The following is a 113479-nucleotide window of genomic DNA, read 5'->3' as shown; positions in this document are numbered from 1 at the left end:
CGCCCCGGAATATGACAAGCTGATCGACAGCAAGTTCGCCGACATGAAGAATACCGGCGGGCGCTTTGGCGGTTCCATCACGGCGGCGCAGTTCCTGCAACGTTATGTCGACAAGACACCTTGGGCGCATGTGGATATTGCCGGCACGGCCATGGCGTCGCCGGCCAGCGATATCAACAAGAGCTGGGGCGCGGGCTGGGGTGTGCGTCTGCTGGACCGGCTGGTGGCCGAAAATCACGAAGGCTGAACGGGTATCGCAGGGGCGGCGAGCGCCCCTGCATCTTTTCCGCTGGGAATATAAAAAAGGGCGCCTTCATGTGGGGCGCCCTTTTTCATGTCAGCACTTGCCGGGGCGTGATGCCGGCCCTGAACAGTCAGTTTCAGGCCGGCTCGACAGAAATGATGCGGAAGGTGTGCATGTCATCATCTTCCTTCACGGAGATATATTCGCCCACCACGAAATTTTCATCCCCGAAGCGATAGCCGGGCTCATCATCATCGGTGCCGTTGACATCATAGCGGAAGGCCCAGCTTCCGCCGGGGCGGCGCAGCAGATGGCCGACTTCGTCTTTCTCGTCCGGGCGGAACTTTACAACACGGCACATATCACGATGCTTGTGCCACATGTCGGGGTCGATTTTCCCGCCTTCCTTCAGTGGCAGAACAAAGGTGTAGCCGAATTCACGGGAGCCTTCGGGGAAGTCCTTTTCCCGGGCCAGTTCCATGCGCACCCGGTGGAAGCCTTGCGGAAGCTCGCTCATTCTTCTCTCCCCCCATGCAGCATCAGCTTGATGCCCCATTTGTTTCAACAGAAGCTGGCGCACGAATGCGCAACATTATCATGTCAAAACATGCGCCATCCTCTTTCTCCGTTTTACGGGCTTGCGAAAGATCTGGATAGAGGCAGAATAGATAGCATGTGTTCATATCGCTGAATTTGATATGGCGCATTGTCCTGTGTCGAACTTTGCCGGATGCTTGGCTGATAGAGTTAAAGCAGTCAGGGGGCGCTGGCGTATGGCACCGCCGGTGTGAGAAGGAGACGCCAGATGACCAATAACCCGTTTTTTCCGAATATGGCCAAGGCCTGGAACCCCGGTGCGTGGAATACGGATGCGCTGAACAGCAACGCATTCAGCCCCGCTGCGTGGAATGCGGGCATGCCGGCGGCCGGCTGGCCCATGACCATGTGGAAAAACCTCTATTTCGATTGCCCGGTAGCGGTTGCTTCTCACTTCCAGTCTTTTCTGGGTCGCCGTGCGCAGGAGCAGATGCAGTTTTTCTCCGAGCTTTCCCGCGAGCAGAATGCTGCCAATATGCTGACCAAGGAAATGTCCTATTTCCAGCAGGCCGCCATGGCTTGGAATACGGAAATGATGGAACTGGCCGAGCTGGTGCAGAGCAAGATTTCCTCTTCCGCCCAGTTGCCGGCCGCAACGGGCAAGAATCAGGCCTGATAGGCTTGTGGGTTGCCCCTGTTTGATGCAGGGGAAGGTGAGATGATGCCGGCGACAGCTCCTGTCGCCGGTTTTTCTTTATGTGGTTGTGTGTCGGGGCTGCCTTGCCTCCGCAGGTTCTATCTCGTCTCTTTTGCAAGGCGGACGCGGCTGCGATATCGCGGGGCTTGCAGGAAGGCGGCATGCGCGCCATTTTCCCTGCCCCGAGGCCGCGTTTGAGATGCGCGCCTGTCACAGGAGATGGTCCATGTCCGAGAACAATCAGCTCACCCGGTTCTTTGGCGGCTCGCCCGCCTGGGTTCTGGTGCGTCTGGTGGTCCTGTCCATTGTGGTGGGGGTCATTCTCGCGGCGCTGGGGCTGGACCCCATGAATATCTTCAAGAGCCTTGAACGGCTGGTGCGCAATCTCTTCACCTTCGGCTTTGATGCCCTTGAAGGATTGTGGCGTTATTTCCTGCTGGGCGCTGTCATCGTCATTCCGTTGTGGCTCATCATGCGTATCGCATCCGCTCGGCGCTGAAGGAGCGTGTGACCATGCATGGTGTGGCTGAGGTGGTGACGCATCGCCGGGTTCTGGCGATTGCCCTGCCAATGACATTGGCGCATCTCACCACGCCACTGCTGGGGCTGACGAACACTGCCGTTGTCGGGCGGCTGGGAGATGCCGCCCTGCTGGGCGGGGTGGCGCTGGGCGCTGTCATCTTCGATATGCTGTTCTGGATGTTCGGCTTCCTGCGCATGGGCACGGTGGGGCTGGTGGCGCAGGCGCAAGGCCGCAGGGATGCGCAAGAGCAGCGTGCTGTCTTGTTGCGTGCGCTGCTGTTTGCTGGCCTGTGCGGGCTGGTGATGGTGCTGTTACAGTTGCCATTGTTGTGGCTCTCCCTGCATCTGGCCGGCGCCAGCCCGGAAGTGAATGCAGCGGTTGCTGATTATTTTCATATCCGCATTTTCGCGGCCCCCTTCACGCTGGCCAATTATGTGGTGCTGGGCTGGCTCACTGGCCTGGGGCGCACCGGGCTGGCCCTGCTGGTGCAGGCGGGCATGAATGCCCTGAACATGGTTCTGAGCGCCCTTCTGGTTCTGGTTCTGGGGCTGGGCGTGGCCGGCGCGGGAGCCGGGGCGCTGATGGCCGAGGCCGCAGGCACTCTCGTGGGTTTGCTGATCTGCGCCCGGCTGCTGGGCTTCAGGCTCATGGTGCCGCGGGCCGTGCTGCTGGACAAGGCGCGCCTGGCCAGCACCTTCATGCTCAATGGCGATATCATGATCCGCACAGCGGCGCTGATGTTCACCTTCGCTTTCTTTGCGGGGCAGGGCGCGCGTGCGGGTGATGCGACATTGGCTGCAAACGGGCTGTTGCAGAATATGGGATTGCTGGCCGTCTATTTTCTGGATGGCTTCGCCACAGCTGCGGAACAGATCTGCGGTTCGGCCGCCGGTGCGCGCCGGCGCGCACCTTTCATGAGGGGAATCCGGCTGATAATCCTGTGGGGCTTTGGCTGTGCCCTTGTGGCATTTGCACTGTTCATGCTGGTTGGGCCATGGGGCATTGATCTGATGACAACCAGCCCGGAGGTGCGGGCGGAGGCGCGCCACTTCCTGCTTTATGCCGCGCTGATGCCTCTGGCCGGTGTGCTGGCTTTCGTGCTGGATGGCGTCTTTATCGGGGCGCTCTGGTCGCGCGATATGCGCAACATGATGCTGGTGGCCGTTGCGATCTATTTGCTGCTGTGGTGGAGCATGAGGGCATGGGGAAACCATGGGCTGTGGCTGGCCATGCTGGGCCTGTTTCTGGCGCGTGGCGGCCTGCTGGCCCTGCGCTTGCCCGTGCTGGCGCGCAGAACCTTTACGCTTCCTGAGTGAGCATCACGCCTCGTCGGATAGAAAATCATCTTCCGTTGGGAAGAGATGGGCGCCATCTGCGCCAAGGGGCAGTTCCTTCACCCACAGTACGGCAGAAAGAGGCAGCGCCGTATAAAGATGCGGAAACAATGCGCCACCACGGGAAGGCTCCCATTTCAGGGCAGGCCCCAACGCATGCCTATCCACGGCAATCAGCTTCAGGCCGGTTTGCCCGGAGAAGTGACGCCGTGCGGTTTCACGCGCCTGTTCTGCGGTGGAAAAATGGATATAGCCATCCGCATGATCTACCGGAGCGCCTTCAAACACGCCTTTCTCCTGCGCCTGCACCCATAAATCGGCGGGGCAGATCTTGTAGATCAGGCGCGGGGCGGGCGGGCTGGAGTGGGGCATGGTGCGGCTCTCATAGGTAGGGGCAAATGCTCTATAGAGCATTTTTGCTTCACCTGCGCAGCAGCTCTGCCATTGTCTGGGTGGAGTTTGTGGTAGGAATATTGTCCTGTACAAATAAGGAACATAATCTTATGATCGCCCCATAATGGTGCCAGCCTTGCGGGAGGGTGTGAATGTCGACGCTGACCCATGGCCAGATCTGGCGCGCACTGGATCATCTCGCCGAAGCACATGGGCTGTCCACTTCCGGCCTTGCCCGGCATGCGGGGCTGGACCCCACCACATTCAACCGCTCCAAGCGTATCACGGCAGATGGGCGGATGCGCTGGCCCTCTACGGAGAGCATCGCCAAGGCATTGGCAGCCACCGGCACCAGTATGGAAAATTTCTTCGCCTTGCTCCAGCCGGAGCGGGGGCGGTTGCACTCTGCCTCCGGTTTTGAGGAGGATGCGGGCGGTAGCTTCCGTTATCAGGCGCAGGCGCACAAACCCTTGCGGGCCATTCCGCAAATCGGCTTTGCCCAGGCGGGAAACGGCGGTTTCTTTGATGATGCCGGCTTTCCGGCGGGTACGGGCTGGGATGAGGTCATTTTCCCCGAGGTGGAGGATAACCACGCCTATGCCCTAGAAATTTCAGGGGATTCCATGCTGCCTGTCTATCGGGCGGGGGATGTGGTGGTGGTCTCGCCGGAAGCCTCCATCCGCAAGGGCGACAGGGTGGTGGCCAAAACCCGTGAGGGAGAGGTTCTGGCCAAGGAGCTGGCACGCCGCACCGTGCATTTCGTCGAGCTGCGCTCACTCAACCCGGATTACGAAGACCGGAAAATCGCACTGGAAAATCTGGAATGGATGGCGCGCATTATCTGGGCCAGCCAATAGAGCGTCAGCTTTCCGCAGGCAGAAGAGCCTGAAGGGCTGAGAGCCTGCCCGCCGCCACTGGTGCCATGCCTGCATTCACGTGCATGATGCTTGGCGTGCGCAGGATGAGCCCGCACCGATGCCGGGTGGAGTGGGAAACTCCTTCAAAGGCAATCTCCAGAACCAGCCCGTGATCTGCATCATGCGCCACCTCCCGCACAGGGCCGAAACGATTGATGGTTTCAGCCTGCACAAAGTGTGCTACCGCGTTGCGCTCCGTCTCGGGCAGATCGAGAAGGGCCTTTCCCACTGGCACCAGTTCTTCTACCTGCGTGCCATCCCGCCACAGGCCGAAGGTCGCCTCCAGAAGCTGCGGGGCATGGCGGGCACGCTGTACATAGAGCAGGACAGCCTTGATGCGCCGGGGTGCGCGCGGCCAGCTCCACCATCTCGGTTCTGCTGTTTCTGCTGTTGCCGCAGGCCGGTAAGGGGAGAGGGCAGGCTTCAGCAACAGCCCGCGCGTCGCTTCGGCATATGGCCCTGACGCTGGGGGAGCTTCATGCAGAGCTGCAAGATCTGCCGGCCCGGAGAAGGGCAGAAGAGGCGAGAGGCTGAGATGGGTTGAACTTTCATGCCGCTTCAGCAGGGCTTCCAGCCGGGCGCGACGGGCAAAGAGGGGCAGGCGGCGCAAATCTTCCCCATTCTCCTCCAGAAGATCGCAGGCGATGAAATGGGCGGGATATTGCGCCATGAGCTGAGGGGGCTGGCGCGAGCGTTCCAGCCGTTTCTGAAGCCGGGCGAAGGGATGGGCGCGGCCCTTGTGCCACATGAGCACGAGGCCATCCACAAGGGCGGGGCCGGACAGAAGCTGCTCCATTTCCGGGAAGTGGCGTGTCAGTTCTTCACCGGATGCACTGTAAAGACGTGTAACAAGTGACCCTTCGGCTGTATTGGCGCAAACCAGTTCCGCCCGAAGCCCATCCCATTTCCATTCCGCAAGATGGCTTTCAGGGGTGACGCTTTCAAGCCCACCGGCGGGCAGCTCCCCCACTGGCATCAGGGGGTGGAAGGGTGCCGGTCGCGTGAGGATGGGGCGCGGGCCGCGCCGTTCCATATAGGCGAACAGCCCTTCATAAGGCGGCTCCAGCCCGGAGCAGAGCGTCGCCACTTCCTCGGATGTGTGCTGCCCCTGTGGGTCCAGAGCTGCAATTGCGGCGCGGGGCAGGTGGGGTGTTTCCAGTGGTTTCAGGCCGCCTGTCAGAAGTTTCAGCAGGGCCCAGCGGCCAAGATCATCCAGCCTGTCGAGCCAGAGGGCAAGGGTTTGTACCTGCGCAGAGGAGGGCAGTGTCGGCCAGATGTGGTCGATTTCGGAAAGAAAAAGCGGTGGCTCCGTCGTTTGTCTTGGGGCTGCCGCTGCCGTGTGTGAAGGCGTGGGCTGCGATAGCGGCCCTGTCAGTGGCCATGTCAGCGCAATGGTTTCGGCAAGATCGCCGACATAATCATGCGAAAGCTGGAACAGCACCGGGTCCGTGCGCAGGCCGGCCAATGCGCGCAGCCGGGCGGGGGAAAGGCGCGGCAGGGTGATGCTGCCTGTCAGAAGCCCGAGTGCAAAGCCGCGATCAGGATCTGGCGTGCGCCGAAAATAATCCGTCATCATCCGCAACCGAGCTGGGGCGGCATGCTCACGCGAGAGCAGATCAAAAAGGGCGGCGAAGCGGTTCATGGGGTTCCAGCCATGACAGCTTCGCCGCCTTGCGGCAAGGCAGGGGGCACCTTGCCCTGAAGAGGGCCGTAACCCGGACAGGATTGCGCCTGCCCGGCTGGGCTGTTCAGCCTCAGTAGAAAGCCTGAAGCCCGGTGATGGCGCGGCCGAGGATCAGCGCATGCACATCATGCGTGCCCTCATAGGTGTTCACCGTTTCCAGATTGGCAGCGTGACGGATAACGTGGAATTCGGCGGAAATGCCATTGCCGCCGTGCATGTCGCGGGCCATGCGGGCAATATCCAGTGCCTTGCCGCAATTGTTGCGCTTGATGATGGAGATGACCTGCGGCGGCAGATGGCCTTCATCAAACATGCGGCCCACGCGCAGGCAGGTTTGCAGGCCCATGGAGATTTCGGTCAGCATGTCAGCCAGCTTCTTCTGAACCAGCTGGGTCTGGGCCAGCGGACGACCGAACTGCTGACGGTCCAGCGTATATTGACGCGCCGCAGCATAACAGGCTTCAGCCGCACCCATGGCGCCCCAGCCAATGCCATAACGCGCCCGGTTGAGGCAGCCGAACGGGCCGGAGAGGCCAGAGACGTTGGGCAGCAGGTTTTCTTCTGGAATCTCGGCCCCGTCCAGCACCACTTCGCCGGTGATGGAGGCGCGCAGCGAGAGCTTGCCGTCAATCTTGGGGGTGGAGAAACCTTTGGTGCCACGCTCCACCACAAAGCCGCGAATGGCATTGTCATGAGCGGCAGATTTCGCCCAGACTACGGCGAGGTCGGCGATGGGGGAGTTGGTGATCCACATCTTGGTGCCGGTCAGGCGGTAGCCACCATCAATTTTTTCAGCGCGGGTGCGCATGCCGGCCGGGTCGGAACCGGCATCCGGCTCGGTCAGGCCGAAGCAGCCCACCCACTCGCCGGTGGCGAGCTTGGGCAGATATTTCTTGCGCTGCTCTTCCGAGCCGTAGGCATAGATGGGGTGCATCACCAGAGAGGATTGCACGCTCATGGCCGAGCGATAGCCCGAATCCACCCGCTCCACCTCACGGGCGGCCAGGCCATAGGAGACATAGCCCAGCCCCGCTCCGCCATATTCTTCGGGAATGGTGGAGCCGAGCAGGCCCAGCTCACCCATTTCGCTCATGATTTCGCGGTCGAAGCGCTCATCCAGATAAGCGGAGGTGACGCGCGGCAGCAGCTTTTCCTGCGCATAAGCACGGGCGGTTTCCTGCACCATGCGCTCATCTTCGGTGAGCTGGCTGGAGAGGTCGAGCGGGTCGGTCCAGTCGAAAACAGGCTTGGAAGATGAAGCGGACATGAAGCACTCCCTGCGGCGTTGTGCCGGCGGTCATCTCTCGCCGGGTTGAATTTAATTCCGACCAGTCGGTATATAATTATTAGGGGGCGGTCAAGGGGCTCTTCGCGCCGCGCATGGAGCAAAGGCGGGAGGGGTTGCAAGAAATGGCGTGTGGCCTGAATTTGTGCCGCGTTTCGCCAATCGGCAAAGCTGGGCCATAAGGCTGGGGTTTGCCGTTCAGTGGAATCAGGCGAGGCGGGCCGGGCGTAGGCGTGGGCTTTCACGCCCCGGCAGGGAGAATGGAATGGCAGAGCGGGACAAGGGGCAGTTGGACGGAAAGCCGGAAAAGAAAACGCCTGGGAATGACGCGTCGCGCCCGCAGGCGGTCCATGGACCGGATGAAGCCAGCCTTGCCCCTGACGGAATGGTGCCTGTGGATGAGGGAGCCGCTGGCCGCAAGACCGGGAGGCGGCCGGGGCGTCCTGCTGGCCGCTCTTCCGGGGGACGCTCAGCCTCATCACCCCGCTCTCCCGGTGAGAAAGGGCCAGGTCGCCCCCCTTTGCGGGATGATCCACGGGCGCAGATTGTACAGCAGGCCGCCCGTCTGTTTGCCCACAAAGGGTATGAAGCCAGCTCGCTCAGCGAACTGGCGGCAGCCATGGGTTATTCCAAGGGGGCAATATACAATTATTTTTCGTCAAAACAGGATATTTACGACGCGATTATCATCTTCTCGCTCACGGGCCTTTATGAAACGGCGGCAGCGGCCGTGCGCCCGGAAGATGCGCCGGTGGAGCGTCTACGCCAGTATATGGTGGCGCATGCCCGCTTTCTGGCCGACAACTATGATTGCTTCGCCACCATGCTGGTGGGCTTCAGCGGCATGCAGAGCCAGTTGAAGGGGAATGCGCTGCTGCTGCGTGATGCGCATGAAGGGCTTCTGCGCCAGATCATCGCTGATGGAGTGGAGGATGGCTCCTTCCGTGCGGTGGACAAGGCTGCAACAGGCCGCGCCGTTCTTTCCCTGTTGAGCTGGATGGTGCGCTGGTTCCGCCCCGGCGGCGGCAAATCCGCAGAAGATGTGGCTGCGGAATATCACGATCTTCTGGTGCGTGGCCTGTTGCCCTGAGGGCCTGTGCACGGCATGAAAAAGCCGGGCAAGCTGCCCGGCTTTTCTTGTATTCGGCTCAGTAGGGGCCGGGAACGACCCGGTAGATAACCTGACCGCCATTGAACTGGGGCTTGAACCAGTTGGGGCCGCACTGCTGATAGCTGACATTGCCTACAATGACCTGTGAACAGGTTGGCGGCAGCTGATACACGGCGCTTCCCATGGCCAGAGCGGTGGCAGCGGCGGTGCCCACCCACCAGGCTCCCGGATAGAAGCCTGCACCGACAGGCAGCGGGAAGGGTGGCGGGTAAGGGTGCAAGCCCGGAGGGGGCGGCGGAAAGGGATGCGGCCCATAATAGGGGTGAGGCCCATAAGCCGGACCGGGCGGCGGAGGAACAGGATGCGGCCCGTAGCCCGGCCCCGGAGGCGGCATATGGCCAGGCCCGCCCGGAGGTGGTGGCGGGGGCATGTGGCCGGGGCCGCCGGGCATGCCGGCATGGCCAAAATCTGGCGGTGGGGGCCGGAAAGCCGGGGCATTGAAATGCGGCGCCATGTTCATGCGCGGGCCCATCATGTCACCATGGAAGCCTCCGCCTCCAAAGCCACCCCCGAACCCACCGTGAAAGCCACCTCCGCCAAATCCGCGCGCATCAGCCTGTAGCGGGAGCAGGGCCAGAAAGGTCGCCGAGAGCGCCGCCACGCCCATAACCGCCGCACGCAGGCCGCGGCGCGGACGGGATGTGAGGACATGTCTCATCACTTGTCTTCCTTGCCGGGTTTTTCATTCTTGCGGAAAGAGATGCCTTTCATCTCCTTGGCTGGAGCAAAGGCAAATACGGTATCGGAAATCTGCGCATCCGGTGTCCAGCTCAGGCGGGCGGTGAAGCGTGGATGGCTGGCAACGCTCCGGTCTACAATAGAGATTTTCAGCGGCAGCGGAGCTTCACCCTTTTGCACCCAAAGCTCCAGATCCGCATCTTTGCCGACCAGCAGATAGTGATCTGCCTCCACATCTCCCAGCCGCACGGAGCCAATGAGTGTGCCGAACTCAAATTGCTTGAGCGGGGAGTTTTCCGCATTCCAGCTGAAGAGATCGGACAGGGGTAGCTCGACGCTGAGGGACTGGGCCGCGAAGGCCAGCGCTTCCTGAATGGTGGGCGGAGTGCGCTCGCTGGCGTAATAGCCATGATCGGGAGCGACAAGCGTGAGGGTTTTGCCGTCAAAGATATATTGGCGGCTCAGCGTACCGTTCACTGTATCAATGCGCAGCTTGTTGGGGCGCTGCGCCCAGTAATGGGCATGGCCCGTGGCCTCGATCTGATGGCCGGCAGGGCCCACCAGTTCCATGGTGGTGTCTGTTGTCAGCTCGAAGCTTTTCAGGGCGGCCAGATAGCTGCTCATGCGGATAAGAGCGGCCTGCACTTCCTGATCGGTTTTTGCCGGTGTCGGCGCAGTTTGGGTGGAGGAAGGCGCGGCGGTTTCTGCGGGCGCTTCCGCCGGTGCGGCTCGCGCGCCGGGTGGCGCTGCGCTTGCCGCAACAGCAATGATGGCGAGGCTTGAGACAAGGGTTGTGGCGACTCTTGTCAGGCCGATGGAACTCAGCATGAACACGCCTTTCCTCAGCTGGTAGAGGGCTTGGAGCAGCCAACCGGAATAGTTGTTGTCCGCCTCCGCATTCTAGCGGCGCTTATGGAGCGCATCAGCGCATTTTGCATCAGTGCGGGGCGCATGACACGAATTTTTAGCAGGGGTGGGAACTTGTGTGCCACCAGATGCGTTCAACCTGTAGGCGCGGCAGTTTTTCGCCTGTGGAATTGTCTGGGGCTGCGCGCTGAAGAGGAGGACAAGATGCCGCACACTTCTCGCGAAACAGCCACAAGGGCTGCATCTGCCCATGGCGCATCCTCCCGGACGGAGGGGCAGGCTGAAGAGCAGGGCGGGCTGACGGGCTGGGAACGCGACCGCGTGCGTCGGCGGGCGCTGGCTCTGTGGTGGGAAGACGGGTGCCCGCAATGGCGGGGGCGGGAGCATTGGGCACAGGCCCAGCTTCAGATGCTGAAGCGCTATCCCCGTATATAAAGCTTCGCAGCTGTATGCTCTCGGGCCGGATTGGAGCCCTGAGAGGGCAATCCCGGAGGCGGAAAGGAAAACGGGGCCCGAGGGCCCCGTTGCTTTATGCGTTTCAGCTTGCTTCCGCCAGCAGGGAGAGTTGCTGGGCTCCGGCCGCACAGGCCCGGTCTGTCAGCGCAGTCGGGTAATCGCCGGTGAAGCAATGATCCGTGAATTGCGGATGGACCGGATCACGTCCCTCATAGCCCATGGCGCGATACACACCATCCACCGTGATGAAGGCGAGCGAGTCCGCGCCAATATAACGGCGCATGCTCTCCAGATCATGGGTGGCGGCCAGCAGCTTGTCGCGGTCCGGCGTATCAATACCGTAATAATCGGGATGGGTGATGGGCGGAGAGGCGATGCGGAAATGCACTTCCTTCGCCCCGGCCTCACGCATCATCTTCACGATTTTCACCGAGGTGGTGCCGCGTACAAGGCTGTCATCCACCAACACAATGCTCTTGCCTTCCACCACGGAGCGGTTGGCAGAGTGCTTCATGCGCACGCCCTGATCGCGGATGGACTGGGTGGGCTGAATGAAGGTGCGGCCCACATAGTGGTTGCGGATGATCCCCAACTCATAGGGAATGCCGGAATACTGGGAAAAGCCGATGGCCGCCGGCACGCCGGAATCCGGCACGGGCACAATCACATCGGCATTGGCGGGGCTTTCTTCCGCCAGCACCTGGCCCATCTTCTTGCGGACCTGATAGACGGAGCGTCCGCTGACGATGGAATCCGGCCGGGCGAAATAGATATATTCAAAAATGCAGGGGCGCGGCGCCATTTCCGGGAACGGCTTGAAGGAGTTCACCCCATCCTCATCAATGACGACCACCTCGCCATTTTCGATATCACGCACATAGCGTGCGCCGATAATGTCGAGCGCGCAGGTCTCGGAAGCGAGGATGGGGGCATCATCCAGCATGCCCAGCACCAGCGGGCGAATGCCCAGCGGGTCGCGCGCGCCGATCAGCTTCTTGTTGGTGAGGGCCACCAGAGAATAGGCACCCTCCAGCGAGCGGATGGCGTCAATGAAGCGATCAATGAAGCGGGGCTTCTTGGAGCGCGCCACCAGATGGAGGATGACCTCGGTATCCGTGGTGGACTGGGTGATGGCACCATCCCGCACCAGCTGCTTGCGCAGGGTGATGCCATTGGTGAGGTTGCCATTGTGGCCCACGGCGAAGCCGCCGGCATCCAGTTCGGCAAACAGCGGCTGCACATTGCGCAGCAGGGTTTCGCCGGTCGTGGAATAGCGCACATGACCGATGGCGGCCTGTCCGGGCAGGCGATCAATCACGTTCGCGTCGGAGAAGGCATCTCCAACCAGCCCCAGGCGACGCTCGGAATGATAGCGCTTGCCATCAAAGGAGACGATGCCGGCAGCTTCTTGCCCGCGGTGCTGCAAGGCGTGCAGGCCAATGGCCGTAAGCGCGGCAGCGTGGGGGTGATTGTAGATGCCGAAAACGCCGCACTCTTCACGCAGGCGGTCGCCATCCATGTCAAAATCCAGGCTATCGGCCATGTTCTCTGCCATATGATGTTGCGGAAGCAGGGCTTCGCCCGCGCCGCATGTCTCATCTTCGCGTTCAATCTTCATAGCGCACCTCCGCCCGTGCGGCCTATTGGCCGGCGCCGTGCGTGCTTTCCAGAAGTTGGTCCAAACCGCGCTGGTCAGAGCCCTTATAGCCGGAGGCCGGGTTCGTGCCCTGCGTGTGTGTTGCCGGCATTCCGCTTCCCCCGGTGCCGGCGCCCTGGCCCCCTACGGGCGAGGTGGGGGCATCCGAGCCATCCTGTGGGAAGGGCTGCTTCTTCAATTTGTTTAGAATGGTGTTTTCCGGGTCTTCCGGCAACTGCGCGATGAGCCAGTCACCTATGCTCTGGAGGGTGGGCCGGGATTTTGAGTCCAGAATCCAGACCGGCTGGGCTTTCACCGGCACCAGCCAGTTGAAGAAGAGGAACGCAACGACCATCAGCAGAAGGCCGCGCGCCAGCCCGAACAGGAAGCCGAGAGTGCGGTCCAGCGCCCCGATTCGACTGTCCAGAACCAGATCGGAGATGCGCGCGGTAATGATGGAGGCTATGAGAAGCGTGCCAAGAAACAAAATGGCGACAGTTGTCGCCGTGGCCGCCATGTCCTGTGAGATGTATTGTTTCACAAAAGGCAGGGCCTGTTTGTAGAACAGTACGGTAACGGCAGCCGCCGCAACCCAGGACATGATGCTGAGAACTTCTCTTATCAACCCTCGCACCATGGCGAGGATTCCTGAAATCAGCATCACTGAAATCACGATGATATCGAGTAGGGTGACTGGCATCAGAACATCGGGTCCGTGGTAAGTGCGGCGCAGATTTCTCTGCGGGTGGTTTCGTTGGGCAGCGTCGGGCCGAGGCGCGCCGCCCACAAGAACACTTTGCGGCTGTCATATAGCTTGCGGAGCGGCTCTCGTCATCCATCCGCTGCATGGTTTGTGACCGCGCTGTGAATCTCAGGCATCATCGTCTTCACTCTCGTGCCGGCTTTCCACCTCACGCGGTTTTGAACGGCGGGGCGCGCGTGCGGCGATGGTGGCGACGAGTTGGGCGAGGGAGGAGACTGCCTCCACCTCCACGGGTGGGGCGCTGCCATCCGGCGCGCTGGAAGGAATGACAGCGCGGGCGAAGCCAAGCTTGGCGGCTTCCTTCAGCCGGGCCGGGGCCTGCGATACCTGCCGTACCGCTCCGGTGAGACTGACTTCGCCGAAATAGACCGCATCGGCCGGCAAGGGCGCGCCAGTGAGCGAAGATACCAGCGCGGCCGCTACGGCCAGATCTGCCGCCGGCTCGCCAATACGCAGGCCGCCGGCGACATTCAGATACACATCATGCCCGCCCAGCCGCACACCGCAGCGGGCATCCAGCACGGCCAGAACCATGGACAGGCGGGCCGGGTCCCACCCCACAACTGCCCGGCGCGGTGTGCCAAGAGAGGAGGGGGCGACCAGAGCCTGAATTTCCACCAGCACGGGCCGTGTGCCTTCCATGCCGGCAAACACCGCGGTGCCCGGCGCGCCCAGATCGCGGTGGGACAGAAACAGCTCGGATGGGTTGGCGACTTCCCGCAGGCCACCGCCTGTCATCTCGAACACGCCGATCTCATCGGTGGGGCCGAAGCGGTTTTTCTGTGCCCGCAGAATGCGGAACTGATGTGCGCCATCCCCCTCGAAGGAGAAAACAGCGTCCACCATATGCTCCACCACGCGGGGGCCGGCGATCTGTCCATCCTTGGTGACGTGTCCCACAAGGATGACACAAGCGCCCGCCTGCTTGGCATAACGCACCAGCAATTGTGCCGAGGTGCGCACCTGCGTGACCGTGCCGGGCGCGGATTCCACACTGTCAGACCACATTGTCTGGATGGAATCGATCACCACAAATTGGACCGGCGGGCCGGAGGCGAGGGTGGCGAGAATATTCTCGGCATTGGTTTCGGCGGCCAGCCCCACTTGCGCATCGGCAAGGCCGAGCCGCTGGGCGCGCATGCGCACCTGATCCACCGCTTCTTCACCGGAAACATAGACCACGCGCAGCCCATGGGCCGAAAGTGCGGCGGAAGCCTGAACCAGAAGGGTGGATTTGCCGATGCCGGGATCACCGCCAATCAGCAGGATGGAGCCGGGCACGAAACCCCCACCGGCTACCCTGTCCAGTTCGCCAATGCCGGAAATGAGGCGAGGCGCAGCTTCCCCCGCGCCCTGAAGGCTCTGAAGGGCCACGGCACGGCCCTTGCGCCCGGCACGCTGTGCGGCAGGCACGCTGGCGACGACAGCGGTTTCCTCGGCAATGCTGTTCCACTCGCCGCAGGCATCACATTTGCCCTGCCAGCGCGAATAGACCGCGCCGCAGGCCTGGCAGGTAAAGGAAGATGCGGCACGCTTGGCCATGGATGTTCCGCTGCAACAGATAAGAGACAGGCGCGGGCGAATCCCGTTCCGGCGCGCGCAGTCTAGCGATGATTGCGGGCCTGTGCCGAGAATGTGGGGGATTCCTTTGTACACATGCATTTTCGTGGGGGAGAGGCTGTGCCCGCATAGCTTCACAAAATGCAGGGATGTGCCTTATATCAAACAGATATGGCGGAGTATGATGCGCCCTGCATCCCATTTCGCCATGGAGTAGCCGTGCACATGGTGCACGCTTCCAGATGAAATGGCGATGCCGCCGACCGGAGCGGCCAGACGGGCAGCCGCCATTCCGGGTGCGGGGTGAATTTCATCCGCCGCATCTGTTCCCATCCGATTTTGAGGATATGACATGCCTGTTTCTTCACAGCCCGAAACCATTGCGGTGATTGGCGTCGGCGTTATTGGTTCAAGCTGGGTGTCTTTGTTTCTGGCGGCCGGGCTGAAGGTGCGCGCCAATGACCCCGCCCCCGGTGCGGAAGAGCGGCTGCGGGCTTTCGTGGCCAATGCCTGGCCGGCGCTGGAAAATCTGGGGCAGACAAAGGGGCTGACGCTGGAGGCCGCGCAGGCGGCACTGAGTTTCCATGCCCGGATTGAGGATGCGGCCACGGGCGCGCAGTTCGTTCAGGAAAATGCGCCCGAGCGTCTTGAAATCAAGCGCGAAACCTATGCGCGCCTTGAGGCCGGGCTGGCTGATGACGCGATCATCGCCTCTTCCACCTCCGGCATCATGCCCAGTGCCTTGCAGGAGCTGATGACGCGCCCCGAGCGGTTCCTCGTGGGGCATCCCTTCAATCCGCCCCATCTCATTCCGCTGGTGGAAGTGGTGCCCGGCAAGCAGACAACCGAGGCCTGTGTGGAGGCTGCAACCGCTTTCTACCGGGCTATCGGCAAAACTCCCATCCGTCTGCACAAGGAAGTGGTGGGCCATGTCGCCAACCGCCTACAGGGCGCGATCTGGCGGGAGGCCGTGTATCTGGCGCAGCAAGGTGTGGCCTCAGTTGAAGATATTGATCTGGCTGTTTCCGCCGGGCCGGGGCAGCGCTGGGCCATTATGGGGCCGAGCATGACCTTCAATCTGGGCGGTGGGCGCGGCGGCATGGCCCATTTTCTCGAGCATCTGGGTCCAGCAGTGGAAACCTGGTGGGCAGATCTGGGCGCGCCGCATCTGGATGAAGCTACGCAGAAAATGTTGGCTGATGCTTTCGACAGGCTGGATGATGCGCAGTTTGAAAAGGCCATCCAGCACCGTGACAAGGCGCTGCTGCGTCGCCTGCGGGCTCTGGCTGAAGACGCTCAGGATTGACGGTTTGCGGTGCGGCCGGCGGATGGACGCGGCCGCACCAACGGGCCGCCATTGGGTGCATTCTTTTGGCGTATCCTTATGGGCGCCCTCTTGGCAGGGCGCATCATGCGGCAGAACGTGCCCGGCGCGGCAGCTTCAGTTTGCGCTGGCGGCGCTGCTGGCAGCCAGATTGGCAGAGGCCAGCAGGCGCTCAATTTCGCTGGAAGCTTCCTCCAGGCCATGCATGGCATTTACAGCGCGAAACGTATCCGCTTTGGGCGTTTCGGCCGCCAGCGCCGCGTGAAGTGCGCTGAGGCGGGCCGTGCGCTCGCGCTCCTTTTCGCGCAGCAGCTTCAGCGCGGCTGTGATGACGGCGTGCGGCCCCTCATAACGGCCGGAGGTGATGAAGCTTTCCACAAGGCTTTGCTGCTCCGGCAGAAGGGCTGTCTGGTGCGAGGTGGTCTCGTTCGACATGGATCTCTCCCGTTCCGTGAGGGCGGGCCGATGTCCTTTCGGGGCAGACGTCGGCGCAGGTGCTGAATGATGCGTGTGATGTTGCGCGGTGCTGGCTTCAAGGCTGCACACATATGGTTACCGAAGCGTTTATGGGTGTTCGCGCGCAGGGTCGAGCCTTTCCGGCTGACGACCGCGCGCCAGGCGGAAAAGCTGAATTTTTTCTAAAGCTTCTGCGTGTCAGAAGATTGTGGAAACCTGGCTGGGGCTGGTGTCAGGGTGCCAGATAGTGCCGCTCATAACGTGGGCCAAGGGATGTCAGAACCTCATATCCGATGGTTCCGGCCTTGGTTGCCAGTTCATCCACGCTGATGCCGGCCCCCAGAAACTCCGCTTCCATGCCGCGTTCCAGAGTATTCTCAGGCAGGTCGGTAATATCCAGCGTGGCCAGATCCATAGAGATGCGGCCCACCAGAGGGCAGCGCTGGCCAGCCACTATGGCCTCGGCCCCCTTGCGGACATCCGTGGAGCCGGCGGCGCGCAAAAAGCCATCAGCATAACCGATATGAACCACAGCAAGCCGGCTGTCGCGTTCCAGCCGCTCCATCGCGCCATAGCCCACGGTTTCCCCCGCAGAAGCATGGCAAGTCTGGATGATCCGCGCGGCCAGCCTTACGGCAGGGCGCAGGGCCGGGCGGCCTTCAATTGCGCCGCCGCCATAAAGCAGGATGCCGGGACGGACCAGATTGAAGTGATAATCCGCCCCCATCAATGTGCCGGCGGAATTGGCAAGTGAGGCCGGCACGCCATCAAACAGCCGGGCGATGTCTGCGAAGCGGGCCTGCTGGCGGGCCGTGAGTGGGTGATCCGGCGTATCGGCGCAGGCCAGATGGCTCATGACAAGGCTGGGTGTGAAGCCCAGTTCATGCCGCGTGGAGGCGATCTCCGCTGCTTCGTGAAGGGAAAGGCCCAGCCGGTGCATGCCGGTATCCACATGCACGGCTGCCGGCAGGTCTTCACCGACGGAACGGCAATGGGTTCCCCATTCCGTAATTTCCGGCAGGGAGCCGAGAACGGGGCGCAGCATATCTGCGGCAAAGGCCGGGGCCATGCCAGGCAGAAGGCCATTCAGTGCATAAATATTGGCCTGTGGCAGCAGGCGACGAAGCTTCTGTGCCTCTTGCAGATGCGCAACAAAAAAGGTGCGCGCACCCTCGGCCCACAGGGCAGGGGCTACATATTCCACACCAAGCCCATAGGCATTGGCCTTCACCACGGCGGCGCATTCCGCCGGGCCGGCGAGATCGGCAAGGGTGCGCCAGTTTGCAGCTATGGCGCCAAGATCAATAGTGAGCACCGCACCAGCGGCATCACCCGAGCGGGGGCCGGCCGCATGGGCCGTTTCATGCTCGTGGGTCTGCGCTGCCGTCATGTCTCTCCCCCGCACGGGCTGGAGTGGATGGGTTGAAGCTGGGCCCCTTGCGGGGGCCGTTACTCGTGGTGATCGGACAGGCGCTGGTCCTGAGCGAGATTGGAGAAGCGCGTGAATTGTGGCTCGAAATGCACCTTCACGGTGCCGGTGGGGCCGTGGCGCTGCTTGCCCACGATGATTTCAGCTGTGTTCTCAGCTGATTTCATCTCGATTTCCCACTGGAACCACTCTTCCGTACCCTGCTTGGGTTCGCGATTCTTGAGGTAATATTCCTCACGATACACGAACATCACCACGTCAGCGTCCTGCTCGATGGAGCCGGATTCACGCAGATCCGAGAGTTGCGGACGTTTGTCATCGCGCGTTTCCACCTGACGCGAGAGCTGTGACAGGGCCATGATGGGCACTTGCAATTCTTTCGCCAGAGCTTTCAGGCCGGTGGTGATTTCGGTGATTTCCTGCACACGCCCCTGAGATGAACTCTTGGACGAGCCGGACAGCAGCTGGAGATAGTCCACCACCATGAAATCCAGCCCGCGCTGACGCTTCAGCCGGCGGGCGCGCGCCACAAGCTGGGCAATGGAGATACCGCCGGTGTCATCAATATAGAGCGGAATGGTCTGCATGGTCTGGGCGGCGGCGGCGAGTTTCGAGAACTCGCTTTCCGAGATGTCGCCGCGGCGGATCTTGTAAGAGGCGATCTCGGCCTGCTCGGCCAGAATACGGGTGGCGAGCTGCTCGGCGCTCATTTCCAGCGAGAAGAAACCGACAATGCCGCCGGAAACGCTTTCGATAGAGCCATCCGGCCGGGTTTCCCCCCGATAGGCCGCCGCAATATTGAAGGCGATATTGGTGGCCAGCGAGGTTTTGCCCATGGCCGGGCGGCCGGCGAGGATGATGAGATCCGACGGCTGGAGGCCACCCATCTGGTGGTCCAGATCATCCAGCGCGGTGGCGATGCCGGAAAGGTGGCCATCACGCTGGAAGGCCTTGGAGGCCATGTCCACCGATTCCTTAAGCGCCTCGCCGAAGCGCTGGAAGCCGCCATCATAGCGGCCGGTTTCGGCAATTTCGTACAGACGTTTTTCAGCCTGCTCAATCTGCTCCTGCGGGGAGGCCTCAACTTCCGCATCGAACGCCTCATTGACGATTTCCTCGCCAATCAGGATGAGATCGCGCCGCACCGACAGATCATGGATGATGCGGCCATAATCCTCGGCATTGATGATGGTGGTGGCTTCGGCTGCAAGGCGCGCCAGATATTGAGGGCCGGTGAGCCCGGCCACATCCAGATCCGGCGGCAGGAAGGTCTTCAGCGTGACGGGAGTCGCGATCTTGCCGGCGCGCACCAGCGCGCCCACCAGCTCATAAAGCCGGGCATGAAGCTGCTCGTGGAAATGGCGCGCCTCCAGAAAATCCGAAACGCGGTAGAAAGCTTCATTGTTCACCAGAATGGCGCCCAGCAGCGCCTGTTCGGCCTCCAGATTGTGGGGCACCTGGCGATAGGTGGGGTCGGAAGCCCCCTTGTCGGGAATATCAAGCATGGTGTTCTGGTGGTCCATTGCCGTGAGGGGCTCCTCTAGCAGAGGGAAGCTTACCGACCTCTTGCCGCCGCCGCGCTGATTCCTCGCAACGGCGGCGGATGCAATAGCCACGCCGCTTTCCCCCGTGAATGAATTATGGGGATAACGGCGAAAACTCCCTCAGGCCGCCCACCGGCCTCAGGCCAGCGCTTCCAGAATGCGCACCCAGCTGCGCGTGCCCTTGTGGAAGGAGGTGAGGTCATATTTCTCATTGGGGGAGTGCACCCGATCATCATCCAGACCGAAGCCGATGAGGAGTGTATCCAGATCCAGAAGCTTGCGGAACTGGCCCACCACCGGGATGGAGCCGCCGGAACCGATGGTCACAGGTTCCACCTGCCATTCCGCTTTCAGGGCGGCGCTGGCGGCTGTGAGGTCAGCGCTTTCAGGTGGCACCATGAAGGCGCGTGCACCTTCGCCGGTGGCAAGGTCAAACTGGCAATCCGCCGGCAGACGCGCTTTCACGAACTGCTCGAAGGCGGCCCGGATCTTCGCCGGGTCCTGATCGGCCACCAGGCGGAAGGAGATCTTGGCTGTGGCAGTGGCGGGAATGATGGTTTTTGAACCACCCCCGATATAGCCGCCATAAATGCCATTAATCTCGAAGGTGGGGCGAGACTGAACCAGTTCGATCAGCAGCCGGTCCTGCTCGCCGGCCGGTTCGGACAGGCCGACAGGCTTCAGGAAGCTTTCAGGGGTGAAATTCAGGGCCTTCCAGCGCGCCAGAATCTCGGCTGGCGGCTCGACCACATCATCATAAAAGCCGGGAATGGTGACGCGGCCCTGCTCATCATGCACATCGGCGATGATCTTCGAGAGCACATGAATGGGGTTGCGAGCCGCCCCGCCATAGAGGCCGGAATGCAGATCGCGGCTGGGGCCGGAAATGGTCAGCTCGGTATGCAGAATGCCGCGCAGGGAAGTGGTGATGGAGGGGGTCTTTGCATCCCACATCCCTGTATCACACACCAGAGCGATATCGGCTTTCAACTCCGCGGCGTGGCTTTCGAGGAAAGATGGCAGGTTGGGGGAGCCGCATTCTTCCTCGCCCTCCAGCAGCAGCGTTACATCCACCGGCAGATGGCCTGTGGTGGTCTTGAGCGCGCGCAGGGCTTCGATGAAGGTCATCACCTGGCCTTTGTCATCGGCTGCGCCGCGGGCCACGATGGTGTGTCGTCCATCTTCCGTTTCACCCATGCGAGGCTCGAAAGGCGGGGTGTGCCACAAATTCAGCGGATCGACCGGCTGGACATCATAATGGCCATAAAACAGCACGCGGCGGGGCGCGCCGCTATCCGTGCGGGCGACCAGAACCGGATGGCCGGGCGTGGCGTGCACCGTGGCGCTGAAGCCGAGATCCACCAGTTCCTTCGCCGCCCATGCCGCTGCTTCCTGGCATTGGGTTGCATAGGCCGGATCGGTCGAGATGGAGGGAATGCGCAGAAACGCGAACAGCCGCGCCAGAGCAGCCTCCAGTCCGTCATCCACGGCCTGTAGGGTCTGTTCAAGCTCTGAACTGGATGCGGCATCGCGCGAGGTCATGACGAAGCTCTCCCATGCTGGGGCTGTGTGGAAAACAGCCGAGTCCCACTATGCTTGCCCCGCTTCATGCCGGACGCAAGAGGCGGTTCCATGGGGGCAGCTCAGCTGCAAGTGAATGGCAGTGAAGCGCAGATGAGGGCCGATGAGGTATCAGGACCAAGTATCAGGACAAGGTATCGGGACAAGGCATGGGGACGCTGTGAAAAATTGGGAGCCGCGCGCTTGGGGCATCTATGGCAATGGGGGGGCCGGGGCCTCTGTCGCTTCAGGGGTTTCGGGCCGTATGGCCCTACTGGCTCGCCGGGCCTGTTGCAGCACGCAGCCAATACGGCGATACAGCATGCGCGGCGCGGCGGGGGCGGCGAGGGCACCCTCATATCCCTTCTGAATCTGCATGCGCTCCAGCGATGCGGCAGGCAGGGGGGCAATAAGGACGGCCGGCATGCCATTGCCGTCACGAAAGGGATTTTCCGGGATATTTTCCGCGTTGTCCGCGTGCACCACCAGCAAATCCGCTTCCGGGGGGCGAAGTGAGATCTCTTCCAGCATGGCGGCTTCCAGAATTTCGCCAATGCCGAAAGTGACGAGAGCCTCTCGCAGGCTCTGGCGACGGTCAGTTTGCGGATCAATGATAAGAATACGGGCGGTCGGCAACACCTTCATAAGGCGCTCCACTATAATATGTGTGCGACTTTCTATTTGGATGCACACATATGTTCAGCCTTGCCAGAAGAGCCCCGCAACTCTACTGACGTTGGAGCGCGAAAATAACTGTGCCTCCATTTTGAATCAACAGGGGCGCTATAACAAGAAAGTTGGGTGGGCCTGAAAGGGCCAGCCTGAGAGCTGAAGGCTGGCCCCGTGTGGCGCTTAACGGCTGATATTGCCGAAAAGGCCCCGTATGATGGCCCGGCCAATCTGTGTCCCCACCTGTGTGGCGACAGAGCTGACCACACGTCGCACAGCCACTTCTGTCGTGCTCATGCGGGTTGAGCGGCTTTTCCCGGTGCTTTTGCCAGAGGTGCCAAGTACAGACCCAAGAACACTGTCCAGAAGGCCGCCGCTGCTTTCTTCTTGTGCGGGCGCGGTCTTCTCCTCGGCGCGGTTCTGCAACATCTCAAAGGCGGATTCCCGGTCCACCATCGTGTCGTAACTGTGGCCAACCGGGCTTTTCGCCATGACGGCAGCGCGCTCTTCGGCGTTCAGCGGCCCCAGGCGGGCAGAAGGAGGGCGCACCAGCGTGCGCTGTACGATGGAGGGCACGCCATTGCCTTCCAGAGTGGAGACCAGCGCCTCACCCTTGCCCAACTGGGTGATGACCTGCGCCGTATCCAGCGCCGGATTGGGGCGGAAGGTTTCTGCTGCGGCCCGCACCGCCTTCTGGTCGCGCGGGGTGAAGGCGCGCAAGGCGTGCTGCACACGGTTGCCCAACTGGGCCAGCACGCTTTGCGGCACATCCAGAGGGTTCTGGGTGACGAAATACACGCCCACGCCCTTGGAGCGGATCAGCCGCACCACCTGCTCCACCTTTTCCAGCAGAACCTTTGGGGCGCTGTCGAACAGCAAATGGGCTTCATCGAAGAAGAAGACCAGCTTCGGCTTTTCCGGGTCCCCCACTTCGGGCAACTGCTCGAACAGTTCGGAGAGCATCCATAGCAGCAGGCAGGCGTAGAGCCGCGGGGAGGACATGAGCTTGTCCGCCGCCAGAATGGAAATGGTGCCGTAGCCGGCGCGGTCCACCCGCATCAGATCTTCGATTTTCAGGGCCGGCTCGCCGAAAAACTGGTTCGCACCCTGATTTTCCAGCACCAGCAGGCGGCGCTGAATAGCCCCCACGCTTTGAGGGGCGATATTGCCATATTGCGGGCTGAGGGTGGCGGCATTCTCGGCCACATGGGCCAGCATGGCGCGCAGATCCTTCATGTCCAGCAACAGCAGGCCCTGCTCATCGGCCACGCGGAACACGATATTGAGCACGCCCTCCTGCGTCTCGTTCAGATCCAGCAACTGGGAGAGCAGCAGCGGCCCCATTTCCGAAATCGTCGTGCGGATGGGGTGGCCCTGCTCGCCGAACACATCCCAGAAGATCACCGGGAAGTTGTCCGGCTGATAGGTGATGCCGACCTCTTCCGCGCGCTTTTCCAGAAAATCCTTCGGCTCGCCAATGGCTGCGATGCCGGAAAGGTCGCCCTTGATATCTGCGGCGAACACCGGCACGCCGGCACGGGCAAAGCCTTCGGCCAGCACTTGCAGAGTTACCGTTTTGCCGGTGCCGGTGGCACCTGTCACCAGCCCGTGGCGGTTGGCCAGATGCAGCGAGAGATATTCTCCCTGAGAGCTCGGGTCTTCGGCCTTTTGCATCTGCTCTGCGGCATCCATCACCCGGCCGATATAGATCTGGCCGTCCACATCCGGGTTGGCGAGCGGGGCGGGAGGGGTCATCGCAGTGTCCTCGAAGATAGCCAGCATGGGCGTGCAGGCGCGAATCCATACTGTGACGTTTTCGCGCGCTCCATCATCGGGAGCAAGGGGGAACAAGGCGGCAGGGGCGAGGGGGCAGACAGACGCATTGCCTTTCATCACTCTACAAGCCTGAAAACCTTGCACTTGGGGAAGGAGGGCGGCAAGCTGCCTGCGGCCCGCCGCTGCGCGGGGTAAGGAGGTGCCATGGACGCGTTGGTGAACCGCCTGGTGGAACAGCGGAATGTGAGCCCGCAGACGGCTCGCGCGCTGATCGTCATTGTCTTGCAGTTTCTGTCTCGCGAGGCGCCACCCGAGACGCTGGCACCGGTGATTTCCGCCTATCCCTGGATTCCCGATGTGCTGGCCAAAGCCGAACCGGAAGATGAGCACGGAGCTACAAGCCGCCATTTTGGCGGCATGGCGCGCCTGATGGATGTGGCCAACCGCATGATGGCCCATGGCCTGACCATGGCTGAAGTGCAGGCTACGGTTCGCGCTACGGTGGATTATGCGCGTGAAGGGGCGGGCGATGAGGCCGTGAATACTCTGGTGCGCTCCATTCCCGGCCTGCGCCAGGTGGTGTGAGAGCCGTTGCAAATGATCTGAACTGCGCCCTCATCCCCCGTTTGCGGATGCAGGATGAGATGGTGAGTAAACTCTGGAGGGGAAGGCATGTCTTATCCGATTGATACGATCGAAGGCATCGGCGCTGTATTGGCCGAGAAGCTGAAAACCGTCGGCATTACCACCACGCAGAGCCTTCTGGAGGCGACAAAAGCGCCGAAAGGCCGCAAGGAACTGGCGGAGAAAACGGGCATTCCTGAAAAGGCCGTGCTCAAATGGGCCAATATGGCAGACCTCATGCGCATCAAGGGCGTGGGTGAGGAGTATTCCGAGCTTCTGGAAGCCGCCGGCGTCGATACGGTGAAGGAGCTGAAGATGCGTAATGCGGCGAACCTCACCAAGGCCATGGCCGAGGTGAACGCCACCCGCAAGCTCGTACGTGCCCTTCCGGCCGAGAGCATGGTGCAAAAGTGGATTGAAGAAGCCAAGATTCTACCACCCATGCTGACTTACTGAAGGCAGGGGTGGGGCAAGGGACTTTAGGGCAAGGGACTTGAGGCAGGTGTTTCTGTCCACAGACATGCCGGAAGGTGCTGTTTTCCGGGAAAACATACCTTCCGGGCCGTTTGGAGCTTGAAATAACGGGCCACTCCCCTTATGAGAAGCCCCGTGCCGCGGTAGCTCAGCTGGTAGAGCAACGCATTCGTAATGCGTGGGTCGGGGGTTCGAATCCCTTCCGCGGCACCATCACCCCCTCCTTGAAGATAGAATTTTCAAAGCGCAATTGTGTGCACCGCAGGTGTTGCGGGGCGACTGTCTTCGGGTTTGAAATCTGCTTTCGATTGCTGACGGGCGGCCAATTTGGGCTGGCCCTTGTGTCAACAGGCACGAGCCATGGCGGTGCTTTGCGCGTTTGTCCGCCATGGTGGGGAGGGGGCCTCAGTTTCCTGTTTGAAACTCAGTGGCTGATAATCGCCTTGAGGTCTTCACTCAGCGTGTATTTCTCATCACCTTCTCCGGTCGTCACATCATCAATCACCGGCTTTCCATCTTCGGTGATGACCCGAAACTGAATTTCCGTGATGATATTGCGGTCTTCCGGGGATGCGCCGTCAAAACAGGTGGAGCCCTTGAAGCGCGCGACGATGTTTGTGACGGCCCCGGTTTTTCCGGTTTCCGTGATGGTGACATCCTTCAAGGGGCAGCCATCCTGCCGGGAGAGGATGGGGTCGTAATCGAAGGGGTTGCCAGTCTCTTCATCCGGTTCAAAAACAGGGTGCTTGCTGGCTTCGGCATAGAGCTTGCGCAGCCTGGTGCTGAAGTTGCCGATATGGGCCGCATCGAAATAGTCCGGTGCATCGTGGCCGGTATCGGCCCATTTCCGCGTTGCGACATCCATGATGGCCTGAACCGGGGCCGTTGCCGCAGCCTCTGCTGCCAGGGCCGGTGTGGAGAGGGGCGCGATGGAGAAGCCCGACGTGGAAAGGGCCAGAGTGGCCGCCACAAACAGCTGTTTCAGCATCAAGACGCTCATTCGTGAGACAAGATATTGGCAAGCTTAAGCAGCTGGCCAACACAAGCACAAGCGCGGAAGCTCTCCATTCACCGTGTGTTTGAGGGCCGGCCCGGTAAGCCCTTCTGCGCTCACCGGGGCAAGGAGGCTATCGGCATTCAGATGGTGTGCCGATAGCCTGTTTCAGCATGTCATGTCTTTCGGCACGTCACGTCCCGAAAATATAGGCGCACGCACCCGCCAGCACGAGAAGGGCCGGGTTGATCTTCCACATCATGAAGATTGAGAAGACGACCAGCGCGATCAATATCGTCATGCCATCAGAAATGGCGGCGCGGGTCACGGTGATGGTGCCGGCAATCATGAAGCCGACAACCATGGGGGCCATGGCCCGTTGCAAGGTTTTATGCCATTCGGTGTTCTGGAACCGATCCCACACCCGGTTTGCATATAGCACAATGACGCCAGAGGGGACAAAAAATCCAATAAAGGCAAGCAGCGCTCCAAGATAACCGGCGACATGATACCCGATAACCACCACGATCAGCATATTGGGGCCGGGCGCAAGCTGACCGAGGGCATAAATATCTCGGAATTGTGCGGTGGAGAGCCAGTGATATTGATTAATTGTCAGCTGCTTCATTTCGGGCAGTACTGCGGTGCCCCCGCCGATTGTGAGGACGGAAAGCAGGGAGAAGACAGCCAGGAGGCTCCAGTTGGTATCGTTCATGATAGGCCCTCTCAATCAACGGGCTGGCCATGCGGGCCCGGTGCCTTGCTGCCGTGTCCACGATACAGAAGAAAGGCCACCGGCCCGACTGTCAGCAGAACCCACACCAGCGAAATGTGGAGAAAGCTGATCATGACAACAGTGACTGCAATCACGACCAGATCCAGCCGGTGGGTCAGTTGCTTCTTGCCCAGTTGCAGTGCAATGGAAGCCAGAAGCCCCACAGATGCCGCGCCCACGCCGATCAACGCCTGATTGATCCAGGGGTTCTGGTGGTGCGTGGCGTAAAGGACGCCAAGGGTCAGGATGAAAACCCCGCCCGGTATGGTCATGCCCAGAAAACCGGCAATCGCTCCTGAGACACCGCGCAGCCGATCACCGACAATGACAGAGATGTTCACGGCGTTCAGGCCCGGCAGGGCTTCCGCAACGGAAAGAGCGGCCATGAAGCCGTCTTCATCCAGCCATTTCTTTTTCAGCACAAGGCTGTTGTGCAGATAAGCGAAGGTTCCACCTCCAAAAGAGGTGGCGCCGATGATGAGGAAGGTGAGAAAAATATTCCACAAAGGCGCCTTGCTTGTTGCAGTTTCAGGTGGCGCAGAATGCTTTGAAGCGGGGATGTTTTCAGACGTATCCGGTGGGGGGAGGCCCGTGTCATTCATGAGACTGAACCGTTTGTCATTGATGTTTGGGTGCACACAGCTCTTCAGCGGCAGGAAGGTGCTTTCAAGGCAAAGATTTGGGGAGAGAGCAAATCGAGCTGAAGAGATGCCTGAAGGTATTCTAGGCCACGGCAAAGCCGCTTGCCAGTATTCTTCTGGCCGACCTTATCATGAGGGGCGGCGCGGAAAATATAAAACCCCGCCAGAGGCAGGGTTGTCGTTTCACCTGCCTTGGCGGCCTTTCCGCCTGCGCTCAGCCGAAGCGGCCTTCCAGATAGTTCTGGGTCAACTTGTTTTTGGGGCGGGTGAAAATATCATCAGTTGATTCGAACTCGACCATTTCTCCCAGATACATGAAGCCCGTATAATTGGAGACGCGGGCCGCCTGTTGCAGGTTGTGGGTGACAATGGCCAAAGTATAATGCTGCTTCAATTGTTCGATGGTGACTTCAATCCGCGCCGTGGTGATCGGGTCAAGGGCCGAGCATGGCTCATCCAGCAGCACGACATCGGGCTTCACGGCGATGGTGCGGGCGATGCACAGCCGCTGTTGCTGCCCGCCGGAAAGGCTGAACCCGCTGCGGTTCAGAATATCCTTCACCTCATCCCACAGGGCGGCCTGTCTCAGGGCTTCTTCCACCCTGATTTCCAGATCTGCCTGGTTGATTTCTTCATTCACGCGCACGCCAAGGGCGACATTATCGAAAATGGACATGGGCAGCGGCGTGGGTTTCTGAAATACCATGCCTACGCGGGCGCGCAACTGCATGTCATCAACATCGGGGGCGAGAATATTCTGGCCGTTCAGCAGCACCTCACCTTCCGCTCTCTGGTTGGGATAAAGCGCATAGATACGGTTGAAAATGCGCAACAAGGTGGATTTGCCGCACCCTGAAGGGCCGATAAAGGCTGTGACCTGGTTTTCATGCAGCGGGCAGGAAACATCCTGCAAGGCCAGCTTGTTGCCATAAAAGAAATCAACATGTCGGGCTTCCATCTTAATGGCGGGCGCGGATGGCCTTGAAGGGTTGTAGGCAGCCGCACCGCCAAAAGGCATATGAATCGACATGAGAAAACGCTCCGATGCTATCGGAGCGAGTCTAGCAGGCACGCACGACGGGATTTTTACACTCCATCCCCACGTTCTTTCTGCCCAAAAACGTTTGCGCCCGGATGTTCGACCGGCTCACACCCTGCGGCTGCGGGTCAGCAGCCAGAGCAGGTAGAAGCCGCCCAGAAGGCCGGTGGTGAGGCCGATCGGCATATGGATATCCAGAGGCAAACGCTGGCTCAGGGCATCCGCAGAGAGCAGCAGAACCGCGCCCATGAGCGCGCCGGATACCAGCGGAACGCCACTGGCATGGGTAAGCCTGCGGGCAAGTTGCGGGCCGGCCAGGGCAATGAAGGCCACCGGGCCGGCGGCGGCCGTGGCGATGGCAGTGAGGCCCACGGCGGCGATCACCAGTACCAGCCGCGTGCGTTCCACATGCACTCCAAGCTGGCTGGCGGCATCGTCGCCCATTTCAAGCAGATTGATATGGCGGGCATGAAAAATAGCCACAGGCACAATGAGGATGAAGCCCAGCGCCGCCGGAATGACATGAGACCATGTGCGCGTGTTCAGCGAGCCCGCCAGCCAGATCTGCGCCGACATGGCCTGATCGAGATTCCCCATCACCAGCAGTATCGTATTGATGCCGGAGAGAATGGCCCCCACGCCGATGCCCACCAGCACCAGCCGGTAACCACCTGTGCCGCGTCCGCGCAGGGAGAGCACGAACACGACAATCGCCGTAAGCAGGCCGGAGAGGACCGCTGCCAGAGCCGTTTCCAGAGGGCCGGCATTGAAGAGGATGATCTGCACGATCGCCCCTGTCGCCGCACCCGAGGTGAAGCCGATCACATCCGGCGAGCCCAGCGCATTGCGCGAGATGGACTGGAATATGGAGCCGGCCATGCCCAGAGAGGCCCCTACACAGAGCGCAGTCAGCACCCGCGGCAGGCGAATACGTTGGATCACCCTGTCCGCGACGGCATTGTCTCCGCCGCCCGTCAGGCTGGTCAGCACCTGTGCCGGGCTGAAATGCAGCGTACCGGTGCCGAGTAGAAGTGCCGCCAGAAGCAGGGCGGCGGTCACCAGAAGCAGGCAGACCAGCAGCGTGCGCAGTCTCCAGCGGAACGAAACAGGGCCCAGCCGGAAGGCCGGCCCGGAGAGAGGGCGAATGGAGGAGGGGCTCATGGTTTCGTCAATCTGAAGCGCCGCACCACAAGGATGAAGAATGGCCCACCCACCAGACAGGCAATGATGCCGGCCGCGACTTCAGAAGGCGCGGCGATCACCCGTCCCACCACATCGGCTCCCAACAGCAGAATGGCGGCGAACAGAGCGGAATAGGGCAGAATCCAGCGATAATCCGGCCCGGTGATCTGCCGCGCCAAATGGGGGGCGACCAGCCCTACAAAGCCGATAGGGCCAGCCGCAGCCGTTGCGGCGCCAGCCAGCAGCATTACGGCGAGGCAGGAGAGCGCCCATGTCAGGCGCACATCCACGCCCAATGCACGGCCCAGATCCTTGCCCATGGCCATGGCGTTCAGGCTGCCGGAAATGACAAGGGACACAGCCAGCCCCAGGGCGGCGCACAGCGCCAGTGGGCCCACCACATCCATGCCTCGGCCCTGAAGCGTGCCAGCCGCCCAGTTGCGGAAACTGTCGAACACCATCAGCGGCACGTTCAGCAGAACAATGCCAGTGATCGAGCCCAGCATGACGGAAAGCCCCGCACCCGCCAGCACCAGCCGCACCGGGTTGGTGCCGGTTTCATGCGCCTGTCCCAGCAGGAAAACCGCAATACCAGCCAGCCCTGCGCCAATGAAGCCAAACCAGACATAATGCGCCATGCTGGATATGCCGAACGCCGCGACACTGATAACAACAGCCAGAGCCGCCCCGGCATTGATACCCAGCAGGCCCGGCTCAGCCAGCGGGTTGCGCGTGACAGCCTGCATGATGGCCCCGGCCACGCCAAGGGAAAGCCCGGCCAGAATGGCCACCAGCGTGCGCGGTACCCGTAGGGTGCAAATAATCAGATGCAGATCATTTCCGGCATCATAGGCATAAAGGGCCCGCAGGGTTTCGTTCAGCGGCACGGGGCGCGAGCCGATAGCCAGGCTGCACAGCACGCCAATCACCAGCACCAGAAGGCCGGCGAGCAGGCCCATCCGCCGCCGCACCGGGTTTTTCATCGCCGGGCCTGAGCCTGCCTGTTTGCCCGGCATGCTCAGACGGCATCGTTTTATGCCCACAGATTTCATGGGGTGCGGAAGTGCCGGGCGACAGCATCAATCATCTGCCGGCCGGAATAATAATCAATGCGGAAGGAGGTTGGCCCCAGCGGATAGACCTGCCGTTTCTTGACTGCGGGAAGATTGGCCAGAACCGGGTCCGCCAGAAAGGCTTCAACATCCGCATCCGTGCCATTGAGCAGGAAGACGGTTTCACCTCCAATGGCGGTCGTCAGGTTCTCCCGCGAGATGAAATCGAAATCCGAACGGCGGGTGACCTGTGAGGACAGTTCATCGGGCAGGCCGGTAAGGGTGAACCCCAGTGCAGTCAGCAGCCGGGCATGGGGGCTCTCCGGCCGGGCGATGGAATAGCTGCCGCCGAGATTGTAGCCCACAATGGTTGCGGTTGTTTCCGGCGGGGCCAGCGTGGCGGCAACTTTGGCCGCGTAGGCGTTGAAACGGCCAATGGCGGCTTGCGCATCCTGCTCTCTGCCGGTGGCTTGGCCAAGCTGGGTCGCCAGTTCCTGCCAGCGGTGGTTGGAGTAGTTCACCACAATGGTGGGAATGCCCTGCGCCACCAGTTCATCATAATAAAGCGTGGCGTTGTCGGCTCCGGTGGCCGAAACCACCACGAGGTCTGGATCGGCCCCGATCACTGCTTCCATATCGAATGTCAGGTTTTTGTAGAGCACGGAGACATCGCGCTCATCGGCCAGCTGCGCCCATTGGGAGAAGAAGCCCTTGCCATCCGTGAGAATGGATGGAGTGGTCGCCGCACTGGAGATGACAGGAGCGTTGATGGCCAGCAAGATACCGGTGACGCTGGGCGTGGTGGAGATGACCCGCTTGGGAGGGGCTGCCAGCGTGAGTGGGCCAGCCTCATGCTGAATGGTGCGGGGCCAGCCGGTTTCGTGCGTGCGGGTGGCCTCCTGCGCTTGGGTCTGTTGCAACGCAAGCAGCAGCGCCGGCAACGAAAGGGCCATGACGGCACAGATGGGAAGGACGAAAGAGCGGGCTGAGGTCATGTCTGTCTCAAATGGAAAAGCACCGGCCCTGTCGCGCCGGCGCATGTGTTCCGGTTCATGCTGCTGTGGCTTTGAAGCCGGATGGGTCACACGTCCTCAAGCCGCTCCATGCCCTGTCCTTTCGCGCGCAGGGCGCTGTAATTGTTGAGGCGGGCGCGGTCGATATCCGAACTGCTGACACCGGCGCGCCAATAGCCGAACACGCGCACATCTTCCCGCGTCATGCCGTGCTGCTCCATGAAGAGCTTGCGGATCGTGCGGGCCATATCCCGTTCACCGGCGGCCCAGATGGTCCAGCCCTGAGGATCGGGCAGGGCCTTTGCGGCATCGCTCAGATAGGGCTTCGTTCCCGCAGCCTCACCCGCCGCACGCAGCAGCAGATGGCGTTCCACGCCGGGCACGTCCGGCAGTTCCCCGAAGGCGGCCGGGTCCGTTGTTTCAATATGGATGACACCCTGTGCCGGCTGTTGCCAGTGCTTCAGAATGGCATGGACAGCGGGAATGGCGGTTTCATCGGCAAAGATGGCGACCTTCCGCCCGGATTCATAATGCGGCAGAAAGTGTGGGCGGGGGCCAACAAGCCATGTGCGCGTGCCGGGCACGGCGGTCTTCAGCCAGCGCATGGCGGGGCTGTCATCCTCATGAATGACGAAATCAATGTCGATGCAACTGCGGGCTTCATCAAAATGGCGCACCGTATAGATGCGGGAGACGGGGCGCAGGCCCGGAGCGGCTTCCACCTCAATACGGATGGCCAGATTGGGGCGCCGCCAGGCCCCCGGCCTTGTGGGCGTGATGCGGGCGGTGACGCGTGCAACGGAAGGCACTGGCCGGGTGATCTTCTCCACCACCATCTCGATGCGCTCCATGTCGCGCATGTGATCCTCCTGCTCCAGAAGGGACTGCCTGTCTTCCACGCTCTCCGGGTGCGTTTTGCCCATCCCCATCCCCTCTTCATGCCGTCGCATCGCTTCCGCCTGCACGTCAGGCCGGATGTGTGAACGCGGCAGAAAACATCATCATGCGAATGCAAACGGTTGGCATTCTTGATATTCCACATTACGTATTGCATTCCACGATGCAACATGAATGCGATGAATGGGCTCAGGTTTGAAAGGCTCAAAACAAGGGTGATCGAGGGTGGTTGAATATAGCGCGATGATTTTTATATTGCCGATTTATATGTTGTATCCATGTCTGTATATTTGAGAATTGAAATAACTTTAATGTATTCATATCCTTTTTTTCGTTCAAATTTCCTTGTGCTTCATCCGTGTTTTGCATCTGTAATATTTCCGCATCATGTCTTTACTTTCTTCTGGTCGGACAGGAGGTTCAATGGCCTATCGCCTGCATGCTGATGACCTGACGTTGCGCTATGCGGAGTGCACCATTTCGCACAATCTTTCTGTTTCGGTGGTGGACGGCTCCTTCACCGTGATTGTGGGGCCGAATGCCTGTGGCAAGTCCACTCTGTTGCGGGCGCTCTCCCGCCTGCTGCCGCCCATGTCGGGTCGGGTGGTGCTGGATGGGCAAGATATTGGTGCATTGCCGGCCAGGGAGGTGGCGCGGCGGCTTGCCTTGTTGCCTCAAAGCTCCAGCGCGCCGGATGGCATTCGTGTGGCGGATCTTGTGGGGCGGGGGCGTTATCCGCATCAGTCCTTCCTGCGGCAATGGTCGAAAGCCGATGAGGCCGCCGTGGATGGCGCGATGCAGGCCACGCGCATCACCGCGTTGGCGGACCGGCTGGTGGATGAACTTTCCGGCGGGCAACGCCAGCGCGTGTGGATATCCATGGTGCTGGCGCAGGAAACGGACATTCTGCTGCTGGATGAGCCCACCACCTATCTCGATATTGCCCATCAGCTCGAACTGATGGACCTGCTGGCGGATCTGAACCGGCAGGGCCGCACCATCATCGCCGTGTTGCATGATCTCAACCAGGCCTGCCGCTATGCCACCCATCTCATCGCCATGCGTGACGGTGCAGTGATGGCGGAGGGCCGGCCGGAGGAGATCGTGACGGAACGGCTGATCGAGGATGTGTTTGGCGTGCCCTCCATCATCATTCCCGATCCGGTTTCCGGTACGCCCATGATGGTGCCGAAAGGCCGGTCGGTTGATGAGGGGCGGCTTCAGCCTTTTTCCTCCTGCGCGTATGACGCGCCTCTTGCAGCGGAAAACTGAGATGCATGCGAACAGGCAGCTTCATATTGGCCTGAGCCTGACGGAAACCTGGCAGGCCGGGCACCCTCTTGATGAGGAGGAGTTGCGGCGGCGCGAGGCAGACCCCATTGGCCTTTACGCCCGGCTTTCCCGGATGGCGGAGCGGGCGAAGCTGGATTTCGTGTTCAAGCCGGATACGCTCTCCATGTTCCGCCGGCCTGCGAAGGGTGGGCAGGGCTTGAGCGGAATGGATGCAACTGTTCTGATGGCCGCTCTGGCCCGCGAGACGGAGAAGATCGGGCTGGTCACGACAGCTTCCACCACCTTCAACCCACCTTATGTGGTGGCGCGGCAGGTGCAGTCTCTCCACCGGCTCAGCAAGGGCAGGGCGGGGTGGAACATTGTTACCTCCATTGAGGGGGCGGAAAATTTCAGCGATGCGCCCATGCCTGCGCCGGAAGAGCGTTATCGCAAGGCGGGGGAATTCACGCAGGTGGTGCGCGCCCTGTGGCGGAGCTTCCCGCATGCCGCTACGGATGGATCGGCGCAGCCCGCGCCCATAGATCACAAAGGTGAGTTCTTCAGCGTGAAGGGCCCCCTGAATGTGGCGGAAGATGAAGCTGGCCCCCCGCCACTGTTCCAGGCCGGGGCGTCGGATGTCGGGCGGGCCTTTGCGGCCTCTGTTGCCAATGCCACCTTCGCCGCAACGCCGGATATGGCGGCCGGCGTGGAACTGCGGACGGATCTGCGCCGACGCGCCGTGCAGTGCGGGCGCCGTGCGGATGCTGTGCGGGTGCTGCCGGGGCTCTATTTCTTTCTGGCCAGAACGCGCGAAGAGGCATGGGAGATGCACCGCCGGGCCCATGCCCATCTCTCGGTTGGCCACCGGCTGGATGCGGTGCATTCCGTTCTGGGGCTGGATATCCGCCATCTCTCCCCGAAAGACCGGGTGCGGGCCAGCATGCTGCCGGACCCGGACAGGCCCGTGCGCAGCCGGACCCATGCCGATCTTCTGCGCCGCTTCATCGAGGCTCATGAACCGACTGTGGAGATGCTGTTGCATCGGCCGGAAGTGGTGGGCTCGGCCCATTGGGTCTCTGTTGGCACGGTGGAAGATGTGATGAACGACATGATCGCCTGGCATGAGGCCGGTGCAATGGATGGTGTGATTGCCCTGCCGGGCGGCTCATTCCATTCGTTGGAAATCTTTCTGGATGAGCTGGTGCCGGCCCTTGCCGCGCGCGGCCTGTTTCGACGGGATTATGAGGGCGCGACCCTGAAATCGCATCTGGGTCTGTAACCGGGTTGGGGCGACATGAAAAAGGGCGGTCCGTGTGACCGCCCTTTTTCATGTGTTGTCAGTCGTCTCAGAAGGTACCGCGGACACCCACGCCATACATGCGCGGCTCTGTCATGCTGGCTTCGATGCCGCCGACAACGCTGCGGTTCTGCTGGATGTAAGTGGGCGTGCGCTCATCAAAGATGTTCTTCACATAGCCATAGAGCTGGAAGGCGTCGGAGAAGGCATAGTTCGCCCGCACATCGGCAATGGTGTAGGAGCTGACTTCATATTCCGGTGTATTGGCGACATTGGAGTAATAGCCGCCGACATGGCGCACCTGCCCGGAAAGGTTGAGCTTGTCCGTCACATCCCAATCCGCCCCGACCGTCAGCATGAAGGAGGGGGATTTGGGGAATTTGTTGCCATCAAAGGAGGTGTTGGCCGCGATATCCTCGATTTCCGTATTCAGCAGGCTGGCGCCGGCATTCAGTGTGACGTTATCGAGGATGAGATAGCTGAAATTGACTTCCGCACCGTAGGCATGGGCCTTCTGGGCATTGATGGTGTAGGATTGGCTCACGCCTGTCGAGATAACGACAGGAATGTTGAACTGCATGTTCTTGATGTCCATGTAGAACACATTGGCATTCACGAACAGGCGATTATCCAGCAGGTTGGCGCGCAGGAACATTTCATAGTCCCATAGGCTCTCTTCCGCGAAGGGTACCCATTCCCCGGCTGCAATATTGAGAGAGACCCCGCCGGGATTGTAACCGCGGCTCACCATGGCCCCCAGCGTCCATTCCGGCGTGATGGCATAGGCCAGCGTGACCTTGGGTAGCCATTCGGAGAAGGTTTCATCAAAATCGACCGGCGTGGGCGTGAAAACAGACGTGCCTTGGCGTTGCACATGGTCTTGCTGGAAGCGCAGGCCGCCAGTGAGAGACCATTGATCTGTCAGCCGGTAGGTCGCTTCTGTGAAAAGGCCGAGATTGTTCTTCGTATCATCAAATGTTGAGGTGCCGCGCAGATACAGCTTCTCATCGGATTGGGTGTGCGCATAGAAAAGGCCAGCCACACCACTGAAAATATCTTCTGCTGAACCGAACAGCACGCGCGCTTCATTGGATGCGTTTTGCTGGTCAATAGCAGCGCTGCCATTATTGCGCACCGGCGCTGTGCGGCGAACAGATGAATCCGAGAACTGGGTCTGGTTCAGGAAGGTCAAGCCGTTCTGGAAATCATATTTGACATCCAGAATGCCGGTATTGGTTTCCTGCCCCCAGGTGGGCATGGTCGCCGTATTGCTTTGCAGCTTGTCATAGGGCGGTGTTGCCGCCTCCTGCGAGGGGCGGTTGGTGGAATTGAAAGAATATGTCAGCTTGGCTTCAAGGTTCGGTAGCTCCGATGGCGTCCACAGCAGCTTGAAGCGTGTATTCAGTGCGCTGAAATCCAGATTTGTGTCACCATGTTCAAATGCCGGATTTACATATTTGATGAATGTATCGCGCCCTGAATAATCAATGGTCGCGCGGCCCGCCAGTTCATTGGCGACAATCGGGCCTGAAATCATGGCCGAAACGCGGTTGCTGTTATAGTTGCCGATTTCAGCCTGATAGGCCGCTTCCGGCGTGAAGCTCGGGTCTCGTGTATTGACGATGATCGCGCCGGCAATCGCATTCGCCCCCTGAGAGGTGGTTTGCGGGCCGCGGAAGACTTCAACCGTTTCGATATCCCAACTGGAAGTCGCGCCAAAGTAAAATTCATTATAGCCGAGATAATGCCCATCCAGATTGATGGTGGCCCGCGGCACTGTGCCGGCAAAAAAGGCCGTTGCGCCGGTATTGGGCCCTTGTGAATCCATGCCACGGATGACGGGTGCGCTCACCGTATCAGGGTACACCACGTTGGGCGTGCCCTGCACGACAGATGAAATGGACGTATCGCCCGTCTTGTTCTCTGTAATATCGCTGCCGGAAATGACCACCACGGAGGAGGCCGTTTCTTTCAGGTCGCGTTCGCGGTTTTCTCCCACCACGGTGATGGCGTCCAGAATAATATCTCCCGCACCGGCGGTGAGAGAGGTGGCTTCTTCAGCACGGGCCGGGGCGGCTGCAAGCGCTGCTGCGCATGTGACGCCCAGTGCGGAGAGAAGGGAAAGTGCGCTGGCGCTGCGCATCAATGGCGCGACAAGCTTGAACGACATGGAAAGCCCGATATCTGCGGAGAAAGGGTCGCTGGCTGGAATGTTGTGTAGCTTGCGAACGAATTGCATCCCACATTGCATGACGCATTCTGCATGTCAATATATATGCAAATCATTCGCAGAAGCTGTTGACGCTGTGCGGAGGCTCTGTCGTCGCCCTTGTCCGGCTGGGGTGAGGGGGTGAAAAGTCACGCAGGCATAAATGCTTGCCACTCCCTGCGGGGCGTGCCTTATGGAACTTTCATGACCACCTTCAGGGGGGTGCAGCCAATTGATCTGTGTGGCGCACTACCTTAGTTTGTCTCAAATCTGAATGTGGCGGCTTCTGCCTGCGCCGGTTTGCTGATCTGACTTCTCATGGATGTGAGATGGTGTTTTCCGGTTTTCATTCTCGTATTCCCGCCCTTTCTTACAGGTTTGATGCATGAGCCGCGCAATACTCGCGAATGGGGACAAGGAAGCAGGCAAACGTTCCCCGACCATTCAGTCGGTGTCCATTGCCGCCCGTTTTCTGGATGTGCTGGCGCAGGCCGAAGGCCCCATGGCGCTGGGCGAAATTGCCCGTCGGGGGCGCACGGGCACCTCAACTGCGCATCGCTATATGCAAAGTCTGGTGCGAGAGGGCCTCGTCTCCCAGGATGAGGTGACAGGCCATTATGATCTTGGCCCTGCGGCGCTCAATATCGGCATACGGGCCCTGCGGCGGATCGACCCTGTTGAAGTGGCAGCGCGGATGATGAAAACTCTTTCAGGCGAGATCGCAGCCGCCTGCGGGGTGGCGATCTGGACCGAGCGCGGGCCAACCATTGTACGCTGGTATCGCAATGCGGATTTTTTCATCAGCACGGTCTCTCTGGGAGATGTGCTGCCCGTGAACAACAGCGCATGCGGGCTTGTCTTCCAAGCTTATCTCTCAAAAGAAGCCATTGCAGCCGCCCGCAAAATACAGCCTGCGACATTTCGGGGGCCCGTTCCGAAGGCTGTGGATCTTGAGGCCGTGCGTCATGAGGGGGGGGCGGAGCTGAATGAGCATCTGTTCTCCATGCTCACAGGCAAGGCGGCCCCGGTTTTTGATGCACAAAATGAACTGGCCTGTGTCGTCACCACCGTTTCCTTTGTGGAGACGGCGGATGTGCGGGGGCATCGTGGGGCCCTGTTTGCGGCTGCGGAGCGCGCCACTTTCGAATCCGGCGGGGCTGCCAGATGATATGAGGGGTGAAGCCTCTCACATCAGCCGATGCGCACCATATGGTTATCAAAGCGGGGCCCGCCAGTGTGGCGCGCCGTAATACCAATATGGTCATCCTCAGCCTGAATGAGGATGAGTTCGCCATAACCACTGGCGGCGATGAATGCGCCGGGCCGTGTCGTCATCGCCAAGCCACAGCCATCCACCAGCGGCACCGCGCCTACATAACGCCCATTTGCCTGCCACACCGCCACTCGCCCGCCGCGGGGGGAGGCGCAGGCCACATAGCGGCCCGAGGCGTCATAAGCCACAGAACCAACATAGCCGCGCAAGGCGCGCCAGGCATTGTCAGGGGCATCAAAGGGGGTGGGGGTGGCGTCTTTCCCGATGTGAAAGAGCAGGGGGCGGGCCTCGCCATCTTTCAGCAAATCCTGAGCGGCCACCACGGAACCGCCTTTTCCGTCGATTGCAAGATGGCGCAGGGACAGGCTGGAGAAGTCCTGCGTGGTCTGGCCCTGCGCGCGCACTTCTCCGCTTTCGGGGTCGAGCAGGCTGAGGGTTGAGCCTGTCTCCTCCGCATCCCGCGCCTCGGGCGTATGGGGCTCAATACCGCCATTGGCCACGATCAGAACCGGGCCGGATTGCATCAGATCATGCGGGCCATCCCCGGCCGTGGGCCATTCGGCCACGATGGCGAAGCCATTGGCCACATCCCGCTGGCTTAGCACGCCACGGCCCATGGTGGGATGACCTGTAACAGTCCGGGGGCGTTCAATCTCTGTGGTGAAGAAGAAGCGGGCATCGGGAGAAAATCGCCCGTGCCCGGCAAAAACCCGGCCTTCACCGGGGGTGAAATGCATGATTTCCCCCCCGCGCTTCCTGTCAAAGACAATGGCCAGATGGCCGGGGCGGCGGCCCACTGCGACGGCCAGCGCACCATCCGGGCTGGCCTCCAGCCCATGAAAACGCACTGGCCGGGTGATGCGCGGTGTGGCACGGCCGGCCTCATCAATGGAGACGGCGGAGAAGCCTTCATCTCCGCCGGTTGCGGCCAGCCAGCCTTCACCCAAGCCGGAAAAAGCTGTGTTTTCAGGCAAAACCACAGCGCTTGAGCCGGCATGAGCCATAGCCGGCCAGCCAGCCAATGCCGCCATGGCACCAGAAAGAAAGCTGCGGCGGGAAAGGCGGGGCATAACGCAAACTCCAGTCTCTTCAAAAGGCCGATGACGAAACGCGGCTCTCAGTCCCCATCCAGGGCGTTGAAGCCAAGGGAAATGCCGAAATAGGAGGCCATGGGGCGGTAGACGGTCAGCTGGGTGGCCTTGAACGCCCGGATAGCATCATGCAGAACAGCGGCTCCATTGGCGCTTTCGGCGGCAGCGCCAATATCGGCGGGCAGCTTGTTTGCGGCGGCATCAGAGGCCTTGGCGGCGCGCTCCACCACCCATTGCGGGCGGCTGGGCATCTGCTTGGCAATGGTGCGCAGCAGATCATCCGCGCTTGTGATGATATTGGCCACCACCCGGCCGGAGCGGCCGGAGCGCCAGCTATCCGCCAGCTTCGGGCGAGCGACATCCGGCCCGCCGCCCAGCACGGGCAGCAGCTTGGTATCCGTGACGCGCTGATATGCGCCCGACAGATCCGTCAGGAGCATGCCGCCAAGTGCATTCGTATCTGGAAACATCGCCGGATCACCCTTGCCGGAAACGATGGCCCCGAAAGCGCCGCTGTTCCTGTCGCCCCAGCTGGTGCGGACATCCGTGGCCATGATCGCCAGATTGGTGGCGATGGCCACACCCAGCGCGCAGCGCTGCGGAGCATCCTTGCCGGAAACGAGGGCTTCGGTTGCATCGCCCTCATATAGCAGCCGCTCCAGCGCGGGCAGGCCCTGACCGGCGGCGCTGGTCTGCGCGAAATGTTCGGGAGACAGGCGATTGTCGGACTGGTCGGAAATCAGGTTGGCGACGGCTCGGGCAATGGCGTTGCGCCGGTCCGGGAAAAAGCTGAAACGGTCGGCCCGCAATTCCTGGCTGATGGGGCCGAAGGTGATGAACTCCACCGCATTCCACGCATCGGCCGTTTCGCCATAGGCGGTTTGCAAGGCTGGCACCCCCTCTGCGGCGGGGGTGGCGCAAAAGCGGGTCCATGCTTCTTTTTGGGCCACGGCTTTGTGTTGCAGGGTGTCATAACGCGGCAGCAGCCAGTCTGCGATGACGGGAACGGGGTCGAACGGGCGTTCCACCGCCTGCGCCGGTGCGGCGGAAAACAGGCTCATGACGCCAGCCAGAGCGGCCAGCGCCAGGCCCGGCTTCAGGCATGTCCGCGTCAGATGGGCAAGCGTGCGGAAGGCAAGGCGTGTCATCGGTCTGTATCCGAAAGCTGGAGAGGCGCGCCGTGATGGGCGTCGTTTCCTGTCATGAAGGGCGTCATGCCCATGGAAAGCGGTGCATATGGTTTCACAGGATGCGCTATGGCCAAAGAGGGAGATGCCGGAAAAGGGTGGGTAGTGTCGTGTGGCATGGGCGACATGCTCTTCTTCACAAGCTGGAAACATAGGCCAGCAGGGCGGCGCGATCCGTCGGGGGCAGAGCCTCGAATGCTTGCCGGGCTGCGGCAGCTTCGCCGCCATGCCATTGAAGGGCTTCTGCCACCGTGCGGGCGCGTCCATCATGCAGAAGGCCGGTGTGCCGGGCCAGAGCGTGAGAGAGACCGACAAGAGGAGCTGTGCGCCATTGGCTGGCGGTAATGCCGGGTTCCTCCATGGCGGTGGCAAGGCCCGGCCCCATGTCATGCAGCAGCAAATCCGAGAAGAGCCGGGCCTCTCCATCTTTCTGATCTGGCGAGAGGGGTAGGGTGGGGCGGTGACAGGTGGCGCAGCCGGTCGAGACGAACAACTCCATGCCCCGTGCCTGCATGTGCCCTTCTGCGGCAGATTGGACGGGGGGCGGGTACGGAACGGGCAGGCTGGCCACATAGGCGACAACACGGCTCAGCACACTTTCCGGGATTTCAAGATCATCATCACCTGCCATCCGTCCATGCGTGCGGGTGCCGTGGGGGGCGGCGCGGCAGTCCGGCTGTGCGGCTGTGCAATCCCCCCATGGGGCTGGAAAGACAGGGCTGGACATGCCGAGATCCAGAAAGAATGCCTCTGCGCTCTGGTGGCGCAGATCGGTATGGGCGGCCTTCCAGCCAAAACGCCCGAGTGCGACGGAGCCATCCGGCTGGATAAGCCGGCGGGCCTTGCCCTGCACCCCATCCGGCGTGCGCGCCTGCTCGGCCTCAAGGGCCAAGAGTGTCTCATCGGATATGGCGGCCATGGTCCCGCGTCCATGCAAATCCGGCGCAACCCGCAAGGAAAGGCCGCTTTCTGTGGCAAGGGGGCCATAGGCCAGTGTGCTGGCCTGAGGCTGGCGCGCTATGCGTCCATCCGGCAAGCGGATGTCCCGCGCGCCCATAATGCCCTCGGCCTTCAGCCCCGGTATGGCGTCAATCTGGAGGCGGCGGCCATAGATGGGGTCTGGCGCGCCATTGGGCTGGCCGATCATGAGCACCACACCGCGCCCTTCCAGATGACCCTGCGCATCAAAACGCGCCGCCCCACGCCCGCTGGCTGGATGGCACGAGGCGCAGGAGCGGGCGTCAAACAGTGGCCCCAGCCCGTCATCTCCCCGTGTGGAAGAGGGGGCAGGCACCCAGGCCCGTTTGAACAGGGCTTTGCCAATGGCGATATCCAGCCCGTCCATGGCCGGCTTTTGCGTGGCCGGCCGTTCCGCGGCAACGCCGGGGGCGGATGGAAAAAACGCGACGATGCAGAGCCCGGCGGCTGCAAGCTGTTGATATGGGCGGTGGAACCTTGCCGGAGCCTGCCCACTGGGTGCTGGCATCACCCCCCCTCGAAGCGGCCTGTCATCTGGCGGACCAATGGCACAGGCATGGGCCGTCGGCGACCGCTCGCATGTTTGAGGTGAAGGGCCGTGGCGAGAAAACGGGGGCGACCGGAGGGCGTATTATCCACGTTGCGCGCAGGCGCATTTTGAATTGCAAGCTCAGCTTTCGGGCGTTTCCGTGCCGGGGCGGGGGAAGCCGCCGGGCGGCGGCCGGAGGGAGAAGTGCAGGCCAGAGGGCTGTGCTGCTCCTTATCCCAGCCATGGTGGGCGCTGCCGCAAAATGGGCAGCGGCCTTTTCGTGAAGGCGGCATGAAGGCCGCGAGCCGTGTCGCGACCTCCCCGCGCCGGAGTTTCCGGCAATTCAGCATGACAAAACCATCATTCCACGGTCGCAGGGTTGTCGAGGCTGTCGGAACCTTCGACATTGATCTGAAGACCGAGAACGGACACGCCCCGCTCAATGGCGCGCGCCTGCGCCACCAGCGCATCCACGCCGGCTTGCACAAGGGCTGCACCCTTCTCGTTCTTCTCGTCCAGCATCATGTCATAGGCCATTTCGCCGGAATCGGCAGTGTCCTTGATCGTCCGCAGGGCGGCAAGGGTGGCTGTCATCTGCTGGTCGATCTCGTCGGCGATCTTCGGGTCTGCCGCGCGCACCAGATCCGCGATGGAAGGGCCCTTCACCTCGGCACCATCGGGCTTGGTGAAGCGGCCATAATAGACATCATGAATGCCTACTTCGTCATAATAATGCGAATTGTGGGTGTTGTCAGAGAAGCAATCATGCTCTTCCTCGGGGTCATGGAGGATGAGGCCCAGCTTCATGCGTTCGCCGGCAAGCTCGCCATAGGAGAGAGAGCCGATGCCAGTGAAGATGACGGCCAGGCCAGCCTTGTCATCCTTCTCCATCAGGGTCTTGCGGGCGGTGCCATCGGCGGCCCAGACATTCGCCATTTCCTTCAGGTCATCCACCAAAGTCTGGGTGGCGACTTTGAGATACTGGGCGCGCCGGTCGCAATTGCCATGGGTGCAGTTTTTCAGGTCATAATCGGTGTAGGGGCGCTGGCCGGCGCCGGGCCCGGTGCTGTTAAGATCCTGCCCCCACAGCAGAAATTCAATGACATGCCAGCCGCTGCCGACATTGGCCTCCACACCATCGGCGGAATTCAGCTTGTGCAGCAGCTCCGGCGTGATGGTGGTGACGTCGATCGTTTCCTTGCCGATGCGGATGGAGGTGGAGGCGATCACATTGGCGGTATAGAGCGGGTTTTCATCCGAGCTGTCGCCATAGGATGAGGTATCCACATAGTCGATCAGCCCTTCATCCAGCGGCCAGGCATTCACATTGCCTTCCAGCTCATCGACAATCTCATTGCCAAAACGGAAGGCTTCCGTCTGCTGGTAGAAGGCGCGAGCATCCACCCAAGCCTTGCGGGCCTTGGCCAGGCTGTCTTCGCCGGGGGCTTCGATGAATGCGTTGATGGCCTTCTGCATCTCCTGCGCCGTGCTCTGCGAGGAATCATACATCACATGGGCTAGGTCGGCATAATGGGTGATCACGTCACGGGCCTGGGGCGCGTCGGCAAATGCCGGAGATGCCATGGAAACCGCTGCTGCGATCGCGCCGGCAAAGAATTGCGCGCGCATTGATACTTCTCCCTGAGTGTCGCGGCCGGTGACTGCCTCGCTGGCAGATGCTGGCCCGTGCGCAGACTAAAGGGGAGGCTGGAGGGGTCGCAAGTATCGCGCTGCACAATGGAATGATTCCACTTCATTCAGATCTGTGTCTATCCGAGGTAAAGCCTGTGGTACTTCCCGTTATTTGGTTGATCCTTGCTTTACTCAAGGTCATGTAGGGTCGTGTATGTTCAGATCTTTTTGGACTCATTCCAAAGAAGGGCGGTTTTGGTGACAATGGTTCGCAGCAGGTGTAGGAAACACAGTGTTTGGGCTGCTGTTTCAGCGCCTTGCACAGGGTGCCTGCATGTCATGAACATGAGCTGTCCCGCCCCGTGCGGATGGCTCGGCTGTAAGCATAGAGCCCGATGAGAAGATCCGAAGGACCGGAACATGCTGGCTGCGTTGTTCATCATTTTTCGTGAGGTGCTGGAGGCGGGTATCGTCATTGGCGTGGTGCTGGCTGCTTCAGAAGGCATTCGCGGACGCGGATGGTGGATCAGCGGCGGCGTGCTGGGCGGTGTCATCGGCTCGGCTATTCTGGCGTTGTTCGCCAGCCGTATCTCCAACATGTTTGATGGGTCCGGTCAGGAAATTCTCAATGCCGCCATTCTCGCCATCGCGGTGGTGATGCTGGTCTGGACCGTGGTGTGGATGGCCAGTCATGGCCGCGAGATGGTGGTGGAGATGCAGGGCGTGGGCCGCGATGTGCAGGAAGGCCGCAAGCCCCTGACAGCGCTGGCCATTGTGGTGGGCATGGCGGTGCTGCGTGAGGGCGTGGAAATCGTCCTGTTCATGTATGGCATCATGACGACAGGGGCGGAAACGCCGGCGGATGTCGCCATGGGTGGGGCGCTGGGGCTGGCCGCCGGAGCGGCATTGTCCTTCGTGCTTTATCGCGGCCTTGTGGCGGTGCCGATGAAATATCTGTTCAAGGTCACAGGTGTGGTCATCACTCTGCTTGCGGCGGGGCTTGCGGCGCAATCCGTGGGGATTTTGCAGGATTCCGGCTTCATTCAATCCTTGCCGGACCCGGTGTGGGATTCAAGCTGGATGCTGTCGGATGAAGGGGCGCTGGGCCGTGTGCTGCGCACCATGGTGGGCTACCGTGCCCAGCCGACGGGCATGCAGGTGATTGCCTATCTGGCGACCGTGACGGTGATTGTGATGCTCTCGGCCATCGTGAATGGGCGTATCGCCAAGGCCAGAGATGGTATCAAGGCGGGCGATGCGCCGCAGATCGCAAAGGTGTGAGAAAAGGCGGGGCCGGCCCCGCCTTGGTTTTTCAGCTCGCAGGCCGGGTAGACCGCAAGGCTCAGTGATTATGCCCGTGCCCTTCGCCATAGACTGCGGCAGGGTCGAAACGGGGTTCGTCGCCGGTAAAGCCCAGCCGGGTTTCCTTTGAAGGCGCAGCCCCCAGCGGCACGGTGCGATAGAAGCAGGAGCGCCGTCCCGTGTGGCAGGCTGCCCCGGTGCCGCCCATCTCCACCTTGATGATTACCGCATCCTGATCGCAATCAATCCGCATCTCCAGCACCTTCTGGGTGTGGCCGGAGCTTTCGCCTTTCTTCCAGAGCTTGTTGCGCGACCGGCTGAAATAATGTGCCTCTCCGGTTTTCATGGTGAGGGCCAGCGCTTCGGCATTCATGTGGGCCAGCATCAGCACCTCTCCATTATGGGCATCCACCGCCACACAGGTGATGAGGCCATCCGTATTGAAGCGGGGAGACAGGCATGTGCCCTCTTCCAGCTCAGCGCCGCTTTGCGGGGCAGGGAAAAGGGTGGAGGTGTTGGTATTCTGGCTCATGGGAGGTTCCGGGGCAGGCTGGCGCTCTATGGCGTGAGCAGATGAAAGAGGCCGGATGAGGGGGCGTTTTGGCCCTTCATCCGGCTCATCATGAAACGGGGCGCAGCTTGCGCCCGTCAATGGATTCAGCGCGAGCGGATCAGCGTCATGAAACGGGCCTGCTCGGCCGGATTGTCGCGGAACACGCCGGTGAATTGGGTGGTGAGAGTCGCGACCCCCGCCTTCGCCACGCCCCGCATGGTCATGCACATATGTTCGGCCTCAATCAGCACCGCCACGCCGCGCGGGTTCAGCCCCTCTTCCAGCGTGGTGCAGATCTGGGAGGTCAGATGCTCTTGCGTTTGCAGGCGTTTGGCGAACACATCCACGATACGCGCGATCTTGGAGAGGCCGACCACGCGCTCCACCGGGAAATAGGCCACATGCGCCTTGCCGAAGAAGGGCACCATGTGGTGCTCGCAATGGGAATGGAACGGAATATCCCGCAGCAGGACAAAATCATCGAAATTGCCGATTTCGCCGAAGGTGCGCTCCATCAGCTCGCCGGTTTCATCGCGATATCCGGCGAACAATTCATCATAAGCCTTCACGACCCGGCGGGGGGTATCCAGCAGGCCCTCGCGTTCGGGGTTCTCGCCAATATAGGCCAGCAGCGTGCGCACAGCCGCTTCGGCTTCATCGCGGCTGGGCCGGGCGAAGGCCGTCGGGGCCATCGTCATCGTATCCGGCAGGGATGTCGCCGCCGGGTTTTCAAGATTCTTCGTGCTGGTCTTTTCAGATTGAGTCCTGAGCAATTTCACCACCGCGTCCATGGCGTACTCCGTCGCCAACTCCGTCCGACCGCCTCGTTTCCGAAGCGGGAGTGTCACCGGTCGTCGGCCACGCCTGCGCGGGAGTGCCCCGACATTGCTGCCGGGCCGTGCCTGCGGCCGTGCCGTCTTCCTGTTCCCTTCCACCAGGCGGGCGCATGGCACCCTCTCCGGCCAGGGCGAACCCTGGGGGAACATGTTATGATGGGGGTGAAATCAACCATTCGCAAGACTGACGCGGCGATTGCGCGCGGCCAATGAGCGAAGGGGCCTTAATCACGCCCGCTGCTGCGCTATATAGGGTGCAGAGCCGGAGCGACAACCGGCAGAGCCCATTCTGGCCTGAAATGCGCGGAATGGGCGCAGATACAAGAGAGCGTCGGCCCGGCCGGCGAGTGGGCGGATGATTAACGACATCTATAATGCGCGCATTCTGGCCCTTGCGGCGGATATTCCGCGTCTGGGTCGCCTGCCTGCGGCGCAGGCCACGGCCACGGCTCATTCCCGTCTGTGCGGTTCCACCGTCACGGTGGATCTGGTGATGGACGGGAACAAGGTGGCCGATTTCGCCCATGAGGTGCGCGCCTGCGCGCTGGGGCAGGCCTCCTCCGCGCTGATGGCGCAGCATGTGGTGGGCTCCAGCGCTGAAGAATTGCGGGCCTTGCGCGAAACCGTGCGACGCATGCTGAAGGAAGACGGGCCGCCGCCGGCTGGGAAATGGGTGGATTTCGAGGTTCTTTCGCCGGTGCGGGAGTATAAGGCCCGTCATGCCTCCACACTGCTGACCTTCGATGCGGTGGTGGATGCGATTGGTCAGATTGAAGCCGCCCGGCAGCAAAACGCCGCGCCCAAGGCGGCCAGCGCCGGTGCGTCGTGAGAGAAGTGGCGCAATGTTCCAGGCTCTCACCGGCTGAAAAGCGCGTGACGGATCGTCTGCCATGGCCGGAGGGGGAAGAGCCCCTCTCCGCAGGGCGGAAGGCTCGGCGTTTCATTCTGCATGTGCCGCGCCATATGCTGCGGGCACCTATTTTCATTTATCGCTACACGCTGTCTTCCTTCATGGGGCGGCAGTGCCGCTATCTGCCCACCTGCTCGCAATATGCCGATGAGGCGATTGCACGCCATGGTGCCTGGCCGGGCCTGTTCATGGCGACGGCGCGGATCTGCCGCTGCAATCCATGGGGCGGGCATGGTTACGATCCGGTGCCGGAATGTGTGCCGGAGGGCGGGCGCTGGTATCGTCCCTGGGCTTATGGCATCTGGCGCATGAAGAAAGAGCCGGAAGAGCCGGAAGAGCCGGCAAAGCCGGGTACAAAAGACGCTTGAGGCGTGGCCTTGCCAACCCGCAGCAACAGATGTGCGGACACCGGAGAGAATGCGATATGGCCATTGTGGTGAGCGGCAGCGCCGGGCCGGCAAGCGCGGCAGAATGGGTTGCGCGCCTGTCTGGTTCCTCGCTTTTTCTGCTGGGTGCGACGGAACAAGGGGCTGAGACGCTGGCCATGGTGCGTGTGCCGGTAGCTGCGCCCTTCAAGCCGGGCATGGGGGATGGGCAGGAGCTTTCCGGTATATGGTCTGGCACGGTGCTGCGGCCGGGGCTGGCGAAAAGTTTCCGGCTGGAGGCGCTGGAAGGTGATCTCGTCATCATGGGCACGGTTTCAGCACCCGGTGATGGTGGGGATCTGGAATTGGACCGGCTCACTCTGCCATTTGGGCAGATGGTGATGGTGAAGGCTGGCCGCCTTTCCGTCTCACGCCAGAAAGGCCAGACGCGCGGGCTTGGCCTTGCGCTTTTCGGTACGGTGGCGATGGCCCCGCCGCAGGGGCAGCATTTCAAGGTGCATTGGGAAAGCTGGTGGGATAGCCCGGATGTGGCCTATCCCGAGAAGTTCTATCTCACCAATCTGCCATCTTATGTCAGTTCGGTTTCCCTGTGTTTCGCGCGGCCGCAATTCATCTATGAGGGGCTCTCGGATAATGTGCAGGCCACCACGGGGCTGAACTTCGACGGTACCGGTCATCAGTTCCGCAATGTGCTGGATCTGCTGCGGATGAGACAGCCGCATATTCGCATCGCGCTTTCCATCCAGCAGGGCGGCAAGCAGGGCTTCGAGCCTTATGACTGGTCGGGCTGGGCGGGCATGCATTCCGGCCACCTCGCCTCCATCCGCCGTTTTGTGGATGATATGGGCATCACGGAAATCGAGGTGGATTATGAGTGCAATTCCGCCTCCATGGAGATGGACAAGCACTGCATCACCCAACCCAATGGCGATGTGTGGTGTTACACTGATGGCGAGATGGTACGGGTGATCCGGGCCTTTCGCGATCGCTTCCCTCGGCCGAAATACAAGCTGGCGCTGGATGGCTTCAATACCGGGGCCTATTTCGGCCCTTATCGCCGCCAGAAGCCATTGGGCTGGAACCATGGTTATGTGGCCGCGCTGGTGAAGGACAAGGACACGCGCGACGCTTTTGATATCATCAATGTCATGTCATTCGATGAGCAGCCGGTTTACGATCCGGTGCGTGCGCTTGAGGCTTATGTCCATGCCTTTCCACGGGCCGAGGTGTATCTGGGCCTGCGCGCCGGCCCGCCCTGGAAGGCCAGCCGCGCCATGACGCTGGATGATTGCCTGGATTATGCCAATGCCACGATCGCCCTCGGCACGCCTGGTATCTGGCTGTATGCCATGTTGTGGGATCTGAAGGAGCCGACGCCGCCCTTCAATGCCGCCCACCCCAATGGCAATATGATGGCGCGCCTCGTGGCGGAGCGTTTCGGCCTGCCGGAGGCAGACCGTCCACTGGTGGAAGGGCTTTCCAATGCGTTGCCGGAGAATGTGCGGGCAGCGCTGAAAAACCTCTGAACAGGGCATAAAGGTAACGTTCACGGCATGCTGATGCCAGAAGGGGTAACAAATTTAGGTGCGCTGCGGTAAGTTGCGATGGAAACGAAATAATATTCCGAAACCATAGGGGTTGAGAGGCGTTTTCTGAGGCTCTGGAGAGGCAAAACTGTCGGATGCGGGCGTTGACGCACGGCGCTTTCCGGCGCACATGCTTCTTCAAACTGGTTAAACCGGACAGACTGGCCGGGGCATGAATGGTGGTCGTCAGGCTGAGCGCGGCCTGTGGTTCACATATTGGCCCGGTCCTCTGGTTCGCATGATAAAGGTGGAAACGACATGACGCTTGCTGCGGTGACGACGGAACCTGGTGCGCAACAGGATGCGACGAAGGGCGTGAGCGAAATCCGCACCTTCGCCGTGGACCCCTCCCGCAAGCGCTGGACCCGCGAGGAAGCCCTCGCGCTGTATCGTGCCCCCTTTAATGATCTGCTGTTCAAGGCGCAGAGCGTCCACCGCGCCAATTTTGACCCCAATGCGGTGCAGGTCAGCCGCCTTCTGTCCATCAAGACTGGCGGTTGCGCGGAAGATTGTGGCTATTGCAGCCAGTCTGCCCGCAATGGCGCGGATCTGAAGGCGTCCAAGCTGATGGAAGTGGAGAAGGTGGTTTCCGCCGCCCGCAAGGCGCGCGAAGCCGGTGCCACGCGCTATTGCATGGGCGCCGCCTGGCGCAGCCCCAAGGAGCGTGACATGGACATGCTCCTCGACATGGTGCGCGGGGTGAAGGATCTCGGCATGGAAACCTGCATGACGCTGGGCATGCTGGATGTGGACCAGGCCATGCGCTTCAAGGAAGCCGGGCTGGATTATTACAACCACAATATTGATACGTCCGAGAAGCACTATTCCAACATCATCACCACCCGCACCTTTGCGGATCGTCTGGATACGCTCTCCAATGTGCGCGAGGCGGGCCTGAAGGTGTGTTGTGGCGGCATTGTGGGCCTCGGCGAAGGCGAGGAAGACCGGGTGGACATGCTGGTGACGCTGGCCAATCTGCCGTCTCCGCCCGACAGTGTGCCGATCAACATGCTCATCGCCATCCCTGGCACCCAGCTTGAGGATGCCGCGCCGGTGAACCCCATTGATTTCGTGCGCACCATCGCGCTGGCCCGTGTCATGATGCCGAAATCCCATGTGCGCCTGTCCGCCGGCCGCACTGAAATGAGCGATGAAATGCAGGCGCTGTGCTTCTTCGCCGGGGCCAACTCCATCTTCGGTGGTGAAGTACTGCTGACGGCGGATAACCCGGAAGAAGACCATGACGAGGCGCTGTTCAACCGCCTCGGCATCCGTCCCATGGAACAGCATGAGCTGTGAGCGGAAGGTCGCTCTGGAAAAATGGATGGAAGACTGAACCGGAAGGCCCGTTCGTGATTTCATGATGGATGAAACTGTGAAACACGACACGCTTCTGGGCCGGTTTGAAACCACACTGCGCGGGCTGGAGCGCAAGGCCCGCCTGCGCAGCCTTGCCCCGCGTGAGGGGCTGGATTTCGCCTCCAACGATTATATCGGCCTTGCCGGTTTGCCCCGAATGGCACAGGCCGTGTGCCGTGCGCTGGAGCAGGGCACGCCTGTCGGGGCGGGAGGCTCACGCCTGTTGCGCGGCAATACGCCCGAGCATGAGGCGCTGGAAGATGCCGCGGCGCAGTTCTTCCGGGCCGAGAAGGTTTTGCTGTTCGGCGGTGGTTTCATCGCCAATTATGCCGTGCTTACCACCCTGCCGCAGAAGGGCGACCTGTTGGTGATGGATGCGAAGATCCACGCCAGCGCCCATGAAGGTGCACGTGCCGGGCGCGCGCAGGTGATGGAAGCAGCCCATAATGATGTGAACGCTTTTGAAGCCTGCATCCGCGAATGGCGCGCCGCTGGTGGCACGGGCCGCATCTGGATGACGGTGGAGAGCGTCTACAGTATGGATGGCGATATTGCCCCGCTGGAGGATCTCGCCGCGCTGGCAGATCGGCACGATGCCTTTCTGTTCATTGATGAAGCCCACGCCACCGGTATTTATGGCCCGCAGGGGCGTGGGCTGGCCGCGACCTTCGAGGGGCGCGAGAATGTGCTGGTGCTGCACACCTGCGGCAAGGCGTTGGGCTCTTCTGGCGCGCTGGTGGCGGGCGCGAAGGTGCTGTGCGATTTCATGGTGAACCGCTCCCGGCCCTTTATTTTCGCCACGGCTCCTTCACCGCTGGTTGCGGTGGCGACGCAGGAAGCGCTGGCTATTTTGCAGGATGAGCCGGAGCGGCGGGAGAAGCTGGCTCGCCTTGTCGCCTTTGCCGGGCAGGAGCTGGAACGCACCGGCCTCGCCGCAAAAGGCGTGAAGGCTTCCGGCACCCAGATCCAGCCCGTGATTGTGGGCGATAATGCCCGCGCCATGGCGCTGGCTGCCGCGCTTCAGGCGCGCGGCTTTGATGTGCGGGGCGTGCGCCCGCCCACCGTACCGGAAGGCACGGCACGGTTGCGCGTTTCGCTGACCTTGAATGTAGATGAGGCCGCCGTGACGCGCCTGTTCGACGCTCTGGCGGAGGAATGGGAAAGGGGTGGGCCATAAGTCTGCCGAAGCCTTTTGGCGCATGGCTTTTCAGCCCACTTTGAAAATATGCAGCACAAGACGGGTTCGGGTTTTGGTTCAGGGGCCCCTGCCGCTTCCGCCTCGCGTGGGCAGGCTCTGGTTGTGACGGGCACGGATACGGAAATCGGCAAGACCGTTTTCAGCGCCGGCCTCACCGGATTTCTGGACGCCATGTACTGGAAGCCGGTTCAGTCCGGCCTTGAGGAACAGACGGATTCTGAAACAGTGGCGCGCTTGTCCGGCCTGCCGGCATCGCGCATTCTGCCGGAGGCTTGGCGTCTGCGCACGCCGGCCTCTCCCCATCTGTCTGCCCGGCTGGATGGCGTGGCCATCACGCCCGAAACGCTGGAGCCGCCTGAGACCGCCCGCCCGCTGGTGATTGAAGGGGCAGGCGGCCTGATGGTGCCGCTGACCGATAATGTGCTGTTCATGGATGTGTTCGCCCGCTGGAGGCTGCCGCTGGTGCTGTGCGCGCGGGCCGGGCTGGGCACCATCAACCATACCCTGCTGTCGCTGGAAGCCTTGCGCGCCCGCAGCATTCCCGTTCTGGGCGTGGCGCTGATCGGCGAGGGGGATGCCGAGAATGCCCGCATGATTGCACACAAGGGCCATGTGAAGGTGCTGGGGCATCTGCCGCGTCTGGAGCATCTCGACCCATCCACCCTGCGAACAGCCTTTGAAGCCAGTTTCAGCCGGGCGGATTTTCTGGAAGGAGCGCAGTGACCATGAGCACCACACCGAAGCAACCCACGCGCCCGGCCTCGCCCATCTGGCACCCTTTTACCCAGCACGCCTTGCAGCCGGAGATGACGATGATCTCCCGCGGGGAAGGGGCCTATCTCTACACGCCGGAAGGCACGCGCATTATCGACGCCATTTCTTCTTGGTGGGTGGTAACGCATGGCCATCGCTATGCGCCCATCATCGAGGCCATCAAGGCGCAGGCGGATCAGCTCGATCAGGTGATTTTTGCAGGCTTCACCCATCCTCCTGCCGAGGCGCTGGCGGCGGACCTCGTGGCGGTGACGCCGGAGGGGCTCGACCATATCTTCTTTTCTGACAGTGGCTCCACCTGTGTGGAAGTGGCGCTGAAGATGGCGCTGGGGTATTGGCGCAATATTGGCAAGCCGCGCTCTCGTATTGTGGTGATGGAAGGCAGCTATCATGGCGATACCATCGGCACCATGTCTGTGGGGGAGCGCGGCGTGTTCAATGCAGCCTATGCGCCCTTGCTGTTTGATGTGGCGCAGGTGCCCTTCCCGGAAAAGGGGCGCGAAGCCGAAACGCTGAAGGCGTTGGAAGTCCTGTGCGCCGAGGAGCCGGCCGCCTTTATTGTAGAGCCGCTCATTCTCGGTTCTGGCGGTATGAAAATGTATGGGCCGGATGTGCTCGCCGCCATGAAGCGCATCTGCGAGGCGCATGGTGTGCTCTTCATCGCCGATGAGGTGATGACGGGCTGGGGCCGCACCGGCACGCTGTTCGCCTGCGAGCAGGCCGGGATCGTGCCGGATATTGCCTGTTATTCCAAGGGGCTGACGGGCGGCTCCATTCCGCTGGCGATTACCATGTGCCGGCGTGAGATTTTTGATGCGCATTATTCGGAAGATCGGACGCGCACCTTCTATCACTCCTCCTCCTACACCGCGAACCCGATCGCCTGTGCGGCGGGACACGCCAATCTTCAGGTCTGGCGCAATGAGCCGGTGCGGGAGCGGATCGAAAAGCTGAAAACCATGCAGGCCACCCATCTGGAGCGCTTCCGCGATGATGCGCGCTTCAGTGATGTGCGCCAGTGCGGCACCATCACGGCCATGGATCTGAAGGTGGGTGATGCCGGTTATCTGGCCGATGTGGGGCCGCGCCTGCGCGCCTTCTTTGCGGAGCGCCAGTTGCTGCTGCGCCCGCTGGGCAACACGCTGTATGTCATGCCACCCTATTGTGTGACGCATGAGGATCTGGACACCATCTATGATGCCATCGCCGCGGCGGCAGACATGATGGCCTGATAGCGTTATAGAAGCGCGATATTCTGACCCCGGTGGGCGGAGCCTTCACGGGGCCCGCCTTCCGTTTCAACAGGGCAAGAGGGTGAGGCAGCTTGCGCAACCATGCGCTTCTGCCTGCTCGGCTTGCCGGAATTTTGCCGGAGACTGCGGAAAGGCCGCAGGCCGGGCCGCTCACCACAGCCGGAGGACCGCATGAGCTATCCGCTGAACCATCCGCGCGCCAGCCGCATCGCCGGCATGGGGCGTTATGCGCCGGCCCGTCGTGTGGGCAATGAGGAGCTGGAAGCGCGTCTGGGCCTGGAGGCCGGCTGGATACAGCGGCGCACGGGCATTCATGCGCGGCGCTATGCGGCAGAAGGTGAGGCGCTGACCGATATCGCCTTTCATGCCGGCCAACAGGCGCTGGAAGCAGCCGGGATCGACAGGGCCGATGTGGGGCTGACTTTGCTGGCGACCTCCACGCCGGATCATCTGTTGCCACCTTCCGCGCCTCTTCTGGCCCATCGTCTGGGTTTGTCGCGTTCTGGAGCGGTTGATCTGGCCGGGGCCTGCGCGGGCTTTCTCTATGCGCTGACATTGGCCGACAGTTTCGTGCGGGCACAGGGCAAGCCGGTGCTGGTGGTTGCCGCCAATATCCTCAGCCGCCGCATCAACCCGAAGGATCGTTCCAGCGCCGTGCTGTTCGCCGATGCGGCTGGGGCGGCCGTTTTGGTGCCATCAGAAGAGCCGGGCGCGGGTGTGCTGGGGGCGGATCTGGTCTCTGACGGCAGTTGTTATGATCTGATCCGCATTCCGGCCGGTGGTAGCCGCACGCCTTATTATCCAGGCATTGAAGCCGAGCAGTTGCTCATGGAAATGCCGAATGGCAAGGCTGTTTTTACCAAGGCGGTGGAGATGATGACGGATTGCGCCGTGAAGGCCATGGCGCAAGCCGGTGTGGGGGCCGGGGACATCACCCGTTTCGTGCCACATCAGGCCAATATCCGCATTTTCGATCTGGTGCGAAAAGGGCTGGGGCTGGCGGAAGACACGCTGGTGTCCAGCATTGAGGAATATGGAAACTCCTCGGCCGCGACCATTCCCTTTTCTCTGGCGGGCAGCGTGGCGCACAAGCCGTTGCAGAGCGGCGAGAAGGTACTGATGACTGCCGTTGGTGCGGGGCTCACCGCCGGGGCGGTGGTGTATGGCGTGCCGTGAAACAGGTGGCGTAATGCCGCCGGAGAGGTTTTTTGAAGGCCGGGCTCATTGCCCGGCCTTTTGTGTTGGGGGCTTATGATGGAGGGGCGTCTTTCCCCGCTGAAGTTGTGGCAATGGCTTGATGCTCCGCAGCCACCTCACTTTTTTGAAGAGCTTCGCCTGTTGCAATGCGTTTTGTGCAATGCAGCTTTACGTTTTTGTCAATCCTCCTTCTGAAATGGACAAAAGGGTCAGCCTGAACCGGGGCGCATGCACCCCGCCATTTTCAACATATCCAGTATTCATGCGCTTTTGCGCGAGTTGGCACGGGCCTTGCCAATTGAGAGGCAAGACCAAGAGGCGGCCGGCCCGGCTGGCGGGTGTGGCCTTGCCCTTTCGGATGTGTTGCCAAGGGAGGAAATTCAACATGGCGATGACTGGTGTCCTGCGTCCGGGCCATGCCCAATTGCGCGTTCTGGACCTTGAAGAAAGCGTCCGCTTCTATCGTGATGTGGTGGGCCTTGTGGAAACCGGCCGCGATGCGCAGGGCCGCGCCTATTTCAAATGCTGGGATGAGCACGATCACAACAGCATTGTTCTGCGCCAGGCCGATCAGGCCGGCATGGATTTCATCGGCTTCAAGGTGCTGGACAATGCGACCCTCGACAAGCTGGAAGCGGATCTGAACGCCCATGGCCTGAAGACTGAGCGTGTGCCTGCCGGCGACCTGCTGGAAACCGGCGAGCGCGTGCGCTTCACCTTGCCGACCGGCCATGTGATGGAGCTGTATGCCGAGAAAACCCGCGTGGGCAACGGCCTGCCCAAGGTGAACCCGGCCCCCTGGGCGCCGGATGCGGACCGTGGCATTGCGCCAACCCGTTTGGACCACTGCCTGCTTTATGGTCCCAATGTGCAGGCCAACAAACCCATTCTTACGGATGTGCTGGGCTTTCATCTGGTTGAGCGCGTTCTGGGGCCTGTGGAGGCGGGCGAGCCGGAAATCGGCATGTTCTTCTCCTGCTCGCACAAGACCCACGATATTGCTTTTGTGGAGTATCCCGAGCCGGCCAAGCTGCACCATGTCTCCTTCTACATGCCAACATGGGAACGGGTGCTGCGCGCCGGTGACATTATGGGCATGAATGAGGTGCCGATTGACATTGGCCCCACGCGCCATGGTGTGACGCGAGGCGAAACCATTTATGCGTGGGACCCTTCCGGCAACCGCTTCGAGACCTTCGCCGGCGGCTATCATCCCTACCCGGATTGGGAGCCCATCACCTGGACCTTTGAAGGCTTCCCTCATGGGCTGGATTACCCGCAGGGCAAGCTGCATGAGAGCTTCCTGACCGTGGTGACCTGACGCAGACGACCGCCGCCTGCCCGTGCCGGGCCGTGGGCGGGCGGCGGTGTCTCATGTCGGCTTTCATACCTAAATGATATCGAGTCCACCCTCCATTGGTATTAGACGATATGGAGTGTGGCTCATATCTTCTATGCGACCAGAAGATGAAATGTCGCAAGAAAACAGAGGTCTTCCAGAAATGACGCAGACCAAAAGCAGCGCATCACAGGTTTCGCGCCAGATTCCGGTCCGCCAGATCGAGAATTTCATTGGTGGTGAATTTGTAACGGCCGCTGGTGGCAAGCGTTTCGACAAGCGCTCCCCGCTCGACAATAGAATTATCTCTTCCATCTCCGAAGCCGGACAGGCCGAGGTGGATGCTGCCGTAAAGGCGGCGCGCGCCGCGCTGCAAGGGGAATGGGGGCGCATACCCACCGAGAAGCGTGTGGCGATGCTGCATGCCGTGGCCGATGAAATCACCCGGCGCTTCGATGAGTTTGTCGAGGCGGAAATGGCGGATACCGGACAGCCGCGACATGTGATGGAACAGGCCTTCATTCCGCGTGGGGCCGCCAATTTCAAGATTTTCGCCGATGTCATCAAGAATGTGCCGACCGAGGCCTTCCAGATGGCGACGCCTGATGGCGAAGGGGCTCTCAACTACGCCATTCGCGTGCCCAAGGGCATTATCGGCGTGGTGTGCCCATGGAATGCCCCCTTCCTGCTGATGACATGGAAGGTGGGGCCGGCGCTGGCCTGTGGCAATGCGGTGATCGTGAAGCCTTCCGAGGAGACCCCCAATACCGCCACCCTGCTGGGTGAGGTGATGAATACGGTGGGGATTCCCAAGGGCGTCTATAATGTGGTGCATGGTTTTGGCCCGGATTCCGCCGGCGCATTCCTCACCGAGCATCCCGGTGTGGACGCCATCACCTTCACAGGGGAAACACGCACCGGCTCGGCCATCATGAAGGCGGCCTCCAATGGCCTGCGTGATGTGTCCTTTGAGATGGGCGGCAAGAATGCCGGTATCGTGTTTGCCGATTGCGACTTCGACAAGGCTGTCGACGGCATCTTCCGCTCAGGCTTCCTCAATTCCGGGCAGGTGTGTCTGGGTACCGAGCGGGTCTATGTGGAGCGCCCCATTTTCGAGCGTTTCGTGGTAGCGCTGAAGGAGAAGGTGGAGGGCGTGCGTTTCGGCCGCCCGGAAGAGCATGACACCACCTATGGCCCGCTCATCAGCCATGAACATCGCGAGAAGGTGCTCTCTTATTACAAAAAGGCTGTCGAGGAGGGCGCGACGGTTGTCACCGGCGGCGGTGTGCCGGATCTGCCGGCAGAACTGGCGGAAGGCGCATGGGTGCAGCCCACCATCTGGACCGGCCTTCCCGATGACGCCACGGTGGTGCGTGAGGAGATCTTCGGCCCCTGCTGTCACATCCGCCCCTTCGATGCGGAGGAAGAGGTGATCGCGCTGGCCAATGATACCGAATATGGCCTCTCCACCACCATCTGGACCTCGAACCTCGCCCGCGCCCACCGCATGGCGGCGCGCATTGATGTGGGCATTGCCTGGGTCAATAGCTGGTTCCTGCGCGATCTGCGCACGGCCTTTGGTGGCACCAAGCAATCCGGCATCGGGCGTGAGGGCGGGGTGCACTCGCTCGAATTCTATACCGAGCTGCGCAATATCTGCGTGAAGCTGTGAGGCGGTCGGCATGAACAGCGAGAAGATCACCCGCTATGGCGATGAGCTTTACGAAGCCTTCGCCAGCCGCACCACAGTTGAGGCCCTGCGCCTGCGCGAGCCGGACATCACGCTTGAAGATGCCTATCGCATCCAGGAGCGTTATGTGGCGCGCCGCATTCAGGCCGGTGAAACGGTGGTGGGCAAGAAGATCGGCGTTACCTCCAAGCCGGTGCAGGATGCACTTGGCGTGTTCCAGCCCGATTTCGGCATTCTGCTCTCCGGCATGGTGCACGAGGATGGCGCGACCATCGACCTGTCGACCCTGATCCAGCCCAAGGCCGAGGCGGAACTCGCCTTCGTGCTGAAGGAGGATCTGAAGGGGCCTGGCGTGACCGCCATGGATGTCATCCGGGCGACGGATTATGTGCTGCCCTGCTTTGAAATCGTGGATTCCCGCATCACCGACTGGGATATCCGCATTCAGGATACGGTGGCCGACAATGCCTCCTGCGGCGTCTATGTGCTGGGCACGCAAAAGGGCGACCCGCGCAAGCTGGATCTGACCCTCGCGGGAATGGTGGTGGAAATGAATGGTGAGCTGCACTCCACCGGCGTGGGTGCGGCTGTGCAGGGTTCTCCAGCCAATGCGGTGGCGTGGCTGGCCAATATGCTGGGGGCACTCGGCATCCCCTTCAAGGCGGGGGAAGTGATCCTCTCCGGCTCCCAGTCTTCTCTCATTTCCGTCGCGGATGGCGATGAACTGGTCTGCACCATTGGCGGGCTGGGCAGTTGCCGGATGCGCTTTACCGGAAAGGCCGCAGCATGAGCGCGAACCTCACCCTCTCCCGCGAGGATATTGTGCGCCTGACCGAACGGGTGGAAGGCGCGCAGACGCGGGCCTATGGCATTCCCAAGCTCACGGATGAGTATCCGGGCATGACCATGGCTGATGGCTATGCGGTGCAGGCGGAATTGCGCCGGCGCTTCATTGCGCAGGGCCATCGTCTGGTGGGCTGGAAGGCGGGCCTCACCTCCAGGGCCAAGATGAAGCAGATGGGCGTGGATGTGCCCTCCATCGGCTTCCTGACGGATCGCATGGCGCGGCCGGAAAACTCGGCCATCACGCTTTCGGATCTCGTGCATCCGCGGGTGGAATGCGAAGTGGCCTTCGTGATGAAGGCGGAGCTGAAGGGGCCGGGTTGCACCGCTGCGGATGTGCTGGCGGCCACCGATTATGTGCTGCCAGCGCTGGAGATCATCGACTCGCGCTTCTCCGGTTTCAAGTTCGATCTGGAGAGCGTCGTGGCCGATAATGGCTCTTCCGCCCGTTTCGTGGGGGGCGGCAGGCCGCGTTATGTGGATGAGCTGGATCTGAGCACGCTGGGCGTTGTGCTGGAGAAGAATGGCGAGATCGTCGCCATGGGCGCATCTGCGGCTGTCATGGGCCACCCGGCCGAGGCTATCGCCATGCTGGTGAATATTCTGGCCGAACAGGGCGAGACCCTCCCGGCGGGCAGTTTCGTCATGAGCGGCGGTATCACCGAGGCCATCCCCGTCAAGGCGGGTGACAGCATGGTTGCCCGTTTTCAGGAGCTGGGCAGCGTCTCCATCCGCTTCGTCCCGTGACGGGGCCATCCAGCCAGATCTCAGCCAGAATTCGGAGCACACACCATGCCCATCATTGAAATGCACATGCTGGAAGGGCGTACCACGCAACAGAAGCGCGATGTCGCCAGGGCGGTGACGCAGGCCGTGTCCACCACACTGAACTGCAAGCCGGAAACGGTGCGCATTCTGATTACCGAGCATCAGAAGGATGACGGTTTCTTCGTGGGCGGCCTCACTCAGGCCGAGCGTAACCAGCAGGCGGCAAGCCCACTGGCGGAGCCTGCCACCGCAGACGCAAGCCGCTGAAGCTCCGGGGAGGAGATGACCTGATGAAAAAGATAAAATGCGCCCTGATCGGTTCCGGTAATATCGGCACGGATCTCATCTACAAGCTGCGCCGCAGTGAACTGCTGGAGCCGGTGTGGATGGTGGGCATCGACCCGGAATCCGAGGGCCTCGCCCGTGCCCGCGAAATGGGGCTGAAAACCACAGCCGAGGGCGTTGATGGCCTGCTGCCACATGTGAAGGCAGATGGCGTCCAGATCGCCTTTGATGCCACCAGTGCTTATGTGCATGCGGAAAACAGCCGCAAGCTCAATGAACTGGGCGTCATCATGATTGACCTCACTCCGGCGGCCATCGGCCCGCTGTGCGTGCCCCCGGTGAATTTGCGGGAACATGCCGACAAGCTGGAGATGAATGTCAACATGATCTCCTGCGCCGGGCAGGCGACCATCCCTATCGTGGCCGCGGTCTCGCGGGTGCAGCCGGTGGAGTATGGGGAGATCGTGGCGAGCCTGGCCTCGAAATCCATAGGGCCCGGCACGCGCGCCAATCTGGATGAGTTCACCTACACGACCTCCAACGCCATCGAGAAAGTGGGCGGAGCGAAGCGGGGCAAGGCGCTGGCCATCATCAATCCGGCCGAGCCGCCCATGATTATGCGCAACACCATTTCCTGTATCACCGAGGATGCGCCGGATGAGGCGAAGATCACCGCCTCCATTCTGGAGATGATCGGCGAGGTGCAGAAATATGTTCCAGGTTACAGGTTGGTGAATGGCCCCATCTTTGAAGATAAGATGGTCTCGGTCTTCATGGAAGTGGCGGGCCTGGGCGATTACCTGCCCAAATATGCCGGAAATCTCGACATCATGACCGCCGCCGGCACCCGCACGGCAGAATTGTTCGCTGAGGAAATTCTCGCAGGGCGCATCAAGCTCGATACGGTGGAGGCTGCGTGATGACGTCTTCTCTCAAGGGTCGCAAGGTCATTCTGCATGATATGTGCCTGCGCGACGGCATGCATGCCAAGCGTGAGCAGATCAGCATTGACCAGATGGTGAAGCTCGCCACCGCGCTGGATGATGCCGGCATTCCCTATATTCAGGTCACTCATGGGGCCGGGCTGGGCGGTAATTCCGTTCAGCATGGCTTCGCGCTGGCGAAGAATGAGGATTATATCAGCGCCGTCGCCTCGCGCATGAAGCAAGCCAAGGTCTCGGTGCTGCTCATTCCCGGCCTCGGCACCATGAAGGAACTTCAGGCGGCCTATGATGCCGGTGCGCGCAGCGTGCATGTGGCCACCCATTGCACAGAGGCTGATACCGCACCCCAGCATATCGCTTATGCCCGCAAGCTGGGTATGGACACCACCGGCTTCCTGATGATGGCGCATCTCAATGATGCGGTGGGCATCGCCCAACAAGGTCGGCTGATGGAAAGCTATGGGGCGCAGACCGTCTATGTCACGGATTCCGCTGGCTACATGCTGCCGGAAGATGTGCGCGCCCGCGTGCGGGCCTTGCGTGAAGTGCTTCAGCCGGAAACCGAGATCGGCTTCCATGGTCATCACAATCTGGGCATGGGCATTGCTAATTCCATCGCGGCCATCGAAGCCGGGGCAACCCGTATTGATGGTTCGGTCGCGGGGCTTGGCGCGGGGGCAGGCAATACCCCGCTGGAGGTGTTCGCCGCCGTGTGCGAGCGCATGGGCATTGAAACCGGCGTGGACCTGTTCAAGCTGATGGATGTGGCCGAAGACATTGTGGTGCCGATGATGGACCACATGGTGCGGGTGGATCGTGAATCCCTCACGCTTGGTTTTGCCGGCGTCTATTCCACCTTCCTGCTGCACGCCAAGAAAGCTTCCGAACGCTTCGGTGTGCCGGCGCGCGATATTCTGGTCGAGCTGGGTCGCAAGAAGATGATTGGCGGCCAGGAAGACATGATCAAGGACACCGCCATGACCATGGCGAAGGAGCGCGGCTTGTTGAAGGATGCCGCGGCCTGAGCTGCCAAGTTCGTGCAAGGCTCGTGCAAGGCTCGTGCAAGGCCGAATAAGCCGGGTGGCGGGGCGATGTTCCGCCACCCCAATAAAGTGAAGGACAGGGAAGGGTGACGCTGTGGCGAATGCTGCGCAAAACACTGCACAAGTGGCTCAGGAAGTGGCTGTGGTTGTGGGTGCGACGGGCGCTTTCGGAAAGGTGATCGTTGCGCGCTTGCAGCGGGCGGGCCTGTGTGTGGTGGCGGTGGCCCGCACGGCAGAATCCCTGGCGGCGTTGGAGGCCGAGTGTCCCGGCCTTGTGCCCTGTCAGGCTGATATTTCCGAAGACAGTTCCATGGCCGCCATTGCGGCAATATTGCCGGGGCCGGTGCGCATGGTGGTGCATGGGCCGGGCGTTGTTGCGGCGGGGGGCATCATGTCCATTGCGCCGGGTGGCCTTGTCGATGCGGTGAATATCAAGGTGGGGGGCTTCGTGCGCCTTGTGCGGGCGGTGGATGAAAAGCTGTTGCCGCATGCCCGGCTTGTGGCCATTGGTGGCCATTACGGGCTGGAGCCGACGGCCTATGCTGCGGCTGCGGGCATTGGCAATGCCGCGCTTCTGAATGTCGTGCGTCAGTTCAGCCTGGGTTATGGCCCGCGCGATATCACGGCGCACATGATCGCCCCCGGCCCGGCGGATACGGTGCGTCTTCGCCGTGTTGCGGCAGATCGCGCAGCCATGGCCGGCATCACCATCGAAGATGTGCTGGATGAGTTGAGGGCGGAATCCTCCCTCGGCGCTTTTACCACGCCCGAACAGGTCGCCTGGGCCGTGACCACCCTTCTGGCCCCCGAGGCTGACGCCATGACGGGTTCAACCCTGATGCTGGATGCCGGCCGTCGCCGTGGCCTGCCTTGAGATAACAATGTTGACCGGCAGGTTCACCTGCCGGTTATGATGCGCACGCCGCAGAATCCACGCAGATGGAACATGCGGCAGGGAAAGGAAAGGGGCGACCGGGCCAAAGATCCGGCGCCCTGTTTCGGGAGAAACGCCATGCCTGTTGTGACCTTTCATCTGGTCGAGGGGGCAAGTGCGCCAGAGCAGGAAGAAAACCTGTTGCGGCGTGCCACGCAGCTCTATTGCGACGTGCTCTCGGCTCCGCCAGAGCGTGTGCGTGCCTTCATCTCCACCTATGCGCCCGCGCGTGTCGCGGTGGCGGGTGAGTTGGTGAGCCGTAGCGGACAGGCCGCTCCTTTCTTCGAATTTTTTGTTCTGGCAGGCCGCCCCGCTGAACAGCGCCGGGCCCTGCTGGAAGGCTTTACGCGCCTGCTGGTGGAAGAGCTGGGCGTGGCGCGCATGCAGGTACGTGGCCTGTGCCGGCAGATCAGCCCGGAAGACTGGGGGATTGGCGGCACGCCCGCCAGCGTGCAGCGGGCCGGGGAAATTCGTGCCCGTACGGAACAAACGGAACAAGCCATCCAGAAGCCCGGAAAAGCGGCCTGAAGAGCCTGCCGGCACAGGATGGGAGCGGCCAGGAGGAACGCCACATGAAACACGAAATCATTATCGCCGATACGGGTGAGAGCTATCTGTGTGACGAGACGGAAAGCGTACTGGTGGGCATGGCCCGTCTGGGCCGCAAGGGTATTCCGCTGGGCTGTCGTGGTGGAGGCTGCGGCGTGTGCAAGGTGGCCGTGGTGGAGGGCCAGTATCAGGCCGGCATCATGAGCCGGGCCCATATTTCGGAAGAAGAGCAAAAGGCAGGGTGCGCGCTGGCCTGCCGCATTCGCCCGGAAAGCAGTCTGAAAGTTAAGGTTGTGGGAAAGTTGCAGAAGTCGGCATGTCGCCCACGCCAGCCGGCCTGAGCCAGAGGCCTTGAGGGCTGTGCCTTGAAATTCCAGTCTGCGCAGGAATACCCGCTTCCTGTGCGGAGCATGTTCGGACGAGAAGACCTCCTTCGTCCGAACATGCAGAAGGGGCGCGTTTCTCCCGGCGCGCCTCCCTGCCTTGCGCACCATATCTGCTGGTTGCGCACCCGCCATGTGCTTCAGAGCCCCTGAAACCTGAACATATCTTGCTGCGGAAATTGCTTTCTGGGCAAGTCGTCTTCTGGGCGAGGCGGGAAGGCCGGCAGGTTGCTCTATGGCTTCCAGAGCCGGATGAAACACGGCCGCTATGGGCGGGAGCGCGTTGACGGCCCTTCGGCCTCAAGCTCGGCGCGGGTGCGGAAGCGCCGGACCTCCTGAAGAAACGCGGCAAGAATGGGCGAGCGATTGTCTGAGCGATAGATGCAGCTCAAATCCACGCGCGAAGGTTCTGGAATGCCGGTGACCGGCAAATAAACGACCCCCGGCAAGGTGAGGTTGCAGGCGGAATCCGGCACCAGAGTGACCCCGAAACCGCTGGCCACCAGCGCGACACCTGTGACGGCATCGCCCACTTCCTGAGAGATTTGCGGCACGAAACCTGCGCTCTGGCACAGGCTTACCACCGTATCCAGAAAGCTGGGGCGCGCGCCGGTGGGGAACAGCACCAAAGGCTGATCCGCCAGCTTTGAGAAGGGCACCTCGTCCAGCGCCGCCAGTGGATTGGCCGTGTTGACCGCCAGCCGCAGGGCTTCTGTCGTCACCAGTTCTTCGGTGATATCCGCAATGGGGGTGAGAAGGCGGTTGAAGCCAACCGTGATGCGTCGTTGGCGCAGGGCCTCCACCTGCTCATGCTTGTTCATGGTGTGAAGTACAATCTTCACATCCGGGAAGCGTTCCTTGTAAGCCAGCAGCAGCTTGGGGATGACATCCAGAATGGCGGAGCCGAATATCGCGATATCCAGCCGCCCGAGTTTGCCTTGTCCGGCGCGCTGGGTGCGTTCTGTCGCCTGCTCCAGAATGGAGCGGATATTGCGGGCCTCTTCCAGAAACAAGGCGCCGGCTTCTGTCATTTCCATGCCGCGCGGGGTGCGGATGAAGAGGGTGACGCCCAGCTCGGCTTCCAGTTGCTGGATCTGCCGGGTGAGAGGAGGCTGGGAGATGTGCAGCCGTGTTGCCGCCCGGCCAATATTGCCTTCCTCGGCGACAGCGATGAAATAGCGCAGATGTCGAAGGTCCATAGTGGCGTAGCTTTTGTTGCAGGCTATTATCCATACCTTATAGGTATTGGCCTGGCCCTTCAATGATATTGGAAGCCGGCTGGCGCCCCCGGTAACCTTTTCGCAAAAGCAGAGCACCGGATAAAAAGCGCAGAACAAGAGTGCGCACGGGCGGAAGCGGGACAAACCCGCTCATATGACCCGGACCGGGAGGAGGAAATGGCATGGCGAAGACGAAGCTCATCGAGCAATTCGATCTGCGCTCACGTTTGCGGTTCGACTTCGATAATGCGTGCATCTGGCTGGATGAAAGCCGGATGTTGCTGCTGCATGCCAAGGCCTTCGGCGCGCTGCGGCGCGAATTGTTTGAAACGCTGGGGCGCAGACGGGCGCAAGGGCTGCTGTTGCGCATGGGCTTTGCTGCCGGCCAGCAGGATGCGGACCTGGCACGCAAGCTCAGTGGCAGTGGCGAGCCTTATGATGTGTTCAGCCTGGGCCCGGAGCTGCATGCGGTGGAAGGGCTGGTGAAGGCCTTTATTCGCAAGGCCGATATTGATTGGGAGAAGGGCACCTTCAACGGTGAGGTGGAATGGAGCCACTCCTGGGAGGCGGAAAGCCATTTGCAGCTTTTCGGGCTGGGGGATGAACCCGCCTGCTGGACCATTGTGGGCTATGCGTCGGGCTATACCAGCCAGTTCTTCAAGCGCCTCATTCTGTTCCGGGAGGAACAGTGCATGTGCTGCGGACATGACAAATGCGTCATTGTCGGCAAGCCGGCCGAAGAATGGGACGATGCCGAATATCTCGCATATTTCGAGCCCGAAAACATTGAGGGGCAGTTGCGTGAGATGGAAGAGGAACTGACCCAGCTGCGCGGTCGCCTGAATGAGCAGCAGGGCGAAGGGCGGCTTGTGGGGCAGTCTGCGGCCTTCCGCGCGGCTTTCAATCTGTTGAGCAAGGCAGCGAACAGCCCCATCAGTGTGTTGTTGCTGGGCGAAACCGGAGCCGGCAAGGAGGTGTTCGCCCATTGGCTGCATGACCATAGCAATCGGGCCCACAAACCCTTTGTGGCGGTGAACTGTGCCGCTTTGCCGAATGATCTGGTGGAGGCAGAGCTGTTTGGCGTGCAGAAGGGCGCTTATACCGGCGCCCAAACCTCACGCCCCGGTCGGTTTGAGCGGGCGGATGGTGGCACGCTGTTTCTGGATGAAGTGGGGGATCTGCCGCCCTCCGCACAGGTGAAGCTGCTGCGCGCCTTGCAGACCGGCGAGGTCGAGCGTCTTGGTGGCAGTGAAACCCGAAAGGTGGATGTGCGGGTGGTTGCCGCCACCAATGTGGATTTGCACAAGGCCATGGAAGACGGGCGCTTCCGGGTGGACCTTTATTATCGCCTGGCGACTTACCCGGTGACCATACCGCCCCTGCGTGCGCGCAAGGATGATATTCCGCTGCTGGTCTCGGCGCTGATCGACAAGATAGCGCCCGGCTACCACAAAAGTGTCCGTGGTGTGAGCGACAGGGCCATGCAGGCGCTGATGGCGCATGATTGGCCGGGCAATGTACGCGAGCTGCACAATCTTCTGGAGCGGGGCATATTGCTGGCCCCAGCCGGGGGAGAGATTGAGCTGGAGCACCTCTTCGCCGGGCCATCACCGGCCCCCATGCCGGGCGCAGGCGCGCGGGTGGAGCGTTGCGGTGGGCTAGGCAAGCTGGAAGAGGGCCGGCAGGACCAGATCTATGATGCCCTGCTGACAGATGATTTCGACCTGCAAGCCCATGAGCAACGTCTGTTGAAGCGGGCCGTGGCACGGGCAGGGGGGAATCTGACTCAGGCCGCAGGTTTGCTGGGCATCACCCGTCGCCAGCTCGCCTATCGGCTGAAGCAGGAAGATGGTGCGGAAAGTGCTGTGTCATCTTAGCAACATGGAGCGGGCAAAGTATCGGTTGCGTCTCCCTCGGCTGCGGGTTCGCATGAGTGGAAATGGTGATATCTGGCAGTTCCATTATCTGCGCGAGTATGAATATTATTTCATATAATCAAAGGCTTGTTCGTTTGTTTTGCTGAATGGCCACACATCTGCGCCAGCTCGGCATATGTCGCGCCGGGCTTTCTCGGAGCTGCGTTGAGGTATCTAGGTATTCCATACCTGAAGGGTATGAATGCAGCTCTGATCGAGTATTAGACCGCATGATGGAGCTTTCCTAACGTCCCGGACAGTGAGCGGCATGGAACCGGCAGACAAGCCGGAAAGGCCGGGGCGGCGTATTGGGCGCCCGCCCAGCGAACCAGAGATGGGGGAGGCAATGAAAGCACTTGCGAAGGCAGCGGCGGTGACCGCAGCGCTGGGTCTGTCGGTTTCTGTAGCGGAGGCCGGGTCCAAATTGATGCCCGGTATTTCCACCGGCATCCATCTGGGTTTTCCGCTGCCGGAAGGTGCCTATCTGATTTCCATTCCCACTTATGGTTCCCGCGATTCAAACCCGCGGGTGGATTCCTTCGCTGCCGCGCCGGCCTGGCTGATCTGGTCCACGCCATGGGAAATTGCGGGCGGGCGGCTCCTTTTCGATACGGTGATGCCCTTCGCCAATGTCAATATTGATAATGGACCAACCCTGACGGGGTTCGCCAATCCCATTCTCGATATGCAGATCAAGTGGGATCTGGGAAACAATTTTTATGGGGGCTTTCAGGCCGGCGTCTATCTGCCTATTCAATCCGATGTTGGCGATGATTGGGCCTCGTTCCAGGGCATTGCCGCACTCAGCTATCTTACGGCCGAATGGCAGTTCAGCACCACTCTGGTCTATGGTACCGGGCGCAGTGGGGTGGAGGGCGGACCGGCCTGGTTCAATGCCGATTTCACCGCCATTCGCAAATTCGGCAAGTTTGAGCTGGGCGCAGTGGCCTTCGCCTCAACAGATCTGTCCAGCCCCTATGCAGGCTATCAGAAGCAGAGCCAGTTCGCGGCCGGTGGTCTGATTGGCTATGATTTTGGGGCTTTCAGCCTGCAACTCAAGCTGACGACAGATTTGTATGAAGATAATTATGGCGGCCGGGATACGCGCGCCTGGGCCAATATCGTGGTGCCCTTCTGGTCTCCCAAACCTTCGCCCGCACAGCAGCAACTGGCGCTGGAATGAGGCGCTTCAGGCAAGCCCCCGCCCAAGCGGGGGCTTTGCCCATGTCAGCGTTTCTGATAGCGGCTGATGGCGAGAGCAGAGGCATCAATGTCAGGTGTCTTGCCGCTGACAATATCGGCCAGCACACGGCCAGAGCCACAAGCCATGGTCCAGCCCAGCGTGCCATGCCCCGTATTGGTGAAGAGGTTGGCATAGGGCGTAGGGCCGATAATGGGTGGGCCATCGGGTGTCATGGGGCGCAGGCCGGTCCAGAAGGTTGCCTTGTCGATATCGCCCCCACCGGGAAACAGATCACAGACAGAATGCGCCAGCGTGGCCCGCCGGGCCTCGTGCAATGTCAGATCAAAGCCGGCGACTTCCGCCGTGCCCCCTACGCGAATGCGCGAACCCAGCCGGGTGATGGCGATCTTGTAGGTTTCATCCATCACGGTGGATTGGGGGGCGGCATCCGGGTTGGTGATGGGCAGGGTGAGGGAGTAGCCTTTCACCGGAAAGATCGGCAGATCCATGCCCAGCAGTTGCAGCAGGGCCGGGCTGTAGCTGCCTAGGCAGACCACATAGGCATCCGCCTTCACCACTTCACCGCTGGCCAGCGCTGCTCCGGTGATGCGCCCATCTTCATGGCTGAGATGCTGCACGGTTTCACCAAAGCGATAGGTGGCACCCATGGCGATGGTGATGGCAGAGAGCCGCTGGGTGAAGAGATGAGCATCTCCGGTTTCATCTTCCGGCAGGAACAGGCCTCCGACAATCTTCTCCCGCACCTCTTTCAGCGCCGGCTCGCGTGCGATGCAGCCAGCCTGATCGAGCACTTCATAAGCGACCTGATGGGCTTTGAGCACTTCCGTATCATCACCCACATGGTCAAGCTGCTTCTGGGTACGGAAGAGCTGGAGCGTGCCCCGGCTGCGGCCATCATATTCGATACTGGTCTGGGTCCGCACCTCGGCCAGCATGTCGCGGCTATATTCAGCCAGCGCCACCATGCGTGCCTTGTTGCGGCGGTAGGCGCCATGCGTGCAGTTTGCCAGCATCTGCGCCATCCAGACATACATGCGTGTATCGAGGCCGGGGCGCACGACAAGGGGGCTGTGATGCATCAGCAGCCAGCGCATGGCTTTCAGGGGAATGCCCGGCGCGGCCCATGGGGACGAATAGCCGTAGGAAAGCTGCCCGGCATTGGCAAAGGATGTTTCCATGCCGGAGGCAGGTTGCCTGTCCAGCACGGTGACCTCATGGCCTGCCCGGAGGAGAAAATAGGCGCTGGCGACACCAACCACGCCACTGCCAAGAACAAGAACCCGCATGATGTGACCGCTGCCTCATCTTTGAGGGAATTGTCACAGCTTAGCTGATTTTCTGTCGATGAACATGGGGTATGAAAAAGCGTGACAGCAAAGCTGCCACGCTTTCAGATCATGGCATCAGAGGATGAAGGCCGGCTCACACCGTGCCGATATGCTCCGGTGCTTCAATGACCAGCTGAGAGGCGGGGGACTGAACCAGAAGCTGATAACGCTCAAACTGGGTCAGCACATCGGCAATCAGCTGCTCTTTGGTCATGCCCATCACATCATAGCCACGGGCGCCGTTGGAGAAGAAGGTGCGTGCTTCATAACGATGCTCGGTATTGGCAGCCTTGCCGGCCGAGAAAGCGGGCAGGCGCTGGGAAACCGGCATGACGCCATAGATGAAGTCACGCACGCCATCCGCAGGAGCTGTCAGCGTCACAACGCCATCTTCGTCCGCCACGGTCGCTTCGCGGCCAGCCTTTTCCAGTTCGCTGGCGACCTGTTGCAGAGCGCCGCGCACATCACGCTGGATGAACTTCTCCACCTCCTTCTCCGTAGGTGCATGGAGAATGAGGGCCAGACGACGCTGCCAGGTGAGGCCGCTGGCCGGCTGGGCCGCAGGCGTGGCCGCTGTGCTGGAAATCGCCACATGGGCTTCTCTTTGCGACAGGTCGGATTTCATGCCGGCAAACAGGGCCCAGAGCAGCGCCAGCATCACACAGGTGAAGGGCAGGGCGCTGGCGATGGTTGCGGCTTGCAGGGCACCCAGGCCGCCCGCCAGAAGCAGGCCCGCAGCCACCACACCAGCCAGCACACACCAGAACAGGCGCTGGATTGTGGAGGTCTGGGTTTCACCACCCGCAGCGATAGCATCCATCACGAGGGCGCCGGAATCCGCGCTGGTGACAAAGAAGACCGCGATCAGCGCGACAGCCAGAGAGCTGGTGACGAAGGGGAAGGGCAGATATTCGAAGAACTGGAACAGCCCCACCGAGACATCCTGCGCCACATCTGCGGCCAGCTGGCCATTGGCGACGGTGGTATCAATGAAAATGGCCGTATTGCCGAAAACCGTCATCCAGAAAAAGGTGAAGCCGGCAGGGATGAACAGTACGGCGACAATGAATTCACGCACCGTACGGCCCCGCGAAATGCGTGCAATGAACATGCCCACAAACGGCGACCAGGAAATCCACCATGCCCAGTAGAACAATGTCCAGCCATCAATCCACGGCGTGGGTTCATAAGCATAGATATTGAAGGTTCGTGCCAGAAGATTATCCAGATACAGGCCGATATTCTGCACGAAATCGCGCAGCAAATCCCCAGTCGGGCCCACAACGAGCACGAACAGCATCAGGAGGATCGCCAGCAGGAGATTGGTCTCGGAGAGAATCCGCACGCCTTTATCCAGCCCGGTGATGACCGAGATGGTGGCGCAGCCAATGACAGCGGCGATCAGAATGATCTGGACTTCCACATTCACCGGGATGCCGACGAGATAGGCAAGGCCCGCATTGATCTGTGTGACGCCAAGGCCCAGCGAGGTCGCCAGCCCAAACATGGTGCCCACAATCGCGAAGATGTCCACCGCATGGCCGATGGGACCATTGATGCGGTCCTTCAGCAGGGGGTAGAGGCCGGAGCGGATGGTCAGCGGCAGATTGTAGCGATAGCCGAAATAGGCCAGCGCCAGACCCACCACGCCATAGACGGCCCAGGCATGGATGCCCCAGTGGAAGAAAGTGACGGACATTGCCTCACGCACCGCCGCAATGGAGCGGGATTCCGCAACAGGTGGCTTCATGAAGTGAGTAATAGGCTCACCCCCGCATAGAACATCAGGCCAATGCCCATGCCTGCGGCGAAGAGCATCGCAACCCATGATGTGAAGCGGAAGTCCGGCGTTGCATCATCCGGGCCAAGCTTGAGCCGTCCATAACGACCCGTTGACAAAATCAGGATACCGAACAGGAAGATACCAACGGATAGAATATAAAACCATCCGAATGCTGAAATTATACTGTTCTGAATCGAAGAGAATATATCTTCTGCGGAATCGGGAAATATAATTCCAATAGCGACAAATATTGCTATTATAATAACCGACCCGAAGAAGACGGGTGGGTTAATGGTTAGTTTGCCGCTCATGCAACCCCATCTGTCTCATGTGTGACTTAATTCGGGGGAATGAAGCACATTTTCTCCATAATTTCCACCCTTTAGCTCGAAATACGAAAAAGTGGGTGCGATGCGGCATGGATATTCTGTCAGCTTCCGCCGCAGCTCTGCATCTCCATCTGACTGGAATGGCACTGGAAATTTGGCTCGTGGCCGGGCTGCGCCAAGTTCGTGGTCAGGCTCGTGGCCGGACGCATGACGGATATGTGCGGCGCATCATTTCAGGAGGGGTAAGGGGGTGCGCAGAGCCGGATGTGCGGGCGCGCCGGCCCCTGATTCCTGCGGGGCAAGGACAGCCAAGGGCGCGGCGCGTGCGCGATCTGGCCTGCTCTGCAATGTGCTGATGATGAAGGGCGAAAGCTCAGAAATGCTTGTCTGTCCAGCGGCAGAGATCTTCGATCACGCAGCGGGCGCATTCGGGCTGGCGGGCCTTGCAGATATAGCGCCCGTGCAGAATGAGCCAGTGATGGGCGTGCAGCTTGAAGCGATCCGGTATGCGCTTTTCCAGTGCCAGCTCCACAGCCAGAGGCGTGGAGCCGGGGGCGAGGCCCGTGCGGTTGGCCACGCGGAACAGGTGGGTATCGACTGCAATGGTGGGCAGGCCGAAGGCGATGTTCAGCACCACATTTGCGGTTTTGCGGCCGACGCCGGGCAGGGCTTCCAGCGCATCGCGGTCTTGCGGCACCGCACCATCATGGCGCTCCAGCAGCAGGCGTGAAAGCGCCACGACATTCTTGGCCTTGTTGCGATACAGGCCAAGGGTGCGAATGTGCCGGGCCACGCCCTCTTCTCCCAGCGCGACCATGGATGCCGGGGTGGGGGCCTCTGCAAACAGGCCGCGCGTGGCCTTGTTCACGCCCACATCCGTCGCTTGCGCGGAGAGTACAACAGCAACCAGAAGTGTGTAGGGATCGTGATATTCCAACTCGCCCTTCGGCTCCGGGTTTTGTGCCTCGAACCGGGAAAAGGCTTCGGAGATTTCCGCATCGCTCCATACTCCGGCCCCTTTGGTGCGTTTGCGGGCCAGCGTCTTGCCATGGGCGGCAGCTGCGGCATTGGCCACGGCCTTGTTGCGGCGTGGCGCGCTTTCGCCGGCGGTCGGTTCCGATGGTGTCGGAGTGGCGGACCTGGATAGAGGTTTTTTGGAAGAGACAGCTTTTCCGGTGATGCTGCTCTTTTTGGCCGTGGGTGTTGCAGGGCTCTGGCGCGGCGCAGCCTGCGTGGAGGCGGCTTCCGGCTCGGCAGAAGGTGTGCGGGGCAGGCTGGAAGGGTTTGAAATCTTGCGCGGCATGGCTGCCCTATATCGTGCAGGCGGGCCGGAGGCCAGTGCAATGGCAAGCCGGAGCGCTTATTCCGGGAAGCAGGGCGGGGAGGTCAGGTGAGGCACGGCTGTTTCAGCATTCCGCTGCCTTGCCGCAGAAGGTCTGGTGCAGGGCATTGACGATGTCCAGAACTTCCGGGCGGGCAATATGGTAGAAAACATTGGTGCCCTCGCGACGCGCTGTCACCAGCCCGTCTGCCCGCAACCGCATGAGTTGCTGCGACATCGGCACCTGCTCAATGCCCAGCTCCTCACGTAGCTGGGCCACTGATTTTTCCTCCGAGCCAAGGGCGCAAAGCACCAGCAGCCGCTGAGGGTGTGAAAGGCTGCGCATCAGTTCGGCCGCGCGCTCGGAGGCCGGGATCATTTCTGATACATTCATAATATTGAATTTATGATATCTGAATGTTATATGCAACCCATGATGTTTTCCCGGCGCATGGGCCTGAAGGGGGCTGACCCTTCAGATGCGCCATCATGGATATGGAGCGGGTTATAATGTCTGTTGATCGTGCCGTCATGCTGTTCGCCGGGTTCATGGTGCTTGTGTCACTCGCCCTTGGCGTTTTTGTGTCTCCCTACTGGTTCTGGCTCACGGCCTTTGTGGGTGTGAACCTTATGCAGGCCTCCATCACGGGGTTTTGCCCGGCGGCGATCTTCTTCAAGAAGATGGGCCTCAAGCCCGGCGTCGCCTTTTCCTGATGGTGTCTGGCCCGGCATGCCGGGCCCGTTGCCTGCGAAACCTGGTGGCCGCAAGGCTTCCTGATTACCGCGAGAATTCCATGCCCCGTCTTGTTCATCCGCTTCGCGCGGTTTTGCTTCGTGCCTGTGCCATCGGGACATTGAGCATCGGCACGGCCACATTCGCTCTGGCGAGTTTTTCTCTTTCGGCGGCGCAGGCCGGCGATTTCGTTGTCCAGGCTCGGGAAATGCCGGAAACCAAGGCCGTGTTTGGCGAGGTGGAAAGCCGCACCATCGTGCCTGCCCGTGCCCGTATTGGCGGTACGGTGCGCGAGGTGAAGGTTTCCGAAGGCAGTGTGGTGAAGGAGGGGGATGAAATCGCCCTCGTGGTGGATGACAAGCTCGCCCTTTCCATGAACGCGGCCAATGCACGGGTTCTGGAAGCCAAATCCCAGCTTGAGAATGCGAAGACAGAGCTGGAGCGCGCTCGCACCCTCCTGACCCGTGGCGTGGCCAGTCAGAGCCGGGTGGATACCGCCAAGACCCAGTTTGATGTCGCCTCCAATCAGGTGGTTGCGGCGGAGGCCAATAAATCGGTGATCGAGCAGCAGGTGCGGGAAGGCGCTGTGCTGGCCCCGGCAGATGGGCGCGTGCTGACAGTGCCGGTGACGCCGGGTTCCGTGGTGCTGGCGGGTGATGTGATCGCGCGTATTGCCTCAGGCCAGTATTATCTGCGTCTCTCCCTGCCGGAACGCCACGCCGCCAATATTCATGAAGGTGGCACGGTGCGCATTGGCGGGCGTGGCATTTCCACCCAGACGGCCGGGAATGAGCAAAGCGCGCGTGAAGGGCGCATCGTCAAGGTCTATCCCGAAATCACCGGCGGCCGCGTGATGGCTGATGTCGATGTCGCGGATCTGGGCGATTATTTCGTGAATGAACGCACGCTGGTGTGGATCGAGATTGGCAAGCGCAAGGTGCTGTCCGTGCCGCCAGCCGCCATCTCCACCCGACATGGCGTGGATTATGTGCGGCTGGATACGGCGCATGGCCCCATGGATGTGGCCGTGGTGCTGGGCGAGCATTTCAATGAAGGCGGCCAGCCGCGCATTGAGGTCCTCACCGGGCTGGCCGATGGCGACCGCGTGGTGATGCCGTGAAGGATGCGGACATGAACAGCCCAGATACCCCTTCCGGCTCTCATAATACGGAGCCGGCACAGATTGAGACGCATGTGAAGCTTGGCATTGCCGGCACGCTCACGCGCGCTTTCATCAGATCCCCGCTCACACCGCTGCTGCTGATCGCCTCCTTCGCCTTCGGCCTGATCGCGCTCATCACCCTTCCGCGGGAGGAGGAGCCGCAAATTTCCGTGCCGATGGTGGATATTCACATCGAGGCCAATGGTCTGAAAGCGGAAGATGCCGCCAAGCTCGTGACCGAGCCGATGGAAACCATCGTCAAGAGTATTGATGGTGTGGAGCATGTCTATTCCAACACCAATGATGATGGTGTGATGCTGACAGCCCGTTTCCTTGTGGGGACGGACCCGGACGACGCCATTCTGCGCGTGCATGAGAAAATCCGCGCCAATTATGACCGCATGCCGGTGGGCATTCCCGAGCCGCTGATCGTGGGGCGCTCAATTGATGACGTGGCTATTCTCGTCGTCACTCTCACGCCAGGCGAGCAGGCCGCCAGCCGCTGGACGGCGAACGGCCTTACCCGCATTGCCCGTGAGCTCCAGGTGGAAATCGCGAAGCTGCCGGATATTGGCTACACTTACATTGTCGGGGATCAGCCAGAGCAGATCCGTGTGGAGCCGGACCCGGAGAAGCTCTCTCTCTATGGCATCACGCTGGCGCAGCTCGCCGGCAAGATAGAGGGGGCGAACCGCTCCTTCCAGGCCGGCTATGTGCGCGAAGCGGGGCGCCAGAACACGCTGGTGGCGGGCCAGACCCTGCAAACCCCGTCGCAGATCGACAATCTCCTGCTCACGGCCCGTGATGGCCGGCCTGTCTATGTGCGCGATGTGGCGCGGGTGACGCTGGCCAGTGAGCCGAACGAGACCCGCGTTTATGATGTGCGCCGCTCAGCTTCCGGTGAGGAACTGGTGCGTGTGCCGGCGGTTTCCCTGGCTATTGCCAAGCGGCCCGGCACCAATGCCGTGCTCATTACCGAAGAGGTGCTGAAGCGGCTGGATGAGCTGCGCGGCCATATGGTGCCGGCGGATGTGCAGATGTCCATCACGCGGGATTATGGTGAAAGCGCCAATGAGAAGGCTAATGAGCTGCTCTTGCATCTCGGCCTCGCCACGGTGTCCATCGTGGTGCTGGTGGGCTTCGCCATTGGCTGGCGCGAGGCGGCAGTAGTGGCTGTGGTTATTCCCACCACCATTCTGCTTACTCTGTTCGCCTCCCGGCTCATGGGCTACACGCTTAACCGGGTGAGCCTGTTCGCACTCATCTTCTCCATCGGCATTCTGGTGGATGATGCCATTGTGGTGATTGAGAATATCGCCCGCCATTGGGCGATGAAGGATGGCCGCTCGCGCGCACAGGCTGCGGTGGAGGCGGTGGCCGAGGTGGGTAACCCCACCATTGTCGCCACGCTCACCGTGGTGGCGGCGCTGCTGCCCATGCTGTTCGTCTCCGGCATGATGGGGCCCTATATGAGCCCCATTCCCTCCAATGCCTCGGCGGCCATGGTGTTCTCCTTCTTTGTCGCGGTGATCCTCACGCCGTGGCTGATGATGAAGATCGCCAGTTCCAAGATGTCTGTCGCCCATGCGCATGAAGCGGCGGGCGGGGGGCGGCTGGGCGCTTTCTATGTGCGGGTGGCTGAACCCATTCTGCGCAGCAAGGCCCGCGCCTGGATTTTCCTGCTGGCGGTTGCTGTGGTGACATTTGCCTCCATGTCGCTGTTCTACACGCAGCATGTCACGGTGAAGCTGCTGCCCTTCGACAACAAGACCGAACTGAATGTGGTTCTGGATATGCCGCAGGGCACCTCGGTTGAGGAAACCAACCGGGTGTTGCAGGATATGGCGACCTTGCTGGCGGATGTGCCGGAGGTGGTGTCCATGCAGACCCATGCCGGTACGGCCTCGCCCTTCAACTTCAACGGTCTTGTGCGCCATTATAATCTGCGCACCACGCCGCGGCAGGGCGATATTCAGCTCAACCTGACAGCCAAGGGCGAACGCAGCCGCGCCAGCCATGATATTGCACTGGATGTGCGTGAGCGGCTGAAAGCCGTTCAGTTGCCGCCGGGCAGCGCGCTGAAGGTGGTGGAGCCGCCGCCTGGTCCGCCGGTTCTGGCCACGATGCTGGCCGAGATTTACGGGCCGGACCCGGAAACCCGTCGCGCTGTGGCCCGCAAGGTGCGCGAGGCGTTCGAGAGCGTGCCCTTCATTGTGGATGTGGATGACAGTTTCGGCACCACGGCCGAGCGCCTGCGTCTGTCCATAGATCAGGACAATCTCGAATTCTACAAGGTGGAACAGGCGGATGTGTATGATGCCATCCGGGCTTTCTATGCGGGTTCCACGGTGGGCTATTCGCACCGCGGGCAGGGGCGTGCGCCAATTCCGATCCGCCTGTCACTCTCCAAGGGAGACAAGGTGGTGGATGCCCGCACGCTCTCCACACCGGTGCCGGCCAATGCCGTGCCCGGCGGACGCGGTGTGATTGAGCTGGGCGATGTGGTGAGCGTAACGCGCGAACCTTCATCCCACCCCATTTTCCGCCATAATGGCCGTGCGGCCGAAATGGTGACAGCGGAGCTGGCCGGAGAGTTCGAGGCCCCCGTCTATGGCATGATCGCCGTGGGCAAGGCGCTGGACAATATCGACTGGGGCGATCTGCCCAAGCCTGAAATTGCCCTGCATGGCCAGCCGACAGATGAAAGCAGGGCCACTCTGCTGTGGGATGGTGAGTGGGAGGTGACCTGGGTGACCTTCCGCGATATGGGCGGGGCCTTCATGGTGGCCATTCTGGGCATTTACATCCTCGTGGTGGCCCAGTTCGGCAGCTTCAAGCTGCCGCTGGTCATCCTCACGCCTATTCCACTGACCTTCATCGGCATTCTGGCCGGGCACTGGCTGTTCCATGCGCCCTTCTCGGCTCCTTCGATGATTGGCTTCATCGCATTGGCGGGGATCATTGTGCGAAATTCGATCCTGCTGGTGGATTTCATTCGGCACGCCCGCACGCCGGGCCGTCCGCTGGTGGATGTGTTGCTGGAGGCGGGATCCATCCGCTTCAAGCCCATTCTGCTCACGGCTCTTGCAGCCATGATCGGCGCGGCGGTGATCCTGACAGACCCGATCTTCCAGGGGCTGGCGATCTCGCTGTTCTTCGGTCTGCTGTCGTCTACAGCACTGACAGTGCTGGTGATTCCGGCGATCTATGTGGTGTTGCGCAGCGATGGAAAGCCGGCTTCGGCACGGTTTTTACGCCAATAGTGGATAACTTTGCATCCGGGGCATGTGCGCCCCGGATGCGCGCTTGACAGAATCAGGGGATCGCCACTAAATGACGCTCCCAAGGACACGGGGCCGTAGCTCAGATGGGAGAGCGCTGCAATCGCACTGCAGAGGTCAGGGGTTCGATTCCCCTCGGCTCCACCAAATTCACTTGATTTCATTGGGAAATTTCGGCCAAGCCGAAATCTACTAACTCCCTACTACTGCAACGCAGCCGGGCAGGCTGGCGCAATCTGATCCGTAGCGGTTCGTGTCGTTCACGCATTCGTGATCGCAATCAGCATCCAATCCAACCCCGCTGCCGGGCTTAAGGCTTCGTCGCAGAAACCGTGATGACCACGCACCCCCAAGTGTCGTATGCTTGAGCACAAACCAATGCAGGGTGCCGAATGAACGTCGAAGAAGTAAAAGCGTGCCTACACGCGGGCGGGTTCCAAGTTAATTCCGAAGACAGATTGCCCAACGGAACTGGCACAAAAATTACGGCATCCAACGGCGCAATCGTCAATGTTTACGATTCGGGCAAAGTCGTTGTTCAAGGCAAGAACCAAGAGCCTGTGAAAGAATGCCTTGGCGTCCAGCCCGCCGCGGCACCGGCCACGCCTGCCGTTGGCGGCGCAAAACCAATGCTAAGCAAAGTCTTTGTCGTATATGGGCACAATACCGCCGCACGAACCAACCTTGAAGCGATGCTGCGCCGTTGGCGACTTGAGCCACTAATACTCGACCAGTTGCCCAACGAAGGGCAGACAATCATTGAGAAGCTAGAGAAAGCAACCGGCGAGGCCAAATTCGCTATCGTGCTCGCAACACCCGACGATGAGGGGCATCGTGCCGGGCACGAAGACGAAAAGGCGTTTAGGGCAAGGCAAAACGTCGTGCTTGAACTCGGAATGATGCTTGCATTGCTCGGCCGGAAAAACGTCGCGATTCTCATGACGCAGCAGGATACGATGGAAAAACCATCGGATATTCAGGGGCTAATCTACATTCCATTCAAAGATAGTTTGCAGAAGGACGCGGGGCCGCTGCTTGCAAAAGAAATGGCCGCGCAAGGCTATCCGATCAATATCAAAGACCTATAGAAAAAGAACCCCGCCGAAGCGGGGCTAGTTGGGCACTTACTGGAATGCGTCGAGGCGGTAGCGGGGCAAGCCCGGCTAAGCGGCCACGACGTAGGTGCTGCGGCAGATTTCACGAACGCGGGCGCGGTCGGTCGCGGTGACGGCGTATAGCGGCTCCACCATTGGTTTTCCGAAAAAGCTGAATAGATCGCTTATCCGTCATTCTTTGTGATGGGTTTGGAGCATGCACTTTCTATGGGGTGTGTGGGCTTCAGCATGGTGCTGATGCTGGAAAGCAGGGCGTTCTGGACCGGATGGTCACAACGCCCCGCTGGGGGCCTTTTCCCAGCTTTCCCGATACGCGCAGGGCAGAATCCGAAAAGCTGAAAGGCAGATCAGCCCCGCTGATCCTTCATCGCCTTCAGGGCTTTTGCACAGCCAACGCTCAGCTCATTGGGTTTGGATTTCAGGCATTTGAGGATGCGCCCGCCGCCCAGGCTGACATTCGAGCAAAGGCGTTCCACATCTGCCTTGCAGTATTTCTTGATGTTCTCGCGAACGTCATTGTCGCTCGCATGGGCTGCGCCTGAGGCCAGCAACATGGCGGAAGCCGCCGCGGCAATCATGATGGTGCGCATATATGTTCTCCAGCTCTGGAGCAGCATGACTGCTGCAATGCGAGTTTAAGCGCAGCTTTATGAAAGATGTAAGTCGCAGAATGGGTTGCGGGTCCGGTTGGAGCTCTTCCGGCTTCGGTCATGCGCGGTGGAAAAACGAAAAACCCCGCAACCGGGTCTGGCTGCGGGGGAATGTCTTGTGAAGGCTTGTCGGGGGGCTTGGGCCGGAGGCAGACTCTTCAGCGCATCTCGGCGAGGAAGGTGCGGACGGCTTCCGGGTCCACATCCTTGGCTACGAAGGCTTCGCCAATGCCCCGGACAAGAATGAAGGTGAGCGCACCACGGCTCACTTTCTTGTCCTGCGCGATAAGGGTCATCAGCCCATCGGTATCAGGCAGTTCGCCGGGGACATCCGAGATTTGGGTGGGCAGCCCGGCCGCTTCCAGATGGCGCACCACGCGCACCACATCCTGCCCGGAGCACAGGCCCTGTTGCGCGGAGAAGGCAAAGGCCAGCGCCATGCCGATGGCGACACCCTCGCCATGCAGCAGGCGGCTGGAATAGCCTGCTCCAGCCTCAAGTGCATGGCCGAAAGTGTGGCCCAGATTGAGCAGGGCCCGATCTCCGGTTTCCTTCTCATCGCGCGCCACAATGGCAGCCTTGGCGCGGCAGCTCGCAGCCACGGCGGCGATCCGCTCCGGCCCGCCATTCAGCACGCCAGCATAATCGCGCTCCAGCGTCTCGAACAGGGCGAGGTCGCCCAGCAGGCCGTATTTCACCACCTCGGCATAACCGGCCCGTACTTCGCGCGCGGGCAGCGTATCCAGTGCGGCGGTATCAGCAAGAACCAGAACCGGCTGGTGAAAGGCACCGACAAGGTTCTTGCCTTGCGGCGAGTTGATGCCCGTTTTTCCGCCCACGGAAGAATCAACCTGGGAAAGCAGGGTGGTGGGAGCCTGCACCACATCTACACCCCGGCGCAGCAGGGATGCGGACAGGCCGGCCAGATCACCCACCACGCCGCCACCCAGCGCCAACACCAGATCACGACGTTCAATACGGGCTGCGATCAGCCCCTCCACCACCTGTTCCAGCCCGGCCCAGCATTTGGTCTTTTCGCCCGGCTCCACAATAATGGCGGTATTTTCGATGTCTGCCTGTGAAAGGGCGTTCTGCACCGTGGCCAGATGATGTTCGGCCACATTTCGATCCGTCACGATGGCGACGCGCGCGCCGGGTCGCAGGGCCTTCACATGTGCGCCGGCTTCCGCCAGCAGGCCGGGGCCGATGTGAATGTCATAAGGCCGCCCGGCCAGATCCACATGCACCGTGCTGCGCGCCACATTCGAGCTGGAGGAAGAGGCGGCGTTCGGCATGGTGTCAGCTCCTTGGAGGTGAGGCGGGTTTTGCGCAGTGTGCGGGTCAAGGTGCCGGTGCAGGGCCTGAATGACCTCGTCCACCATGGCATCATGAAGAATATCGCGGGAATCAACGGCGACATCGGCAAGGGCATAAGAAGGGCCGCGCTGGTCCAGCAGGGACTTCAGCTTGGCGGCCGGGTCTCCCTGCGCCAGAAGCGGGCGGTCATTGCGCTTCTTCACACGCCGCAGCAATGTATGAAGATCGGCTCGGAGCCAGACGGAAACACCATTGGCGGCCACAGCCGCGCGGGTTTCCTCATTCATGAAGGCGCCGCCGCCAGTCGCCAGAACCAGTGGGCCGGACTGGAGAAGCCGCGCCATGACGCGCTTTTCTCCTTCGCGAAACTCGGCCTCGCCATGCTGGGCGAAAATTTCGGAAATATTCATGCCGGCGGCACGCTCTATTTCCTCATCCGCATCGAGAAAGGGCAGGCCCAGACGTTTGGCGAGCCGCCGGCCAACGGAAGATTTCCCCGCGCCCGGCATGCCCACCAGCACCACAGCACGGGAGCCCAGCGCATGCAGCAGGGCCATATGCAACTGTGCCGAAGCCTGTGGGTGAGCGTGGTCCGCGCCCGTTGCGGCTGGGGTTGCGTTGTCTTCCGGTGGCACGCGTGTTCTTGTCTGCACCCGAAAATTCCTTACCCGAAAATTCCTTGGCTCACATCCTCTGGCCTGCGGCAACCTTAACGCATAACAGGCCACCGGGGGGCAACGCCAGATGCAGAGGAGACCGTTCGGCGCGCTCACCCCCTTGCCTCGGGGCGAGCGCCTGCCAGATGAGAACCACATATGGGGGCATTCGCGCGGCAAATCACCCCTTTGCATGCTGTGTGGGCCAGTTTCTTGCCTGTTCAACAGGGCAATGGGGGTTATGGCGGGGGCCAGCAGGAATGTGATTGAATGGCGTGTCGTCGATATGTGTCGCGTGGGCGGTGTGCAGTCGATTCGTAGAAGGGAAGGGCCATGCCCACGCTGATGCGTCTTTTGTCGGTGCTGGCCATTCTGGCTGCTCTGGGTTTGGGTACGGTGTGGCTTCTGGCCACACAAGTGGAGCCTCAGCCCCGAGAGATCAGCTTTTCCGTGCCGATCCATCTGGAACAGGTTCCAGCACAAAAGGCGGAGCCTCAGGCCGCCGCGAAGCCGGAGGAGGCAGGCAGATGACGGCCATGGCTTCTGCAACAGCCCTCAGCGCCTCCGGCCCGCTGGCCTTGTTTCTGGATATGCAGGCGGTGGAGCGCGGCGCCAGCGCCAATACGCTGGATGCCTATCGCCGTGACGTGACGGATTTTGCCAGCTTCGCCGCCAGCACCGGCCACGCGCTGGAGAACGCCGATACCGATACGATCCGCGCCTATCTGGCCGAGCTTTCGTCCCGTGGTTTCAAGGGGGCGACAGTGGCGCGGAAGCTTTCGGCCATTCGCCAGTTCTATCGTTTTCTGTTCGCCGAGGGGCACCGCAAGGATGATCCGGCCGCCGTGCTGGAAGGGCCAAGGCGCGGTCGCCCGCTGCCAAAGGTACTTTCTGTTGTGGAAGTCTCCCGCCTGATCGAGACCGCCCATGCTCGTGTCGCGGCTCTTCAGCAGCTGGTGGAGCAGCGTGAGGCCGAGGCTGGAGAGGGGGGGGCTGTTGCATTGCCGCAGGAGGGGCATGCGAAAGTCAGCCCGGCAGAGGGGCTGCGTCGGCTGCGGGTCGCCTGCATGGTGGAATTGCTCTATGCCAGCGGCCTGCGTGTATCGGAACTGGTGGCCCTGCCATCTTCCGCAGCGCGTAGCAGGGGCGAGGCCATCATGGTGATGGGCAAGGGGCGCAAGGAGCGTCTGGTGCCGCTCTCCATTCCAGCGCGCGCCGCCATGGCCGCCTGGCTGGAGGCGCGACGGGTGGCGGGCATGGAAGCTTCGCGCTGGCTGTTTCCCTCTCATGGCGAGAGCGGCCATGTGACCCGCCAGCAGGCCGCCCGCGACCTGAAGGAACTGGCCGTAGCCGCGCAGATTGATCCGGCCCGCATTTCACCCCATGTGCTGCGCCATGCCTTCGCCAGCCATCTGCTGGCCCATGGCGCGGATTTGCGCGTGGTACAGACCCTTCTGGGCCATGCTGATGTGGCCACCACGCAGATCTACACTCATGTGCTGGATGAGCGACTGAAGAATATGGTGCGTGATCTGCACCCCTTCGCAGACGAATGAGCCATCAGGAAATGGAACGGACCATGAGCCCGCAGCCCAGCCGCATCGACAATATCGAGTTCAGCGTGGCGGATATCGCCCGCAGCAAGGCTTTCTATGGTCAGTTGTTCGGCTGGACCTTCACGGATTATAGCCCCTCTTATACCGAATTTACGGATGGCCGCCTCAAAGGCGGCCTGTGCACGGGGGAAGAGGTGCGCACAGGCGGGCCGCTGGTCATTCTCTATTGTGAGGATCTGGCGCAAATGCAGTGTGCGGTAGAGGCCGCCGGGGGTGAAATCTGCAAGCCTGTGTTCGCCTTTCCCGGCGGGCGGCGGTTCCATTTTCTGGACCCGGATGGCTACGAACTCGCCATATGGTCGGATCGGTAGAGGCGGCAGTGTGGGGACAGCGCACAGATTGTGCGTGGCGCCCCTTTCATCGGCCGGGCAGGGCGCCTATATTCACTGTGCCGGCGCAAGTCGGCTATGGCGATAAACGGATGTCGAAATAAGCCATTCGGACCCGGGGGCGGTACCCGGCGCCTCCACCCCAGCCCATCCGGCTCAGGAAGCTCAGCTTTCTGCGGCAAGGTGGGCTGCGGCGGGGGCGAAATAGGATCGACGAGGGTGTAAAGGGCTTTCTTTCGCTCGGCATGGTTCCGCCGATATCGGGCCAAACCTATAGTTGCGAATGACAACTATGCTCCGGTTGCTCAGGCCGCGTGAGCGGTTTGAAAGATCGAACTAAAGTCCTAACGGGTAGCACCGACTAGGCGGGGTTCGGAGGCACCTGGCAACAGAAGCCTCCACTTCCCTTCGGCAGGGCCGGATCGGGGGGAAGGAGGCGGCAAGGCGTGCCGCACTCGCTTCCACGCTGGCGCTCTGTGCCGGGCCTGTAGAAGCGGGAGGGGGCCGGCCAGGTTTCTAAATGCAGCGGGCACATGCCGGTCGATCATATCCGCTACGATCTCCTCGCTCAGGAAGCGCTGCGCTCGGTGGTACGCCGGGTTCTCGCAGATGTGGCCAAGGATGGCCTGCCGGGCGAGCACCATTTCTATATCTCTTTCGATACGCGTGCGCCCGGCGTGCGTCTCTCGGAGCGTATGCTTGAGAAGTATCCTGAAGAGATGACCATCGTGCTGCAACACCAGTTCTGGGATCTGATCGTGTCAGAGAGCCAGTTTGAGGTGGGCCTTTCCTTCGGTGGCGTGCCGGAGAAGCTGGTGGTGCCCTTCACGGCGCTGAAAGGCTTCTTTGACCCGGCCGTGAAGTTCGGTCTCCAGTTCGAGCTGGCCGGCGATGAGAGCGCGGAGCCGCTTGAGCTGATTGAAGATGATTCAGACGATGTCGTGGCGTCTCTGCCTTCCGGTGCCGGGCGTCCGGCGCGGGGCGCGGGTTCCGAGCCGGAGATCGCCAATGCCCGGCCGGCGAGTGCGGAAGCGCCCGCACCGGACGATGATGCTGCAACGCCGGAGGGTGATGGCGCCAAGGTGGTGCAGCTCGACGTATTCCGTAACAAGAAATAACAGCAGGCTTGTCGCGCCCTGTGATGCGCAGGGCGCTCACCTGCATGAAAGCAGAGCGGCGCAGGCCTGAGGGCGGTGCCGCTTTTCTTTTGGTGGAGCGGGTGGTTTTTCGTTCGGCCCCGTGTGCGGCCTGCTGATGTTGCCTCAAGCCGCATGGCCCTGCATCGTGGCTTTCAAACGGGCATTGTCCTTGTGCGAAACAGGCCCATTCATCTTCGGGAGGCTGCGATGCAGATACAGGCTGAAACACCGCAGGCGCATTTGCCGCTCGGGCTGGTGGTTGCCGTGGGGGAAAATGGCGTGATTGGGCGGAATAATGATCTGCCTTGGCGTCTGCCTTCCGATCTCAAGCGCTTTCGTGAGCTGACATGGGGCAAGCCGCTGGTGATGGGGCGTCGCACCTTTGAATCCATTGGTAAGCCATTGCCGGGCCGCATCTCTATTGTCATCAGTGCGGACCCGGATTTTGCCGTGCCGGAAGGCGTGGTGAAGGTTGCGAGCCTTGAAGGTGCCCTGGATGCGGCTGATGCAGCCGCCCATGAGCTGAAGGCTGATGAAATCATGGTGATTGGTGGCCGGCGCGTTTTTGAGGAAACCCTACCTCTGGCCCGCACCCTCTATTTCACCCATGTGCATGCCAGCCCTGAGGGGGATGTGCATTTTCCTGCCTTTGATCCGCAGGCATGGCGTGAGACCGGCCGTGAAGGCCCGATCCAGGGGCCGAGGGATGATGCCGCCTTCACGGTTCTGACCCTTCAGCGTGTTCCATGAAACGGATGCGATTGCCGAACGGGTCCGTCACCTGAAGTTCCAGCCGGCCATCCATGTGCTGAAGCTCAGGCTTCATATAGCGATAATTCTGATCGGTCCGTTCCCGATGAAAGGTGCGGATTCCTTTCATCGGCACACACATATTGCTTCCCGGAGTGGCGTCGCCGGCATGTTCGGAAAGATGCAGCTTCAGCCCCTGCCGTGAGATCTGAAGATAGAGCGGGAAGTTTGCGCCATGGCGATGCTCCCAATCCACGCTGAAGCCGAGAAAGCCCAGATAGAATTGATGCGCCTTTTCGATATCGAAAATCCGTAAGATGGGGATGACCTGTGCAAAGGCGATGGGCTGTTCAGAGGCGGTCATGTGGGTCTTTTGGGAGGTAGGCCGTTGGATAGAAAGACAGGTCGGTTGATCTAATAAATGGAGCCGACAGGAGCCGGAGGGCGCGGCACATTTCCAAAGCCATGCACAGGCGGTAGCAGATCACGGGGCGGGCGCGGCTCGGCCGGTCGTCGCGCGGGGCGGGAGCGGGCAGGTTGCGTGTTGCGCGGCGTGGCCTGCGCACCCTGTTCTGAAGGGGGGAGAACGGGCCGGGTCGTCTGTGGAGCCGGGCTGGCCGTGCCGATGCCCGTGCGGTCAGAAACCGGAGGCGGCAGCTCTTGCCGTTCAATGAGATTTCGCTGACCCGTTGAGGAAGCCGGCGCTTGTGGCTCCCTGCTTGATGGGAGGCGCGGGGTTGCAGGTGCGGCCGGTATGGCAATAGGCGCGGATGGGGCGGGCGATGGGATGGCCGGGGCAGGTTGTACCTGTTCAGTTGCCTGTTTGCGCTCGGCCTCTTGCGCGCGACGCTGTTCTTCCTGAGCGCGACGCTCCGCTTCAAGGCGCTGGGTTTCCAGCTCGATCGCCCGCATGGCGAGAGCGCTGGTGAGTGCCGTGGCGCTGATGTGCCGTTCTGGATCATCAACTGGCCCGCGCCACATCAGCTGTCCACCGGCCAGACCAAGTGTGCCTGCAGTGGCCTCGAAATCCAGCTCTGTTTCCATGCGCAGGCGTGCCAGATCCAGCTCTCCCGCAAAGGTTATACGCACATTGCCCAGTGTGGTATGGGTAGGGGAAAGGCGCACCATACCTTGAGAAACCCCGAGGGTGGAGCCTATGGCGGCAATGTTCAGCGGACCGCGGGCAAACGCCTCATTCAGAAGCTGCGCAGTGCGTCGTTCATCTGGCGGAGGTGTGAGGTGGGCCGTATTTTGCAAGACGGCTGCCAGAGCGTCCGGTGTTGCCTGTGGCAGGCTGAAACGCTGCACGGCAATAGTGCCCTGGCCTGACAGATCCTTAACCAGAGCCTGAAGGCTGCGCCCGCTGCCCGACAGGTCCAGCGACAAGCTGACCTGCCCCTGCGGGGCATGACGCGCCTCAACAGGGGCAAGAAGGGCCGTGCTGGAAACAGCATCCAGCATCAACCGGCCTTCGGCCCGCAGGGTCTCTCCGGTGGGGCGGATATTCAGGTTGGCCGATACCCGCCCGCCGCCGAAGGAGCCGAACAGATCCCGCATCTCCAGATTTTTACCATTGGAGAGCAGGCGCAATTGTCCGTCTGTCATCTTATAGGGGCCAGGAATGGAGAGGGTGCGGGCGGCCAGTTTCAGATCCAGCGCCACATTTCGTGCCATGGGGGGGGCAAAGCGGGTGCTGCTCCAGGGGGTGGAGCCTTCCGGCGCGCGGGCTGCAAACAAAGCGAGAAGGCGCGGCAGATCCAGCGAGTCAAAGTTGAGCACGCCACCCAGCCGGGGCGTGTCACCGGGGGTGATGTTCAGCGTGCCGGCAAGTGGCAAGCCGGCAAGCATGCCATCCAGCGCTTCCAGTTGCCATGTGGGCGAAAGGTCGGTGAGGGTGAAAGAGAGCCCCACAGGTGCGGGTGCTCCTGTCACCTCGCTGAGCCGGGGCAGAAGGCGGCCCAGATCCGCCCCCTCAAGGCGCATGGCGAGGCGGGGTTGTAGCTGCCCATCCCGGATATGAACCGGGCCTTCTCCCCACATTTCCAGCCCGGAGAGGGTGAGACGGCCGGCCAGCATGGCTTCAGGCGTGGTCTTTGCGGGCGTTGTTGGGGCGTGCTCCAGCTTCATCTCCAGATGGGCCGGGCCGGGGCGGGGGGCAAAATCTGTGAGGCCCAGAATTTCAAACAGGCGTCCGGCTTCCGCCACATCACCCATCAGCTCCACATTCTGCGCGGCGGCATTCTGCGGGCGGGTGAAGATGGTCGTTCCCGAAAGCTCTCCCAATGTGCCGGTAAACTGCGCCTTGCGCCCTTCGGCACCCTTCCATTCCAGCTCGGCCTTCAGGTCCACCGGGGCGGCGATGGTGGATATGGCATTGAGGACGTTGGCGGTGTCTTCTCCGGCCAGAAGACGCGCTACAGGTGCCAGCCCTTCTGCACGTTCTCCTGTCAGGGCCAGCGAGAAGCGGCCCTCCGGCTGGGTGGCGGCGTGTTGCAGCCAGCCTTCGCCCTCAAGATGGAGCCCTTCAGGATTATCAAGCGCCAGGCGCTGCACTTTCCAGCCGCCATCCCCTGTGGTCGCCTCCAGCGCCAGCCCGGACACCGGCGTCTGCATCAAGGTCAGATCCTTGCCGGTGAGATTGAGCCGGGCCTCAAGCCCGTCAGCTGCCTGCGCCGCCTGCCCAAGGCCGGGCAGCAGCCCCTCCAGTGCGAAGCCTTCCATATTGAGGGTGAGCGACAGATGGGGCCGCGCGCCGGAGAGCCGGGTGATGATGTTTCCCGCCAATTCTGCCGCGCCAAACCGGGCATCAAGATGCCGGGCTTCGATCTGCTCCGGGCTGATGGTCAGGCTTGTCTCAAGCCAGGCGGGACTGTTGAGCGCCTGAAACCAGAGGCGCGGTGCATCTGGTGCGGCCCAGTGCAGGAAAGTTGGCAGATCGTCCGCAGCCAGTATCAGCCACCCGTCAAAACCGTCACCGCCACCTTGCCCTGCAACTGAGGCGCCGGACAGGGAGATGGAGGCGTCACCAGGCATTTGTGCAGTCAGGTGATTGATGCGCCAACCGGAATGAATACCCGAAAGTTCACTTTTCACTTCCCGCACCAATGTGCCTCCCAGCGCGAGCTGATCCACGCTGATGCCAATTCTGGAAGGGGCATCGGGCGCAGGCAGGCTGGCGAGGAAGGGCACGAGAGTTTGCGCCATTCCAGCCAGACGCAGGCCGGGTGCTGTGGTGTTCTTGTCGCCGGTTGCTCCCATCAGGGCGTCCAGATCCAGCGTGCTGGCATGCAGGGTTGCATTTACACCAATCCGCCGGCCCAGCATCATCTGGCCGGTGCCGGTGAACTGGGGTACGGAGGCCAGAGTGCCGAAGCCCAGAGACAGCTCCTGAGCGCGGACTTCCGTTGGGCTGGCCTCTACCGTGCCGGAAAGCCTCCAGCTGGCCAGTCGGGAAGAGGCGGCTTGCTGCGCTGTGGGCAAGTGCGCCAGCATGGCCTGCCCGGCGAAATGCGGGGCGGCCTGGGCCATGCCCAGCCGGCCATCTACTGTGATGCTATAGGGCTGGCCTTGTCCGTTCAGGGCGAGGCGCAGGCGTCCGCTTGAGGCTGCATCCAGCTCCCCAAGGCTGGCGCGCAGGGTAAAGGGCAGCCCGGCAGCTGTCAGCGTGCCATCCAGCTTGAAGGGGCCGGCAAGAGAACGGGCTTCACCCTCCAGGTTCAGGGAAGAGAAGGTGAAGGTGTGCTCGGAGCCCCGGTCCAGCACATCCAGCGTGCCATGTTCCACTGTGAAATGGGCGATGCCCATATTGGAGGTCATGCCGATGCCGGTGGGGCGGGCGATGCGGCCGGCGCTGTCCAGGACAAGGCGCATATGCGGGCGCACCAGTGTGATGCCGGTGGCCTGAAGCTCGCCGCGCATGAGGCTGCCCAGCGAGAATTCGGCATCCAGCTGCTGCATGGTGCCGCCGGTGGAGATGACATCCCCCAGCGTTACATCATGCAGAACCATGCGCGGGGCAGGGAGCAACTCGGCCTGGATGGCGCCGCGAATAACGACAGGCACGCCCAGCATGTCGCTGATCTCACGTTCGAACGTGCCGCGCCAGTTGTTCCAGTCCACCACATAGGGGGCGGCGAAAGCCCCGGCGATGGCCAGAGTGATGGCTGAGGCAAGGCCGATGAGTAATCCCTGCACGCCTGTCTCCTCGCATAAGCGCCCTGTTCCGGTCAGTCCGGGCTGGCGCGCCTGATGGCGGCGCAATATTAACCCGTTCCGGCCGTGGCGCATCTGCCCGCTTCAGATTTTGCAGCATGGAGCCTGCGGGTTGATGGAATCCGAAGATGACAGCGATCAGGAGGCAACATGATGCCGTTTGCGCACGAAATGAGCGCTGCGATTACTTTGTGCGCATGCCAGATATGTTCTGAGCGCATAGAAAAAAGGTCAGCCATGCTGACCTGAATATTCTCGGATGGCGCATTGCAGCATAAACTGTTCCTGTCTTGACCATTCAGGTCCTGGAACAGGAGGCTGTGATGATTGCCATTCCTTTTTCCACGCTGACTACTCTGCCTTCCAGCGCCATCCGGCCGGTTGCGCGTGGCAGATCCTTCTTCTCCCGCATGATGAGCGCCATGATGGCGGCCCGCATGGAGCAGGCTGAAAAGATGGTGGCGCACCACCTGTCTTTCATCGCTGCGGAAGAACGCGGGCAAGATCGCGCCGGCCGCTGACCCCGATCGCCTCAGGCCGGACCTTAACCGGAACCTGGCCCGGCTGAATATTTGCGGCGGGACATTTGCCCCGCCTGCATCTCGCAACAGGCAGGCCGCGCCCGGAGTGGTGCGGCCCGAAAATGTCGCCGGGGATTTCGCTTCTGTCTGAAAGCCGGCAGCTGAATTGCTCTCAGGGTAAGGGCCGCTCATGCCGACGCTTCAGCGTCAACGTGGCCCAGCCATCAATATGCCGTCGGCGAACAAGCACAAAGCCTTGCGTGCGATAGGCCGCAAGCGCCGCCGGCACCTGCTTGACCAGCAGGCCGGACAGCACAATGGTGCCGTCCGGTGCCAGAAGATCCCCCAGAGAACGGGCCATCCGCTTCAGCGGAGGCAGCAGGATATTGGCGAGGATGAGGTTATAGGGCCCACCTTCGCGAATAGCCCCGGCATCTGCGCCCGCAGTGCACAGCAGGTTGAGCAGGGGGCCGGCGCGATTGGCCACGGCATTGGCCCTTGCCGTGTGCACGGCCACGGGGTCGATATCCGTGGCCATCACATAGGTATGAAAATGGCGGGCGGCCGCAATGGCCAGCACGCCGGTGCCGGTGCCAACATCCAGAATACGGGCTGGTCGTCCAAGGCGCGCGGCATCTGCAATGGCGGCCAGGCATCCTTGCGTGGTGCCATGATGTCCGGTGCCGAAGGCCAGCGCGGCTTCAATCTCGATACCGATGACGGAGGGCGGCACCTGTTCGCGATCATGCGAACCATGCACCATGAAGGGGCCCACGCGCACCGGCTTCAGCCCCTCAAGGCTGGTGGCGACCCAATCCTTCTGCACCACATCTTCAAACTGCATGGTGGCGGCCAGCTCGGCCCCCGCTGCGGCCGTGACAATCTGCTTCAGAAATTCGGAATCGAAGGCCGCACCTGTGAAGGCTTCCACCACCCACTCATCTTCGCTCAGCTCAAAATTGGTGACAGCCACTTCCGCCGGATCGAAGGTTTCGGAAATCATGTCCGAGATACGCCCGGCTTCGGCCTTGGAGGCGTGTACGCGCATGACATGAGCGGCGTCATTGGGGGGGAGACCTTCGAGCATGGGCGGCGTGTCCTGGTGTGCCGGGAAAAGGGTCAGCTTGTGAGTGGCAGCGCGGCGCCCACGGCGCAATCGCGGCCAGCATCCTTGGCCTGATACAGACGCTTGTCCGCCAAGGCGAGCAGGTCCGTCAAGTTTTCCGCTTCCTGCATGGCGGTGGCAATGCCAAGGGAGAGGGTGATAGGGGCCATGGCGGGGGGCAAGGGCAGCGCCGTCATCTTCTGGCGCAGGCGGGCGGCAAGCTCCAGTGCGGCCCGTTCCGTCATGCCGGGTGCGAGTATGGCGAATTCATCTCCGCCATAACGCAATACATAATCTGACTGGCGCAACTCATGTTGCAGGGCCTGTGCCACATGGCGCAACACTTCATCGCCCATCTGGTGGCCATGCCGATCATTCACCTCCTTGAAGTGGTCAATATCCAGCATGATGAGGCTCAGGGGCTGGCTGGTTTGCCGGGCCAGCTCGATCTGCTCCTGTCCCAGTTGCTCAAACAGGCCGCGGTGGAGCACGTCTGTCAGCGGGTCACGTTGGGAAAGCTGGCGCAATTTTTCAAACCGCTGACGATAGGTGAGAGTATCGAACAGATCCGACAAGCGGCGCGTCTGGGTGGGAAGGCCGCGTTCAAACCGTTGCAGGAAGACGATTATCATCGCCGCATAGATAACGCTGGTGGCCATCTTGCCCAGCCAGGTGCCCAGACCCGCCGAAAAGGGCACATCATGCAGGATATGCAGGGCGGCGAAATAGGCGGCCTGATCGAAGCTGAGAACCAGCGCCAGTGTGAGCCAGATGGTGAAGATGGGCCAGTGGCGAAGTGGGCGCGAGAGATGCTCGTAAAGCAGGATCATGGCGATGCAGTCCACGAACAGCAGCACCGTGCTCCACAGCATCAGCACGCCGATGAGATCCAGAAAGGAGAGGGACTCGTCCAGGCCCGCGTCGGAAACCAGCACATGCTGCTGGAGGAGCAGGACCAAGCCTATGAAAATCAGATTACCCAGAAGCAGCCCATAAATAGGCTGGCGGGCAACGATTGCATCTTCGCGAATATAGACCAGCAACAGAAGCGCCAGCTTGCCGGCAAACAGAACGGATGAGCCCGGTGAGAGCGAGAGCCCGAACGGCAGGACAACATAATAGGAAACGGCAAGATAGGTCTCCATGAAATGGAGGCCGCCCAGCGCACAGAAAAAGGCTCCCAGCCCCAGGGTGCCGCGGATGCGGAACAAGGCCAGCATGGAGCCGAAATAAAGCAGAACTTCCGCCAGAAGCAGGAAGATGTTGAAAACCGTATCAGGAACCGCAAGCATTGCGTGTTCAACTTCTCCCAGAGTCTGTCGGATGTATCCGAATATGCTCCGTCCTGCCGGCTTTCCGCTGGGGAAGCAAGCCTTTATCATGCCGGAACATGGAGGCGTGTGAGGTGGCAGATTTCATCTTGTCGTGACGCGCGCAAGACCCGCCAGCGCACGATGGCAGGCAATCTTTTCATTCGTGTCATGGCGGAGATGCCATGCTGTTAGCGATGACAGGCTGTCCACAAGAAGAGCTTGCTCACAGGTTGAGGGGCATGGCTGCGCTAAATCTTTTCGACAAAGGTTTCCACAACCTTCTTCTCGCCAGCCTTGTCGAACTGAACGGTCAGCTTGTTGCCGTCAATGCCGGAGACATGGCCATAGCCGAACTTGATGTGGAACACCCGCTCGCCCTTGGAGAAAGCTGAGGACGGGGCGCTGGAGGAGGCCACCAATGTGCCTTCTATCACCATTGGGCCACCACGCCGCCCGCCAGTGCCGGATGTGCCCTTACTCCGCCGTTCCGAGCTGGTGCGATCCATGCGTTCGTGATCCATGCGCTCAAAGCCGCCTTCGCGCTGCTTCTGCGCCCGCTGCCAGCCCGGCGTGCCGTAGGAGGAGCCGGAAAAGGGCTCGGCCCGGTCAAACCGGCTGGCCCCATAGCTGCCACCGCCGCCATAGGAAGAGCCGCCCCAGCCGAAACCGCCCTTGCTTTCTTCCACCTGCACATGGTCGTTCGGCAATTCATCCAGGAAGCGGCTGGGCACGGTGGAGTTCCACAGCCCATGAATCCGCCGGTTGGACGCCAGATAAATGCGCGCCGAGGCCCGCGCCCGCGTGATGCCCACATAGGCCAGGCGGCGTTCTTCCTCCAGCCCGGCCTTGCCCTGCTCATCCAGTGCACGCTGATGGGGGAAGAGCCCTTCCTCCCAGCCGGGCAGAAACACCGTATCGAATTCCAGCCCCTTGGCTGAATGCAGGGTCATGATCTGCACCGCATCCTCACCGGGGCCCTTGTCCGTATCCATGACAAGGGAGATATGCTCCAGAAAACCGGGGAGATTCTCGAATGGCTCCATGGAGCGTACGAGTTCTTTCAGGTTTTCCAGCCGGCCGGCCGCCTCGGCGGAACGGTCCTTCTGCCACATCTCGGTATAGCCGCTTTCATCCAGAACGATCTCGGCCAGTTCCGTATGGGGCAGGGTGCGGGTCTGCTCGCGCCACCGCGCGAAGCTCTCCAACAGGCCGCGCAGGGTGTTGCGAGGCTTGGGTTTCAGCTCTTCGCTTTCCACCAGCAGGCGGGTCGCCTCCTGAAGCGGCACACCGGCCGAGCGGGCGACATCATGCACCAGCTTCATGGTGGCGTCGCCAATGCCGCGCTTGGGCACATTCACGATGCGCTCGAAAGCCAGATCATCGGACGGCGAGTTGACGCAGCGCAGATAGGCCAGTGCATCTCGGATTTCCGCCCGTTCATAGAAGCGCGGCCCGCCAATTACCCGGTAATTGAGCCCCAGCGTGATGAAGCGATCTTCAAACTCGCGCATCTGGAACGAGGCGCGCACCAGAATGGCGATCTGCGAGAGCGGATGCCCGGCGCGTTGCAGCGCCTCGATCTCATCGCCGATGGCACGGGCTTCCTCGCCGCTGTCCCACGCGCCGGTGACGGTGACCTTCTCGCCAAGATCCCCTTCGGAAAACAGGGTCTTGCCGAGCCGCCCATCATTATGCGCGATAAGATGGGAGGCCGCCGCCAGAATATGCCCGGTGGAGCGATAATTGCGTTCCAGCCGGATAACCTTCGCGCCGGGAAAGTCACTCTCGAAGCGCAGGATGTTATCCACCTCCGCCCCGCGCCAGCCATAGATGGACTGGTCATCATCACCCACGCAGCACACATTCCTTGAACCCTGCGCCAGAAGGCGGAGCCAGAGATATTGCGCGACGTTGGTATCCTGATACTCGTCCACCAGCAAATATTTGAACCGCTGGTGATATTCGGAGAGTACATCGGGATTTTCGCGGAACAGGCGAATGCCTTCCAGCAGCAAATCACCGAAATCCACCGCATTCAGGGCCTTCAGTCGGGCCTGATAGGCCATGTAAAGCGCAATGCCCTTGCCATTGGCGAAGGCGCCGCCTTCCCCGGCGGGCACATCCTTTGGTGAAAGGCCGCGGTTTTTCCAGCCGTCAATCAGGCCGGCCAGCATGCGGGCAGGCCAGCGCTTGTCGTCGATATTGTCCGCCGCCAGAAGTTGCTTGAGCAGGCGAAGCTGGTCATCCGTATCCAGAATGGTGAAGCCGCTTTTCAGCCCCACCAGCTCATGATGCCGGCGCAGGATGCGCACGCCAATGGCATGGAAGGTGCCGAGCCAGGGCATGCCCTCCACCTGATCGCCCACCATGGTGTGGATGCGTTCCTTCATCTCGCGCGCGGCCTTGTTGGTGAAGGTTACGGCGAGAATCTGCGAGGGCCAGGCGCGGCCGGAGGCCAGAATATGGGCGATGCGGGTGGTGAGCACTCGCGTTTTTCCGGTGCCGGCGCCAGCCAGTACCAGCAGCGGACCATCCAGCGTTTCCACCGCCTCGCGCTGTTCCGGGTTGAGGCCGGCAAGATAGGAGGGCGCCATGCCCTGTGCCGCATTTACGTCAGGTGCGACAGCGCCGCGCAGGCGTACGGCAATGCCGCCTGGGCGTGGTGCGGGGCGTTCGGGTGCGGGTTCCATGCGGCGTGGGTCTGCGGGAATGCTCAAAACGGAAGTCTCGTCTCGCCCCTGATTCTCGAATGAGAACAAAATGGCACCATGCGCACGGAATGGCGAGGGGCGCGGTCATTATGTGTGATCTGGCCAGCTTGTTTCCGCAGCCATGGCGGAACAAAGCCACCTTGCAGATGGGGATGGTGCAGGGTTTCCGCCAGTCCCTTGCGTCGTGTTCCTGACGCATGCGGCATGCAGGCGCTTGACATGGAGAGGTCTCCGGCCTCTTGCTTTGCTGATGCTGCCCCCTTTTTCATCCCTCCCTCCGGGTGGATCGCCCCTTTCTTCTCCGCCGCAAACCACGGATGTGCGCGCCCGGATGGAGATTGATACGCCGCATTCGCAGATTGTGCGTTTTGGTGCGGACAAACCCCTGAAGCTGGATGCCGGCGTTCTGCTGCCGCATTTGCAGATCGCCTATCAGACCTATGGCGCGCTGAACGCGGAGCGTTCCAATGCGGTGCTGGTGTGCCATGCCCTGACAGGGGATCAGCATGTGGCCAGCGACAATCCGGTGACGGGCAAACCCGGCTGGTGGGAAACCATGGTGGGGCCGGGCAAGCCTATTGATACGGATCGCTTTTTCGTCATCTGCTCCAATGTGCTGGGCGGCTGCATGGGGACGACGGGGCCATCATCCTTCAACCCGCAGACGCACCAGCCCTGGGGGCTGGAGATGCCTGTCGTCACTATTCGTGACATGGTGAACGCACAGGCCATGCTGGTTGATCATCTGGGCATTGAGACATTGCTGTGCGTGGCCGGGGGGTCCATGGGCGGCATGCAGGTGCTGCAATGGGCGGTGAGCTACCCTGAACGGGTCTTCTCCGTCATGCCCATTGCAACGGGCGCGCGCCATTCGGCCCAGAATATCGCCTTCCACGAGGTGGGCCGGCAGGCAGTGATGGCCGACCCGGACTGGCGCGGCGGGCGCTACATGCTGGAAGGGGTGACGCCGTATCGGGGCCTGGGGGTTGCCCGCATGGCCGCGCATGTCACCTATATGTCGGATCAGGCGCTGCACCGTAAATTCGGACGCCGTTTGCAGAACCGGGCCATGCCGACCTTCGGCTTCGATGCTGATTTTCAGGTGGAGAGCTATCTGCGCCATCAGGGCGAGGCTTTCGTGCAGCGTTTTGATGCCAATTCCTACCTCTATGTGACCCGCGCGATGGATTATTTCGATATTGCGGCGGAACATGATGGCGTGCTGGCCAATGCCTTCCGGGGCTCGAAGACACGCTTTTGCATTGTCTCCTTCACCTCGGACTGGCTGTTCCCCACTGCGGAATCGCGCATCATCGTGCATGCGCTGAATGCGGCTGGGGCCAATGTGTCCTTCACTGAGGTGGAGAGCGACAAGGGGCATGATGCCTTTCTGCTGGATGAGCCGGAACTGTTCGCCATCGCCCGTGGCTTTCTCGACAGTGCCGCCCGTGCACGCGGGCTTCCTGCGGCGGGGAGGAGCTGATATGGCGGACAGGCTTCTGGATGAAAGCGCCGTGCGCCAGCAGGGCGGGCGTGTGGATCTGGTGGTGGTGGCCGAGATGGTGGAGCCCGGCGCGCGCGTGCTGGATGTGGGCTCGGGCGACGGCGCGCTTCTGGAATTGCTGGCCACCACGCGCGGCTGTGATGCCCGTGGCATCGAACTGTCTCGCGAGGGGGTAAATGCGGGTGTGGCGCGGGGCCTCGCCATCATTCAGGGTGATGCGGATGTGGACCTCGCCCATTATCCCGATGATGCCTTTGATTATGTCATCCTCTCCCAGACATTGCAGGCCACCCGCCGCCCGCGCTGGGTGATGGAGCAGATGTTGCGGATCGGCCGGCGGGCCATCGTCTCTTTTCCCAATTTCGGCCATTGGCGTTCACGGCTGGACCTGCTGGTGAATGGCCGTATGCCGGTGACGGAGAACATGCCCTTCGCCTGGTATGAGACGCCGAATATTCATTTCTGCACCATCCGCGATTTTGTGGCGCTGGCGCAGGAGCTGGATGCAACGATAGAAAAAGCCGTGGCACTGGATTCGTCCGGTCTGCGGGTGCGTTTCAACATGCCTTGGTGGGTGTGGAACATGATGGGTGAGCAGGCGGTGTTTCTGCTTTCCCGCAAGGGTGAACGCAGGGTGGACGCTGAGGGATGATGCCGGGCATCATCTCCCTGCTGGGCATCACATTTGTGCTGGGTGGCGCGAGTGTGCTGGCCGCACTGAAAACCCGCGATACGCAATGGCCCTTCGCCCTGGGCTTCTTCACCCTCTTGCCAGTGACTGTGGTGCTGGCGGTGATGGGGCAGGGCGCGCCATGGCGGCGGGTGATGCTCTGCGCTCTGGTGGCGCTTTATGTGGGGCGCATGCTCTACACGCTGTTCTTCTGGTTTGGGGCCACGGGAGCCTCGAAGCTGAAGGCGGATATGGGCACCGGCGCGCTCATCGCCTTGCCGCTGGTGCTGGTTTTCGTCTTTGGCTGGCTCTATCCCCTGCCTTTCTTCTCCGCCATGAACCGGGCTGGCCCCTTTGATCTGTGGGATGGCGCAACACTTGTGCTGTATGGGCTGGGCACGTTTTTCCATTTTGGGGCAGATTACCAGAAATGGGCCTTTCGCCAGCGGCCGGAGAACAAGGGCCAATTGCTGCGCCGTGGCCTTTGGGGCCTGTCCCGTCACCCCAATTATTTCGGGGATTTCCTGATTTATCTGTCCTTCGCCTGCGCCTCGGTCTGGCCATGGGGGCTGGTGGCACCGCTGGTCAATCTGGCGCAATATTTCGCTGATGCCATGCCGAAGAATGAGAAAATGTCTGCCACGCATTACGGGGCGGCATGGCAGGATTATTGTCGGCAGGTGCCGCAATTTCTGCCCCGGCTCTGGCCTGTTTCCAACAAGGATGCTTCAGGGCGCTGAGGGCGGGGCCTGCTCCCCGGCCGGGGGCGTGGATGTACATGTGACGGATGACGCCTTCTGCGACACGGACACACGCCCCGCAGATGCGCCGCCCGGCACAAGGGCAGGTTCCAGCACAGGCACGAGGCGCGTTCGACGGACTGGAACCGGGCGATAGAGCTGCTTTGTCGCCTCCACCACCAGAGCGCCGGCAAATGGCAGGGACAAGCGCCCGCCAATACGTTCGACAGCGACAGCCGTGCGCAGGAACCAGCGGCTGGGCGGGGCATAAAGTGCTTCATCCCACCCCACAGGTGTGAAAAGCGCCTCTCGCAGCAGGCTCACCACTTGCCCGCGTGAGAAGGGGCGACCATTGCCGAAGGGCGTGGTATCCAGCCGGGCCCATACACCGCGCCGGTTCGGCACCACCGCCAGAAGCCGGCCGCCCGGTGAAAGCACGCGCCACACCTCGCGCAGCATGTCTTCGGCGTCAGATGTCATTTCGAGTGCATGCACCACAATCACCCTGTCCATGCTGGCGGTGGGCAAGGGCAGCAGCATTTCATCCACCAGCGCGGTGGCGGGCGGGCCTTCCGGTGGCCAGCGCACCACGCCCTGTGCCGCAGGCATCATGGCGATGCAGCGCTCGGCCTCGTCCTGAAAGACGCCGAGATAGGGCGTGGCATAGCCCAGCCCGAGGACGGCCATGCCTGTAACATCGTGAAACCGGCGACGAATGACACGTCCCAGCAAACGACGCGTCATCACGCCGAGGGGTTGCGCGTAAAAATTTCGCAGGTCCACAACATCAAGATACATGCGCGCTTTCCGGCTCCTGTTGTTGGCTTGTTGAAGAGAAGCTGTGATGGTTCCCGTTTATGATACACACAGCCTTCAGCAATAGCCCGTGGCATTGTTGTGTCGCGGATGCTTCGGCGGGCGGTTAGGCTGGCCCGCCTTCATCACTTCCGGGAGAATGCCTGTGCCTGCCATTGTCCGCCTTGTGCCCTGCCTGAGTGACAATTATGCGGTGCTGCTGCATGACGACACCAGCGGCGTCACCGCCATCATCGACGCCCCGGAAGCAGCCCCCATCATCGCTGCGGCTGAAGCGGAAGGCTGGACACCATCCATGGTGCTGGTCACGCATCACCATGCCGATCATGTGCAGGCCATTCCCGAGCTGAAGGCCCGTTATGATCTCACCATTGTGGGACCGAAGGCGGAGGGAGCATCCATTCCTGATCTTGATATCGCCGTCAGTGATGGCGATGAAGTGAAGGTTGGCGCGCTGGTGGCGCAGGTGCTTTCCGTGCCGGGCCATACAGCGGGCCATGCAGTGTATCTGTTTGCTTCCGAACAGCTGCTCTTCGCCGGGGATACTTTGTTTTCTCTCGGTTGCGGTCGCCCCTTCGAGTGTCCGCCCGCCGTGCTATGGCATTCTCTGGAGCGCCTGCGCAAACTGCCGGATGATGTGCGTCTTTATTGCGGCCATGAATATACGCAGGCCAATGCTCGCTTCGCTCTTTCGGTTGATCCGGGCAACGATATGCTGAAGACCATGGCGCAGGCGATTGATGCCCGCCGCGCGGCCGCAGAACCCACCTTGCCTTCGCTTCTGGGGCTGGAAAAGCAGACCAATCCCTTCCTTCGGGCGGATGATGCGGCGCTTGCCGCGCGGTTGGGCCTGGCGGGTGCCGCAGCAGAAGAGGTGTTTGCCGAGTTGCGGGCCCGCAAGAACAATTTCCGTGGCTGAGGAGGAGAAAAGATGAACACCGTGCAGCAGGATCTTTCCATACTGACGGCAGAAGAGATCATTGCCCGTCTTGAACTTCAGCCGCACCCCGAAGGGGGGCATTTTCGTGAAACCTTTCGCGATGTGGCGGCCGGTGGCGGGCGCGGGGCTTCAACCGCCATTTATTTCCTGTTGCGCGCCGAGGAGCGCTCGCACTGGCACAAGGTGGATGCGGTGGAGATGTGGCACTGGCATGCCGGTGCGCCGCTGAACTTGCACATCGCCGAAGGTGTATATGGGGAGGATGCGCGGCAGACCATGACATTGGGGCCGGCCCTTCATCAGAACCAGCGCCCGCAAGGCGTGGTGCCGGCTCATGCCTGGCAGGCGGCGGAAAGCCTGGGCGCGTGGACCCTTGTGGGGTGCACCGTTGCCCCGGCCTTCGAGTTCGCCGGTTTTGAACTGGCCCCGACCGGGTGGGAACCGGGCCGGAAGATCGGTTCTGAATAACTGGAGTTGTGCGCGCCGTCTGCGGTATTGTTCGTATGAGTGGGCCTTGAGAGAGGGCTTTCCTCAGCCGCTGACGGCGGAAAGGGAAAGAATATCCGGCGCAACCATATCTGCGGTTTCTTCCGCCCCCATCAGGGTCAACAGCTTGGCGCGGGCCCGGTTGACCCTGCTCTTGATGGTGCCCACCGCACAGCCGCAGACATTGGCCGCTTCTTCATAAGAGAGACCGGCCGCGCCCACCAGCACCAGCGCTTCGCGCTGGTCATCCGGCAGATGGGTGAGGGCTTCTTCCATGGATTTGAGGGTGAGCGCCCACTCCTGCTCGGGCCCGGCGTGGTGGCTCTGGCCGGCCAGATGGGCCAGCCCATCACTCTCGCGGCGGCGCTTGCGGATATCAGTATAAAAACTGTTGCGCAGAATGGTGAAGAGCCAGGCCCGCATATTGGTGCCGGGCTCGAATTTGTCGATATTGGAAAGCGCCTTGAGCAGGGTTTCCTGCACCAGATCATCCGCCTCGGAGCGGCCGCGTGTCAGCGCGCGGGCAAAGGCACGCAAGGCGGGCAGCAGGGCGACGACCTGATTGCGCGGGTCTTCCGCGCCTTCCGGGCCTTCACGCGGAGCGTGGCCAGCGGGGCTTGTTGCCCGTGCGCTGGGCGAGCGCGGAGTGGGCTTCTGCGCTGGCCCCTGCCGGGCTCCACTTTTCAAATGGGGCATGTGCGATGTCACGTCCATGGCCCTCCATCCATCTTCCTTCTGGAAGGTCTGTTCCCGTGGAAGGGATGGGCGGCGCCTCAATGGGGCGAAATGCCGCATATCCCTTCGCTCATGAACGATAGCAGAGCGCGGGATGACGCGGATTGCAAGTGTCTTTTACGTGACCATTCGGGGGCGGAAAGGCATTTTTCGGCTGCGTGCGACGCAGCAAAAAGATTTGTACAAACAATATGTAAGCGTGGATCTTCTCAATTTCGAATCAGAATGCCTCCTGATGTGAGAAGGGCTTGCCAGGCGAAGCGTTCCGCAATCCGTTATTGGGGGTGTGCGTACGTCATACACCACCTTCAGGAGGTGTCCGGGCGCGTATTGCTGCTGCGCATTCCGCCTTTTTGGCCGGCCTGGGCGGCAAGAGCGCGATCCCTTGAGAAGCTGCGGTCTTCATTCGCCACATTCTGTCCGCCTTTTCGGCCGGCCTCGGAGGCCAGAGATCGGTTACGGAAAAAGCTGCGCTTTTCCGCAGGCACGCTTTCTCCACCTTTACGGGCGATGGCGCGGCGCTTCTCCTCATCCATGGCGGCAAACCCACGGCGTGACGGGCTTTTTTCTTTAGCAGAAGCAGGCTGAGCGGTTCGGGGCTCTTCCGGCACATGCTGTGTCTTGGCCGCGCCGGCCTTTTTGCTGCCGGGGTGAGGGGCCGACCGAGTGGCGCTCACGGCCTTGCCTGCGGCTTTTCCCATGGCCTTGCTCCTTTTGCGGACATGGTGATGCGCAAACAACGTGGCGCGCCCTTTCAGGTTCCAGAAGCGCGCCGGATTGCGGTGCATGAGCGATCAGCCTTGGCTTTCCTGCGGGGGGAAAGAGGCGCAGATCATGCCGCAGGAGCCGCGCTGGGAGACGCAGAGAGAGCCGCCAAGCTGGCCGGCGAAACCCTGCGCCAGATCCGCCCGGTTCATGATGTGCCGCACCTCATCTGTCAGCTCTGGCCTATCTGCATTGGCATGGATTCCCACGCAGACCTGCAATTTGCCCTCCCGCATGGCGCCTTCCAGCATGAATTGCGCGGGTGATGAGGCCGCCAGAGGCAGCAGGTCCAGCACCAGTTCCGCCACCATCAGCGCCAGCGGCACGGCCATATCAGTGGAGAGGGGTGCATCTTCCACCTCGACGGAAAGGCGCATGGGCTGATCTGCGCTGTTCTCAAGCAGACCGGCCATTTCGCGCAGCAATTCACCCAGATGCACGCGGGAACCATCCATGGCTTCATGCAGAATGCGATGGACAAGGGCGAGCGTATTGATGCGGATACGCAGTTGCTCGAAGCGCTGGCGATCCTCGCCCGCATGCAGGCCCGCGCCATACAGGCTGATGAGGGAAACGACAATCTGTAAGCTGTTCTTGATGCGGTGGTGAATCTCGCGCACCAGAGCTGTCTTTTCCGCCAGATTGGCTCGCAATCGGGCATCACGCTGGCGGACGGCGCTGGCCATGTCTTCCACCGCATGGCCCAGAACGCGGAACTCACTGGGGGCGGATTTCAGCAGGGTGGGGCGAAAGCCATAATGGCCCTGCGCATAAACCGCCGTGACCCGTCGCAGATACAGCAGCCAGCGCAAAATGGTGCTGTCTATCGCCACCCAGAGCGCAATCAGGCTGAGCATGGCAATAAGCGCGGGCATGGCGAAACTGGTAAGCATGGTGAGCGCATTGCGGCGCATCAGCTTTTCCGTGGGCAGAGCAAAGGCGGCTGTCAATCCGTCCCGCCTCAGAGGCACAAGGGTCCAGCTCCAGAGCTGGCCGGCTTCATCCCGGCGTTCCATAACTTTTGGATATGCCTTCAGGATGCGAGGGGTGGGAAAAAGACGGAGCGTTCCAGCGGGCGCATTACTGGCCAGTTCTGTTCCATCGGTATCCAGCAGGGCGATAATGCCTTCCGGCGGCAGCAATTCCCGCTTCATATGTGTGCTGAGCCAATTGGTCTTGATTTCCATGGCCATCTGCCGGCCTGCCGGATCATCAAGAGGGAGAAGGCCCAGAAGGGTCGGTGCGCTATTTCCCAAGCGATGCAGGGAGAGGCCGGCCACAGGGGGGCGAGGTGTGGTGGAAGGCTCCGGCATTACGGGCTGAAAATCGGCGCGTGCGGAGCAGAGCGGGGTTCCGGCCTGATCGAGCAGGGCGATATTGCCGGCAAAGGGCAGGCCCGCCACAGCCCCCGCCAGTATATCTGCACAGCCTTCCGCAGCCTGCCTGATCGTGGGCAGGCGCGCCAGATTCGCAAGAGCCGAGCTGGCCGTGAGGAACACATCCTCCATCTGCCCGGCGGCTGAGGCTGCCCCGCGCAGCAAACGTTCCTGCGCAGCCTGTTCCCGGTTCTGCACCAAGGCAAGGCCCTGCGAAAAGGTGAGGATGGTGATGGGAGCGAGCGCGAGAACCAACACCAGAACCAGCCGGCGGCGCACACTATCCAACAGGTGACGGGGGCGGCCCATGGCCGAGGCGAAAATGGCATGTCGCTCACGATGTCGGGCGGGTCTGGCGGAGTTTCGCGCGTCTGGTCCTTGACCTGTCACCCACCCCTCCGCTGCTGTGCGACATGGCTATCGCCTTCATAATGCTGAAAAAGCCGGATGGTTCCATCAAGCAGGGCGTGAAGCCGGGAAGGTGTGGAACTTTTATGTTCTGGCCGCGTTGAAGCTTACAGACTGAATGCCTGCCAGTGCGGGGCGTTGTGGATGAGCGATGGCGGGTAAAGGAGACAGGATGCCCAATTCGTCCCTTGTGAAGCAGTTGCCGGCCTTGAGGCGCTATGCGCGCGCCTTGCTGGGGGCGCAGCAGGCCGGGGATGTGGCCGTGCGTGAGACGCTCGAAGCCATGCTGGATGGGCGCGTGGAGGTGGATGTGGATGCTTCGCCGCGTGTGGCGCTGTATCGCGCCTTTCATCAGTTGCGTATGGCGGGGCGTGATGGGACGGCCAGCACGGAGGGGCAGCCTGAACTGCGCGCGGATCAACGTCTGCAATCTCTGGAGCTGTCATCCCGCATGGCGTTTCTGCTGACAGCCATGGAAGGGTTCTCCTATGCCGAAACGGCCCGCATTCTGGGCCTGGGCATGGGGCAGGTGGAAGCGCAGGTGATGGCGGCGCAGAGCGATATTGATCGCCAGACGGCCACGCGCGTGCTCATTATCGAAGATGAGTGGCTCATTGCGCTGGATCTGAAAACACTGGTGGGTGAGCTGGGGCACGAGGTTGTTGGCGTGGCCCCCACACGTAGCCGTGCTGTGGAAATGGCGCGCGAAGGTGGATTTGGCCTTGTTCTGGCCGATATTCAGCTTGCTGATGGTTCGTCTGGAATTGATGCCGTGGGAGATATTCTTTCCAGCTTCAATGTTCCTGTCATCTTTATCACGGCTTTTCCTGATCGCCTCTTGACGGGAGAACGCCCCGAACCAACCTATCTGATAGCCAAGCCGTTCCTGAGCGAAACGGTGAAGGCCACCATTGCACAGGCGCTCTTCTTTCATGAGGCCGAGCGGGCTGTGGCAAAGGCGGGCTCCGCCGGGGCGCAAGAGATTGGCCGGTTTTCCTGAAGATGACCCAATGGAGGGTTTCATGGCCGATACTGCCGAGAACAACGTGACTTTGGACCATCTGCGCAAGGAACTGAGCCAGATGCGTGAAGAGCTGGCTCACATGCTGGAAAATGCCGGCGAGAGTGCTCGCACCAAGGCGAAGGAAACTGCGGAAAAGGCTGAGCATATGGCGGGCGAAGCCTCGCGTGTGGCGGGGCGGGGCTGCGGCGCGCTGAAGGAAACCGTGCGCGAGCAGCCGGTGACGGCCTGTGCCGTGGCCGCAGGTGTTGGCCTTCTTGTCGGCCTGTTGCTGCATCGTCGGTGATACTGGCGTTTCCGCCTGAGGTCTGGCTTTACTGTGAGGCCGGTGTGGAATGATCGCCTGACATGAGCCCTCGTGCCCTGTGGTGCGGGGGTTTTGTTTGTGTGTGGTTGCGGGCTTACGCCTCTGGGTGGGGGGGCTGAATGCCCATGCTGCACAAGGCGTTGCGCAGGCTGGCTCCGCTGTAGGGCTTATCCAGCCGGAAGATGGCGGAGAGGTTGCTGAACTCCTCCTCCAGTTCCGCCCATGCGTGACCACTGGCGATGATGATGGGCAAGGTGGGGGCAAGGTCGCGCAGTGCCTGCACTACTTTAGTACCAGACATATCGGGCAGGCCGACATCTACAATGGCCAGCATGAAGGGGCCGCAATGTTGCGGCGTTTCTGGCGCAGCACCTGCTGGGCAGGGTGCAGCCAAAGCGGATGATGAAGAGGCGCTGTGCGCGCTGCGCACATGATGAAGAGCTGCCGCGCCATGAGGCGCAGTGGTGACATGAAAGCCCATATCTTCCAGCGCATGGCGGGCGGCGAGCGCCACGATGGGGTCATCCTCCACCAGAAGAATGGCTTCGCGCCCACTTGCCCCGGCCTCCACGGCACATCTCCCCCTTGTTTGCCTCCAGAAAGGCCGCTGACGGGTGTGCTGCGTATTTTAGCGGTGCACTCACGCCTGATGGCCGGAGGCATCATGGCCATCTTTCCAGCCAGGGGGAAGGGCCGGAAGGCGGACCGGGAGATGAAGCAGACATGAAAAAGGGCCGGACCCATGGCCCAGCCCTTATGATTAAGGTCCATTCCGCAGCGTGGTGGCTGTCGGAAGAGAGAACTCAGAGCATGGCCGGCAGAACCCGATCCGGCGGGCGATGGCCATCCATGAAAGTCTTGATGTTCACAATGACCTTTTCGCCCATATCCACGCGGCCTTCCAGCGTGGCGGAGCCAAGATGCGGCAACAGCACCACCTTGCCCTGACGGGCGAGGCGCACCAGCTTGGGATTCACGGCCGGTTCCTGCTCGAACACATCCAGACCTGCGCCGGCAATGTCACCGGATTCGATCAGACGGGCGAGGGCGCTTTCGTCGATCACTTCACCGCGCGCGGTGTTCACCACGAAGGCTTCCGGCTTCAGCAGCTTGAGGCGACGCGCGGAAAGCAGATGGAATGTGGCCGGCGTATGCGGGCAGTTGATGGAAACGATATCCATCCGGGCCAGCATCTGGTCGAGGCTGTCCCAATAGGTGGCGTCCAGCGTCTCTTCCACGGCGTGCGGCAGACGGTGGCGATTGTGATAGTGGATCTGGAGGCCGAAAGCCTTGGCGCGCCGGGCGACAGCCTGCCCGATGCGCCCCATGCCGATGATGCCAAGGCGCTTGCCCCAGATACGACGGCCGAGCATCCATGTCGGCGACCAGCCGGCCCAGTCCTCGCCTTCATTGGTCATCACCTGCGCGCCTTCCGCGATGCGGCGCGGCACGGCGATGATGAGACCCATGGTGAGGTCCGCCGTATCCTCGGTGAGAACACCGGGCGTATTGGTGACGGTGATGCCCCGGTTGAGGGCGGTGGCCACGTCGATATGGTCCACACCATTGGAGAAGGAAGCGATCAGGCGGAGATTCTCTCCAGCCTGGGACAGCACAGCCGAATCAATCCGGTCCGTCACTGTCGGCACAAGCACGTCGGCTTCCTTCACAGCCTGAACAAGCGCGGCCTGATCCATAGGGGTATCATCGACGTTCAGACGTGCGTCGAAGAGTTCCCGCATACGCGTTTCCACCGATTCCGGCAGTTTGCGTGTGACGACGACCAGCGGTTTGCGGCGCACCATGGGCACTCCCCCATTCCCCATTTTTTAACCGTTCTCCCCCGTCTATCAGACAGGCGGGGAAACACAAAGCGCCCTTTCGCACTGCGGTCTTGACGAAGCGCGGGTGCAGGCGCACTTCCCCACGGTGTAAAACACTGTGAAAGGACAGAGCTGATGTTGCCGATGGCGCGACCTTTGGGCCTGCGAAGCCTTGCCATTCTTGCACTTGCTTTCGCGGTGACCGCTGGCGCGGACAAGCCGGCGGAGGCTGCGGGCAACAGTGTAACCGGCTTGCCTGTGCCACGCTTCGTTTCACTAAAGGCGGACAAGGTTAATGTGCGCAATGGCCCGAACCGGAACCACGATGTGGCCTGGATTTTTTCCCGCGCGGGCCTTCCCGTTGAAGTAACAGCGGAATTTGAAACCTGGCGGCGCATTCGTGATTCTGATGGATCGGAGGGCTGGGTGTATCACTCATTGTTGTCCTCCCGCCGCACGGCCTTGATCGCCCCCTGGAAGAAAGAGGGTACCGTGCCGCTGCGGGATGAACCGGCGGAAACGGCCGAAGTTGTCGCCCAGCTTGAACCGGGTGTGCTGGGCACGGTGAGGGAATGCAACGGCAAATTCTGCTATCTGGAGGGCAAGGGTTTTGAGGGCTATGTGGCCCAGCCCGAGCTATTTGGTGTCTATCCTGACGAAAAGATCGAGTGACGCAAAATTGCGTGATGCGAAGGCCCGGCCAAACAGGCCGGGCTACTCCGCAAATGGCGCGTTCATGCGCTGCAAAGGCAGGGACAATCCCCTGAAAGGCTTGTTTGGCGCGTCATGCTCGGGCATCGTGCGCCCCATATGAAAGGGGCACCGCCCGGCGCGTGATTGCGCGTGCGCTGTTGCCTTCCCGCCCCCTTTGCCTTGTCCGGTGCGTGCTGGTTGAGCCTGACACTTCAGGCCCGGCAGGCGCGCTCGCCCGGAATGCCGAACTGGAAAGCCGATGTCCCCACATCCCCGCCCCATCAAGCCCGGTGACCATGTGTTTCTGGTGGATGGCTCGTCCTTCGTGTTCCGGGCCTATTTCCAGTCCATCAATCAGGACAGGAAATATAATTTCCGCTCGGACAGGCTGCCGACAGGGGCGGTGCGGCTGTTCTGCAACAAGCTGTTCCAGTTTGTGCGCGAAGGGGCGATGGGCATTCGCCCCACCCATATGGCGATTATCTTCGACAAGTCGGAGGCCTCCTTCCGCAAGGAGCTTTATCCACAATACAAGGCCAATCGTCCGCCGCCGCCAGATGAGTTGATTCCCCAGTTTCCCCTGATGCGGGAGGCGGTGCGCGCCTTCGGCCTTATTCCCGTGGAGCAGGCGCGTTACGAGGCGGATGACCTGATCGCCACCTATGCCCGGCAGGCTACGGCAGCCGGGGCCGATGTGCTGGTGGTTTCCGCTGACAAGGATCTGATGCAGATCGTTGGCCCCAAGGTGGGGATGTATGATCCGGCCTCGGGCGAGAATGGCCGGGCGGGCGCGCGGCCGGAGCGCCGCATCGGTGTGGCCGAGGTGGAAGAGTATTTCGGCGTGGGCCCGGAGCAGGTCACCGATGTGCAGGCGCTGGCGGGAGATTCCACCGATAATGTGCCCGGCGTGCCCGGTATCGGTATCAAGACGGCGGCGACCCTGATCCGGGAATTCGGGGATCTGGAGACATTGCTGGCGAAGGCGGAAACCATCAAGCAGCCCAAGCGTCGCCAGTCCCTGATCGAGAATGCGGAGGCCGCGCGCATCTCCAAGACCCTCGTGACCCTGGTGCAGGATGTGGACGTGGAGGTGCCGCTTGAGGATCTGGTGCTGGAAGCGCCGAATCCGACCCATCTGGTCGCCTTCCTCAAGGCCATGGAGTTCACCACCATCACCCGGCGTGTGGCGGAAGCCTATGAGGTGGATGCCGGCGCGGTGGACCCGGATTCGAAACTGGCCCCGGATGGCGGCCTGTTTACACCCGGCGATGAAACTGTGGCGCAGTCAAACCCAGGCAAGGCCGAAAAGCCGGCAGAGCAGGCCGCGGGCAGGGATGGGGCCGCAGAGATTGGCGAGCAGGTGATGACGCCTTCCGCGCTGGCCCAGTCCCGCGCTCAGCAGGCGCGCGCCTTGCCGGTGGACCACAAGACATACGCCACCCTCACCACGCCGCAGGAGCTTGAAGCATGGTGCACTCGGGCCATGGATCAGGGTGTGGTGGCCTTCGATACCGAAACCACATCACTGGACCCGATGTCGGCCGATCTGGTCGGCGTTTCGCTGGCCCTCGCGCCGGGTGAGGCCTGCTACATTCCCCTTGGCCATCGCGGTGGGGAAGGGCTGTTCAGCGACGGGCTTCTTGGTGGCCAGATTCCGATGGAAGAGGCGCTGAAGCTGCTGCGCCCCATGCTGGAGGACAAGGGCACCCTCAAGATCGGCCAGAATGTGAAATATGACCAGTTGGTGCTGAAGCGTCATGGCATCACGGTGGAGCCGGTCGATTGCACCATGTGCATCTCCTATGATCTGGATGCAGGGCGTCATAATCACGGCATGGATGATCTTTCCGTTCGCCATCTGGGGCACACGCCAATTGCCTTTACGGAAGTGGTTGGCAAGGGCAAGGCGCAGATCACCTTCGACAAGGTTTCGATCGAGGCGGCCTCCGGCTATGCGGCGGAAGATGCGGATGTGACCTTCCGCCTGTGGCAGGTGCTGAAACCGCGTCTGGTGGCAGAAGGCAAAACCACCGTTTATGAAACGCTGGAGCGCCCGCTCATTCCCGTGCTGGTGCGCATGGAGGAGCGGGGCATCTCCATTGACAAGGCCCTGCTGGCGCGCCTGTCTTCGGAGTTTGCCCAGAAGGCGGCAGGCATCGAGGCCGAGATATGTGAGCTGGCGGGCGAGAAGATCAATGTCGGCAGCCCCAAGCAGATCGGTGAAATCCTGTTCGGCAAGCTGGGCTTGCCCGGTGGCAGCAAGACGGCGACGGGGGCGTGGTCCACGCGCGCCAATGTGCTGGAAGATTTGGCGGAGCAGGGGCACACACTGCCGCAGAAAATTCTGGAATGGCGTCAGCTTTCCAAGCTGCGCTCAACCTATACGGATGCGCTGCCCAATTATGTGAATGCGCAGACCCAGCGTGTGCACACCTCCTATGCGCTGGCGGCCACTACCACAGGCCGGCTCTCCTCTTCTGATCCGAACGTGCAGAATATTCCCGTGCGCACCGAAGAAGGCCGGCGCATTCGCCGCGCTTTTGTGGCCGCGCCGGGCCATCTGCTGCTCTCTGCGGATTATTCGCAGATTGAGCTACGCCTTCTGGCGGAGATCGCCGATATCGAGGTGTTGCGGCAGGCTTTCAAGGAGGGGTTGGATATTCACGCCATGACGGCATCCGAGATTTTCGGCGTGCCGGTGAAGGATATGCCCGCCGAGGTGCGCCGACGGGCCAAGGCGATCAATTTCGGCATCATCTATGGCATTTCGGCCTTCGGGCTGGCCAACCAGCTTGGCATTCCGCGTGAGGAGGCCGGGCAATATATCAAGCGCTATTTCGAGCGCTTCCCCGGCATTCGCGATTATATGGAGGAGACGAAAGTCTTCTGCCGCGAGCATGGTTATGTGGAAACGCTGTTTGGCCGGCGTTGCCATTATCCCGATATTGCGGCCAAGAACCCCTCCATCCGGGCCTTCAATGAGCGCGCGGCTATCAATGCCCGGTTGCAGGGCACGGCGGCGGATATTATTCGCCGCGCCATGATCCGCATGGAACCGGCACTGGATGAGGCCGGGCTGAAGGCGCGCATGCTGTTGCAGGTGCATGACGAACTGGTGTTCGAGGTGCCGGAGGGTGAGGCGGAAAAAACCATTCCCGTGGTGCAGCAGGTGATGGAAGGGGCGGCGGCCCCGGCCGTACAGCTTGTTGTGCCCCTGGAGGTGGAAGCCCGCGCGGCCCGGAACTGGGATGAAGCACATTAAATAGCAAATTATAGATGTGATTTAATTTAATCTCATTTTTTCGTGTTGAATTTCTGAAAACGTAGTCATAGGATGTGAAATAGAGGAGGCAAGGCCTCCACCCTGTTTCGCGCCTGTCTGCATTCGGAGTTCTGCACATGGCCATTTCTGATCTGGCCGCCCGTCCTTTGCCCGTCCGTGCCCGCATGGAGCCTTTGGCGCGCCTGCCGGTGTTTTTCGGGCTTCAGGGGCGTCGGGTTCTTGTGCTGGGTGGCACCAGCGCCGCAGCCTGGAAGGTTGAGTTGCTGTCCGCCGCCGGTGCGGTGGTGGATGCGGTTGCGCCGGAGATGAGCTGCGAGATGGTGCAGGTCGCCGCCTCACCGCCACAGGGGCCAATCACCCTTCATGTTCGGGACTGGTCTGCGTCGGATCTGGAGGGTGCTGCACTGGCGATTGGTGACAGCGCGGATGAGGCCGAGGTGACGCGGTTCGTGGCTGCCGCCCGCGCGGCTGGCGTGCCCGTGAACATGATCGACAATCCCGCCCCCAGCGATTTCACTTTCGGGGCGATCGTCAACCGCTCGCCATTGGTGGTGGGTATCTCCACGGATGGCGGTGCTCCGGTTTTCGGGCAGGCTGTGCGCGGGCGCATTGAGGCGTTGCTGCCGGCCGGTTTCCGGGGCTGGGCCTCGGCGGCCAAGGTCTGGCGGGAAAATGTCTCCGGCCTTTCCACCCGCGCTCGCCGCACCTTCTGGGAGCGTTTCTCGCAGCGTGCTTTGCAGAGGCCGCACAATGTACCGGATGAGGCAGACCGCACCGCCCTTCTCTCAAACCTTGAGAGGGTGGGAGAGGATGCGGGGCGGGGCGGTTCCGTCGTGCTGGTAGGGGCCGGGCCGGGAGACCCGGAATTGCTGACCCTGAAGGCCGTGCGCGCCCTGCAATCGGCTGATGTGGTTCTTTACGATAATCTCGTTTCGTCTGAGGTGCTGGATTTTGCCCGACGCGAGGCGAAGAAGATGCTGGTGGGCAAGATTGGCCATGGCCCCTCCTGCAAGCAGGATGACATCAACCGCATGATGGTGAGCCTTGCCCGTGAGGGCCGCCGCGTGGTGCGGCTGAAGGGGGGCGAGCCGATGATTTTTGGCCGGGCGGGCGAGGAAATCGCCGCCTGCCGCGCGGCGGGTGTGCCGGTCGAGTCCATTCCAGGTATTTCCGCACCGCAAGGGGCCGCAAACCGCCTTCTGACCTCACTGACCCATCGCGATCATGCCCGGCGGCTGCAATTTGTCACCGCTCATGGCCGGGATGGAAAGCTGCCGAAGGATCTGGATTTCAAGGCGCTGAGTGATCCGGCCGCGACAACGGTGGTCTATATGCCCCGGCGCACGCTGGGCGTTCTGGTTGCCGCTCTTGAAATTGCAGGGGCAGACCTGTCCACCCCGGCGCTGGCGATTTTCTCGGCCACGCGCCCAGATGAGAAGGTGGTGGCCGCACCGCTTGGCCAGTTGGAAGCGGCCGTTTCCGCTGCACATGAGGCTGGGGCAGAAGGGCCATGCCTTGTGCTTTATGGCCATGCACTGGCGGAAGCCGCCGCACTGCCGGCGGATGTCTGGCCGGGTGAGGCCGCGCCGATTGCTGCTGTTGCGGCAGGCTGAAGCCGCAGAGGAAACCGTGGGGGCTGTGCAAAATGGAAAAGGGGCCGTAAAGGCCCCTTTTTGATGTTTCAGACCCGGCTCAGGCCGGCATCTGATAATCCAGCCACTTGCCTTGTGGCAGATCATAGATGCGCCCGGTGAAGTCCATCTCCGGCAGGCACATGCGCACAATGGCCTCTGCGGCGACTTCCGGCGCGGGCAGGGTCATCGGATCTTCGCCGGGGAAAGCCTTGGCGCGCATGTTGGTGCGGGTGGGGCCAGGGTTGAATATATTAATCTTGAGCTGGCTGTTGATGCTTTCAGCCGCCCATGTCCGCGCCATCGTCTCAAGGGCGGATTTGCAGATGGCATAGGGCCCCCAATAGGCCTTCGCCTTGTGCGGGGAGCCGGAGGAAACCATCACCACGCGCCCGGCTGGGGCCAATCGCAGCAGAGGATCAAACGAACGCACACAGCGCCAGTTGGCCGTGACATTCAGCGCGAAGGTCGAATCCCAATCCTTGGGGAAGACATGGCCCAGAGGGGAAAGCGGCCCCAGCGTGCCGGCATTGGCCACATAGATATCCAGATGCCCGTATCGCTCGAACAGGGCTGCGCCCAGCCGGTCGATTCCTTCGGAATCCGTCAGGTTCAACGGCACCAGCGTGGTGCTGCCGCCAATGGCCTGAATGGCGTCATCCAGCTCTTCCAGTCCGCCCTGTGTACGTCCCACGGCGATGACATGCGCGCCGGCTTTCGCCAGCGCCAGCGCCGTGGCTGCGCCAATGCCGCGCGTTGCACCGGTGACAAGGGCG

The 113479-nt window shown here is 61.4% G+C and carries 102 protein-coding genes, 2 tRNA genes, 1 other RNA gene and 2 pseudogenes (2 of these 107 only partly in view); 58 read left to right on the top strand and 49 right to left on the bottom strand.

Going from position 1 to position 113479, the window contains the following annotated elements:
- Window positions 1–247, top strand: partial view of a leucyl aminopeptidase gene (locus tag ACT6QH_RS13545; protein WP_444975342.1) — the final stretch only. Its footprint begins 1253 nt before the window's first position; only the last 247 of its 1500 coding nucleotides appear in the window; its start codon lies off the left edge, out of view; the stop codon is at window positions 245–247.
- Window positions 248–380: 133 nt separating this feature from the next.
- Here ACT6QH_RS13545 and ACT6QH_RS13540 read toward each other — a convergent pair whose 3' ends face one another.
- On the bottom strand, window positions 381–761 hold the full coding sequence (locus tag ACT6QH_RS13540) for a hypothetical protein (RefSeq protein WP_444975341.1): 381 nt from the start codon (window positions 759–761) through the stop codon (window positions 381–383).
- 288 nt (window positions 762–1049) lie between these two features.
- Between ACT6QH_RS13540 and ACT6QH_RS13535 the strand changes: the two genes are divergently transcribed.
- The 3 genes from ACT6QH_RS13535 (at window position 1050) to ACT6QH_RS13525 (ending at window position 3317) form a co-directional block, all read left to right on the top strand.
- Complete coding sequence (locus ACT6QH_RS13535; protein ID WP_444975340.1) at window positions 1050–1457, top strand: hypothetical protein; 408 nt, start codon at window positions 1050–1052, stop codon at window positions 1455–1457.
- A 247-nt stretch (window positions 1458–1704) separates the two neighbouring features.
- On the top strand, window positions 1705–1977 hold the full coding sequence (locus tag ACT6QH_RS13530; RefSeq protein WP_444975339.1) for a DUF6460 domain-containing protein: 273 nt from the start codon (window positions 1705–1707) through the stop codon (window positions 1975–1977).
- Window positions 1941–3317 (top strand): MATE family efflux transporter, encoded by a 1377-nt coding sequence (locus ACT6QH_RS13525; RefSeq protein WP_444975338.1) that lies wholly within the window; start codon window positions 1941–1943, stop codon window positions 3315–3317. Before ACT6QH_RS13530 ends, ACT6QH_RS13525 begins: the two co-directional genes overlap by 37 nt.
- A 3-nt stretch (window positions 3318–3320) precedes the next feature.
- Here the strand turns inward: ACT6QH_RS13525 and ACT6QH_RS13520 are convergent, their stop codons facing one another.
- The gene (locus tag ACT6QH_RS13520; RefSeq protein ID WP_444975366.1) at window positions 3321–3707 is read right to left on the bottom strand and encodes a DUF952 domain-containing protein; all 387 of its coding nucleotides are present in this window, start codon (window positions 3705–3707) and stop codon (window positions 3321–3323) included.
- 173 nt (window positions 3708–3880) lie between these two features.
- On the opposite strand from ACT6QH_RS13520, the gene ACT6QH_RS13515 reads away from it, so the two are divergent.
- Window positions 3881–4585: a S24 family peptidase gene (locus ACT6QH_RS13515; RefSeq protein ID WP_444975337.1), complete on the top strand. Its 705-nt coding sequence runs from the start codon at window positions 3881–3883 to the stop codon at window positions 4583–4585.
- Between the two features lie 4 nt (window positions 4586–4589).
- Here ACT6QH_RS13515 and ACT6QH_RS13510 read toward each other — a convergent pair whose 3' ends face one another.
- Window positions 4590–6287, bottom strand: a complete 1698-nt coding sequence (locus ACT6QH_RS13510; protein WP_444975336.1) for a cisplatin damage response ATP-dependent DNA ligase — start codon at window positions 6285–6287, stop codon at window positions 4590–4592.
- A gap of 112 nt (window positions 6288–6399) precedes the next feature.
- A complete protein-coding gene (locus ACT6QH_RS13505; protein ID WP_444975335.1) occupies window positions 6400–7596 on the bottom strand; it encodes an acyl-CoA dehydrogenase in 1197 nt (398 codons plus the stop codon).
- A 283-nt stretch (window positions 7597–7879) separates the two neighbouring features.
- On the opposite strand from ACT6QH_RS13505, the gene ACT6QH_RS13500 reads away from it, so the two are divergent.
- Window positions 7880–8704 (top strand): TetR/AcrR family transcriptional regulator, encoded by an 825-nt coding sequence (locus tag ACT6QH_RS13500; RefSeq protein ID WP_444975334.1) that lies wholly within the window; start codon window positions 7880–7882, stop codon window positions 8702–8704.
- A 58-nt stretch (window positions 8705–8762) separates the two neighbouring features.
- On the opposite strand, the gene ACT6QH_RS13495 is transcribed toward ACT6QH_RS13500, so the two are convergent.
- On the bottom strand, window positions 8763–9443 hold the full coding sequence (locus ACT6QH_RS13495) for a hypothetical protein (protein WP_444975333.1): 681 nt from the start codon (window positions 9441–9443) through the stop codon (window positions 8763–8765).
- The gene (locus ACT6QH_RS13490; RefSeq protein ID WP_444975332.1) at window positions 9443–10291 is read right to left on the bottom strand and encodes a DUF2092 domain-containing protein; all 849 of its coding nucleotides are present in this window, start codon (window positions 10289–10291) and stop codon (window positions 9443–9445) included. The genes ACT6QH_RS13495 and ACT6QH_RS13490 overlap by 1 nt, the downstream gene beginning before the upstream one ends.
- Window positions 10292–10534: 243 nt before the next feature.
- Between ACT6QH_RS13490 and ACT6QH_RS13485 the strand changes: the two genes are divergently transcribed.
- Window positions 10535–10765 carry a hypothetical protein gene (locus ACT6QH_RS13485; protein ID WP_444975331.1) on the top strand — a complete coding sequence of 77 codons (231 nt, stop codon included), beginning with the start codon at window positions 10535–10537 and terminating at the stop codon, window positions 10763–10765.
- 103 nt (window positions 10766–10868) lie between these two features.
- On the opposite strand, the gene purF is transcribed toward ACT6QH_RS13485, so the two are convergent.
- The 3 genes from purF to radA form a co-directional block, all read right to left on the bottom strand.
- A complete protein-coding gene (gene purF, locus ACT6QH_RS13480; protein WP_444975365.1) occupies window positions 10869–12341 on the bottom strand; it encodes an amidophosphoribosyltransferase in 1473 nt (490 codons plus the stop codon).
- An 85-nt stretch (window positions 12342–12426) separates the two neighbouring features.
- Window positions 12427–13122 (bottom strand): CvpA family protein, encoded by a 696-nt coding sequence (locus tag ACT6QH_RS13475; protein ID WP_444975330.1) that lies wholly within the window; start codon window positions 13120–13122, stop codon window positions 12427–12429.
- A 171-nt stretch (window positions 13123–13293) separates the two neighbouring features.
- The gene (gene radA, locus ACT6QH_RS13470; RefSeq protein ID WP_444975329.1) at window positions 13294–14727 is read right to left on the bottom strand and encodes a DNA repair protein RadA; all 1434 of its coding nucleotides are present in this window, start codon (window positions 14725–14727) and stop codon (window positions 13294–13296) included.
- Between the two features lie 370 nt (window positions 14728–15097).
- Between radA and ACT6QH_RS13465 the strand changes: the two genes are divergently transcribed.
- Window positions 15098–16051, top strand: coding sequence for a 3-hydroxyacyl-CoA dehydrogenase NAD-binding domain-containing protein (locus ACT6QH_RS13465; RefSeq protein WP_444975328.1), 954 nt, complete (start codon window positions 15098–15100; stop codon window positions 16049–16051).
- Between the two features lie 135 nt (window positions 16052–16186).
- Here ACT6QH_RS13465 and ACT6QH_RS13460 read toward each other — a convergent pair whose 3' ends face one another.
- A complete protein-coding gene (locus ACT6QH_RS13460) occupies window positions 16187–16504 on the bottom strand; it encodes a type II toxin-antitoxin system ParD family antitoxin (protein WP_444975327.1) in 318 nt (105 codons plus the stop codon).
- 66 nt (window positions 16505–16570) lie between these two features.
- On the opposite strand from ACT6QH_RS13460, the gene ACT6QH_RS13455 reads away from it, so the two are divergent.
- A complete protein-coding gene (locus tag ACT6QH_RS13455) occupies window positions 16571–16711 on the top strand; it encodes a hypothetical protein (RefSeq protein ID WP_444975326.1) in 141 nt (46 codons plus the stop codon).
- Window positions 16712–16757: 46 nt separating this feature from the next.
- Here ACT6QH_RS13455 and alr read toward each other — a convergent pair whose 3' ends face one another.
- The 5 genes from alr to ACT6QH_RS13430 all read right to left on the bottom strand — a co-directional run bounded on the left by alr (window position 16758) and on the right by ACT6QH_RS13430 (window position 23482).
- Window positions 16758–17915, bottom strand: a complete 1158-nt coding sequence (alr, locus tag ACT6QH_RS13450) for an alanine racemase (protein WP_444975325.1) — start codon at window positions 17913–17915, stop codon at window positions 16758–16760.
- A 59-nt stretch (window positions 17916–17974) separates the two neighbouring features.
- Window positions 17975–19459 (bottom strand): replicative DNA helicase, encoded by a 1485-nt coding sequence (locus tag ACT6QH_RS13445; protein WP_444975364.1) that lies wholly within the window; start codon window positions 19457–19459, stop codon window positions 17975–17977.
- A gap of 177 nt (window positions 19460–19636) precedes the next feature.
- Window positions 19637–21040, bottom strand: coding sequence for a M20/M25/M40 family metallo-hydrolase (locus ACT6QH_RS13440; RefSeq protein WP_444975324.1), 1404 nt, complete (start codon window positions 21038–21040; stop codon window positions 19637–19639).
- 231 nt (window positions 21041–21271) lie between these two features.
- Window positions 21272–21703: a hypothetical protein gene (locus ACT6QH_RS13435; protein ID WP_444975323.1), complete on the bottom strand. Its 432-nt coding sequence runs from the start codon at window positions 21701–21703 to the stop codon at window positions 21272–21274.
- A 207-nt stretch (window positions 21704–21910) separates the two neighbouring features.
- The gene (locus tag ACT6QH_RS13430) at window positions 21911–23482 is read right to left on the bottom strand and encodes a helicase HerA-like domain-containing protein (RefSeq protein WP_444975322.1); all 1572 of its coding nucleotides are present in this window, start codon (window positions 23480–23482) and stop codon (window positions 21911–21913) included.
- A 225-nt stretch (window positions 23483–23707) separates the two neighbouring features.
- Between ACT6QH_RS13430 and ACT6QH_RS13425 the strand changes: the two genes are divergently transcribed.
- From ACT6QH_RS13425 to ACT6QH_RS13415, 3 genes are all read left to right on the top strand, one after another.
- Window positions 23708–24088 (top strand): hypothetical protein, encoded by a 381-nt coding sequence (locus tag ACT6QH_RS13425; protein WP_444975321.1) that lies wholly within the window; start codon window positions 23708–23710, stop codon window positions 24086–24088.
- An 87-nt stretch (window positions 24089–24175) separates the two neighbouring features.
- The gene (locus ACT6QH_RS13420; protein WP_444975320.1) at window positions 24176–24583 is read left to right on the top strand and encodes a DUF4332 domain-containing protein; all 408 of its coding nucleotides are present in this window, start codon (window positions 24176–24178) and stop codon (window positions 24581–24583) included.
- 155 nt (window positions 24584–24738) lie between these two features.
- Window positions 24739–24814: transfer RNA gene (locus ACT6QH_RS13415), tRNA-Thr, on the top strand.
- 211 nt (window positions 24815–25025) lie between these two features.
- On the opposite strand, the gene ACT6QH_RS13410 is transcribed toward ACT6QH_RS13415, so the two are convergent.
- The 8 genes and pseudogenes from ACT6QH_RS13410 to ACT6QH_RS13375 form a co-directional block, all read right to left on the bottom strand.
- Complete coding sequence (locus tag ACT6QH_RS13410; protein WP_444975319.1) at window positions 25026–25589, bottom strand: hypothetical protein; 564 nt, start codon at window positions 25587–25589, stop codon at window positions 25026–25028.
- Between the two features lie 208 nt (window positions 25590–25797).
- Window positions 25798–26310, bottom strand: a pseudogene (locus ACT6QH_RS13405) (chromate transporter); the annotation flags it as partial.
- 11 nt (window positions 26311–26321) lie between these two features.
- Complete coding sequence (locus ACT6QH_RS13400) at window positions 26322–26876, bottom strand: chromate transporter (RefSeq protein WP_444975318.1); 555 nt, start codon at window positions 26874–26876, stop codon at window positions 26322–26324.
- A 349-nt stretch (window positions 26877–27225) separates the two neighbouring features.
- Window positions 27226–28041, bottom strand: coding sequence for a phosphate ABC transporter ATP-binding protein PstB (gene pstB, locus ACT6QH_RS13395; RefSeq protein ID WP_444975317.1), 816 nt, complete (start codon window positions 28039–28041; stop codon window positions 27226–27228).
- Window positions 28042–28158: 117 nt separating this feature from the next.
- Window positions 28159–29211, bottom strand: a complete 1053-nt coding sequence (locus tag ACT6QH_RS13390) for a FecCD family ABC transporter permease (protein WP_444975316.1) — start codon at window positions 29209–29211, stop codon at window positions 28159–28161.
- On the bottom strand, window positions 29208–30215 hold the full coding sequence (locus ACT6QH_RS13385) for a FecCD family ABC transporter permease (RefSeq protein ID WP_444975315.1): 1008 nt from the start codon (window positions 30213–30215) through the stop codon (window positions 29208–29210). The genes ACT6QH_RS13390 and ACT6QH_RS13385 overlap by 4 nt, the downstream gene beginning before the upstream one ends.
- 65 nt (window positions 30216–30280) lie before the next feature.
- Window positions 30281–31279, bottom strand: coding sequence for a Fe2+-enterobactin ABC transporter substrate-binding protein (gene fepB / locus ACT6QH_RS13380; RefSeq protein ID WP_444975314.1), 999 nt, complete (start codon window positions 31277–31279; stop codon window positions 30281–30283).
- A gap of 86 nt (window positions 31280–31365) precedes the next feature.
- On the bottom strand, window positions 31366–32220 hold the full coding sequence (locus ACT6QH_RS13375) for a siderophore-interacting protein (protein WP_444975313.1): 855 nt from the start codon (window positions 32218–32220) through the stop codon (window positions 31366–31368).
- A 397-nt stretch (window positions 32221–32617) separates the two neighbouring features.
- On the opposite strand from ACT6QH_RS13375, the gene ACT6QH_RS13370 reads away from it, so the two are divergent.
- Window positions 32618–33466, top strand: coding sequence for an ABC transporter ATP-binding protein (locus ACT6QH_RS13370; RefSeq protein ID WP_444975312.1), 849 nt, complete (start codon window positions 32618–32620; stop codon window positions 33464–33466).
- Between the two features lies 1 nt (window position 33467).
- On the top strand, window positions 33468–34745 hold the full coding sequence (locus ACT6QH_RS13365) for an NtaA/DmoA family FMN-dependent monooxygenase (protein WP_444975311.1): 1278 nt from the start codon (window positions 33468–33470) through the stop codon (window positions 34743–34745).
- Window positions 34746–34812: 67 nt separating this feature from the next.
- Here the strand turns inward: ACT6QH_RS13365 and ACT6QH_RS13360 are convergent, their stop codons facing one another.
- Window positions 34813–36933, bottom strand: a complete 2121-nt coding sequence (locus tag ACT6QH_RS13360) for a TonB-dependent receptor (protein ID WP_444975310.1) — start codon at window positions 36931–36933, stop codon at window positions 34813–34815.
- A 424-nt stretch (window positions 36934–37357) separates the two neighbouring features.
- Here ACT6QH_RS13360 and ACT6QH_RS13355 point away from each other — a divergent pair, with 424 nt between their 5' ends.
- Window positions 37358–38140, top strand: a complete 783-nt coding sequence (locus tag ACT6QH_RS13355; RefSeq protein ID WP_444975309.1) for an IclR family transcriptional regulator — start codon at window positions 37358–37360, stop codon at window positions 38138–38140.
- Between the two features lie 23 nt (window positions 38141–38163).
- Here ACT6QH_RS13355 and ACT6QH_RS13350 read toward each other — a convergent pair whose 3' ends face one another.
- From ACT6QH_RS13350 to ACT6QH_RS13335, 4 genes are all read right to left on the bottom strand, one after another.
- Window positions 38164–39315 carry a DUF1513 domain-containing protein gene (locus tag ACT6QH_RS13350; RefSeq protein ID WP_444975308.1) on the bottom strand — a complete coding sequence of 384 codons (1152 nt, stop codon included), beginning with the start codon at window positions 39313–39315 and terminating at the stop codon, window positions 38164–38166.
- Between the two features lie 47 nt (window positions 39316–39362).
- Entirely contained in the window at window positions 39363–40484 is a 1122-nt protein-coding gene (locus ACT6QH_RS13345; protein ID WP_444975307.1) for an imelysin family protein, read from the bottom strand.
- A 175-nt stretch (window positions 40485–40659) separates the two neighbouring features.
- Complete coding sequence (locus tag ACT6QH_RS13340; RefSeq protein ID WP_507237483.1) at window positions 40660–41868, bottom strand: di-heme oxidoredictase family protein; 1209 nt, start codon at window positions 41866–41868, stop codon at window positions 40660–40662.
- Between the two features lie 522 nt (window positions 41869–42390).
- Window positions 42391–43659: an imelysin family protein gene (locus ACT6QH_RS13335; RefSeq protein WP_444975306.1), complete on the bottom strand. Its 1269-nt coding sequence runs from the start codon at window positions 43657–43659 to the stop codon at window positions 42391–42393.
- Between the two features lie 423 nt (window positions 43660–44082).
- Here ACT6QH_RS13335 and ACT6QH_RS13330 point away from each other — a divergent pair, with 423 nt between their 5' ends.
- Complete coding sequence (locus ACT6QH_RS13330; protein ID WP_444975305.1) at window positions 44083–44943, top strand: FTR1 family iron permease; 861 nt, start codon at window positions 44083–44085, stop codon at window positions 44941–44943.
- A 61-nt stretch (window positions 44944–45004) separates the two neighbouring features.
- Here ACT6QH_RS13330 and hisI read toward each other — a convergent pair whose 3' ends face one another.
- Together hisI and folE are read right to left on the bottom strand one after the other, a co-directional pair.
- Window positions 45005–45496 carry a phosphoribosyl-AMP cyclohydrolase gene (gene hisI, locus ACT6QH_RS13325; protein WP_444975304.1) on the bottom strand — a complete coding sequence of 164 codons (492 nt, stop codon included), beginning with the start codon at window positions 45494–45496 and terminating at the stop codon, window positions 45005–45007.
- A gap of 125 nt (window positions 45497–45621) precedes the next feature.
- Entirely contained in the window at window positions 45622–46215 is a 594-nt protein-coding gene (gene folE, locus ACT6QH_RS13320; RefSeq protein ID WP_444975362.1) for a GTP cyclohydrolase I FolE, read from the bottom strand.
- A gap of 493 nt (window positions 46216–46708) precedes the next feature.
- Here folE and ACT6QH_RS13315 point away from each other — a divergent pair, with 493 nt between their 5' ends.
- From ACT6QH_RS13315 to ACT6QH_RS13230, 18 genes are all read left to right on the top strand, one after another.
- Complete coding sequence (locus ACT6QH_RS13315) at window positions 46709–47182, top strand: iron-sulfur cluster assembly scaffold protein (RefSeq protein ID WP_444975303.1); 474 nt, start codon at window positions 46709–46711, stop codon at window positions 47180–47182.
- Window positions 47183–47298: 116 nt separating this feature from the next.
- A complete protein-coding gene (gene yidD / locus ACT6QH_RS13310; protein WP_444975361.1) occupies window positions 47299–47631 on the top strand; it encodes a membrane protein insertion efficiency factor YidD in 333 nt (110 codons plus the stop codon).
- A 56-nt stretch (window positions 47632–47687) separates the two neighbouring features.
- Window positions 47688–49175, top strand: coding sequence for a hypothetical protein (locus ACT6QH_RS13305; RefSeq protein WP_444975302.1), 1488 nt, complete (start codon window positions 47688–47690; stop codon window positions 49173–49175).
- Window positions 49176–49493: 318 nt separating this feature from the next.
- A complete protein-coding gene (gene bioB / locus ACT6QH_RS13300; RefSeq protein WP_444975301.1) occupies window positions 49494–50534 on the top strand; it encodes a biotin synthase BioB in 1041 nt (346 codons plus the stop codon).
- 61 nt (window positions 50535–50595) lie between these two features.
- On the top strand, window positions 50596–51771 hold the full coding sequence (locus ACT6QH_RS13295; protein ID WP_444975300.1) for an 8-amino-7-oxononanoate synthase: 1176 nt from the start codon (window positions 50596–50598) through the stop codon (window positions 51769–51771).
- A 48-nt stretch (window positions 51772–51819) separates the two neighbouring features.
- Window positions 51820–52515: a dethiobiotin synthase gene (gene bioD, locus ACT6QH_RS13290; RefSeq protein WP_444975299.1), complete on the top strand. Its 696-nt coding sequence runs from the start codon at window positions 51820–51822 to the stop codon at window positions 52513–52515.
- A 2-nt stretch (window positions 52516–52517) separates the two neighbouring features.
- Window positions 52518–53798 carry an adenosylmethionine--8-amino-7-oxononanoate transaminase gene (locus ACT6QH_RS13285; RefSeq protein ID WP_444975298.1) on the top strand — a complete coding sequence of 427 codons (1281 nt, stop codon included), beginning with the start codon at window positions 52518–52520 and terminating at the stop codon, window positions 53796–53798.
- Between the two features lie 192 nt (window positions 53799–53990).
- On the top strand, window positions 53991–54995 hold the full coding sequence (locus tag ACT6QH_RS13280; RefSeq protein ID WP_444975297.1) for a beta-ketoacyl-ACP synthase III: 1005 nt from the start codon (window positions 53991–53993) through the stop codon (window positions 54993–54995).
- 406 nt (window positions 54996–55401) lie between these two features.
- Window positions 55402–56337, top strand: coding sequence for a catechol 2,3-dioxygenase (locus ACT6QH_RS13275; RefSeq protein WP_444975296.1), 936 nt, complete (start codon window positions 55402–55404; stop codon window positions 56335–56337).
- 181 nt (window positions 56338–56518) lie between these two features.
- On the top strand, window positions 56519–58027 hold the full coding sequence (locus ACT6QH_RS13270) for a 2-hydroxymuconic semialdehyde dehydrogenase (protein ID WP_444975295.1): 1509 nt from the start codon (window positions 56519–56521) through the stop codon (window positions 58025–58027).
- Window positions 58028–58037: 10 nt separating this feature from the next.
- Entirely contained in the window at window positions 58038–58835 is a 798-nt protein-coding gene (gene dmpE, locus ACT6QH_RS13265; protein ID WP_444975294.1) for a 2-oxopent-4-enoate hydratase, read from the top strand.
- The gene (gene dmpH / locus ACT6QH_RS13260; protein WP_444975293.1) at window positions 58832–59635 is read left to right on the top strand and encodes a 2-oxo-3-hexenedioate decarboxylase; all 804 of its coding nucleotides are present in this window, start codon (window positions 58832–58834) and stop codon (window positions 59633–59635) included. Before dmpE ends, dmpH begins: the two co-directional genes overlap by 4 nt.
- A gap of 45 nt (window positions 59636–59680) precedes the next feature.
- Window positions 59681–59923 (top strand): tautomerase family protein, encoded by a 243-nt coding sequence (locus ACT6QH_RS13255; protein ID WP_444975292.1) that lies wholly within the window; start codon window positions 59681–59683, stop codon window positions 59921–59923.
- A 23-nt stretch (window positions 59924–59946) separates the two neighbouring features.
- On the top strand, window positions 59947–60861 hold the full coding sequence (locus ACT6QH_RS13250) for an acetaldehyde dehydrogenase (acetylating) (RefSeq protein WP_444975291.1): 915 nt from the start codon (window positions 59947–59949) through the stop codon (window positions 60859–60861).
- A complete protein-coding gene (gene dmpG, locus ACT6QH_RS13245) occupies window positions 60861–61910 on the top strand; it encodes a 4-hydroxy-2-oxovalerate aldolase (RefSeq protein ID WP_444975290.1) in 1050 nt (349 codons plus the stop codon). The genes ACT6QH_RS13250 and dmpG overlap by 1 nt, the downstream gene beginning before the upstream one ends.
- A gap of 112 nt (window positions 61911–62022) precedes the next feature.
- Window positions 62023–62802: an SDR family oxidoreductase gene (locus ACT6QH_RS13240; protein WP_444975289.1), complete on the top strand. Its 780-nt coding sequence runs from the start codon at window positions 62023–62025 to the stop codon at window positions 62800–62802.
- Between the two features lie 138 nt (window positions 62803–62940).
- Window positions 62941–63390 carry a tautomerase family protein gene (locus ACT6QH_RS13235; protein ID WP_444975288.1) on the top strand — a complete coding sequence of 150 codons (450 nt, stop codon included), beginning with the start codon at window positions 62941–62943 and terminating at the stop codon, window positions 63388–63390.
- Window positions 63391–63434: 44 nt separating this feature from the next.
- On the top strand, window positions 63435–63752 hold the full coding sequence (locus tag ACT6QH_RS13230) for a 2Fe-2S iron-sulfur cluster-binding protein (RefSeq protein ID WP_444975287.1): 318 nt from the start codon (window positions 63435–63437) through the stop codon (window positions 63750–63752).
- Window positions 63753–64060: 308 nt separating this feature from the next.
- Here the strand turns inward: ACT6QH_RS13230 and ACT6QH_RS13225 are convergent, their stop codons facing one another.
- Window positions 64061–64993: a LysR family transcriptional regulator gene (locus tag ACT6QH_RS13225; protein ID WP_444975286.1), complete on the bottom strand. Its 933-nt coding sequence runs from the start codon at window positions 64991–64993 to the stop codon at window positions 64061–64063.
- Between the two features lie 203 nt (window positions 64994–65196).
- Here ACT6QH_RS13225 and ACT6QH_RS13220 point away from each other — a divergent pair, with 203 nt between their 5' ends.
- Window positions 65197–66891 carry a sigma 54-interacting transcriptional regulator gene (locus ACT6QH_RS13220; RefSeq protein WP_444975285.1) on the top strand — a complete coding sequence of 565 codons (1695 nt, stop codon included), beginning with the start codon at window positions 65197–65199 and terminating at the stop codon, window positions 66889–66891.
- Between the two features lie 385 nt (window positions 66892–67276).
- Window positions 67277–68113, top strand: coding sequence for a transporter (locus tag ACT6QH_RS13215; RefSeq protein WP_444975284.1), 837 nt, complete (start codon window positions 67277–67279; stop codon window positions 68111–68113).
- A gap of 44 nt (window positions 68114–68157) precedes the next feature.
- Here the strand turns inward: ACT6QH_RS13215 and ACT6QH_RS13210 are convergent, their stop codons facing one another.
- The 4 genes and pseudogenes from ACT6QH_RS13210 to ACT6QH_RS13195 all read right to left on the bottom strand — a co-directional run bounded on the left by ACT6QH_RS13210 (window position 68158) and on the right by ACT6QH_RS13195 (window position 73274).
- Entirely contained in the window at window positions 68158–69420 is a 1263-nt protein-coding gene (locus ACT6QH_RS13210; protein ID WP_444975283.1) for a D-amino acid dehydrogenase, read from the bottom strand.
- Between the two features lie 136 nt (window positions 69421–69556).
- A pseudogene (locus ACT6QH_RS13205) lies at window positions 69557–71556 on the bottom strand (BCCT family transporter).
- A gap of 391 nt (window positions 71557–71947) precedes the next feature.
- Window positions 71948–72877, bottom strand: a complete 930-nt coding sequence (nth, locus tag ACT6QH_RS13200; RefSeq protein WP_444975282.1) for an endonuclease III — start codon at window positions 72875–72877, stop codon at window positions 71948–71950.
- 103 nt (window positions 72878–72980) lie between these two features.
- The gene (locus tag ACT6QH_RS13195) at window positions 72981–73274 is read right to left on the bottom strand and encodes an ArsR/SmtB family transcription factor (RefSeq protein ID WP_444975281.1); all 294 of its coding nucleotides are present in this window, start codon (window positions 73272–73274) and stop codon (window positions 72981–72983) included.
- A 131-nt stretch (window positions 73275–73405) separates the two neighbouring features.
- Between ACT6QH_RS13195 and ACT6QH_RS13190 the strand changes: the two genes are divergently transcribed.
- The 5 genes from ACT6QH_RS13190 (at window position 73406) to ACT6QH_RS13170 (ending at window position 79159) form a co-directional block, all read left to right on the top strand.
- Window positions 73406–73609: a YgaP family membrane protein gene (locus tag ACT6QH_RS13190; protein WP_444975280.1), complete on the top strand. Its 204-nt coding sequence runs from the start codon at window positions 73406–73408 to the stop codon at window positions 73607–73609.
- An 80-nt stretch (window positions 73610–73689) separates the two neighbouring features.
- Window positions 73690–74748: an efflux RND transporter periplasmic adaptor subunit gene (locus ACT6QH_RS13185; RefSeq protein ID WP_444975279.1), complete on the top strand. Its 1059-nt coding sequence runs from the start codon at window positions 73690–73692 to the stop codon at window positions 74746–74748.
- Between the two features lie 74 nt (window positions 74749–74822).
- On the top strand, window positions 74823–78053 hold the full coding sequence (locus ACT6QH_RS13180; protein ID WP_444975360.1) for an efflux RND transporter permease subunit: 3231 nt from the start codon (window positions 74823–74825) through the stop codon (window positions 78051–78053).
- Between the two features lie 89 nt (window positions 78054–78142).
- Window positions 78143–78218: transfer RNA gene (locus ACT6QH_RS13175), tRNA-Ala, on the top strand.
- A gap of 245 nt (window positions 78219–78463) precedes the next feature.
- Window positions 78464–79159, top strand: coding sequence for a TIR domain-containing protein (locus ACT6QH_RS13170; protein WP_444975278.1), 696 nt, complete (start codon window positions 78464–78466; stop codon window positions 79157–79159).
- 374 nt (window positions 79160–79533) lie between these two features.
- On the opposite strand, the gene ACT6QH_RS13165 is transcribed toward ACT6QH_RS13170, so the two are convergent.
- Both ACT6QH_RS13165 and aroB read right to left on the bottom strand, forming a co-directional pair.
- On the bottom strand, window positions 79534–79776 hold the full coding sequence (locus ACT6QH_RS13165; RefSeq protein ID WP_444975277.1) for a cysteine rich repeat-containing protein: 243 nt from the start codon (window positions 79774–79776) through the stop codon (window positions 79534–79536).
- Between the two features lie 218 nt (window positions 79777–79994).
- Complete coding sequence (gene aroB / locus ACT6QH_RS13160) at window positions 79995–81788, bottom strand: 3-dehydroquinate synthase (protein WP_444975359.1); 1794 nt, start codon at window positions 81786–81788, stop codon at window positions 79995–79997.
- Window positions 81789–82142: 354 nt separating this feature from the next.
- Here aroB and ACT6QH_RS13155 point away from each other — a divergent pair, with 354 nt between their 5' ends.
- The 6 genes from ACT6QH_RS13155 (at window position 82143) to ACT6QH_RS13130 (ending at window position 85643) form a co-directional block, all read left to right on the top strand.
- On the top strand, window positions 82143–82340 hold the full coding sequence (locus ACT6QH_RS13155) for a histidine kinase (protein ID WP_444975276.1): 198 nt from the start codon (window positions 82143–82145) through the stop codon (window positions 82338–82340).
- The gene (locus tag ACT6QH_RS13150) at window positions 82337–83365 is read left to right on the top strand and encodes a site-specific tyrosine recombinase XerD (RefSeq protein ID WP_444975275.1); all 1029 of its coding nucleotides are present in this window, start codon (window positions 82337–82339) and stop codon (window positions 83363–83365) included. Before ACT6QH_RS13155 ends, ACT6QH_RS13150 begins: the two co-directional genes overlap by 4 nt.
- A 23-nt stretch (window positions 83366–83388) precedes the next feature.
- On the top strand, window positions 83389–83736 hold the full coding sequence (locus ACT6QH_RS13145; protein WP_444975274.1) for a VOC family protein: 348 nt from the start codon (window positions 83389–83391) through the stop codon (window positions 83734–83736).
- A gap of 40 nt (window positions 83737–83776) precedes the next feature.
- Window positions 83777–84157: a transfer-messenger RNA gene (gene ssrA / locus ACT6QH_RS13140) on the top strand.
- A gap of 130 nt (window positions 84158–84287) precedes the next feature.
- On the top strand, window positions 84288–84872 hold the full coding sequence (locus tag ACT6QH_RS13135) for an SspB family protein (RefSeq protein ID WP_444975273.1): 585 nt from the start codon (window positions 84288–84290) through the stop codon (window positions 84870–84872).
- A gap of 228 nt (window positions 84873–85100) precedes the next feature.
- On the top strand, window positions 85101–85643 hold the full coding sequence (locus ACT6QH_RS13130; protein ID WP_444975272.1) for a dihydrofolate reductase: 543 nt from the start codon (window positions 85101–85103) through the stop codon (window positions 85641–85643).
- On the opposite strand, the gene ACT6QH_RS13125 is transcribed toward ACT6QH_RS13130, so the two are convergent.
- Entirely contained in the window at window positions 85612–86007 is a 396-nt protein-coding gene (locus ACT6QH_RS13125; protein ID WP_444975271.1) for a glyoxalase superfamily protein, read from the bottom strand. The genes ACT6QH_RS13130 and ACT6QH_RS13125 overlap by 32 nt on opposite strands.
- 50 nt (window positions 86008–86057) lie before the next feature.
- On the bottom strand, window positions 86058–89837 hold the full coding sequence (locus tag ACT6QH_RS13120) for an AsmA family protein (RefSeq protein WP_444975270.1): 3780 nt from the start codon (window positions 89835–89837) through the stop codon (window positions 86058–86060).
- A gap of 341 nt (window positions 89838–90178) precedes the next feature.
- On the opposite strand from ACT6QH_RS13120, the gene ACT6QH_RS13115 reads away from it, so the two are divergent.
- A complete protein-coding gene (locus ACT6QH_RS13115; protein ID WP_444975269.1) occupies window positions 90179–90376 on the top strand; it encodes a hypothetical protein in 198 nt (65 codons plus the stop codon).
- Window positions 90377–90548: 172 nt separating this feature from the next.
- On the opposite strand, the gene ACT6QH_RS13110 is transcribed toward ACT6QH_RS13115, so the two are convergent.
- The 3 genes from ACT6QH_RS13110 to ACT6QH_RS13100 form a co-directional block, all read right to left on the bottom strand.
- Entirely contained in the window at window positions 90549–91463 is a 915-nt protein-coding gene (locus ACT6QH_RS13110) for a 50S ribosomal protein L11 methyltransferase (protein ID WP_444975268.1), read from the bottom strand.
- A 32-nt stretch (window positions 91464–91495) separates the two neighbouring features.
- Entirely contained in the window at window positions 91496–92773 is a 1278-nt protein-coding gene (locus ACT6QH_RS13105) for a GGDEF domain-containing protein (protein WP_444975267.1), read from the bottom strand.
- Window positions 92774–93042: 269 nt separating this feature from the next.
- Window positions 93043–95484 (bottom strand): ATP-dependent helicase, encoded by a 2442-nt coding sequence (locus tag ACT6QH_RS13100; RefSeq protein WP_444975266.1) that lies wholly within the window; start codon window positions 95482–95484, stop codon window positions 93043–93045.
- Between the two features lie 352 nt (window positions 95485–95836).
- Here ACT6QH_RS13100 and metX point away from each other — a divergent pair, with 352 nt between their 5' ends.
- From metX to ACT6QH_RS13085, 3 genes are read left to right on the top strand one after another with little or no spacing between them, the layout of a single operon-like run.
- Window positions 95837–96988 (top strand): homoserine O-acetyltransferase MetX, encoded by a 1152-nt coding sequence (metX, locus tag ACT6QH_RS13095; RefSeq protein ID WP_444975265.1) that lies wholly within the window; start codon window positions 95837–95839, stop codon window positions 96986–96988.
- A gap of 1 nt (window position 96989) precedes the next feature.
- Window positions 96990–97661, top strand: a complete 672-nt coding sequence (gene metW / locus ACT6QH_RS13090) for a methionine biosynthesis protein MetW (protein WP_444975264.1) — start codon at window positions 96990–96992, stop codon at window positions 97659–97661.
- Window positions 97658–98419 carry a DUF1295 domain-containing protein gene (locus tag ACT6QH_RS13085; protein WP_444975263.1) on the top strand — a complete coding sequence of 254 codons (762 nt, stop codon included), beginning with the start codon at window positions 97658–97660 and terminating at the stop codon, window positions 98417–98419. The genes metW and ACT6QH_RS13085 overlap by 4 nt, the downstream gene beginning before the upstream one ends.
- Here ACT6QH_RS13085 and ACT6QH_RS13080 read toward each other — a convergent pair.
- The gene (locus tag ACT6QH_RS13080) at window positions 98408–99217 is read right to left on the bottom strand and encodes a class I SAM-dependent methyltransferase (RefSeq protein ID WP_444975262.1); all 810 of its coding nucleotides are present in this window, start codon (window positions 99215–99217) and stop codon (window positions 98408–98410) included. The two genes, ACT6QH_RS13085 and ACT6QH_RS13080, sit on opposite strands and share 12 nt — an antisense overlap.
- A 163-nt stretch (window positions 99218–99380) precedes the next feature.
- Here ACT6QH_RS13080 and gloB point away from each other — a divergent pair, with 163 nt between their 5' ends.
- The gene (gloB, locus tag ACT6QH_RS13075) at window positions 99381–100154 is read left to right on the top strand and encodes a hydroxyacylglutathione hydrolase (RefSeq protein ID WP_444975261.1); all 774 of its coding nucleotides are present in this window, start codon (window positions 99381–99383) and stop codon (window positions 100152–100154) included.
- Window positions 100155–100166: 12 nt separating this feature from the next.
- On the top strand, window positions 100167–100643 hold the full coding sequence (locus tag ACT6QH_RS13070) for a cupin domain-containing protein (RefSeq protein ID WP_444975260.1): 477 nt from the start codon (window positions 100167–100169) through the stop codon (window positions 100641–100643).
- A 63-nt stretch (window positions 100644–100706) separates the two neighbouring features.
- Here the strand turns inward: ACT6QH_RS13070 and ACT6QH_RS13065 are convergent, their stop codons facing one another.
- The 3 genes from ACT6QH_RS13065 to ACT6QH_RS13055 all read right to left on the bottom strand — a co-directional run bounded on the left by ACT6QH_RS13065 (window position 100707) and on the right by ACT6QH_RS13055 (window position 103927).
- Window positions 100707–101375: a sigma-70 family RNA polymerase sigma factor gene (locus ACT6QH_RS13065; protein ID WP_444975259.1), complete on the bottom strand. Its 669-nt coding sequence runs from the start codon at window positions 101373–101375 to the stop codon at window positions 100707–100709.
- A gap of 329 nt (window positions 101376–101704) precedes the next feature.
- A complete protein-coding gene (locus tag ACT6QH_RS13060) occupies window positions 101705–102097 on the bottom strand; it encodes a con-10 family general stress protein (protein ID WP_444975258.1) in 393 nt (130 codons plus the stop codon).
- Window positions 102098–102190: 93 nt separating this feature from the next.
- Window positions 102191–103927, bottom strand: coding sequence for a histidine kinase dimerization/phosphoacceptor domain -containing protein (locus ACT6QH_RS13055; RefSeq protein ID WP_444975257.1), 1737 nt, complete (start codon window positions 103925–103927; stop codon window positions 102191–102193).
- Between the two features lie 190 nt (window positions 103928–104117).
- On the opposite strand from ACT6QH_RS13055, the gene ACT6QH_RS13050 reads away from it, so the two are divergent.
- Window positions 104118–104945: a response regulator gene (locus ACT6QH_RS13050; RefSeq protein WP_444975256.1), complete on the top strand. Its 828-nt coding sequence runs from the start codon at window positions 104118–104120 to the stop codon at window positions 104943–104945.
- A 22-nt stretch (window positions 104946–104967) separates the two neighbouring features.
- Window positions 104968–105252 (top strand): glycine zipper domain-containing protein, encoded by a 285-nt coding sequence (locus ACT6QH_RS13045; RefSeq protein ID WP_444975255.1) that lies wholly within the window; start codon window positions 104968–104970, stop codon window positions 105250–105252.
- A gap of 115 nt (window positions 105253–105367) precedes the next feature.
- Here the strand turns inward: ACT6QH_RS13045 and ACT6QH_RS13040 are convergent, their stop codons facing one another.
- On the bottom strand, window positions 105368–105844 hold the full coding sequence (locus ACT6QH_RS13040; protein ID WP_444975254.1) for a response regulator: 477 nt from the start codon (window positions 105842–105844) through the stop codon (window positions 105368–105370).
- Window positions 105845–106076: 232 nt separating this feature from the next.
- Window positions 106077–107078, bottom strand: coding sequence for a 2-hydroxyacid dehydrogenase (locus tag ACT6QH_RS13035; RefSeq protein ID WP_444975253.1), 1002 nt, complete (start codon window positions 107076–107078; stop codon window positions 106077–106079).
- A gap of 162 nt (window positions 107079–107240) precedes the next feature.
- On the opposite strand from ACT6QH_RS13035, the gene ACT6QH_RS13030 reads away from it, so the two are divergent.
- The 3 genes from ACT6QH_RS13030 to cysG all read left to right on the top strand — a co-directional run bounded on the left by ACT6QH_RS13030 (window position 107241) and on the right by cysG (window position 112685).
- Window positions 107241–107768 carry an SH3 domain-containing protein gene (locus ACT6QH_RS13030; RefSeq protein ID WP_444975252.1) on the top strand — a complete coding sequence of 176 codons (528 nt, stop codon included), beginning with the start codon at window positions 107241–107243 and terminating at the stop codon, window positions 107766–107768.
- Between the two features lie 280 nt (window positions 107769–108048).
- Window positions 108049–111051 (top strand): DNA polymerase I, encoded by a 3003-nt coding sequence (gene polA / locus ACT6QH_RS13025; protein WP_444975251.1) that lies wholly within the window; start codon window positions 108049–108051, stop codon window positions 111049–111051.
- 137 nt (window positions 111052–111188) lie between these two features.
- Window positions 111189–112685, top strand: coding sequence for a siroheme synthase CysG (gene cysG, locus ACT6QH_RS13020; protein WP_444975250.1), 1497 nt, complete (start codon window positions 111189–111191; stop codon window positions 112683–112685).
- Between the two features lie 79 nt (window positions 112686–112764).
- Here cysG and ACT6QH_RS13015 read toward each other — a convergent pair whose 3' ends face one another.
- Window positions 112765–113479 carry the 3' portion of an SDR family NAD(P)-dependent oxidoreductase gene (locus ACT6QH_RS13015; protein ID WP_444975249.1) on the bottom strand. The gene runs 77 nt beyond the window's last position, so only the last 715 of its 792 coding nucleotides appear in the window; the start codon falls outside the window, past its right edge; the stop codon is at window positions 112765–112767.

This window comes from Haloleucobacter albus, from assembly GCF_052492075.1.
Note: the sequence above shows the minus strand (reverse complement) of the source record. Positions and strands in the feature narration are given on the sequence as shown.

Excerpts from the sequence above, each read along its gene's own strand:
- ACT6QH_RS13540 (WP_444975341.1), bottom strand. The coding sequence starts at position 761 with ATGAGCGAGCTTCCGCAAGGCTTCCACCGGGTGCGCATGGAACTGGCC.
- ACT6QH_RS13535 (WP_444975340.1), top strand. The coding sequence starts at position 1,050 with ATGACCAATAACCCGTTTTTTCCGAATATGGCCAAGGCCTGGAACCCC.
- ACT6QH_RS13530 (WP_444975339.1), top strand. The coding sequence starts at position 1,705 with ATGTCCGAGAACAATCAGCTCACCCGGTTCTTTGGCGGCTCGCCCGCC.
- ACT6QH_RS13520 (WP_444975366.1), bottom strand. The coding sequence starts at position 3,707 with ATGCCCCACTCCAGCCCGCCCGCCCCGCGCCTGATCTACAAGATCTGC.
- ACT6QH_RS13515 (WP_444975337.1), top strand. The coding sequence starts at position 3,881 with ATGTCGACGCTGACCCATGGCCAGATCTGGCGCGCACTGGATCATCTC.
- ACT6QH_RS13510 (WP_444975336.1), bottom strand. The coding sequence starts at position 6,287 with ATGAACCGCTTCGCCGCCCTTTTTGATCTGCTCTCGCGTGAGCATGCC.
- ACT6QH_RS13505 (WP_444975335.1), bottom strand. The coding sequence starts at position 7,596 with ATGTCCGCTTCATCTTCCAAGCCTGTTTTCGACTGGACCGACCCGCTC.
- ACT6QH_RS13500 (WP_444975334.1), top strand. The coding sequence starts at position 7,880 with ATGGCAGAGCGGGACAAGGGGCAGTTGGACGGAAAGCCGGAAAAGAAA.
- ACT6QH_RS13495 (WP_444975333.1), bottom strand. The coding sequence starts at position 9,443 with ATGAGACATGTCCTCACATCCCGTCCGCGCCGCGGCCTGCGTGCGGCG.
- ACT6QH_RS13490 (WP_444975332.1), bottom strand. The coding sequence starts at position 10,291 with ATGCTGAGTTCCATCGGCCTGACAAGAGTCGCCACAACCCTTGTCTCA.
- ACT6QH_RS13485 (WP_444975331.1), top strand. The coding sequence starts at position 10,535 with ATGCCGCACACTTCTCGCGAAACAGCCACAAGGGCTGCATCTGCCCAT.
- purF (WP_444975365.1), bottom strand. The coding sequence starts at position 12,341 with ATGGCAGAGAACATGGCCGATAGCCTGGATTTTGACATGGATGGCGAC.
- ACT6QH_RS13475 (WP_444975330.1), bottom strand. The coding sequence starts at position 13,122 with ATGCCAGTCACCCTACTCGATATCATCGTGATTTCAGTGATGCTGATT.
- radA (WP_444975329.1), bottom strand. The coding sequence starts at position 14,727 with ATGGCCAAGCGTGCCGCATCTTCCTTTACCTGCCAGGCCTGCGGCGCG.
- ACT6QH_RS13465 (WP_444975328.1), top strand. The coding sequence starts at position 15,098 with ATGCCTGTTTCTTCACAGCCCGAAACCATTGCGGTGATTGGCGTCGGC.
- ACT6QH_RS13460 (WP_444975327.1), bottom strand. The coding sequence starts at position 16,504 with ATGTCGAACGAGACCACCTCGCACCAGACAGCCCTTCTGCCGGAGCAG.
- ACT6QH_RS13455 (WP_444975326.1), top strand. The coding sequence starts at position 16,571 with ATGATGCGTGTGATGTTGCGCGGTGCTGGCTTCAAGGCTGCACACATA.
- alr (WP_444975325.1), bottom strand. The coding sequence starts at position 17,915 with ATGACGGCAGCGCAGACCCACGAGCATGAAACGGCCCATGCGGCCGGC.
- ACT6QH_RS13445 (WP_444975364.1), bottom strand. The coding sequence starts at position 19,459 with ATGCTTGATATTCCCGACAAGGGGGCTTCCGACCCCACCTATCGCCAG.
- ACT6QH_RS13440 (WP_444975324.1), bottom strand. The coding sequence starts at position 21,040 with ATGACCTCGCGCGATGCCGCATCCAGTTCAGAGCTTGAACAGACCCTA.
- ACT6QH_RS13435 (WP_444975323.1), bottom strand. The coding sequence starts at position 21,703 with ATGAAGGTGTTGCCGACCGCCCGTATTCTTATCATTGATCCGCAAACT.
- ACT6QH_RS13430 (WP_444975322.1), bottom strand. The coding sequence starts at position 23,482 with ATGACCCCTCCCGCCCCGCTCGCCAACCCGGATGTGGACGGCCAGATC.
- ACT6QH_RS13425 (WP_444975321.1), top strand. The coding sequence starts at position 23,708 with ATGGACGCGTTGGTGAACCGCCTGGTGGAACAGCGGAATGTGAGCCCG.
- ACT6QH_RS13420 (WP_444975320.1), top strand. The coding sequence starts at position 24,176 with ATGTCTTATCCGATTGATACGATCGAAGGCATCGGCGCTGTATTGGCC.
- ACT6QH_RS13410 (WP_444975319.1), bottom strand. The coding sequence starts at position 25,589 with ATGCTGAAACAGCTGTTTGTGGCGGCCACTCTGGCCCTTTCCACGTCG.
- pstB (WP_444975317.1), bottom strand. The coding sequence starts at position 28,041 with ATGTCGATTCATATGCCTTTTGGCGGTGCGGCTGCCTACAACCCTTCA.
- ACT6QH_RS13390 (WP_444975316.1), bottom strand. The coding sequence starts at position 29,211 with ATGAGCCCCTCCTCCATTCGCCCTCTCTCCGGGCCGGCCTTCCGGCTG.
- ACT6QH_RS13385 (WP_444975315.1), bottom strand. The coding sequence starts at position 30,215 with ATGAAAAACCCGGTGCGGCGGCGGATGGGCCTGCTCGCCGGCCTTCTG.
- fepB (WP_444975314.1), bottom strand. The coding sequence starts at position 31,279 with ATGACCTCAGCCCGCTCTTTCGTCCTTCCCATCTGTGCCGTCATGGCC.
- ACT6QH_RS13375 (WP_444975313.1), bottom strand. The coding sequence starts at position 32,220 with ATGGGCAAAACGCACCCGGAGAGCGTGGAAGACAGGCAGTCCCTTCTG.
- ACT6QH_RS13370 (WP_444975312.1), top strand. The coding sequence starts at position 32,618 with ATGGCCTATCGCCTGCATGCTGATGACCTGACGTTGCGCTATGCGGAG.
- ACT6QH_RS13365 (WP_444975311.1), top strand. The coding sequence starts at position 33,468 with ATGCATGCGAACAGGCAGCTTCATATTGGCCTGAGCCTGACGGAAACC.
- ACT6QH_RS13360 (WP_444975310.1), bottom strand. The coding sequence starts at position 36,933 with ATGTCGTTCAAGCTTGTCGCGCCATTGATGCGCAGCGCCAGCGCACTT.
- ACT6QH_RS13355 (WP_444975309.1), top strand. The coding sequence starts at position 37,358 with ATGAGCCGCGCAATACTCGCGAATGGGGACAAGGAAGCAGGCAAACGT.
- ACT6QH_RS13350 (WP_444975308.1), bottom strand. The coding sequence starts at position 39,315 with ATGCCCCGCCTTTCCCGCCGCAGCTTTCTTTCTGGTGCCATGGCGGCA.
- ACT6QH_RS13345 (WP_444975307.1), bottom strand. The coding sequence starts at position 40,484 with ATGACACGCCTTGCCTTCCGCACGCTTGCCCATCTGACGCGGACATGC.
- ACT6QH_RS13340 (WP_507237483.1), bottom strand. The coding sequence starts at position 41,868 with ATGGACGGGCTGGATATCGCCATTGGCAAAGCCCTGTTCAAACGGGCC.
- ACT6QH_RS13335 (WP_444975306.1), bottom strand. The coding sequence starts at position 43,659 with ATGCGCGCGCAATTCTTTGCCGGCGCGATCGCAGCAGCGGTTTCCATG.
- ACT6QH_RS13330 (WP_444975305.1), top strand. The coding sequence starts at position 44,083 with ATGCTGGCTGCGTTGTTCATCATTTTTCGTGAGGTGCTGGAGGCGGGT.
- hisI (WP_444975304.1), bottom strand. The coding sequence starts at position 45,496 with ATGAGCCAGAATACCAACACCTCCACCCTTTTCCCTGCCCCGCAAAGC.
- folE (WP_444975362.1), bottom strand. The coding sequence starts at position 46,215 with ATGACGATGGCCCCGACGGCCTTCGCCCGGCCCAGCCGCGATGAAGCC.
- ACT6QH_RS13315 (WP_444975303.1), top strand. The coding sequence starts at position 46,709 with ATGATTAACGACATCTATAATGCGCGCATTCTGGCCCTTGCGGCGGAT.
- ACT6QH_RS13305 (WP_444975302.1), top strand. The coding sequence starts at position 47,688 with ATGGCCATTGTGGTGAGCGGCAGCGCCGGGCCGGCAAGCGCGGCAGAA.
- bioB (WP_444975301.1), top strand. The coding sequence starts at position 49,494 with ATGACGCTTGCTGCGGTGACGACGGAACCTGGTGCGCAACAGGATGCG.
- ACT6QH_RS13295 (WP_444975300.1), top strand. The coding sequence starts at position 50,596 with ATGATGGATGAAACTGTGAAACACGACACGCTTCTGGGCCGGTTTGAA.
- bioD (WP_444975299.1), top strand. The coding sequence starts at position 51,820 with ATGCAGCACAAGACGGGTTCGGGTTTTGGTTCAGGGGCCCCTGCCGCT.
- ACT6QH_RS13285 (WP_444975298.1), top strand. The coding sequence starts at position 52,518 with ATGAGCACCACACCGAAGCAACCCACGCGCCCGGCCTCGCCCATCTGG.
- ACT6QH_RS13280 (WP_444975297.1), top strand. The coding sequence starts at position 53,991 with ATGAGCTATCCGCTGAACCATCCGCGCGCCAGCCGCATCGCCGGCATG.
- ACT6QH_RS13275 (WP_444975296.1), top strand. The coding sequence starts at position 55,402 with ATGGCGATGACTGGTGTCCTGCGTCCGGGCCATGCCCAATTGCGCGTT.
- ACT6QH_RS13270 (WP_444975295.1), top strand. The coding sequence starts at position 56,519 with ATGACGCAGACCAAAAGCAGCGCATCACAGGTTTCGCGCCAGATTCCG.
- dmpE (WP_444975294.1), top strand. The coding sequence starts at position 58,038 with ATGAACAGCGAGAAGATCACCCGCTATGGCGATGAGCTTTACGAAGCC.
- dmpH (WP_444975293.1), top strand. The coding sequence starts at position 58,832 with ATGAGCGCGAACCTCACCCTCTCCCGCGAGGATATTGTGCGCCTGACC.
- ACT6QH_RS13255 (WP_444975292.1), top strand. The coding sequence starts at position 59,681 with ATGCCCATCATTGAAATGCACATGCTGGAAGGGCGTACCACGCAACAG.
- ACT6QH_RS13250 (WP_444975291.1), top strand. The coding sequence starts at position 59,947 with ATGAAAAAGATAAAATGCGCCCTGATCGGTTCCGGTAATATCGGCACG.
- dmpG (WP_444975290.1), top strand. The coding sequence starts at position 60,861 with ATGACGTCTTCTCTCAAGGGTCGCAAGGTCATTCTGCATGATATGTGC.
- ACT6QH_RS13235 (WP_444975288.1), top strand. The coding sequence starts at position 62,941 with ATGCCTGTTGTGACCTTTCATCTGGTCGAGGGGGCAAGTGCGCCAGAG.
- ACT6QH_RS13230 (WP_444975287.1), top strand. The coding sequence starts at position 63,435 with ATGAAACACGAAATCATTATCGCCGATACGGGTGAGAGCTATCTGTGT.
- ACT6QH_RS13225 (WP_444975286.1), bottom strand. The coding sequence starts at position 64,993 with ATGGACCTTCGACATCTGCGCTATTTCATCGCTGTCGCCGAGGAAGGC.
- ACT6QH_RS13220 (WP_444975285.1), top strand. The coding sequence starts at position 65,197 with ATGGCGAAGACGAAGCTCATCGAGCAATTCGATCTGCGCTCACGTTTG.
- ACT6QH_RS13215 (WP_444975284.1), top strand. The coding sequence starts at position 67,277 with ATGAAAGCACTTGCGAAGGCAGCGGCGGTGACCGCAGCGCTGGGTCTG.
- ACT6QH_RS13210 (WP_444975283.1), bottom strand. The coding sequence starts at position 69,420 with ATGCGGGTTCTTGTTCTTGGCAGTGGCGTGGTTGGTGTCGCCAGCGCC.
- nth (WP_444975282.1), bottom strand. The coding sequence starts at position 72,877 with ATGCCGCGCAAGATTTCAAACCCTTCCAGCCTGCCCCGCACACCTTCT.
- ACT6QH_RS13195 (WP_444975281.1), bottom strand. The coding sequence starts at position 73,274 with ATGATCCCGGCCTCCGAGCGCGCGGCCGAACTGATGCGCAGCCTTTCA.
- ACT6QH_RS13190 (WP_444975280.1), top strand. The coding sequence starts at position 73,406 with ATGTCTGTTGATCGTGCCGTCATGCTGTTCGCCGGGTTCATGGTGCTT.
- ACT6QH_RS13185 (WP_444975279.1), top strand. The coding sequence starts at position 73,690 with ATGCCCCGTCTTGTTCATCCGCTTCGCGCGGTTTTGCTTCGTGCCTGT.
- ACT6QH_RS13170 (WP_444975278.1), top strand. The coding sequence starts at position 78,464 with ATGAACGTCGAAGAAGTAAAAGCGTGCCTACACGCGGGCGGGTTCCAA.
- ACT6QH_RS13165 (WP_444975277.1), bottom strand. The coding sequence starts at position 79,776 with ATGCGCACCATCATGATTGCCGCGGCGGCTTCCGCCATGTTGCTGGCC.
- ACT6QH_RS13155 (WP_444975276.1), top strand. The coding sequence starts at position 82,143 with ATGCCCACGCTGATGCGTCTTTTGTCGGTGCTGGCCATTCTGGCTGCT.
- ACT6QH_RS13150 (WP_444975275.1), top strand. The coding sequence starts at position 82,337 with ATGACGGCCATGGCTTCTGCAACAGCCCTCAGCGCCTCCGGCCCGCTG.
- ACT6QH_RS13145 (WP_444975274.1), top strand. The coding sequence starts at position 83,389 with ATGAGCCCGCAGCCCAGCCGCATCGACAATATCGAGTTCAGCGTGGCG.
- ACT6QH_RS13135 (WP_444975273.1), top strand. The coding sequence starts at position 84,288 with ATGCCGGTCGATCATATCCGCTACGATCTCCTCGCTCAGGAAGCGCTG.
- ACT6QH_RS13130 (WP_444975272.1), top strand. The coding sequence starts at position 85,101 with ATGCAGATACAGGCTGAAACACCGCAGGCGCATTTGCCGCTCGGGCTG.
- ACT6QH_RS13125 (WP_444975271.1), bottom strand. The coding sequence starts at position 86,007 with ATGACCGCCTCTGAACAGCCCATCGCCTTTGCACAGGTCATCCCCATC.
- ACT6QH_RS13115 (WP_444975269.1), top strand. The coding sequence starts at position 90,179 with ATGATTGCCATTCCTTTTTCCACGCTGACTACTCTGCCTTCCAGCGCC.
- ACT6QH_RS13110 (WP_444975268.1), bottom strand. The coding sequence starts at position 91,463 with ATGCTCGAAGGTCTCCCCCCCAATGACGCCGCTCATGTCATGCGCGTA.
- ACT6QH_RS13105 (WP_444975267.1), bottom strand. The coding sequence starts at position 92,773 with ATGCTTGCGGTTCCTGATACGGTTTTCAACATCTTCCTGCTTCTGGCG.
- ACT6QH_RS13100 (WP_444975266.1), bottom strand. The coding sequence starts at position 95,484 with ATGGAACCCGCACCCGAACGCCCCGCACCACGCCCAGGCGGCATTGCC.
- metX (WP_444975265.1), top strand. The coding sequence starts at position 95,837 with ATGGAGATTGATACGCCGCATTCGCAGATTGTGCGTTTTGGTGCGGAC.
- metW (WP_444975264.1), top strand. The coding sequence starts at position 96,990 with ATGGCGGACAGGCTTCTGGATGAAAGCGCCGTGCGCCAGCAGGGCGGG.
- ACT6QH_RS13085 (WP_444975263.1), top strand. The coding sequence starts at position 97,658 with ATGATGCCGGGCATCATCTCCCTGCTGGGCATCACATTTGTGCTGGGT.
- ACT6QH_RS13080 (WP_444975262.1), bottom strand. The coding sequence starts at position 99,217 with ATGTATCTTGATGTTGTGGACCTGCGAAATTTTTACGCGCAACCCCTC.
- ACT6QH_RS13070 (WP_444975260.1), top strand. The coding sequence starts at position 100,167 with ATGAACACCGTGCAGCAGGATCTTTCCATACTGACGGCAGAAGAGATC.
- ACT6QH_RS13065 (WP_444975259.1), bottom strand. The coding sequence starts at position 101,375 with ATGGACGTGACATCGCACATGCCCCATTTGAAAAGTGGAGCCCGGCAG.
- ACT6QH_RS13060 (WP_444975258.1), bottom strand. The coding sequence starts at position 102,097 with ATGGGAAAAGCCGCAGGCAAGGCCGTGAGCGCCACTCGGTCGGCCCCT.
- ACT6QH_RS13050 (WP_444975256.1), top strand. The coding sequence starts at position 104,118 with ATGCCCAATTCGTCCCTTGTGAAGCAGTTGCCGGCCTTGAGGCGCTAT.
- ACT6QH_RS13045 (WP_444975255.1), top strand. The coding sequence starts at position 104,968 with ATGGCCGATACTGCCGAGAACAACGTGACTTTGGACCATCTGCGCAAG.
- ACT6QH_RS13035 (WP_444975253.1), bottom strand. The coding sequence starts at position 107,078 with ATGGTGCGCCGCAAACCGCTGGTCGTCGTCACACGCAAACTGCCGGAA.
- ACT6QH_RS13030 (WP_444975252.1), top strand. The coding sequence starts at position 107,241 with ATGGCGCGACCTTTGGGCCTGCGAAGCCTTGCCATTCTTGCACTTGCT.
- polA (WP_444975251.1), top strand. The coding sequence starts at position 108,049 with ATGTCCCCACATCCCCGCCCCATCAAGCCCGGTGACCATGTGTTTCTG.
- cysG (WP_444975250.1), top strand. The coding sequence starts at position 111,189 with ATGGCCATTTCTGATCTGGCCGCCCGTCCTTTGCCCGTCCGTGCCCGC.